This is a genomic window from Rudaea cellulosilytica DSM 22992, assembly GCF_000378125.1.
In the GTDB taxonomy this organism is placed as follows: Bacteria; Pseudomonadota; Gammaproteobacteria; order Xanthomonadales; family Rhodanobacteraceae; genus Rudaea; species Rudaea cellulosilytica.
The window spans coordinates 2,122,738-2,238,080 of sequence record NZ_KB899241.1; the positions used below are offsets into that span (position 1 = coordinate 2,122,738).

The 115,343-nt window shown below is 63.4% G+C and carries 101 protein-coding genes and 1 pseudogene (2 of these 102 only partly in view); 62 read left to right on the forward strand and 40 right to left on the reverse strand.

What is annotated here, in order from left to right; all coding sequences use genetic code 11:
- From F455_RS20365 to F455_RS0109295, 8 genes are all read left to right on the forward strand, one after another.
- On the forward strand, positions 1 to 674 hold the end of the coding sequence (locus tag F455_RS20365; protein WP_018973009.1) for a sugar porter family MFS transporter. Its footprint begins 829 nt before the window's first position; only the last 674 of its 1,503 coding nucleotides appear in the window; its start codon lies beyond the left edge, outside the window; it ends in the stop codon at positions 672 to 674.
- A gap of 1 nt (position 675) precedes the next feature.
- Positions 676 to 1,461: an SDR family NAD(P)-dependent oxidoreductase gene (locus F455_RS0109265; RefSeq protein WP_018973010.1), complete on the forward strand. Its 786-nt coding sequence runs from the start codon at positions 676 to 678 to the stop codon at positions 1,459 to 1,461.
- A 53-nt stretch (positions 1,462 to 1,514) separates the two neighbouring features.
- Positions 1,515 to 2,639, forward strand: a complete 1,125-nt coding sequence (locus tag F455_RS0109270) for a mandelate racemase/muconate lactonizing enzyme family protein (RefSeq protein ID WP_018973011.1) — start codon at positions 1,515 to 1,517, stop codon at positions 2,637 to 2,639.
- Between the two features lie 214 nt (positions 2,640 to 2,853).
- Positions 2,854 to 4,422: an alpha-L-fucosidase gene (locus F455_RS0109275; RefSeq protein ID WP_083918856.1), complete on the forward strand. Its 1,569-nt coding sequence runs from the start codon at positions 2,854 to 2,856 to the stop codon at positions 4,420 to 4,422.
- A 148-nt stretch (positions 4,423 to 4,570) separates the two neighbouring features.
- A complete protein-coding gene (locus tag F455_RS22445; RefSeq protein WP_083918857.1) occupies positions 4,571 to 4,888 on the forward strand; it encodes a UxaA family hydrolase in 318 nt (105 codons plus the stop codon).
- A complete protein-coding gene (locus tag F455_RS0109285; RefSeq protein WP_018973014.1) occupies positions 4,885 to 6,087 on the forward strand; it encodes a UxaA family hydrolase in 1,203 nt (400 codons plus the stop codon). The genes F455_RS22445 and F455_RS0109285 overlap by 4 nt, the downstream gene beginning before the upstream one ends.
- 14 nt (positions 6,088 to 6,101) lie before the next feature.
- Positions 6,102 to 6,842, forward strand: coding sequence for an SDR family oxidoreductase (locus F455_RS0109290; RefSeq protein ID WP_026293229.1), 741 nt, complete (start codon positions 6,102 to 6,104; stop codon positions 6,840 to 6,842).
- 73 nt (positions 6,843 to 6,915) lie between these two features.
- Complete coding sequence (locus F455_RS0109295) at positions 6,916 to 7,761, forward strand: amidohydrolase family protein (protein ID WP_018973016.1); 846 nt, start codon at positions 6,916 to 6,918, stop codon at positions 7,759 to 7,761.
- A 101-nt stretch (positions 7,762 to 7,862) separates the two neighbouring features.
- Here the strand turns inward: F455_RS0109295 and F455_RS0109300 are convergent, their stop codons facing one another.
- Positions 7,863 to 8,558, reverse strand: coding sequence for an RraA family protein (locus tag F455_RS0109300; protein WP_051084175.1), 696 nt, complete (start codon positions 8,556 to 8,558; stop codon positions 7,863 to 7,865).
- A gap of 217 nt (positions 8,559 to 8,775) precedes the next feature.
- On the opposite strand from F455_RS0109300, the gene F455_RS0109305 reads away from it, so the two are divergent.
- Genes F455_RS0109305 through F455_RS20370 form a run of 4 tightly spaced genes read left to right on the forward strand, consistent with a single transcriptional unit; the run spans position 8,776 to position 10,753 of the window.
- Positions 8,776 to 9,108: an ArsR/SmtB family transcription factor gene (locus tag F455_RS0109305; protein ID WP_018973018.1), complete on the forward strand. Its 333-nt coding sequence runs from the start codon at positions 8,776 to 8,778 to the stop codon at positions 9,106 to 9,108.
- Positions 9,101 to 9,568, forward strand: coding sequence for an SRPBCC family protein (locus tag F455_RS0109310; protein WP_018973019.1), 468 nt, complete (start codon positions 9,101 to 9,103; stop codon positions 9,566 to 9,568). The genes F455_RS0109305 and F455_RS0109310 overlap by 8 nt, the downstream gene beginning before the upstream one ends.
- Before the next feature lie 40 nt (positions 9,569 to 9,608).
- Positions 9,609 to 10,379 (forward strand): alpha/beta fold hydrolase, encoded by a 771-nt coding sequence (locus F455_RS0109315; RefSeq protein WP_018973020.1) that lies wholly within the window; start codon positions 9,609 to 9,611, stop codon positions 10,377 to 10,379.
- Positions 10,380 to 10,381: 2 nt separating this feature from the next.
- Positions 10,382 to 10,753, forward strand: coding sequence for a putative quinol monooxygenase (locus tag F455_RS20370; protein ID WP_018973021.1), 372 nt, complete (start codon positions 10,382 to 10,384; stop codon positions 10,751 to 10,753).
- A 1,047-nt stretch (positions 10,754 to 11,800) separates the two neighbouring features.
- On the opposite strand, the gene F455_RS0109330 is transcribed toward F455_RS20370, so the two are convergent.
- The 4 genes from F455_RS0109330 to F455_RS0109345 form a co-directional block, all read right to left on the reverse strand.
- Positions 11,801 to 12,124: a hypothetical protein gene (locus F455_RS0109330; protein WP_018973022.1), complete on the reverse strand. Its 324-nt coding sequence runs from the start codon at positions 12,122 to 12,124 to the stop codon at positions 11,801 to 11,803.
- Positions 12,121 to 12,693 (reverse strand): RNA polymerase sigma factor, encoded by a 573-nt coding sequence (locus F455_RS0109335; protein ID WP_018973023.1) that lies wholly within the window; start codon positions 12,691 to 12,693, stop codon positions 12,121 to 12,123. The genes F455_RS0109330 and F455_RS0109335 overlap by 4 nt, the downstream gene beginning before the upstream one ends.
- Complete coding sequence (locus tag F455_RS0109340) at positions 12,686 to 13,057, reverse strand: DUF6249 domain-containing protein (protein WP_018973024.1); 372 nt, start codon at positions 13,055 to 13,057, stop codon at positions 12,686 to 12,688. The genes F455_RS0109335 and F455_RS0109340 overlap by 8 nt, the downstream gene beginning before the upstream one ends.
- Before the next feature lie 68 nt (positions 13,058 to 13,125).
- Positions 13,126 to 14,640 (reverse strand): serine hydrolase domain-containing protein, encoded by a 1,515-nt coding sequence (locus F455_RS0109345; protein WP_211212292.1) that lies wholly within the window; start codon positions 14,638 to 14,640, stop codon positions 13,126 to 13,128.
- Positions 14,641 to 15,261: 621 nt separating this feature from the next.
- Here F455_RS0109345 and F455_RS0109350 point away from each other — a divergent pair.
- The 11 genes and pseudogenes from F455_RS0109350 to F455_RS0109395 all read left to right on the forward strand — a co-directional run bounded on the left by F455_RS0109350 (position 15,262) and on the right by F455_RS0109395 (position 28,526).
- Positions 15,262 to 15,735 (forward strand): RNA polymerase sigma factor, encoded by a 474-nt coding sequence (locus tag F455_RS0109350; RefSeq protein WP_169337310.1) that lies wholly within the window; start codon positions 15,262 to 15,264, stop codon positions 15,733 to 15,735.
- Positions 15,732 to 16,718 (forward strand): FecR family protein, encoded by a 987-nt coding sequence (locus F455_RS20375; protein ID WP_083918858.1) that lies wholly within the window; start codon positions 15,732 to 15,734, stop codon positions 16,716 to 16,718. The genes F455_RS0109350 and F455_RS20375 overlap by 4 nt, the downstream gene beginning before the upstream one ends.
- Positions 16,719 to 16,838: 120 nt before the next feature.
- A pseudogene (locus F455_RS23635) lies at positions 16,839 to 17,168 on the forward strand (STN domain-containing protein); the annotation flags it as partial.
- Positions 17,169 to 17,402: 234 nt separating this feature from the next.
- The gene (locus F455_RS0109360; RefSeq protein ID WP_245539959.1) at positions 17,403 to 19,571 is read left to right on the forward strand and encodes a TonB-dependent siderophore receptor; all 2,169 of its coding nucleotides are present in this window, start codon (positions 17,403 to 17,405) and stop codon (positions 19,569 to 19,571) included.
- 59 nt (positions 19,572 to 19,630) lie between these two features.
- Entirely contained in the window at positions 19,631 to 21,190 is a 1,560-nt protein-coding gene (locus F455_RS0109365; RefSeq protein ID WP_211212293.1) for a serine hydrolase, read from the forward strand.
- A 2-nt stretch (positions 21,191 to 21,192) separates the two neighbouring features.
- A complete protein-coding gene (locus F455_RS0109370) occupies positions 21,193 to 22,998 on the forward strand; it encodes a GMC oxidoreductase (RefSeq protein WP_018973030.1) in 1,806 nt (601 codons plus the stop codon).
- On the forward strand, positions 22,999 to 23,631 hold the full coding sequence (locus F455_RS0109375; protein WP_026293232.1) for a gluconate 2-dehydrogenase subunit 3 family protein: 633 nt from the start codon (positions 22,999 to 23,001) through the stop codon (positions 23,629 to 23,631). It abuts the gene before it with no gap.
- Entirely contained in the window at positions 23,628 to 24,626 is a 999-nt protein-coding gene (locus F455_RS0109380) for a sugar phosphate isomerase/epimerase family protein (RefSeq protein WP_157578579.1), read from the forward strand. The genes F455_RS0109375 and F455_RS0109380 overlap by 4 nt, the downstream gene beginning before the upstream one ends.
- Positions 24,623 to 25,810, forward strand: a complete 1,188-nt coding sequence (locus F455_RS0109385; protein ID WP_157578581.1) for a lipase family protein — start codon at positions 24,623 to 24,625, stop codon at positions 25,808 to 25,810. The genes F455_RS0109380 and F455_RS0109385 overlap by 4 nt, the downstream gene beginning before the upstream one ends.
- A gap of 55 nt (positions 25,811 to 25,865) precedes the next feature.
- A complete protein-coding gene (locus F455_RS0109390) occupies positions 25,866 to 26,666 on the forward strand; it encodes a 3-keto-disaccharide hydrolase (protein ID WP_018973034.1) in 801 nt (266 codons plus the stop codon).
- Between the two features lie 210 nt (positions 26,667 to 26,876).
- Positions 26,877 to 28,526 (forward strand): long-chain-fatty-acid--CoA ligase, encoded by a 1,650-nt coding sequence (locus F455_RS0109395; RefSeq protein WP_018973035.1) that lies wholly within the window; start codon positions 26,877 to 26,879, stop codon positions 28,524 to 28,526.
- A gap of 109 nt (positions 28,527 to 28,635) precedes the next feature.
- Here F455_RS0109395 and F455_RS0109400 read toward each other — a convergent pair whose 3' ends face one another.
- Entirely contained in the window at positions 28,636 to 29,817 is a 1,182-nt protein-coding gene (locus tag F455_RS0109400; RefSeq protein WP_018973036.1) for an Ig-like domain repeat protein, read from the reverse strand.
- Positions 29,818 to 30,285: 468 nt separating this feature from the next.
- Positions 30,286 to 33,174, reverse strand: a complete 2,889-nt coding sequence (locus F455_RS21980; RefSeq protein WP_157578583.1) for a hypothetical protein — start codon at positions 33,172 to 33,174, stop codon at positions 30,286 to 30,288.
- Between the two features lie 883 nt (positions 33,175 to 34,057).
- Here F455_RS21980 and F455_RS0109415 point away from each other — a divergent pair.
- The 3 genes from F455_RS0109415 to F455_RS0109425 all read left to right on the forward strand — a co-directional run bounded on the left by F455_RS0109415 (position 34,058) and on the right by F455_RS0109425 (position 37,099).
- Positions 34,058 to 35,467: a S41 family peptidase gene (locus F455_RS0109415; protein ID WP_157578585.1), complete on the forward strand. Its 1,410-nt coding sequence runs from the start codon at positions 34,058 to 34,060 to the stop codon at positions 35,465 to 35,467.
- Positions 35,468 to 35,637: 170 nt separating this feature from the next.
- Complete coding sequence (locus F455_RS0109420) at positions 35,638 to 36,075, forward strand: universal stress protein (RefSeq protein WP_026293234.1); 438 nt, start codon at positions 35,638 to 35,640, stop codon at positions 36,073 to 36,075.
- 22 nt (positions 36,076 to 36,097) lie between these two features.
- Positions 36,098 to 37,099 (forward strand): glycyl radical enzyme family protein, encoded by a 1,002-nt coding sequence (locus F455_RS0109425; RefSeq protein ID WP_018973040.1) that lies wholly within the window; start codon positions 36,098 to 36,100, stop codon positions 37,097 to 37,099.
- 171 nt (positions 37,100 to 37,270) lie between these two features.
- On the opposite strand, the gene F455_RS0109430 is transcribed toward F455_RS0109425, so the two are convergent.
- Positions 37,271 to 37,834, reverse strand: a complete 564-nt coding sequence (locus F455_RS0109430) for a GNAT family N-acetyltransferase (protein WP_026293235.1) — start codon at positions 37,832 to 37,834, stop codon at positions 37,271 to 37,273.
- Between the two features lie 303 nt (positions 37,835 to 38,137).
- Here F455_RS0109430 and F455_RS0109435 point away from each other — a divergent pair, with 303 nt between their 5' ends.
- From F455_RS0109435 to F455_RS0109445, 3 genes are all read left to right on the forward strand, one after another.
- On the forward strand, positions 38,138 to 38,587 hold the full coding sequence (locus F455_RS0109435; RefSeq protein WP_018973042.1) for an Hsp20/alpha crystallin family protein: 450 nt from the start codon (positions 38,138 to 38,140) through the stop codon (positions 38,585 to 38,587).
- A gap of 62 nt (positions 38,588 to 38,649) precedes the next feature.
- The gene (locus tag F455_RS0109440) at positions 38,650 to 39,003 is read left to right on the forward strand and encodes a phasin family protein (protein ID WP_018973043.1); all 354 of its coding nucleotides are present in this window, start codon (positions 38,650 to 38,652) and stop codon (positions 39,001 to 39,003) included.
- Between the two features lie 74 nt (positions 39,004 to 39,077).
- Complete coding sequence (locus F455_RS0109445; protein ID WP_018973044.1) at positions 39,078 to 39,269, forward strand: hypothetical protein; 192 nt, start codon at positions 39,078 to 39,080, stop codon at positions 39,267 to 39,269.
- 75 nt (positions 39,270 to 39,344) lie between these two features.
- Here the strand turns inward: F455_RS0109445 and F455_RS0109450 are convergent, their stop codons facing one another.
- Both F455_RS0109450 and F455_RS0109455 read right to left on the reverse strand, forming a co-directional pair.
- The gene (locus F455_RS0109450; protein WP_018973045.1) at positions 39,345 to 40,169 is read right to left on the reverse strand and encodes a universal stress protein; all 825 of its coding nucleotides are present in this window, start codon (positions 40,167 to 40,169) and stop codon (positions 39,345 to 39,347) included.
- 83 nt (positions 40,170 to 40,252) lie between these two features.
- Positions 40,253 to 42,700: a phosphoketolase family protein gene (locus tag F455_RS0109455; RefSeq protein ID WP_018973046.1), complete on the reverse strand. Its 2,448-nt coding sequence runs from the start codon at positions 42,698 to 42,700 to the stop codon at positions 40,253 to 40,255.
- A gap of 233 nt (positions 42,701 to 42,933) precedes the next feature.
- Here F455_RS0109455 and F455_RS20380 point away from each other — a divergent pair, with 233 nt between their 5' ends.
- Together F455_RS20380 and F455_RS0109465 are read left to right on the forward strand one after the other, a co-directional pair.
- The gene (locus F455_RS20380) at positions 42,934 to 43,899 is read left to right on the forward strand and encodes a bifunctional enoyl-CoA hydratase/phosphate acetyltransferase (protein ID WP_018973047.1); all 966 of its coding nucleotides are present in this window, start codon (positions 42,934 to 42,936) and stop codon (positions 43,897 to 43,899) included.
- The gene (locus F455_RS0109465) at positions 43,896 to 45,092 is read left to right on the forward strand and encodes an acetate/propionate family kinase (protein ID WP_018973048.1); all 1,197 of its coding nucleotides are present in this window, start codon (positions 43,896 to 43,898) and stop codon (positions 45,090 to 45,092) included. Before F455_RS20380 ends, F455_RS0109465 begins: the two co-directional genes overlap by 4 nt.
- 18 nt (positions 45,093 to 45,110) lie before the next feature.
- On the opposite strand, the gene F455_RS0109470 is transcribed toward F455_RS0109465, so the two are convergent.
- Together F455_RS0109470 and F455_RS0109475 are read right to left on the reverse strand one after the other, a co-directional pair.
- On the reverse strand, positions 45,111 to 45,959 hold the full coding sequence (locus F455_RS0109470) for a CHAD domain-containing protein (RefSeq protein WP_018973049.1): 849 nt from the start codon (positions 45,957 to 45,959) through the stop codon (positions 45,111 to 45,113).
- 88 nt (positions 45,960 to 46,047) lie between these two features.
- Complete coding sequence (locus tag F455_RS0109475; RefSeq protein ID WP_018973050.1) at positions 46,048 to 46,470, reverse strand: universal stress protein; 423 nt, start codon at positions 46,468 to 46,470, stop codon at positions 46,048 to 46,050.
- 200 nt (positions 46,471 to 46,670) lie between these two features.
- Here F455_RS0109475 and F455_RS0109480 point away from each other — a divergent pair, with 200 nt between their 5' ends.
- The 19 genes from F455_RS0109480 to F455_RS21985 all read left to right on the forward strand — a co-directional run bounded on the left by F455_RS0109480 (position 46,671) and on the right by F455_RS21985 (position 63,417).
- Entirely contained in the window at positions 46,671 to 47,096 is a 426-nt protein-coding gene (locus F455_RS0109480; RefSeq protein WP_026293236.1) for a YeeE/YedE family protein, read from the forward strand.
- 2 nt (positions 47,097 to 47,098) lie between these two features.
- Complete coding sequence (locus tag F455_RS0109485) at positions 47,099 to 47,515, forward strand: DUF6691 family protein (RefSeq protein WP_018973052.1); 417 nt, start codon at positions 47,099 to 47,101, stop codon at positions 47,513 to 47,515.
- Positions 47,516 to 47,546: 31 nt separating this feature from the next.
- A complete protein-coding gene (locus F455_RS0109490; RefSeq protein WP_026293238.1) occupies positions 47,547 to 48,413 on the forward strand; it encodes an MBL fold metallo-hydrolase in 867 nt (288 codons plus the stop codon).
- A 23-nt stretch (positions 48,414 to 48,436) separates the two neighbouring features.
- Positions 48,437 to 48,778 (forward strand): ArsR/SmtB family transcription factor, encoded by a 342-nt coding sequence (locus tag F455_RS0109495; RefSeq protein WP_018973054.1) that lies wholly within the window; start codon positions 48,437 to 48,439, stop codon positions 48,776 to 48,778.
- Positions 48,779 to 48,905: 127 nt separating this feature from the next.
- Positions 48,906 to 50,330, forward strand: coding sequence for a cytochrome-c oxidase, cbb3-type subunit I (gene ccoN / locus F455_RS0109500; RefSeq protein WP_018973055.1), 1,425 nt, complete (start codon positions 48,906 to 48,908; stop codon positions 50,328 to 50,330).
- Positions 50,331 to 50,342: 12 nt separating this feature from the next.
- Positions 50,343 to 50,957 carry a cytochrome-c oxidase, cbb3-type subunit II gene (gene ccoO / locus F455_RS0109505; protein WP_018973056.1) on the forward strand — a complete coding sequence of 205 codons (615 nt, stop codon included), beginning with the start codon at positions 50,343 to 50,345 and terminating at the stop codon, positions 50,955 to 50,957.
- Complete coding sequence (locus F455_RS22455) at positions 50,954 to 51,109, forward strand: cbb3-type cytochrome oxidase subunit 3 (RefSeq protein ID WP_018973057.1); 156 nt, start codon at positions 50,954 to 50,956, stop codon at positions 51,107 to 51,109. The genes ccoO and F455_RS22455 overlap by 4 nt, the downstream gene beginning before the upstream one ends.
- Positions 51,106 to 52,062 (forward strand): cytochrome-c oxidase, cbb3-type subunit III, encoded by a 957-nt coding sequence (ccoP, locus tag F455_RS0109515; protein ID WP_018973058.1) that lies wholly within the window; start codon positions 51,106 to 51,108, stop codon positions 52,060 to 52,062. The genes F455_RS22455 and ccoP overlap by 4 nt, the downstream gene beginning before the upstream one ends.
- Entirely contained in the window at positions 52,059 to 52,340 is a 282-nt protein-coding gene (locus F455_RS0109520; RefSeq protein ID WP_018973059.1) for a hypothetical protein, read from the forward strand. The genes ccoP and F455_RS0109520 overlap by 4 nt, the downstream gene beginning before the upstream one ends.
- On the forward strand, positions 52,337 to 53,722 hold the full coding sequence (gene ccoG / locus F455_RS0109525) for a cytochrome c oxidase accessory protein CcoG (protein ID WP_018973060.1): 1,386 nt from the start codon (positions 52,337 to 52,339) through the stop codon (positions 53,720 to 53,722). The genes F455_RS0109520 and ccoG overlap by 4 nt, the downstream gene beginning before the upstream one ends.
- On the forward strand, positions 53,719 to 53,970 hold the full coding sequence (locus tag F455_RS0109530; RefSeq protein WP_018973061.1) for a hypothetical protein: 252 nt from the start codon (positions 53,719 to 53,721) through the stop codon (positions 53,968 to 53,970). The genes ccoG and F455_RS0109530 overlap by 4 nt, the downstream gene beginning before the upstream one ends.
- A 12-nt stretch (positions 53,971 to 53,982) precedes the next feature.
- Positions 53,983 to 56,427 carry a heavy metal translocating P-type ATPase gene (locus tag F455_RS20385; protein WP_018973062.1) on the forward strand — a complete coding sequence of 815 codons (2,445 nt, stop codon included), beginning with the start codon at positions 53,983 to 53,985 and terminating at the stop codon, positions 56,425 to 56,427.
- Positions 56,424 to 56,603: a cbb3-type cytochrome oxidase assembly protein CcoS gene (ccoS, locus tag F455_RS0109540; protein ID WP_018973063.1), complete on the forward strand. Its 180-nt coding sequence runs from the start codon at positions 56,424 to 56,426 to the stop codon at positions 56,601 to 56,603. Before F455_RS20385 ends, ccoS begins: the two co-directional genes overlap by 4 nt.
- On the forward strand, positions 56,600 to 57,328 hold the full coding sequence (locus F455_RS20390) for a sulfite exporter TauE/SafE family protein (protein WP_018973064.1): 729 nt from the start codon (positions 56,600 to 56,602) through the stop codon (positions 57,326 to 57,328). The genes ccoS and F455_RS20390 overlap by 4 nt, the downstream gene beginning before the upstream one ends.
- Positions 57,329 to 57,407: 79 nt before the next feature.
- On the forward strand, positions 57,408 to 58,805 hold the full coding sequence (gene hemN, locus F455_RS0109550; RefSeq protein ID WP_018973065.1) for an oxygen-independent coproporphyrinogen III oxidase: 1,398 nt from the start codon (positions 57,408 to 57,410) through the stop codon (positions 58,803 to 58,805).
- Positions 58,806 to 58,917: 112 nt separating this feature from the next.
- Positions 58,918 to 59,529, forward strand: a complete 612-nt coding sequence (locus tag F455_RS0109555) for an OmpW/AlkL family protein (RefSeq protein ID WP_018973066.1) — start codon at positions 58,918 to 58,920, stop codon at positions 59,527 to 59,529.
- 14 nt (positions 59,530 to 59,543) lie between these two features.
- Positions 59,544 to 60,611 carry an NAD(P)/FAD-dependent oxidoreductase gene (locus F455_RS0109560; protein ID WP_018973067.1) on the forward strand — a complete coding sequence of 356 codons (1,068 nt, stop codon included), beginning with the start codon at positions 59,544 to 59,546 and terminating at the stop codon, positions 60,609 to 60,611.
- 142 nt (positions 60,612 to 60,753) lie between these two features.
- Positions 60,754 to 61,440 carry a response regulator gene (locus tag F455_RS0109565; RefSeq protein ID WP_245539961.1) on the forward strand — a complete coding sequence of 229 codons (687 nt, stop codon included), beginning with the start codon at positions 60,754 to 60,756 and terminating at the stop codon, positions 61,438 to 61,440.
- Between the two features lie 18 nt (positions 61,441 to 61,458).
- The gene (locus tag F455_RS21985) at positions 61,459 to 63,417 is read left to right on the forward strand and encodes a PAS domain S-box protein (protein ID WP_083918860.1); all 1,959 of its coding nucleotides are present in this window, start codon (positions 61,459 to 61,461) and stop codon (positions 63,415 to 63,417) included.
- 12 nt (positions 63,418 to 63,429) lie between these two features.
- On the opposite strand, the gene F455_RS0109575 is transcribed toward F455_RS21985, so the two are convergent.
- Positions 63,430 to 64,161, reverse strand: a complete 732-nt coding sequence (locus tag F455_RS0109575) for a cyclic nucleotide-binding domain-containing protein (RefSeq protein ID WP_083918861.1) — start codon at positions 64,159 to 64,161, stop codon at positions 63,430 to 63,432.
- A gap of 246 nt (positions 64,162 to 64,407) precedes the next feature.
- Here F455_RS0109575 and F455_RS0109580 point away from each other — a divergent pair, with 246 nt between their 5' ends.
- Positions 64,408 to 65,511, forward strand: a complete 1,104-nt coding sequence (locus F455_RS0109580; protein ID WP_018973071.1) for an alpha-hydroxy acid oxidase — start codon at positions 64,408 to 64,410, stop codon at positions 65,509 to 65,511.
- 91 nt (positions 65,512 to 65,602) lie between these two features.
- On the opposite strand, the gene F455_RS0109585 is transcribed toward F455_RS0109580, so the two are convergent.
- The 9 genes from F455_RS0109585 to F455_RS0109630 form a co-directional block, all read right to left on the reverse strand.
- Complete coding sequence (locus tag F455_RS0109585; protein ID WP_018973072.1) at positions 65,603 to 66,703, reverse strand: WD40/YVTN/BNR-like repeat-containing protein; 1,101 nt, start codon at positions 66,701 to 66,703, stop codon at positions 65,603 to 65,605.
- A 1-nt stretch (position 66,704) separates the two neighbouring features.
- Positions 66,705 to 66,995, reverse strand: a complete 291-nt coding sequence (locus F455_RS0109590) for a MoaD/ThiS family protein (RefSeq protein ID WP_026293243.1) — start codon at positions 66,993 to 66,995, stop codon at positions 66,705 to 66,707.
- Positions 66,996 to 67,339: 344 nt separating this feature from the next.
- Complete coding sequence (locus tag F455_RS0109595) at positions 67,340 to 67,693, reverse strand: hypothetical protein (RefSeq protein ID WP_018973074.1); 354 nt, start codon at positions 67,691 to 67,693, stop codon at positions 67,340 to 67,342.
- Positions 67,694 to 67,906: 213 nt separating this feature from the next.
- Positions 67,907 to 68,956 (reverse strand): efflux RND transporter periplasmic adaptor subunit, encoded by a 1,050-nt coding sequence (locus tag F455_RS0109600; RefSeq protein ID WP_018973075.1) that lies wholly within the window; start codon positions 68,954 to 68,956, stop codon positions 67,907 to 67,909.
- Between the two features lie 145 nt (positions 68,957 to 69,101).
- Entirely contained in the window at positions 69,102 to 72,209 is a 3,108-nt protein-coding gene (locus tag F455_RS0109605; RefSeq protein ID WP_018973076.1) for an efflux RND transporter permease subunit, read from the reverse strand.
- A gap of 851 nt (positions 72,210 to 73,060) precedes the next feature.
- Complete coding sequence (locus F455_RS0109615) at positions 73,061 to 73,861, reverse strand: LytR/AlgR family response regulator transcription factor (protein WP_018973078.1); 801 nt, start codon at positions 73,859 to 73,861, stop codon at positions 73,061 to 73,063.
- A 1-nt stretch (position 73,862) separates the two neighbouring features.
- Positions 73,863 to 74,954 (reverse strand): sensor histidine kinase, encoded by a 1,092-nt coding sequence (locus tag F455_RS20400; RefSeq protein WP_033409685.1) that lies wholly within the window; start codon positions 74,952 to 74,954, stop codon positions 73,863 to 73,865.
- Positions 74,955 to 75,068: 114 nt separating this feature from the next.
- The gene (locus F455_RS0109625) at positions 75,069 to 75,767 is read right to left on the reverse strand and encodes a class I SAM-dependent methyltransferase (protein ID WP_211212294.1); all 699 of its coding nucleotides are present in this window, start codon (positions 75,765 to 75,767) and stop codon (positions 75,069 to 75,071) included.
- 34 nt (positions 75,768 to 75,801) lie between these two features.
- Entirely contained in the window at positions 75,802 to 76,995 is a 1,194-nt protein-coding gene (locus tag F455_RS0109630; protein WP_026293244.1) for a BtaA family protein, read from the reverse strand.
- Between the two features lie 115 nt (positions 76,996 to 77,110).
- Here F455_RS0109630 and F455_RS21990 point away from each other — a divergent pair, with 115 nt between their 5' ends.
- Entirely contained in the window at positions 77,111 to 78,214 is a 1,104-nt protein-coding gene (locus F455_RS21990; protein ID WP_018973082.1) for an alkaline phosphatase family protein, read from the forward strand.
- 24 nt (positions 78,215 to 78,238) lie between these two features.
- Here the strand turns inward: F455_RS21990 and F455_RS21995 are convergent, their stop codons facing one another.
- Entirely contained in the window at positions 78,239 to 79,324 is a 1,086-nt protein-coding gene (locus F455_RS21995; RefSeq protein ID WP_018973083.1) for a hypothetical protein, read from the reverse strand.
- A 43-nt stretch (positions 79,325 to 79,367) separates the two neighbouring features.
- Positions 79,368 to 80,135: a class I SAM-dependent methyltransferase gene (locus tag F455_RS0109650; protein WP_018973084.1), complete on the reverse strand. Its 768-nt coding sequence runs from the start codon at positions 80,133 to 80,135 to the stop codon at positions 79,368 to 79,370.
- A 105-nt stretch (positions 80,136 to 80,240) separates the two neighbouring features.
- Between F455_RS0109650 and pdxR the strand changes: the two genes are divergently transcribed.
- Positions 80,241 to 81,731: a MocR-like pyridoxine biosynthesis transcription factor PdxR gene (gene pdxR / locus F455_RS0109655; RefSeq protein ID WP_018973085.1), complete on the forward strand. Its 1,491-nt coding sequence runs from the start codon at positions 80,241 to 80,243 to the stop codon at positions 81,729 to 81,731.
- A 15-nt stretch (positions 81,732 to 81,746) separates the two neighbouring features.
- Here the strand turns inward: pdxR and cysN are convergent, their stop codons facing one another.
- From cysN to dps, 3 genes are all read right to left on the reverse strand, one after another.
- Positions 81,747 to 83,678 (reverse strand): sulfate adenylyltransferase subunit CysN, encoded by a 1,932-nt coding sequence (cysN, locus tag F455_RS0109660; RefSeq protein ID WP_018973086.1) that lies wholly within the window; start codon positions 83,676 to 83,678, stop codon positions 81,747 to 81,749.
- Positions 83,678 to 84,580 carry a sulfate adenylyltransferase subunit CysD gene (gene cysD / locus F455_RS0109665; protein WP_018973087.1) on the reverse strand — a complete coding sequence of 301 codons (903 nt, stop codon included), beginning with the start codon at positions 84,578 to 84,580 and terminating at the stop codon, positions 83,678 to 83,680. The genes cysN and cysD overlap by 1 nt, the downstream gene beginning before the upstream one ends.
- A gap of 135 nt (positions 84,581 to 84,715) precedes the next feature.
- Entirely contained in the window at positions 84,716 to 85,204 is a 489-nt protein-coding gene (gene dps, locus F455_RS0109670) for a DNA starvation/stationary phase protection protein Dps (RefSeq protein ID WP_018973088.1), read from the reverse strand.
- A gap of 119 nt (positions 85,205 to 85,323) precedes the next feature.
- Here dps and hrpA point away from each other — a divergent pair, with 119 nt between their 5' ends.
- A complete protein-coding gene (gene hrpA / locus F455_RS0109675) occupies positions 85,324 to 89,316 on the forward strand; it encodes an ATP-dependent RNA helicase HrpA (protein WP_051084137.1) in 3,993 nt (1,330 codons plus the stop codon).
- A gap of 27 nt (positions 89,317 to 89,343) precedes the next feature.
- Here hrpA and F455_RS0109680 read toward each other — a convergent pair whose 3' ends face one another.
- Positions 89,344 to 89,823: a hypothetical protein gene (locus F455_RS0109680; protein ID WP_018973090.1), complete on the reverse strand. Its 480-nt coding sequence runs from the start codon at positions 89,821 to 89,823 to the stop codon at positions 89,344 to 89,346.
- Entirely contained in the window at positions 89,820 to 90,287 is a 468-nt protein-coding gene (locus F455_RS0109685) for a hypothetical protein (RefSeq protein WP_018973091.1), read from the reverse strand. Before F455_RS0109685 ends, F455_RS0109680 begins: the two co-directional genes overlap by 4 nt.
- 107 nt (positions 90,288 to 90,394) lie before the next feature.
- Here F455_RS0109685 and F455_RS0109690 point away from each other — a divergent pair, with 107 nt between their 5' ends.
- The gene (locus F455_RS0109690; protein ID WP_018973092.1) at positions 90,395 to 92,548 is read left to right on the forward strand and encodes a RelA/SpoT family protein; all 2,154 of its coding nucleotides are present in this window, start codon (positions 90,395 to 90,397) and stop codon (positions 92,546 to 92,548) included.
- Here the strand turns inward: F455_RS0109690 and F455_RS22925 are convergent.
- Positions 92,486 to 92,890, reverse strand: coding sequence for a hypothetical protein (locus tag F455_RS22925; protein WP_157578591.1), 405 nt, complete (start codon positions 92,888 to 92,890; stop codon positions 92,486 to 92,488). The two genes, F455_RS0109690 and F455_RS22925, sit on opposite strands and share 63 nt — an antisense overlap.
- Here F455_RS22925 and F455_RS0109695 point away from each other — a divergent pair.
- Positions 92,867 to 93,523 carry a hypothetical protein gene (locus F455_RS0109695; protein WP_157578593.1) on the forward strand — a complete coding sequence of 219 codons (657 nt, stop codon included), beginning with the start codon at positions 92,867 to 92,869 and terminating at the stop codon, positions 93,521 to 93,523. The genes F455_RS22925 and F455_RS0109695 overlap by 24 nt on opposite strands.
- Positions 93,524 to 93,924: 401 nt before the next feature.
- Here F455_RS0109695 and F455_RS0109705 read toward each other — a convergent pair whose 3' ends face one another.
- The 6 genes from F455_RS0109705 to gshB form a co-directional block, all read right to left on the reverse strand.
- Complete coding sequence (locus F455_RS0109705) at positions 93,925 to 95,619, reverse strand: hypothetical protein (RefSeq protein WP_018973095.1); 1,695 nt, start codon at positions 95,617 to 95,619, stop codon at positions 93,925 to 93,927.
- Between the two features lie 290 nt (positions 95,620 to 95,909).
- The gene (locus F455_RS0109710) at positions 95,910 to 96,866 is read right to left on the reverse strand and encodes an aspartate carbamoyltransferase catalytic subunit (protein ID WP_026293246.1); all 957 of its coding nucleotides are present in this window, start codon (positions 96,864 to 96,866) and stop codon (positions 95,910 to 95,912) included.
- A gap of 7 nt (positions 96,867 to 96,873) precedes the next feature.
- A complete protein-coding gene (gene ruvX, locus F455_RS0109715; RefSeq protein ID WP_018973097.1) occupies positions 96,874 to 97,329 on the reverse strand; it encodes a Holliday junction resolvase RuvX in 456 nt (151 codons plus the stop codon).
- Positions 97,322 to 97,885, reverse strand: coding sequence for a YqgE/AlgH family protein (locus F455_RS0109720; RefSeq protein WP_026293247.1), 564 nt, complete (start codon positions 97,883 to 97,885; stop codon positions 97,322 to 97,324). The genes ruvX and F455_RS0109720 overlap by 8 nt, the downstream gene beginning before the upstream one ends.
- 29 nt (positions 97,886 to 97,914) lie before the next feature.
- Positions 97,915 to 98,742: a cell envelope integrity TolA family protein gene (locus F455_RS0109725; RefSeq protein ID WP_018973099.1), complete on the reverse strand. Its 828-nt coding sequence runs from the start codon at positions 98,740 to 98,742 to the stop codon at positions 97,915 to 97,917.
- A gap of 41 nt (positions 98,743 to 98,783) precedes the next feature.
- Positions 98,784 to 99,740 (reverse strand): glutathione synthase, encoded by a 957-nt coding sequence (gene gshB, locus F455_RS0109730; protein WP_018973100.1) that lies wholly within the window; start codon positions 99,738 to 99,740, stop codon positions 98,784 to 98,786.
- A 355-nt stretch (positions 99,741 to 100,095) separates the two neighbouring features.
- Between gshB and pilG the strand changes: the two genes are divergently transcribed.
- From pilG to F455_RS0109760, 6 genes are all read left to right on the forward strand, one after another.
- On the forward strand, positions 100,096 to 100,494 hold the full coding sequence (gene pilG / locus F455_RS0109735; RefSeq protein ID WP_083918862.1) for a twitching motility response regulator PilG: 399 nt from the start codon (positions 100,096 to 100,098) through the stop codon (positions 100,492 to 100,494).
- 54 nt (positions 100,495 to 100,548) lie between these two features.
- Complete coding sequence (locus tag F455_RS0109740; protein WP_026293249.1) at positions 100,549 to 101,082, forward strand: chemotaxis protein CheW; 534 nt, start codon at positions 100,549 to 100,551, stop codon at positions 101,080 to 101,082.
- A 73-nt stretch (positions 101,083 to 101,155) separates the two neighbouring features.
- Positions 101,156 to 103,189 (forward strand): methyl-accepting chemotaxis protein, encoded by a 2,034-nt coding sequence (locus F455_RS0109745; RefSeq protein WP_018973103.1) that lies wholly within the window; start codon positions 101,156 to 101,158, stop codon positions 103,187 to 103,189.
- 10 nt (positions 103,190 to 103,199) lie between these two features.
- Complete coding sequence (locus F455_RS0109750) at positions 103,200 to 109,199, forward strand: Hpt domain-containing protein (protein ID WP_018973104.1); 6,000 nt, start codon at positions 103,200 to 103,202, stop codon at positions 109,197 to 109,199.
- Positions 109,200 to 109,212: 13 nt separating this feature from the next.
- On the forward strand, positions 109,213 to 109,680 hold the full coding sequence (locus tag F455_RS0109755; RefSeq protein WP_018973105.1) for a chemotaxis protein CheW: 468 nt from the start codon (positions 109,213 to 109,215) through the stop codon (positions 109,678 to 109,680).
- 103 nt (positions 109,681 to 109,783) lie between these two features.
- Positions 109,784 to 110,344 (forward strand): hypothetical protein, encoded by a 561-nt coding sequence (locus F455_RS0109760; RefSeq protein ID WP_018973106.1) that lies wholly within the window; start codon positions 109,784 to 109,786, stop codon positions 110,342 to 110,344.
- Positions 110,345 to 110,405: 61 nt separating this feature from the next.
- Here F455_RS0109760 and F455_RS0109765 read toward each other — a convergent pair whose 3' ends face one another.
- The 4 genes from F455_RS0109765 to F455_RS0109780 all read right to left on the reverse strand — a co-directional run.
- Positions 110,406 to 110,813, reverse strand: a complete 408-nt coding sequence (locus F455_RS0109765; protein WP_026293250.1) for a GFA family protein — start codon at positions 110,811 to 110,813, stop codon at positions 110,406 to 110,408.
- 4 nt (positions 110,814 to 110,817) lie between these two features.
- A complete protein-coding gene (locus F455_RS0109770) occupies positions 110,818 to 111,255 on the reverse strand; it encodes a DUF3455 domain-containing protein (RefSeq protein WP_425413740.1) in 438 nt (145 codons plus the stop codon).
- 148 nt (positions 111,256 to 111,403) lie between these two features.
- Positions 111,404 to 115,279, reverse strand: coding sequence for a translocation/assembly module TamB domain-containing protein (locus tag F455_RS0109775; protein ID WP_018973109.1), 3,876 nt, complete (start codon positions 115,277 to 115,279; stop codon positions 111,404 to 111,406).
- Positions 115,276 to 115,343: the final stretch of an autotransporter assembly complex protein TamA gene (locus F455_RS0109780; RefSeq protein WP_026293252.1), read on the reverse strand. Its footprint extends 1,720 nt past the window's final position; 68 of the gene's 1,788 nt are visible here — the last part of the coding sequence; the start codon falls outside the window, past its right edge; its stop codon occupies positions 115,276 to 115,278. Before F455_RS0109780 ends, F455_RS0109775 begins: the two co-directional genes overlap by 4 nt.

Genomic DNA, 115,343 nt, shown 5'->3' on the forward strand with positions numbered 1-115,343 from the left:
AACTGCGCAAGCCGCTATTCTTGGGAATTTTCCTCACCGTATTCTCCGAGCTGAGCGGCATCACCGTCGTGATGTACTACGGACCGATCATCCTTGAACGAGCAGGCGTTTCCGCGGGTTCTTCACTCAACGGACACGCCATCATCGGCATCGTGCTCGCGGCGTTCACGCTGCTCGCGGTATTCCTCGTCGATCGAGTCGGTCGGCGTCGGGTGCTTCTCACTGGCGTTGCCGGTGCATGCGTAGCGCTCGCCGTCACAGGTTTCTGCTTCGCCAGAGGTGTGAGCGACGGCGCCGTCATTATCGGGCTGCTGTGCACGTTCGTCGCTTTCTTTGCGTTCTCGATTGGACCGATCAAATGGATCGTAATCTCCGAGATTTTCCCGACGAATGTTCGCGCGCGTGCGATGGGTATCGCCACCATCGCATTGTGGCTGACCGATATCGTTATCAATCAATTATTCCCGATCGTTCGCGATCAGCTCGGGATTTGGGCGATGTTCCTCGGCTGCGCAGTGTTCCTGGCGATTCAATTCGTTGTTGTACTGGCGCGGCTTCCAGAGACGAAAGGCTTGTCCTTGGAGGAAGTGATGTCGATATGGAAAGAGGATCGCATATCGCGAGGAAGTGTTCGATTGGGCATGCCCGACGCGGCACGCCCGGGGACGCGCTGAAATGAGCATCGACTTTTCCGGGAAGATCGTCATCGTCACCGGCGGTGCAGGAGGGTTGGGAAAGGAGTTCTCTTTGGAATTTGCGCGCTGCGGTTCGGATGTCGTTTGCGGCGATATTGACCCAAACGCAGGTCAAGCCCTAGTCGCGGAATCGACCGGCCTGCCTGGCCGTATCCATTTCGTCGTGGGAAGCATGAGCGAACCGAGCACGTGTGACCGTCTGGCTGCGGCAGCGAAAGCGCTTGGCGGTGTTGATGTGCTCTGCAACAACGTCGGCATCCAGCCCGCGAAAAGCTATGTACCCGCGCACGAGCTTGATGACGAGTTGTGGGACGCGATTCTCACGGTGAATCTCAAGTCGTATTTCTGGATGGTGAAACGCTGCGTGCCGCTTATGAAGGCGCGCGGCGGCGGCGTAGTCATCAACACCGCCAGCGTGCAAGGGCTGCAATCGCAGAAGAGCGCACCCGCGTACGCTGCGTCGAAGGGTGGTGTGCTTTCTCTGACCCGACAGCTCGCGCTCGAGTACGCTGAGGACAATATTCGCGTCCTTGCGATCGCGCCGGGAACGTTTGATACGCCGCTGCTTCGAGATGTCGCTGACGGCGTTGGTGACCAGAATTACATGCAGCGCCTGAAGGATGCCTATCCGATGAAGCGTTTCGGGAGGCCGGAGGAGCTCGCCAAAGTCGTCGCGTTCCTCGCGAGCGATGGTGCATCCTTCATGACCGGAGAGTGCATCACGGTCGACGGCGGAATCATGGCTCAAGGTGGTTGGGCGCAATAGCTGCTCGGCCCCGCGTTGCAACGACTGGGAACTGCTGCGGTAAAGAGATTTCGATGCGAATTGCGAAGATTGAACCGTATATCGTGCATGTCCCGTTGGCGGAAGGAATCGCAGACAGCACGAATGCTATTGACTGCTGGGGATTCGCCGGAGTCATCGTTCATGCTGACAACGGTTTAAAGGGGTATGGGTTTACCGGCACTCACGCTTTCCTGCCCGGTGATCGACTGATTGCCTCGTACATTGGCTCGATTTATGGCCCTTTGCTACAAGATGAGGTGTTGGAAACTCGGTCTTGCATCGCGCGCGTCTGGACGAAACTACACGCCACGCCACCTCTGCAGTGGATTGGGCGAGCCGGAGCGAGTCACTTGGCACTTGCGGCGGTTGACATCGCCCTTTGGGACTTGCTTGCCAAGTCGCAAGGGGTACCGCTTTGGAAGATGTTGTTTGACCAGGCAGAGCCTCCTGGACTTGAGGCGTACAACACCAACGCTGGGTGGTTGAATAATCCCGTCGAGAAGGTAGTAGCAGGTTGCTTGCGATCTCTGGATGAGGGGTTCAAGGGAGTAAAGATAAAGGTAGGTAGCAAGAATCCCGAAGACGATTTGGAACGAATCGAAGCCGTGAGGAAGGCCATTGGACCGCATTGCAGGCTCATGATCGATGGCAACGGGAGATGGGATTTAGCGACCGCTAAAAAATTCGCTCCCAAAGTCGATGACTACGATCTGTTTTGGTTTGAAGAGCCACTGTATTTCGATGATCTAAATTCGCATATCGATCTCGCGAAATACATGAGAACGCCGATTGCATTGGGCGAGCAGCTCTATTCCAAACATCACTTCGATGCGTTCATGCGAGCTGATGCAGTTAAGTACGTACAGCCAGATGCATTACGACTTGCTGGTATCAGCGAATGGTTGACTGTTGCGGATGAGGCGCACAAGGCAGGGTTGCCGGTCGTGCCGCATGTTGGTGACATGATGCAAGTACATCGCCATCTGTCCTTCGCGCACCCGTCTAGCGCTTTGCTCGAATACATTCCGTGGACGCAACACTGTTTTGAAGAACCGGCGATCGTGCGCGACGGAAGATTTCTCCTCCCCGAAGCACCGGGTGCGGGCACCACTCTGAAAGCAGAGGCGTTGGCCGATTTCGGAAAGGCTCTGGCATGAGTTCTGAGCTCTGTCGTTTGAACCCACTGCTCGTCGCAAGAACGTCGATGCAGACTTATACGTACGCGACGGGCTCGAGCACGCCTTCATCTCGCCTCATCCTTGCCCGAATCTCGCGAGGGTCTACGAGGTCACCATCAAATTCTTCGATAAGCATCTCGCACGATAAGAGACCGTGCCGGATCGACAGTCACGACCATGGACATCAATTCTCATGCTCAAATTGACGCGTCAAGAATTCATCCGATCTGGGCTATCAATGCTCGCTGTTGCGGCGCTTCCCGCGTCAATTGCCGCAGGTGCGGCACGCGCAACGAAGACCCCAATAGACGATGGCAAGAGCGCGGTAATTCCGGAGCTCAATCCGGTCATCCGGCTCTACCCCTATGAGGCTGTTGTGCGATCCGGCGATGTTCGGTTCGGGCCTGCCGAGATCGGCGTAATGTTGCCTTTTCTTGGCTCCGGCGAAGTAGTTTGGAATGTGACGGTGCCGAACGACGGCCGCTATCAGCTTTCGCTGTGCTACTCGTCCACCGTCGCGGAAACACAAATCAAGATCTCCGCGGGCGAAAGCGATGCTCTGCATGCGACACGGGTTACCGAAGGCTATTTCTACCCAGATCCCAAAGGCCCGTCCGCCAATCCGGGTAGTCCGGATGACGATTCGTTCTGGTCGATGCGCGAGTTCTATTCGTTCGAACGAGTACCGGTGTCGGATGAGCTTCAACTAACGCGTGGCGTGAATGTTATCCGACTGAAAGTAACTGCGGCGAAAGGGAGGGAGGTCTTCCGCTTGCGGTCGTTGGAACTGACACCAGTGGTCCGGCACAAGTCGACTGAAGCCTCCAAGGAGCTTGCAATAAAGCACAGAGCGAATACGGACTGGTTCGCCCAAGCTGGTTATGGAATGTGGTTCCATTTCCTCGACTTGACGACGCCGCGACACGGGCCGCGCAAGCCGTATAAGGATGCCGTTGACGAACTCGATGTCGAAAAGCTCGCCGGTCTGGTCGATAGCTGTGGCGCCAAGTATCTGATCTTCACTGTGAATCACGGCAACCCGACATGTCCTGCCCCGATTGCATCTTGGGAAGCGTTGCATCCGGGTTGGACGACCAAGCGTGATTTGATTGGTGATCTCGCCGACGCACTGGGTCGGCGTGGAATCAAGCTGATGCTGTACATGAACTGTCCGGGTCTGGGAAACCTCATACAACAGCCAGGTCCGGCGATTGATCGTCCGTCTATGAGCGAAGCGGAATACGCGAAGCAGTTGATCCGCGTGTTCCGCGAATTCGGCTTGCGCTACAGAGAGAAGGTTGCTGGGTATTGGCTCGATTCTTGGTTTCAGACGAACGAGACCTATCCCAATCTGCCATTCGATCGGCTCGGTGAAGCAATAAAGGCTGAGCATCCCAACCGCCTGGTCGCCTACAACCACTGGGCGTTCCCGGTCGAAACCGATTGGCAGGACTACTGGTCCGGTGAGCTCACCGACTTGCCTCTCAAGCCATTCAAGTCGCGGTATATCCGTCGCGGAGCGGGTCAGGGCCTCCAAGCTCATGCAGCGATCCGCCTGGACGCCCCTTGGTTCCACATTACCCCTGACAAGGAAATGGAGTCGCCGCGCTATCAAGCAGGCGAGCTCGCCAATTACATCAAGTCGTGCATGGCCGATCGGGCGCCGGTCACGTTGGGTGTTGGGATTTTTCAGGATGGGTCGATCGGCGAACCGTCCCGTCGAGTTTTAGAGGAGCTGCGGCACCTCGTGCGCAACTCCTAGCTCGCGACCGGCCCGCCGCCGGTCGGGCTGACCATTCGCTTTTTTTACACGCGCCTCACGGCGAGCGTCGTTTGATCGGTCGATGTTGTTCATGAGATGGCATCTCTCTATTGAAATATGCGAAATCAAACACTAGGAAGTCCGTACGATGAACACAGGGAACCCAATACCCGTCGCCGCTATCGTGCTGCATCCCGCCGATAGCGTCGCCGTCTGTCGGCGCAATGTTGCCGCGGGTGAAGCATTGCCGCTCGAAGGCGAGCTTGTCGTGGCACGTGCCGACGTAGCTCTCGGACACAAGATCGCTCGTTGTTTCATTCCGCTCGGCGCCGTAGTCGTTAAGTATGGGATCGCCATTGGCTCGGCCACCAAGGACATCCATCCAGGTGATTGGGTGCATCTCCACAATTTGAAAAGCAATTACATCTCCAGTCACGTCCGCGATTCAGAGGAGCAGACGACATGATCGCCAACGGCTATCTACGCGCTGATGGGCGCAAAGGGATTCGCAACGTTACTGCGGTGATTTACCTCGTCGAGTGCGCACACCACGTGGCGCGACGTGTGGTGGAACTCGCGCAGGATGATGACGTACACCTGCTCGGCTTCCCCGGTTGCTATCCCAACGAGTATTCATTGCGCATGATGAAGGCACTCGCGACGCATCCGAACGTCGGGGGGGTGGTTCTCGTGTCTCTCGGCTGCGAAGGCTTCAATCGCGAAGCACTGGCGTCCAATATCGAGGCAAGTGGCCGACCGGTGCGAACTGTCGTAATTCAACAGGCCGGCGGCACGCGCTCCGGTATCGAAACGGCGCTGGCTGCTGTCAAGCAAGTAAGAGAAGAAATGATTCGCGCCGAACGCCGGGTGCCGATGCACTTCTCGGATCTCGTGGTCGGGACGATCTGTGGCGGGTCCGATGGAACGAGCGGCATAGCGGCGAATCCGGCAGTCGGGAGAGCGTTCGATCGGCTCGTCGACGCGGGCGCGTCGTGCCTCTTCGAGGAGACAGGCGAGATGATTGGCTGCGAGGGTGCGATGAGTACGCGCGCCGCATCGCCGGAAGTGGCCGAGGCAATCGTCGCCTCAATTCACAACGCCGAGAAGTACTACCGCGCGATGGGGTACGGGAGCTTCGCTCCGGGCAATGCAGAAGGCGGACTATCGACGCTGGAAGAGAAATCTGCGGGGGCATACGTGAAGTCGGGTAGCCGCGCGATAAACGGTGTCATCCGCCCGGCACAGCAGCCGGATGCACCCGGTCTCTACTTGCTTGACGTGGTCCCGGATACCGCGCCGAAGTTTGGATTTCCGAACATCTCTGATAATTCGGAAATTGTAGAGCTGATGGCGTGCGGTGCTCACCTGACCTTGTTTACGACCGGTCGAGGCTCCGTTGTTGGTTCGGCGATCGCCCCAGTTATCAAGATCACCGGTAACCCAGAAACATACGCGCTTATGAGCGAGGACATGGATATCGATGCGGGGCGAGTCCTAGAGGGCAAATCGACACTCGATGAAGTGGGGGATGACATTTTCAACCTCGTGGTGTCGGTTGCATCGGGCGCGCTGTCCAAATCGGAGTCGTTGGGGCATCGCGAATTCGTCCTGACCTACAAATCGATCGATGCGGTGGGTCCTGCGTGCCACCCAACTCGGGCCTAAAGGAGACTGTTCATATGTCAGCGAACTCGGGCCGTTTGGCCGGCAAGACCGTATTGATAACCGCTGCCGGGCAAGGCATTGGACGCAAAACAGCCGAGCTGTTTGCCGCACAAGGAGCGATTGTCTGGGCCAGTGATCTCAACGTAGCGGCCTTGGCCGGACTCGATGCTTGCCGCTGCGTCGCGCTAGACGTGGGCGACGCAGAAGCAGTTCGTTCGCTGGAAGCACAGACAGGACCGATTGACGTCCTATTCAACTGCGCGGGCATCGTTGTGAACGGCACTATCCTGGATTGCCGTGAGGAAGACTGGTCGCGCTCGATTGAACTTAACGTGACGTCGATGTTCCGCCTCATTCGAACGTTTGTGCCAGGCATGCTCGGGCGTGGGGGCGGATCGATCATCAACATGTCGTCTGTGGTCGGCGCGCCAAAAGGGGCGCCAAATCGTTTTGCATATGGGACTTCTAAGGCGGCAGTTGTTGGATTGACCAAGTCCGTGGCAGCTGATTTCATTACGCGCGGCATTCGTTGCAATGCGATCTGTCCTGGTACGATCGAAACCCCGTCACTGCACGAACGGTTGCGCGCAACAGGTGATTTTCAGGCGGCGCTCGCGCAGTTCGTCGGGCGCCAGCCGATGGGAAGACTCGGCAAGCCTGAGGAAGTTGCCGCGCTAGCTCTATATCTCGCTTCGGACGAATCAGCTTTCACGACAGGCCAATGCATCATGATCGACGGCGGCTGGTCCGGTTGATGTGACTCGGACGGCCTAGCGGAGAGGCACGATTGCGAAGAATCACGATGGTCTCCACGAAGGAATTTGCTCGATGAACGTGGTCGATACCCACGCGCATTTCTGGGACGTCGATTCCCTAAACTACCCCTGGATAGAGAAGGGATCTGCCTTCGATCGCAGTTTCTTTCTGGAAGATTATCAGCGCGCGACGACAAATGTTCCAATCGAGCGCATGGTTTTCGTCGAGTGCGATGCGCATGCGAGCGATTCGCTCGCGGAAGCAGAATGGGTTAGCCACTTAGCCCAGATCGATCAGCGAATCCAAGCTATCGTCGCGCGCACTTCACTAATGGACGCGAATGCGCTGGCTACGTTGGATGCGTTGGCAGCGATGCCACTCGTGCGCGGAATCCGCGACAACATTCAGAACAACCCGCCCGGGTTTGCGCTGGAAGCCGGATTTATTGCCGGTGTCAGGGAAGTCCATCGACGTGGGCTGCATTTTGAACTCTGCTTAAAGCACCATCAGCTCGCCGAAACGATCGAGCTAGTCAGACGCTGTCCCGAAGGGAATTTTGTTCTCGATCATTGTGCCAAGCCAGACATCAAGTCCGGCCGCAAGGAGCCATGGGCGAAGCAGATAGAAGAGCTGGCTGCGTTGCCGAATGTGGTTTGCAAGATCTCCGGTCTTGTCACCGAAGCGGACTGGAATCACTGGCAGCCCGAAGAGGTGCTCTGGTACGCCCGCGTTGCGGCGAGTGAGTTCGGGTCGGAGCGGATCATGTTTGGCAGCGACTGGCCAGTGAACGAAGTCGCTGGGGGATATGCACGCTGGTTTCAGCTAGCCGAGTCGCTGGCGAGCTCGTGGAGTAGCGCCGATCGGGCAAAGTTCTTCCAGAAAAATGCGGAACGAGTATATCGCTTGACCTCGCCCTAGGATGGGTAGCCAAGATAGAGGGTGGATGTGCGCCTCTGCCGAATTGCGCGTCGTGAGAACTAGTCTTTCGATACAGAAGAAAGTTTAGATCGACTCACCTTTCAAAGTACTTTGTACTTCCTGAGAGCAGCAGTAGAACTCATGCCGGCCTCGACGGCCCGGCGCACGACATTCTCCCTGCGTGCCTTTTCGAGGGACTTCTCGACGACCTCGTCCTGCAGCCTTCTCGGAATGATGACGATACCGTCGAGGTCGCCGAAGACAAGGTCATCTGGTTCGATCCACACGTTGCCGATCTCAATGGAGCAACGGAAGTCGATCACTTGCGCGCGCACGGAGGAGTCCTGCGCAAAACGACCGCGGCTGAAGACAGGCCAGTTCTGTTCGATCATCCTAGGCGTGTCGCGGTGGAAGCCGTTGACAACGGCGCCGGTGCTACCGCGCGTACGCGCCGTAGCCGTGAGCAACTCACCCCAGTAGGCGCAGCGCATATCGCCGCCAGAGCACAAGTAGATCTCGCCCGGCTCGATCTGGTCGAGCGCTTCGGTGAGAAGACCGAAAGGCTTCTTCTGCGGCCCGTGGACATCGATCATCACAACCGGCATAGCGCGGCCGATGACCTTCATCTCTCCTAGGGCGGGCTGGATTGGCTGCGGCAAGAATTGGTGGTAACAGCCCAGCGTGTCGAGTACATCCCCGACGACCGGTGTGTATAGCTCTTTCTTGAAGAGTTCGAAGAGCGCTCTTTCCTTCGCAGAGGGCTGTGGAATCTCGTAAGGCCGGGTGGTTTTGCTCATGAGGGCCAGAGTCGTACTGCCAAGATATATCCTGGCATATTGTCTCATATGTAATAAATTATCGTAAATACGATAAATGCAAAAAATGCAACGTATTGGCGGGGCTGCGAACTCAAAGGAATCTTTAAGTATCCGAACCGCTTCGTGATACGCCAGTACTTGACATGCAAGACGTTACTTGCATATTATTTAGGCAAGCAATTACTTGCGTGTAGTCATGACAGAACGCCACGATCCCGACGTGCTATTCAAGGCCCTGGCCGATCCCAGCCGACGCAAACTGCTGGATCTGCTGCATGCACACGACGGTCGCACGCTCAACGATCTGTGCGAGCACCTGGATATGACGCGGCAGGGCGTGACGCAACACCTGGACCTACTGGAGGCCGCGAACCTGGTCGCCACCGTGCGGCGCGGGCGCGAAAAGCTGCACTTCCTCAATCCGGTGCCACTGCAGGAAATCTACGAGCGCTGGATTGCCAAGTTCGAAAAACCGCGCCTCAAAGCGCTGGGCGACCTGAAACGACGACTGGAGAAGACCAATGTCTAGATCGACTTTTGTTTACGTGACCTACATTCACACCACCCAGCAGAAATTGTGGTCGGCACTGACTGAGGACACCGAGTTCATGAAGCAATACTGGTTTGGCTTTCATTGCGAAAGCGCGTGGACCGCGGGATCACCTTGGAAGATGGTGTCAGGCGATGGCGTTGTTACCGATGAAGGCGAGATTCTTGAGGCCGACCCGCCGCGGCGCTTGGTGATCCGCTGGCGGCATCAGAACAAACCCGAGCTTCAGGTCGAAGGCGAGTCGCGCTGCACGATGGAATTGGAGCCCAGTGGATCGGCGGTCAAGCTCTCGATCACGCACACGATGGAGCGCGAGCCCTCAAAACTCATCGCGGCGGTGTCGGGCGGCTGGCCGATGATCCTTTCCAACCTGAAGTCCTTGATAGAAACCGGGTCCACGATCCTGGACGACCCACATCTGAAGGGCGATCGACACTAACGCCAGTCTGGCCATTGAACTTCGATACCGGAGAATTCTCATGAAAACGATTCAAAAGGCCCTCGGGATATTCGCGGCATTCCTTTGTATCGCAACAGCAAGCGCACAATCGGCTTCGCCTGGAGCAGTGCGGCCGAGCATCGTTCTCGTCCACGGGGCTCTACTCGATGGTTCGAGTTGGCGTGGCGTGTACGACGTGCTGACGCGCGATGGGTATCGCGTCAGTATCGTACAGGAGCCGTTAACCAGTTTCGACGAAGACCTGACTGCGACAAAGCGCGTGCTCGACCGGCAAGATGGGCCGGTTGTCCTGGTCGGAAACAGCTATGGCGGCCAGATCATCACCGTGGCCGGGAGCGACCCTAAGGTGAAGGCACTTGTCTATGTTGCGGCGCTGCAGCCCGATGTCGGGGAAGCGAGTGGAGCCGTGTACCCGCCGAGTCCCAAGGCGCGCGACGGTCTGGTGGCGACCAAAGATGGGTTTGTTATTGTGGACCCGACAAAGTTTGCTGCTGAAGTGGCGGCCGACCTGCCCAAGGCACAGGCCGAGTTCATGGCAAATTCGCAGATGCCGATAAACGGTGATGTTTTCAACATCAAGCTGACCACAGCTGCCTGGCATGACAAGCCGAGCTACGCGATCATCGGCACGCAAGACCAAGTGATGGATCCTGAGCTGGCACAACGGATGGCTAAGCGTGCGGGTTCGCAGGTGACGATGGTTAAGTCAGGTCATTTCGTTCACGTCTCCCAGCCGCGTGCCGTCGCGTCAGTGATCGAGACAGCTGTGCGCGCCGTCAAGGGAATGTGACCATGAACGCCGCTACCATCCAGGCGGACGACGACACCGCAGCCATCCTCGGTGTTTTTCGGTCCGAGCTGCGCAACCCGTCCGGACCCCTGTCGTTGCTAGTACGCTTCACCGTCCACGAAGGTCAGGAGGATCGGGTCGAGACTGCTTTTGGTCGCGCCCGACCGCAGACGCTCGGTGAACCCGGATGCTGCGCCTACGAACTCCACCAAGACCCTCGCACCCCGCACAGCTTTGTCGTTTACGAGCGGTGGCGGTCTCTGGCCGATCTTGAGGCGCACTTTCGCAAGGACTACTTCGCCACCGTGCGCAACGAGATTGGCGCATTGATCGTTGCCGCGCCAGAATTCCAAGTGTTGCTGCCCACTGCGTGATCGGCGGCAGCACTCCCTGTTCTGGTCAGAAATTTCCCTGATATCCGCAATTATTTTCCCTGCCACCAGCGAGCCGCGGAAGAATCTTTTGGCCTGAAAATGGCGTCACACCTGGCCTGCAGGGCAACCCGGTGACGGCATAGACGTCGTTTTCTCGAGAAATTCCCTGTTAATTTCCCTGTTAACGGGAATTTCGACCGGAGACAAGTTCTATGCGGACTACAACCACCACCATTCAGTCACACGTGCGGAGCATTTAGCCGCTGCAATGCCAGAAAAGCCCGCCGTGTCGCGGGCTTTTCCATTTCGTTGGTCGCTGGAGATGGGAAGAGGGGCCGTTTCCGCCCCGTAAAATGACCACGTCTCCGTTTTTGCATCGGGACGACTAACGGCAGGAGAGCCAGAAGCCAGGCCTAGGGCAACTTTCGAATTACCTGCACCTAACGCCAAATCGAATGCCTACGTGCCAGCCTAACGTCGCACGTGAACGGCAGCAGGGGGCCTGCGAATCAGGCTGGGAGGCGTCGGCTCAAAGGGAAAGCTAAGCGTCACTTTGTCAGTGCTCCTCATAGATGCCGTACTTCGGGAATAGTAAGCCAGTACAGTAGCCTTCAATAGCTCCCCGCTCTCGATGTCTGGCTTGTTCGATCCACTTGGCTTGATAGCGTGGTCCCGCGATTCTCGAAAAATTGCGATGTGTCAGGAGATTCGAGCTCAACCCTATCCGTCGGGCAGGGCGTCGGTCGACAACGGCGTGCGATATGTGGATGTCGGTGCGCAGGCGGAAGCCCGCGATGCGGCAGGCCGCAGGGCCGCTTGCGCGGTCCAGCCCTGTATCACATACGCGTCTGCTCCGTGATCTCGAACTGCACGGGGCGCTGGGTCTTCTGCTATAGGACCGTGTACGCGTATTTTGACGAGATCGCAGGCGCGCAACTTACTGTCGATCGCCAAATTAAATAATGCCAGATCGCGGATGGCGATGAAGGAGCTCAGCATGTGCCCATTCGCAGCAGGCGGTGTTCGACCCAATGCGGACGAGCCAGCTCAATGATCGTCGGCTTCTGCAAGGGTCCAAGCGAGTGCGAGCAGCGACATGACGGCCATTATCGACAGCATGATGATGCTCGAGTTGGACCATTCGCCGACGAGCCATCCATGCCACGCCGCTCGCCATAGCGGCGAGGTGAACAGGCTCAACGAGCACATGGCGGCTCCGACGAGAACGCCCGCCGCGAGCGGCCATGCCGATGGACGGCGGCGGCGTGACAGTTGCTGCATCACGCGATCGCAAAAACCGTCGTCGGCTATGGGGCCGTCGAACGACTGCCGAAGCAGTGCATCGATGTCGTCGTCGTGTATGGAGTTCATGGAATTCGCTCCTCGCCGGCGGCGTGCCACGCCGCCAGCCATGTCTTGAGTTTTGCCTTGCCACGCGTCGCATGGGTCTTTACCGTGCCCAGCGGCATCGCCAGGACATACGCCGCTTCTTCGTGACTCAGGCCAAGTTGCGCACAGTGCAGCAACACGGTCTGTTCCGCAGTCGACAGATGTCGCATGGCGCGCGCCAGATCCAGTCGCAAATCCATCGCCTGTACGGGCGTGGGCAGGTGCTCCATCTCATCGTCCTGCGCATGACGTGCCGCCCATGACTTTGTGCGGCACGCCTGCAGAAAGCAGCCGTAAGCGATGCGATGCAGCCATGTTGAAAAACGCGCTTCACTGCGGAACTGGCCAAGCTTGCGCCACGCAAGCAGGAATGTCTCTTGCGCCAGGTCGTCGGCCGCGGCCTCGTCGCCCTGCAGAAGGCGGCGCAATTGTGCCCGCACCATACCTTGATTGCGACGTACCAGTTGTTCGAACGCACGGCGGTCGTCGCCCAGCAGGGCACGAGCCACCAGTATCTGATCGATGCGCGCCTCGGCGGCGCTGTCAGCCATTTACATCACCGCGCCGGTTCAACCACCAGCTGGCGAGGTAACCCAGTCCTGTCATCAGCGGCAACAAGCCCAGGCCCCAAAGCTCACCGATGCTGTGTCCGTTGTCGAGCTGGCCCGGCAATGCGAGCAGCGTCAGCATCAGTCCGATGCCGCCGCTGATGAGCACCAAGGCGCGACGGCGTTCGGAATAAGCGATCTGCGGCTCGATCAGCAGTTGCGTTGGGAGCTCCACGCCTTTGTCGGCCAATTGCAACAGAGTTTGGTAACGCGCTTGTGTTTGCTGGTAGCGGTAGCGCATGACCATGAGGACGATCAGTACTGGGGCCGCCATCACGACCAGAGGAATGAGCAGAAAAAAATCCATTGTCGTACTCCAGAAGATAGTTGGGGAAAGTCCGACCAGTAGTGACTGATCGGACGGCTTTCGAACTCTCAGGGTTTCGCGCTTCCGGCAGCGAGCAGGTCGGCAATGTGCTCGGCGAGCATCCACGTTTGCAAGGGTCCTTCATTGCTCGTCAGCGCGACGGCAGCGTTCGCGTTCCAGACCATCTGCAGGTTCGCCGTCGTGCCTTCGATACCTCCGGCGTGCCCGCGAACGGGACTGCCGTGCGAGAGACGATCGCCGAATCCGGCGGCTTCGCCCCCGGGGCCGGCCGGTACTTCGTCGGCGAACATCTTTGCAAGAGTCGCCGCTTTGACTAGCCTGCCATTGCGCAGGGCGTCGGCAAAAAGCAGCAGGTCGGTATTGTTGGAGTAGCCCCCGCCCGCAGGGCCGCCCTTGAGTTGAATTTTTGACCAGTCCATCTTCCAGGTGCTCGAAAACATGCCGTCGTGGTAGTAGCCGACGGACAGCTTGGGCGTGATCTCATCCAAGCGGTCGAAGCCGCTGGCGTGCATTCCGGCAGGCGCGAACACATGCCGCTGGATGTAGCTGTAGTAGTCCTCATGAGAGACGTTTTCGACGATGCGGCCGAGCAGCATGAAGCCCGCATCGCTGTAGTTCCATTCTTTGCCGGGCTCGCTCACCTTCGGCTGCCGGGCGATGAGGTCCAGATAGTCGACCGGATCGATGAAGTGTTCGCGGTTCCCGAAGTACTCCGGAACGAAGATGTCGCTGAGACCCGACGTGTTGTGCAGGAGTTGCCAGACGGTGATCTTCTTCGCGGCGTTGTGGTCCGGGTACTCCGGCGCCGCTTGGGCCAGGGTGGTGTCCCAGGACAGCTTGCCCGCTTCGACGAGCTGGGCGATCGCCACCGCGGTGAACGTTTTGCCGATCGACCCGATATGGAACGTGGTCTGCCGATCGACCGGCACGGCAAAACGACGGTCGGCCTGGCCGCGGCATTCGTCGAAGATGGTTTTGGCGTGGTCGGTGACTGTTACACAACCGGAGAAATCCTCGGTGCGCACGAGGCGATCGAGCTTGTCGTGGATCAGCCGCGCCAGCTCCGCGTGCGATACCGCCTTCTGCGGCCAGTCGGCATACAGTGCCGGATCATCCATTGGTACGAGATGCGCCTGTGCCAGCTGGCTTGGCTTGGCTGGGTCGGCGGTAATGAAAAACAGGCCAAATTGACCGGTGCGCCGCGCCTTGATCACCATTTGAAGAAGGCCGGGCTGACGTGGGTCGGTGCGTGCATCGAACAGATCGATGCCACCGCTATCGCGCGCCGCCGAGCCGAGGTTCGCGACAAAATTCGCTTTATCGTCTTGAGGGACCGATGCGGACAGAGCACCGGGAGCCCACCGCTGGATCTGCATGGGACTGTCGGTGTTGATGTGGTGGATCAATTGCGCGCCCAGCTGACCCACGGGTGTGTCAGGCAGGGTAACGGCCGCGGTCGCCGTGATGCCCGGAACAGGGCAAAGGAACGCGCCCAAAGCCAACAGGGCGGAGACCACCGGCCCTCTAGGTGTAAACGCGCTAAACGGATTCAGAAGATTCATCGGTGGCATCCTTGTGTCTATCCCATGCATCCACCCGTCGGCGGATGGTCTGTTGATCCGAAAGGACTGCTGAATCGCAGTACTCACGGCATTCGGGCATTGGATGCGTCGATGACTTGAAATGGATTCAGCGTGGAGCGTTCACCGGATCGCTAGGTGTCCGCTTTTGGCCGGCCGTTTATGACCGTAAGGGGGCAGGGTGATTAGCGAACCTTATCGCGTGTAGAGTCAGGAGCTACTCATTGAGGCCGCGCGAAGAGCGCAAAAATGCATTGGAGCGATCGATAGGTCGCATGGACACAGGCCCCAGCGGGGATCTGCACGCACGGTCTGCATTGCGCTCGGAATGCTTTTCAGTTCTTGAGAGACAAGTCGAAGTATGCTTTTGTCCGAACTATCCTGCCAGAAAGCGCTGCGAAGTTGCGCATCGCAGACAAACGCTCTTCGACATGTGTAGAGTGGTAATTGCCCTTTGGGCTCCTGCCTTCGGCACGAAATGGTCATGGACGCTGTAGACGCGCGAGCGCGAGCAAACCGCAGGTAATTTAAAAAAAATTATCATCCGCTTCTCGGACGCTGGTGCATGCTTCCAACCCGTGTCATCTTTGGATGATGGAAGCCGTGAACGTTCTCCTCTTGAAACTGCGCAAGTTGCTGCACAGTCGCGGCAGGACTCGGGACGAGGCCGACGAGGCGATCCAGGAAGCCTTCCTCCGATTGCAGCGGTACCGGCAAGATCGACACGTGCAGGAGCCCGAGGCCTTTCTCGTGCGTACCGTCATCAACGTGATCGCGGACGACGGTCGCCGGCGGTCGCGGTGGCGCCCGGCCTCGCTCGCGGAAGTGGAGACGCTTCCGTTTTCGGAAGCGGGCTCGGCGCCGGACGACGTGGTTCTCGGACAGCAGAGGTTGCGTGGCCTGCGTGCGGGCCTCGATCAGTTGAGTCCGCGTACGCGTGAGATATTTTTGCTGCATCGTGTTGAGGGCTACAGTCACGCTCAGATCGCGGCACGCATGGGAGTTACCGTTAGTGCGGTGGAGAAGCAGGTGGCGAAGGCGGTCTTGTTCTTGACCGAGTGGATGGATCGTATATGAGCGAACGAAAGACTCCATTTCGCCCATCGCGTGCCGCCTATGCCGAAGCTGCAGCATGGTTGGTCCAATTGCATGGGGCCGGTCGAGATGCCGAGCTTGAAGCAGACTTTCGTGCGTGGCTCAAAGCGGGTTCCGGCGATCACGCTGCTGCCTTTGAGCGGGTGACTGAGGTCTGGGATAAGGCCGGGGAGGTCGATATTCGCGGCCTGGCGCGTGTTACTTCTCGGGCTGCTTTCGAAAGGAAGCAGCCGCGTTGGCGTGTGGCGGCGGCAGCGATGGTCCTGAGTGTTCTCGGGTTGGGCGTGTTCCTGCTTTCGTCACATGACATGGAATACACGACGGGCATAGGCGAACAGCGCACCGTTCGCCTGAGCGATGGCACACGTCTTTCCTTGAACCAAGACAGCGCGGTCGACGTGGACTACGACGGCCGCCGGCGCATCGTGCGTTTGTCGCGCGGGGAGGTTTTGTTCGAAGTGGCGCATGACGTACAGCACCCATTTGTCGTAATGGCCGGGGATCGCACCGTGACAGCGCTGGGCACGTCATTCGTTGTTCGCAAGGAATCCGACGAAATGGATGTCACGCTGCTGGAAGGCAAAGTCAGCGTGGCTTCGTTGATGGCCGTGCGAGCCTCAGGAGCCTTCGAGAAAGAGCAGGGCGAGATCACGCTCAAGCCCGGTCAGTACTTGCGCGTGCGTGCGGGCGAGCGACCGCAACTGGACGTTCGGCGCGCGGACGCCGCGACTGCTTGGCGTCGCGGCGAAGTGATTCTCGATGGCACTCCGCTCGGTGAAGCCGTTGCAGAGATGAATCGTTATGACCCGCATCGTTTGGAAATCGACGACGCTGATCTCGGACAAGTTCGGGTCAGCGGTATCTACCGCACCGGAGATAACCTCGATTTCGCCCGATCCGTTGCGTCGATATACGGGCTCAAGGTGAAAGAGGAAGCCAGCCATATACGCTTGACGAAGGACTGAACGATACGGCTCTGCCGAGTAGCCTATCGATTCCATGAAAATATTTTTCCGTTCCACTGAGGGTTGGGTGGGGTCAATCGTCTACGTCACATCGGATCACCACGGAGGATCGGGGAAACCATGTGGCGTCATCTTGATCGAAGGTTTGCGCTCGCCTTAGCAAGCGCGCTGCTGTCGGCCGTCTCGCAAGAGCTCCCTGCGCAGAACCCGCTCGCGCACGAGCAGTCCGCAACCGCGTCATTGATTTACGATTTCGACTTGCCGGAACAGCCTTTGGCCACCACCCTGCGCGACATCGGGCAGCGGACCGACACGAACGTTTTGTTCGAATCCGGCATCGTCAAAGGATTGCGTGCTCCGGCGCTGCATGGACGGTTCGGCCCCCAGCAAGCGCTGGAGCAGGTGCTCCAAGGCACGAACCTTCAGGCCCGACGTACTTCAGCTCGTTCCATTGTGGTGCAGTTGATCCGCCCGCCAACTGCCAAATCGAAAAATGAGGCCGGCACGGAAGGCAACATCACGGCGCCGTCACGGCAAGGCAATTCAGCGGATGGGAGTGGCGAGAAAGGCGAAGTGCACGCAGCCGCCTCCGCATCAGAGGCGCGGGCCTCACCAGCGACGGATGGTCCTCAGTCCGGCAACAAGGCAGGCGCACCCGCAGAGGGCAACAACAAACCGTCTCTGATGGGAGCCGTCCAGGTGATCGGCTATCGCACCAGTGCGGCGACCAGCGCGACCGGCGTCGTGACCGAGATCATCAACACGCCGATCTCGATTTCCGCGCTCAACTCACAGTTTCTCGAGGACACCGGTTCCTCTCAGCTCATGGATGCGATCGGTGCGCTCACCGGCGTGACCGGGCAGAACAACAGCGGCGAGGTCGGCACGAATTTCGGCGTGCGCGGATATGCGGTGACGCCGCAGGTCGACGGCTTCGATTCTCTTTCGATCGCCGGCGGACTGGGTTCCGCCGTCGGCGTTGATCGCGTCGAGGTACTCAAAGGCCCATCGGCCGTGTTCAATGGCAACGTCCCGCCGGGCGGCTCGATCAACATCATCTACAAGAAGCCTTCGTTCACGCCGCAGACTTATTTCGAAGGCGAGTACGGCAGCTGGGCCTATCGCAGCGGTGAATTCTTTTCGACCGGGCCGGTAGACGACCACTTCGCCTATCTCGTCGATGTGTACGCGAAGAACGTCAATGGCTGGGTCGATTGGACCGGCCAGAACGAGCGCACCTACATCCTCGGCCTCACCTGGAGGCCGATCAACGACCTCAGTGTCAACCTCAACTACCGCAACACCAAGAAAAAGGATCAGGTCTCGACGCTACCGGTCAGCCATCCGGGCTTCATCGGCTCGGGTGTTCCCCAGGATACATATCTCGACAACTGGGTCGCGCAGAACTACGGCGCCAACGAGCCGCCGCAGACGATCACGGCCGAGCAATATCTCCCTCGCGGTGCGCGCGACAATGTGCTCGGGCCGCAGAACTACAACAACGAGCTGGCGCGCTTCTGGAGTACAGAAATCAACTACACGGTCAACGATCACATCCAGATCCGCGACAGCTTCGGCCACGCCGATTTCAGTTGGGGATTTCTTTCCCTGTTGCAGAGCGGCGCCAAGGTGCTCGGACCCGACGGCAATGTCAGCACGTTCGGTCTTGCCTCCGGCTTCTTCAACGGCAAGCAGGCGGGGTCCGGGTGGGAGAACAAGCTCGAAGCGGCTTTTTCGTTCGACACTGGCCCAATCAACCATTCGTTGCTCGTCGGCTTTCAGGCGTCCTATTCGTCGCTGGACTACGCCCGCTTCTGGGTCTATCCCTTGCCGCCAGTAAATGCGCAGGGCCTGCCATGGAATTTCTTCCGCGACGGGCCGTTGATGCTCGGAGACCAGAACGCGATCCTGCACGCGCTTTCTCCCACGCCCAATCTCATAAACTACAAGGACACGGGGCACGCGAACACGCATGCCTACTATGCGGCCGAGCAGATGTCGATGTTCGACGACCGCCTGCATGTTCTGCTCGGCGTGCGCTACACCAAGACCAAGGGCGAAGTCATCAAGGACATGGAATTGGCGTCGAGCGAGACGACCCCGCAGATCGGCATCCTGGGCAAACCGTTTGCTCCGGATTCGTTCTTTGCCGATACCGCATTCTTCGCCAACTACTCCAAGTCGTTCACGCCGTCGGGCATTGTCCAGCCGGGAACCGCCGAGTTGGTCCCGCCGCAGAAAGGCACCGGCAAGGAATTCGGAGTGAAGACGGCTTGGCTCAACGGCGCGGTGACGAGCACGATTTCCGTCTTCCGCGACGACCTCAGCAATATCGCCACGCCGGACTATTCGCACATGGGTGAGAACGGTGGCCTGATCGAATACAACCTCGGCGGCGTCGGCCGCGCGCAGGGTTTCGAGGCCGAGGTCACCTGGCTGCCGAACGAGAATTGGCAATTGTCGGCGAACTTCACCGATTTGCCGGTGGCGAAGTACCTGGACTATCCCGGCGTGCCGGCGGAGATCGGCGCGCGCTTCGGTTCAACGCCGCGCCAGGCGGCCAATCTCACGGCCAAATACATTTTCAAGGAAGGTCCGCTGCAGGGCCTCAGCCTCGGCGGATGGGTGCATGCGCAAACGTCCACGACCGGCGTGCTCGGGGGAGACTGGCATTACGACGTGCGCATCCCGGGCCTCGCCCAGGTGTCGGCATTTGCCGGTTACGAATGGAACCGTCTGGATTTCCGCTTCAACATCGACAACCTGACTGATCGCGGCGGCTATGTGATGAACAATGCGTTCCGCCCACAGTCGCCGCGCTCGTATTTCCTGACGGTGAAATACAAGCTGTGAGACGTTCAGACTTTTTCGCACAGACTGCGCGAATGGTGAACGGAAACCGTCGATTGTTCTTGCGGCAGATCGGGTGGACCGCATTCGCCGCGGGCTGCGACGGTGTGTTTCCCGGCATCGCCTTCGCCGCGGCCGCGCCCGAAGCGCGCGGTGTTCCTTCGGCCGCGGTGAACGCGTTCCTCGACGCCGCGGCGGTGGGCGCGTTCGAACTGCACAGCCTCGTTGTCATGCGCGCGGGCATGCCGGCGGTGCGCGCGTGGTGGGCGCCGTACCGCGCGCAAGCACCGCACAGTCTGTATTCGCTGAGCAAAAGCTTCACCTCGACGGCGGTCGGGTTTGCCGTCGCGGCGGGCAAGTTGAAACTGACGGACAAGGTCGTCGACTTTTTCCCGGAGCAGAAACCTGCGCAGGTCAGCGAAAATCTCGCCGCGCTGAACGTCGAACATCTGCTGACGATGTCGGTCGGGCAGGCAGGCGACGCCGCGCCCGTCATCACCCATGAGCAGGATTGGGTCAAGACGTTCCTTGCCCTGCCGATCCAGTCTCCACCCGGCAGCGTATTTCTCTACAACAGCGCCGCTACCTACATGCTGTCGGCGATTGTGCAGAAGCTGACCGGCGAGCGCGTCGTCGACTATCTGCGGACGCGCCTGTTCGATCCGCTAGGACTTCCACCGATGCGTTGGTCGGAATGTCCGCGCGGCATCAACACCGGCGGCTGGGGGCTTAGCGCGACGACCGACGCGATCTCGAAATTCGGCCAGTTCTATCTGCAGAAAGGCCGCTGGAATGGCAAGCAACTGCTGCCGCGTGAATGGATCGAGCAGGCGACGAGCTTCAAGATCCAGCCGCCGCCCGGACCCGGGCAGGATCTCGCTCAGCTCAAAAAGGACAGTGACTGGCACCAGGGCTACGCCTACCAGTTCTGGCGCTGCCGCCACGATGCGTTTCGCGGCGACGGCGCATTCGGCCAGTTCTGCATCGTCATCCCGGCACTCGACGCGGTCGTCGCGATCACGAGCCGCACGCTCGACATGCAGGGAGTGATCAATCTCGTCTGGGAACATCTGCTGCCCGGCCTGCGCGAGGCAGCGCAGCCCGTCGATCGCGCCGCATCCGATCACTTGCGTACGCGGCTCGCGGGATTGGCTCTGGCACTGCCCGAAGGCTCGGCCGCCTCGCCGCAGGCGGTCGCGCATCGCGACTTTGCGATCGAATCGAACGCGCTCGGCGTGCGCGGGCTGACGATCGCGTTCGATAGCGGCCGTTGCCGTCTCGGCTTCGATACCGGCGGCAAACTCCACACGATCGACTGCGGCATTGGCCGTTGGCGCGACGGTGAGACCGAACTGCCCGGCACGCCGCCCGAGTGGACCGAAGTGGTTGGCACGTACGTGAATCCGCGCCATCCCGCGAAGATCGCCGCGGCGGGAGCGTGGAAGGATGCGAATACATTCCAGATGCGCTGGCGCTATTACGAGACTCCGCACCTCGACGAGGTCACGCTACATTTTTCCGACGACGGCGTCGAAGTGAGTTTCCTCAACAGTCTCACGCAAATGGCCGCTGCCGTGCATCCGGAAACACGGCCGGTGTTGAAAGGCAAGGCAAGGTCCTGACGATGCCATCTGTTACTGCGGAAGCGGCGGCGCGCGGCGAGTACGACGTCATCGTCGTCGGCTCCGGTGCCGGTGGCGGGCAGGCGGCCTACACGCTGACGATGAACGGCGCGCACGTGCTTATGCTCGAGGCAGGGCGCAACTACGATCCGCAGCGCGAGGCCGCGATGTTCCAGACGCCGGAGATGGCGCCGTTGCGCGGCACCGGCACGCCAGAGAAGCCATTTGGTTTCTACGACGCCACCGTCGACGGTGGCTGGCAAGTTCCGGGCGAACCGTACACGCAGGCGAGCGCGGAAAAATCGCAGCGCTTCGAGTGGTGGCGCGCACGCATGCTCGGCGGCCGCACGAATCACTGGGGCCGCATCGCGCTGCGCAACGGCCCTTACGATTTCAAACCGTACTCGCGCGACGGGCTCGGCTTCGACTGGCCCATTTCCTACGAGGACATGGCGCCGTACTACGACAAGGTCGAGATGCTCGTCGGCATCTACGGCTCGAACCAGGGTCTGGAGAACACACCGGATTCGCCCGATGGCTGCCTGCTGCCGCCGCCGAAGCCGATCGTCAGCGACCTGCTCGTGCAGAAGCATTCGGCGAAATTCGGTTTTCCGACGATTGCCTGTCACCGCGCCGTGCTTACTGCGCCGCTCGATTGGAAGAACTCGCCGGCGAAGCTGCATCCGGGCAACGCCGTTGCGCAAGACATTATCGCGCGCGACATGCGCAAACGTTCGCCCTGTTTCTGGACAACACCGTGCGGGCAGGGCTGCTCGATTCGCGCCAACTACCAGTCGACGACGGTGCATCTGCCGCCGGCGCTGGAAACAGGCAAGCTCGACATCCTCTGCGATGCGATGGTGGCGGAAGTCCTGCTTGCGAAGGACGGTCGCGCCGCAGGCGTGCGCTTCGTAGACAAGCGCTCCGGCGCGTCACGCGAGGTGCGTGCGCGAGTTGTTGTGCTCGCCGCGAGCGCATGCGAGACCGTGCGCATCCTGCTCAACTCGAAGTCCGTGCGATTTCCGCAGGGACTGGCCAATTCGAGCGGCAAGGTCGGCAAGTACCTCATGGATACCGTCGGCAGCGATCTTGCCGGGCAGATTCCGCTGCTCGAGAACCTGCCGCCGCACAACGAGGAAGGCACCTCCGGCCTGCATATGTACGTGCCGTGGTGGGGATACAAGATGCAGAAGGCCGGCAAATTGCCGTTCGCCCGCGGCTACCACATCGAATTCATCGGCGGCCGGCGCATGCCGGACCCCGGCACGGCGGCAGGCCTCGAATGGCTGACCGGCGGCAGCTATGGCACGAAATTCAAGGAGGACGCACGCCGCTACTATGGCTCGATGATCTATTTTGCCGGCCGCGGCGAGATGATCCCGAACGAGCAGTCGTATTGCGAAATCGATCCGCAGGTAAAGGACAAATGGGGAATCCCCGTGCTGCGCTTCCACTGGCAGTGGTCCGAGCACGAAATCCGCCAAGCGCGACACATGCAGAAAACCTTCGCCGACCTGATCGAGTCGATGGGCGGGCGCGTGAAGGGGCAGTCTCAGACCGACGGCGACGGCGCCATCCATCCGGGCGGCGGCATCATTCACGAGGTCGGCGGCGCGCTGATGGGCGAGGATCCCGGCAAGTCCGTGCTCAACAAATGGTGCCAGGCCTGGGACGTGAAGAACCTGTTCGTGGCGGATGGCGCGCCGTTTCCCTCCAACGCGGACAAGAATCCAACCTTGACCATCATGGCCAATGCTTGGCGCGTCGCCGACCACATCCTCGACCGCATGCAGCGGAAGGAGCTTTGAGTGGACAGGCGCACGAGCATCCGATGGATGTTGACCGCGGTGACGTCGCTGCCGCTCGGTGGCATGTCGGGATTGTTTTCTACCGCCTACGGTGCCCCCGGCAAGGTTGCAGCCGTTTCGTACGGCCCGGACCCGGATCTGCTCAAGATCTACCATCCGGGCGATCTATGGCCGCTGACGTTCACGCCCGCTCAGCGCCAACTGGCAACGGTGCTTTGCGACGTGATCATCCCCGCCGATGCTTCGTCGCCGAGCGCGTCGTCGGTGGGTGTGGTCGATTTCGTTGACGAGTGGATTAGCGCGCCATACGAGCGTCAGCAGGAAGATCGCAAGCTTGTGCTCGAAGGCTTCGCCTGGTTCGACGCGGAATCCTCGCGCCGCTTTTCGAAGTCGACGACAGCATTGAGTGCCGCGCAATTGCACGCCATCTGCGACGACATTTGTCATGTCCTTCGCGCGAAGGCGGATCTGCTCGAGGCGGCGCACTTCTTCGCGCGCTATCGCGATCTCACCGCCGCTGGTTTCTACACCACGCCGCAGGGTCGCAAGGATCTGCAGTACGTCGGCAACATGCCGTTGCCGCGGTTCGACGGTCCGCCGCCGGAAGTTCTCAAGAAGGTAGGTCTCGCGTGAACGAACGATTTCGCCTGTCCCGTCGTCACTGGCTGACGACGATGGCCGGAGCAGCAGCCGCGGCGGCGGCGCACGCGCAGCCCACGTGGGCTGCCGCGACCAAAGGTGCAGCGCCCACGCATGCGCCGTTGAAATGGGTGCCCGGATTGCAATTGTATACATTGGGACTCAAGGACAGCGATGATCTCGGCGCCGTCTTCAACGCACTCGCGGCGATCGGTTATCGCGAGGTCGAGTTCCCCGGCAACTACGGCAAGTCAGCGGCCGACCTGCGCAAGATGCTCGATGACGCCCGCCTCGTGGCTCCCGCCGCGCACATTGCACCGCGCGCGACTAACGGCATGTGGAATTTCGACGACCTGCCGAAATTCGCCGCGGACCTGAAAATGCTCGGCGCGAAATATGCGGTCGTGCCGATCCCATACATGCCCGACAGCATCTACGACGTGTTGCAGCACCCGCCAGCCGGCTTCAACGAAGAGGCGGTGTCGAAATTGTTTTCGACGCTCGACGCCGACGACTGGAAACGCACCGCGGACTTCCTCAACGAGAAAGGCACCGCGCTCGGCAAGTTTGGCGTGAAACTGGCTTACCACAATCACGGCATGGACTTCGCGCCGCTGCCGCGCGACACGAACGGCTACCGCATCCTCGTCGAACGCACTGATCCGAAGATACTCGATTTCGAGCTTGACATCGGCTGGGCTGTTTCGGCGAAGCAGGACGTCGGCGCCTTGTTCGGGCTGCTCGGCGACCGGCTGAAGCTGTTGCACCTCAAGGACACGAAGCGCCCGAGCAACGCGCTGATGGATCTGGCGTCGACCGACATCGGCACCGGCATCGTCAAATGGGGTGACATGGTCGAACTGATGCGGCAAAGCAAAGTCGAACACGCCTTCGTCGAGCAGGAAACGCCGTTCCCGACCACGCCGATGGATGCGGTGAAAAACGACTATCGCTTCCTCACTCATTTGTTCGCCGGAGAAAAATCGTGATCCATTCCATTTTGAGGACGACGTGCACACTCACCCTCGCCATGCTCGCCGGCTGCGGTTCGCAAAACGATGCGGTGTCTCCGCCGGCGGCGCAAACCGCTGCGCCCACCGCTGCCGCGCCTGTCGCAGAGACGCCGGGCAGCATCGTCGAAGTGAAACCGTACGCCGATATCGATCAATCGATCCGCGATCTCGGCGCCGAAGCATTGCGCGTGCGCTATCGCTCCACCTCGAGTGACGGCCAGCACACCGTTGTCACGGGCGCGCTGTTCATCCCAGCCGGCACGCCGCCGGCGGACGGCTGGCCCGTGCTCTCGCATGCGCACGGCACGACCGGCGTGACCAACGATTGTGGTCCGTCGAGCTCGCCGAATCTGTATGGCATGGTGGTGATGGTGGCCGGCTATCTGAAGGCTGGTTATGCCGTCGCGTTCACCGATTACCAGGGGCTCGGCGGCGGCGGCAAGCATGTTTATCTCGACAACAAGAGCGAAGGCTACAATGTCATCGACGCGGTGCGGGCGCTGCGCAACGCGAAGCCCGGCGTGATCTCCGATCGTTGGGTCGCCGTTGGCGGATCGCAGGGCGGCGGAGCATCGTGGTCAGCGGCCGAACAGGCGCCGGTATATGCACCCGAATTGCACCTTCTCGGCGCGGTCAATGCCGTGCCGGCTGCCAACATTTCCGGCTATGCGCAGATGGCGGAAGACAAGGCCATGACGCCGGTGCAGAGCGCCGCGTACGTGGCGATGCTGATCACCCAGGCGTGGGCGCATCCGGACTTCGACGTCGAGCAGTACCGCCGCGGTTCGGTGAAGACGAATTGGGACGTGCTCGGAAGCTGCAAGGACCTCGCCGCGCGCAGCGCTGCCGCGCTGCAGATGAAGCCGGATGAGCTGAAGCCGGCGACGCACGAGGCGACGCTGAAACTGCAGGCCAACCTGCAGGCCCTGGCCGTGCCACAGCGCAAGGCCGATGCGCCGATGCTCGTCATCTACGTTGGCAAGGACGAATACATCAACTCGGCCTGGACGAAGAAAGCAATCGAGGATGCCTGCAAGCTCGGCACGAAGATCGATGCCGATTTCCAGGAAGACAAAAGCCACGGCACTTTCGACGGATCGCACATCCTCGACTGGTTGCACGACCGGCTCGAAGGCAAGCCGCTGGCGAAGTCCTGCTGAGCCCGTGGCTCGAGAACGAGAGATCCGCGAGAGAACGATGAATCCAAGAACACGCATGGTACGAAGCGCCGTCATCGGTGCACTGTTGGCCGCGATGGCAGCGGTCCACGCCGAAGAGGAGAATCCGCCGACCGGTTTCACCGACACGCCGCGCTTGCCGAACAGTCAATGGCGCGTGCACGACGACAATCGCCCGCGTCCGCGCATCGTCGCGCCGGGCACGTCTGCGATGAACGAGCATTCCGGGAATCCGCCGTCGGACGCGATAGTTCTGTTCGACGGCAGGAATCTCGATGCATGGCAATCCGACAAAGGCGGACCGGCAGGCTGGAAGGTCGAGCACGGCTACATGGAGGTCGTCGGCGGGAGCGGGGAGATCGCCACCAAGCAGAAATTTGGCGACTACCAACTGCACGTCGAGTTCGCCGAACCGTCGCCTGCCACCGGCAAGAGCCAGGAGCGCGGCAACAGCGGCGTGTTCCTCGCCGGGTTGTACGAAGTGCAGATCCTCGACAGCTACGACAACTACACCTATGCCGACGGCCAAGCTTCGGCGATCTACGGGCAATCGCCGCCGCTTGTAAACGCGTCGCGGCCACCCGGCGAGTGGCAGACTTACGACATCGTCTTCAACACGCCGCGGTTCGCCGATGGCAAGGTGAAGAGTAGCGGTTTCGTCACCGTGTTCCACAACGGCGTCGTCACGCAGAACCACACGCCGCTGCTCGGGCCGTCTGCGCACCATGCCTTGCCTGTGTGGAAGCCGCACGACCTGCTGATGCCGCTGAAACTGCAGGACCATCATATGCCGGTGCGCTTCCGCAACATCTGGATCCGCCCGATCGCTGATCAGTGATGGGCGCAGCGTGACAACTTCCTTGGGGTGGTGCATGCGAAGATGCACTAGAGGCATCATTCGCGTCACCGAATATGCTCCAACTATTTCTCGGGGCTACGTACCAGGTTCGGCAGACAAGTGTATGCAATCTCGCGGGGACGCGGGCACGAAGTCGCTTGGTCGCTCACAGGAACCGCTGTCCGGTACCGGCGCCGGCAAGGAGACTACATGGCACTGCGTTATGCGCTTGCGGGAAACGAAACGTATTGGTACTCGCTGCACATCGGCCAGTTGCTGCATACCGCACTGGACGGCCGGAGCCGCAACGAGATCGTTGGCAGCGATGGACGGCGGCATTCGTATGCTGAATTCGGGCGGCGCGTGCACAAGCTTGCGCATGTTCTGAAGTCACTCGGCGTCGACAGCGGCGACGTCGTTGCCGTCATGGACTGGGACAGCCATCGTTATCAGGAATGCTATTTCGCGATCCCGATGCTCGGCGCGATCCTGCAGACCGTCAACGTGCGTCTGTCACCCGAGCAGATCGTCTACACGCTCGAGGACACGCAGGCGAAGACGCTGCTCTTCCACGCCGACTTCGCTCCGCTCGTGGAGCAGCTCGCGCAGCGCATTCCGGGATTGCAGCGATTCGTGCTGCTGCACGACGGTGTCGCGGCGGAGACGCGCCGGATTGTCGCCGGCGAATACGAGTCCCTGCTGGCCGCGGCGGACGACGAATTTCCGTTCGAGGACATCGACGAGAACGCGCTCGCGACGACGTTCCACACGACGGGCACGACCGGGCAGCCCAAGGCGGTCGCGTTCACGCATCGCCAACTTGTGCTGCACGCGTTATCGTTCGCGGCGGCGCTGGGTACGCAACCCGCGGGGCTCGGGCTCAGTCGCAGCGACGTCTACATGCCGATGACGCCGATGTTCCATGTGCATGCCTGGGGCGTTCCCTACGTGGCGACCATGCTCGGGCTCAAACAAGTCTATCCAGGCAAGTACGAGCCCGCGCGCCTGCTCGCGCTGCGCCGCGCCGAACGCGTGACGTTTTCGCATTGCGTGCCGACGATCCTGCAAATGCTGCTCGATGCATTTCGCCCAGAAGACGAAGCAGCGGCGGATTGGCGCCTTATCGTCGGTGGTTCGATTGTGCCGCGTGCGCTGCTGCGCGCCGCTCGCGCGAAGGGCATCCGCGTCTTCACGGGCTACGGTATGTCGGAAACCTGTCCCGTACTGACGCTCGCGCGCTCGCTGTTGCCGGAGGGCGAATCACGCGACACCGAACTGTGCAGCGCGGGGCACGCGATACCGCTGGTGCAATTGCGCGTCGTCGACGAGGCGATGCAGCCTGTACCTGCCGACGGTGCCGCGCAGGGCGAATTGGTCGTGCGTGCGCCGTGGCTGACTGCATCGTATGCGAACGATGCGAATGCCACGCGTACATTGTGGCGTGGAGGCTGGCTGCACACACAAGACGTCGCGACTGTGTCGAGCGACGGTCGCCTGACGATTCGCGACCGTCTCAAGGACGTGATCAAAACTGGCGGCGAATGGATTTCCTCGTGCGAGATGGAGGATCTCGCGATGCGTCATCCCGATGTCGCGATGGCGTCGTTTATTGGCGTGGCCGACGCGCGCTGGGGCGAGCGCCCCGTTGCATTCATCGTGGCGAAGAAGGCTACAGTTGTTGATCTAGCTATGCTGCACGAGTACCTGCAGGTTTACGTCGACAACGGCGAAATCAGCCGTTATGCGCTGCCCGACGAGGTTATCTTGATCGACGAGTTGCCACGTACGAGCGTCGGCAAGATAGATAAGAAGCGTTTGCGAGAGATCATTGCCCAGCGTAAGAGTGCGGCTGGAAGCTGACGAACTTTACGGAGCTGCCCGATATTCATCAAGGATCCCGATTGGGGAGGCTTATCGCCAGTAGGGAAGGGCAGTTATCGACCCGGAGCTGCCGTAGGAAAGCGGCAGCCTATAGCCTGCGGAGTCGCACGAACGCTGTTGCGCCGAGTAGTCCGACCAGCATAAGCAGCGCCCAGCGATCGGGCGTTGGCGCAGGAGTGGCGTCTGCGCCAACAACTAGGGCTACGACCGATGAAGTTGCTCCCGCGAAGCTGCCGTCGCCGCTGTAGATTGCTGCGATGGAGTGCGTTCCCGTTCCGGAGGGTACGGTCGTGCAAACTGCCGTCGAACTGGTTGCGCCCGGGACCAGCGTGACCGGCGAACACGGCAGCACGTTTCCGTTGTCCGTGAAAGTCACCGTTCCGCTAGGTGGATCGCCCGCTACCGTTGCCGTGATCGTCACGGGTTGGCCGAGGGCAATGTGATCCGGCGCGACCACAAGAGAAACTGTCGTGGTCTTGACGTTCACGGTCTGTGTAAACGCAGGCGACTGAGACGCCGCGTTGTTGGCATCGCCCGAATAGGCCGCCGTAACCGAATCCGATCCGACCGGCAACGCGGTCGTAGCGCAGGTTGCCACGTTGGCGGTCAATGCTACCGCTGTACACAGCGTCAGCGCACCCGACGTGAAGGTGACGATGCCGGTTGGGTTCTGTCCGGAAATCGTCGCCGTGAAAGTAACGCTCTGTCCGAACATCGAGGGATTGAGAGAGCTTTGCAGCATGGTGCTCGCTACCGTCAACGTCGCCGCCGTCGTGGTCGCACTACCAACGGTGTTGGTGAACACGGCGCGGTACTGATTACCGTTCTGCGATGCCAACGCCATGAACGACAACGTCGTCGATGTCGCTCCAGCAATGTTGGTGAACGTCGCGCCGCCATCGGTGGTCTGTTGCCACTGCACGGTCGGCGTCGGATTGCCGTTGGCCGCGGCGGTGAACGTCGCGGTACTGCCGGCCGACGCCGACTGGCTGCTCGGGTTGGTCGTGACCGTCGGTGCGTCGTTCACCGTCATCGTTGCCGCGGTCGTCGTCGCGCTGCCCGAGGTGTTGGTGAATACGGCACGGAACTTCGTGCCGTTTTGACCCGCTGCCACATTCGGTACCGTCAACGTCGTCGCACCGGCAACGTTCTGGAATGTCGCGCCGCCGTCGGTGCTGAACTGCCACTGCACCGTCGGCGTCGGCGTGCCCGATGCCGCCGCCGTGAATGTCGCCGTCTGTCCGGCGTTGACCGCCTGGTTAGTCCCCATACGCCATGTGCCGGAACCGATGTCAGGCCCATTGGTCGTCGCAATGCGAGAACAGAGACGACACCGCAAAATCGGGCGAAAAATGCTCGTAGAGCCCGTCTCTGTGACCAATGAAAAAGAAAAACCCGCGACACGGCGGGCTTTTCTGGCTTGAAGCGGCTAAATGCTCCGCATGTGCGACGTATGGTGGTGGGTGCAGTCCGCCGAGAACCAGTCTTTGGTCGAAATTCCCGTTAACAGGGAAATTAACAGGGAATTTTTCGCGAAAACGACGTCCCTTTCGCCAGTGCGTTGCCCTGTAGCTCACCTCTGACGCCATTTTCGGGCCGAAGAATTTTTCACGGCTCGCTGATAGCAGGGAAAATAATGGCAGATATCAGGGAATTTTCTTGCCGTAACAGCGAAAGCACACGATCGTCTGATTCAACATCTCCACCCGTTTATTGGCTTCTCGCAGAAGATCGACTACTACTCCGCAAACCAACCCATCACGTCGACCACGACATGGGTCGTGCCGGAGCTGCCGTTGTAGAAATCCACCCGTCCATTCGCGCCCACCTTCGCGATCACGAGATTCGGGATCGTTTGGTTGGCCACGAAGTTCAGATTCGATGCCTGTGGCACAGAGGAGCCCGAGGGCCACGCCGTGAGATAGCCCCAAGACGTCGGCTGAGTCACCGTCACGTTGAGCACGACCGCACCCACACCGCTCGCCGGCACGCCTCCTCGATTGAGCACCGTCAGGCTTGCCGTGCCTCCACCTTGCAGTGCCCCCGCACCTTGAGCTTGGCCGTCGATCGTGTTCATGCCCGCACGCGTGTCCATGAGGCGCGCCGGCACGAGCGAGGTCAGCTGCGAATTCGACGGGAACCACCCAGCGACGTCCGCAATGACATTCGTATCGCCCCCCGCGTTGTAGATTGACACCTCACCGGACGCACTGACCTTGCTGATCACCAGGTTCGGGATGATGTCGCCCGGCATGAAGTTGAGGTTCGAGGCCAAGGGTTGCGCAGCATCGCTCGGCCACAGCGTCAGATAGCCCAGTCCCGTCGGCTGGACGGCGGTGACGTTGAGAATCGCTGCGCCGACGCCACTCGACGGAATGCCATCGCGTCCGCCGATCATGAGCTTCAGAGTGCCGCCTTCCGGCACCGCGCCTGTGCCTTGAAACTGACCATCGATCGTGGGGAAGCCTGCGCGCGTGTCGAGCAAGCGCGCCGGCGGCAAGGCATTGAGATCGGTGCCCGAACCAAAGTAACCCGCCACGTCTGCGATCAGATGAGTCGTGCCGGCAGAGTTGTACAGCGACACCTGTCCGTTTGCGCCGAGCTTGGCGATTACGAGGTTCGCGATCGTCTTGCCGGGAGTGAAGTTGAGGTTGGACGCGTTGGGTCGCGTCGTACCGGATGGCCACGCGGTGATATATCCCAATGCGGTCGGATTGGTCACGGTCACGTTCAGCACCACCGCAACGGCACCCGTTATTGGCACGCCGCCGCGACCGGCCACGGTCAGATCGACGACACCGCCCTGTGTCGCTGCGCCGATGCCGGCAAACTGCCCGTCGATCGTGCTGTAATTCGGCCGCGTATCGAGCAGGCGCGCCGGGTTGAGCGCCGCATACTTGCGCGGGATCAGGTAGTAGATGACCGGCGCGGTCTGGTTGCTGGCATAGCCGTTGGCCGCATCCGCATAAACCTGGGCACGGAATTCGACGTCAGCGGATAGCGCACTCGGCGGTGTCCATTTCGCCGTGTACGTCGTCGACCCGGCAACCCATGGGATTTCCTGGATCCACCCGTAGTTCTGCGCCCAGAACCGAATCGTGTGCGGGCCGGAAAAAAGACTCGATTGTGGGGTCACCTTCGTCGCGTCGATCTGGTTCAGCGTCAGCGTGAACTCGCCGCTGGCCGCATTGCGCGACACCGAGAGCTGGCCCCAGTCATGCGGCTGCAGGCTCACCGGCGCCGGCACCGCCACGATGGTATACGCACCCGTGTCGGTACCCGGTTCGACGACGATGCCCAGGGTTCCGGTCGACGGCACAGTCTCCGTGTGCGTATTGCAGGTCCCCGGCGTAATGGTCGGGCCATCCCAATACGTGGCGTTGCCGTTGATGTGCTCAATCAGCGTCGTTCCGCTGTGCCCGCCGGTGGGCGCACAGATATAGAAGAGGATCTTTTGACCGGCGCTCCATTGGAACGTGAATCCCAGTTCGCTCGAGCTTCCGTTCGAGTTGACCGTACCGGGGAATCCCACGCTGTGCGGACTCCAGAACCCGCCACCCGGACCGGTGTAATTGTTCGGCGTCGCCGGCGGACCGAGTTCCGCCGCCATGTCGAGAATGGACGACTTGCCGCCCGGACCGTTGCTGCAGCCGGGATTCTGCGCGGTCGTGCCGATATTCGTATTCACCCAATTGCGCACGTTCTGCGAGATCGGCCAATTCAACTCGTCGAACACACAGTTGACGTTGCGATTCGCCGCCGCCGAATACGCTTCGAAAAAGTGGTCGAGCTTGTCTTGGTCGGTCGATGACGTCTGGTTGTTCTTGATGAAGGCAATCCAGCGCGTGATGGATTGTTGCCCGTACAAGTGGGCAAGACGGAAGTACAAACCCACCGGAGCGTACCAGCCGGTGGAGCCGCTGCCGCACGCTGAATTGCTTTGGACGACGCAGTTCTGCCACGTGCCGCCCCCGTCGAGATACGACTGCAGCCAACCTTCGTACTGGTGGTCGTAGTAACTGTTCTGGTTGCCCGAATAGGTGTAGATAGCGCGCAACATCGTCGTCCAGTAATGCGACGAATCGGGCAAAGGGCCGTTGGCATTGTTGGTCAGCGTGCTGTTGCCGAACTTGTACGAGCCTCCGTACGAGTCGAAGTTGTGCGTGATCTCGTGGATCTCGCCATACCCCTCCAAGCCATTTGCAGCACTATCGGCGCTCCAGCCCCAGTCGTACTCGGCTCCGAGCCCACCCACAGATCCGCAACCATCGCCACAGCCCGCCGGGTTGACATAGGCAAGCGTGTCGAGAGCGGTCCCGGGCCTTCTGCCGACGATCTCGAAGAGATACTGATAGACCAGATCGAAACCATTGATGAGGGTGTGGCGCGCGCTTTCCGTAAACGTCGCATCATCGAACCAGGATTGCGGCACCAGCACGCGCACATACAGGCCATCGAACTCCTGCATGGTGGTGGTGTTGCCTTTCCAGCTCGTATAGCTGACCGTCGTGCCGCAGTAGACGGTGCAGTTCAGCGTGCTCGCGGCCTGTGCTGCCTGTGCGGCAGTCAGCGGCGTAACCCGACTGGTGCCTTCGGAGAATTCCAACGTGTCCTGTTGGTGCTCCAAGGCCGGCATCTTTGCCAGCCGATGCGCAAACGCTGGCGCGGGATGCTTGGCACCCTGTGCTTGCAGGCCAGCGACAAGTAAAAGCGCGGCTATGCCGCGGACTATCGTATTTCTGAGAGGACCACCGTACTTGATCGTTAGCATTAGCTTTTCCGCTGTTGGGTGTATCGAGAAGTAAAAACCGCCGCCCCCAACGGCGCCGTAGTTTCGCTAAATGCCACGACAATAAAATCTTCAATTTGCAATGTAAAATATTAATTTCACTGCGTAATGTCAATTGCGCAATGTCGTAAAGACCAACAAGCGCAGAGCGGTCCTCCAGTGCCGTAGCCATCCAATTGGATCCAACTGGATTGACTTTTTTAAAGCGAACGCACGCGCGCTCTCGGGTCTAGCCCGCGTGGTCGTGCGGCCCAACCTTCGACACTAAACAGATTGCGATAGCGTTTGTGTTCGTCGCCTTCCATCCGCGCTGATCGCTTTTGCGAATGCGATTGAAGGTCTGGCTCGGGTCGCTTCCGGACGGCTGACTTCGGCCAATTCGGGGCATGCAAACATTGCAGGTTGAAGCGCGGAAACCGACGCGCCAACGCTGCATGTTTTTTCGCTGTCATCCAATCTGCAGATGCGCCAGTCGAAAACGCAGTGACTTTTCGCACATGAATGAGAGCCGTCGATAGCCCAGTCTCAATCAGTGCAAGCGCAGCGTCATTCGATCGTCGAACCGGAGTCGGCAAATTCAAGCCCGCGCGATAGCTTGGGACGCGGAATATGAATTCGAAGAATCGGCGGCGGTGAGAGCGGCAGAATTATCGTGCTTGGCCGCGGAAGTGACCCACATATCCAGTGTCAATCGAGTCCCCAGAATTGGAATCGCGCAGCGATGACGAAAGGCAGAATTCTCAAAACTGTATTGTGGGCCTTGGCGGTCGTTGTCTTGTTCGCCGGGATGGCCGGATGCTTCGCATTCTGCCTCCGTCATAAATTCAGTCCCGATCCGCCGCCGAGCAATTTTCCTGAGCCTGCCAATGCGCTCGAGGCGCAACAGCAGGACATTGAACAATTTTCGCGTCTTTTGGCTATGGACCGGTCGTTTTCGCCTGCAGCGCGTGCGGAGGCAGATCGCCGGATCGCAGAGCTGAAGTCCGAACACATGCTGCTCGACAAGGAAAGATTTCGTGTCGCGCTGATGCGCATCACAGCGCTTGCCGACAACGGTCACACCGGGCTCTACTTCGGCAAAGGCGGCCAGAACCTCATGCCCTTGCGCGTCGCGCAGTTTGCCGATGGGCTTTATGTCCTGCGGGCGAAATCGGCGTATGCGGATCTTCTGGGTGCGCGCGTCGAAGGTATCGAGGGCAAGCCGGTGCGCGACGTGATCGCCGTGCTCGAACAATTGCATGGCGGGGCCGAGGGTTGGCGCCGCAACAACGCCGCAACCTACGTCCAGTCGCCCGAGATTCTTTACGGCTCCGCCATCGGTTCGCGCCCCGATCAGACCAATTGGACGTTCCGTTTGCCGGACGGCAGCGAGGTGACGCGCACGCTACCAGGTGAAAAGGCAGACGAGAGCGAACCGCGTGCGCAGATGACACGTTGGCTGTCGCCGCAAAAGATGAAAGGCGAATCTTCGGACTGGCGCGCATTGATTTCCGATGACGCCGGCTTGCCATTATCGCTGCGCGACTTCAATAGCAGGCTGCGCCGGGCGTGGGTCGATCACGGTTGCACGCTTTTCATACAGCTCAAGGCGATCGAGGATGCGGACGATCAGCCTATCGGCGACTTCCTCAGCGCCACAGTGAATGAGATGCGCACGCATCCACCCTGTAACATCATCCTCGATATGCGATTCAATGGCGGCGGCGACTATACGAAGATCGCTCACTTCGCATCACACTTGCCCGATTTCGTGCCGTCCGGTGGACGAATCTATCTGCTGACGGGCGCGCAAACCTTTTCCGCCGCGATTACGGCCACGGCCTTCGTGAAGCAGGCGGCGGGATCTCGCGCAATCATTCTCGGCGAACCCGTCGGCGATCGGCTTACCTTTTACGGCGAAGGCAATTCGGGGTGTCTTCCGCATGACGATCTTTGCCTGCATTACGCAACCGGAATGCACGACTATGCGCATCGCTGCGACGACTGGGACAGATGCTTCTGGCTGAATTGGCTCTTTCCGGTGCAAGTCGAGTCGCTGGCTCCCGACGAGACGATCCAGATGACCTTCGCCGACTACACGATGCAGCGCGATCCGGTGCTGGATCGGGCTATCGCGCTGGCAGCCGATTAGTCCCTCGTGCGCCGATTCTGGAGCCGCCTTCAACCCGCCGGGAACCAACTCGGCGAGTCGCGGCAGCGCACACGCAAACAGAATTGACCTGGGTCAAAGCCCCTTGATCGCCGGCGGCTACGCTTGGGCCCGTGCTATTTCATCCGCACGAACGATTCAAGGCCTCAGCCATGTTCAGACACATACTCGTACCCACCGACGGCTCGAAACTGTCGGAAAAAGCCGTCAAACAGGCCGTTCGCCTAGCTAAACAGCTTGGTGCGCGGATGACCGCGCTTCACGTTATGCCCAAGTTTCATCCTTCGACTTATCAGATGGAGCTGCTGCAGATGACCGTCGGCGACTACGAAGAGAGCCGTCAGGACCACGCATCGCAATTTCTGCGCTATGCGGAACGCGCTGCCAGGGTGGCAGGCATCGATTGCGAGGGAAGGAATGTGGTCAGCGACCACCCCTACAAAGAGATCGTGAAAGCCGCACAGAAGTACGGCTGCGACCTGATTCTCATGGCCTCGCACGGTCGGCGCGGCATCGAGGGTATTTTGCTCGGCAGCGAAACGCAGAAGGTGCTGACCCACAGCCACGTGCCTGTCCTGGTCTATCGCTGAACAGCAGGTCGTCATCAGCATCATGAACCTGATTGCGGAGAACCAAGGCAGTTCGCCGTTCATCTCGCCCGTCGCTGTCGAAGCCTGGGATACCTGGTTTCGCTGGCGCGAGAACGGAACGCTGCACGACGATACGGTCGACGCCACGTGGCGGCGCGTGGCGTCGGCGCTCGCCTCAGTCGAACCGGAAGCCGAACGTGCCGCGTTCGAAATCCGCCTGCTCGATGCTTTTGCCAGCTGGCGCCTCCTGCTCGATGAGCGCCTTCTCGCCACCGCCGGCACGAGCAAGGAATCCTGGCCCGACAACGACCTCGCCGCCGTGTTGAATATCGTCGGTTTCGTGCGCGGATACGGCACGCCCGCGGCGAAGGTCGATCTTGCCGCAGTGAAGGACTGCGCCGAACTCACGACGCAGGCGCTCGACAATGCGACCCTGCTCGGAACGCGCACGAAACGGCAACCTAAGAAACTGAGAATCGGCATCATCGGGTTTGCCGAAGCGCTGGCGTTGCTCGGCCTGGACTACAACAGCGTGGAAGCATGTCGCCAAGCGCAGTCGCTCGCGCAGTCGCTCGCCGAGGGCTGCTTGCGTGCAAGCATCGCACTCGCCGAAATACGTGGGGCGACCATGTGCTGCGACGAAGCCTGGATCGAAAGGGCGCGTTTGCGCGGCCTGCCCGACGACTTGATCGAGCGCGCCGGACGACACGGCCTGCGCCATGCAAGTCTGACGTCGATAAACCCCCAGCCCAAGCTGGCCAGATTCGCCAACGACACGAGCGATGCAGTTCTGCCATTGACCGCCAGCGATGCACTGCTCGCCTATCGCGGATCGTGGCCTAGTGTGCCGGCGGTCGCCGCGGTTTCCGCGCAGTTGGCAATTCGCGGCGCGATGCAGCCATGGATCGACGAACCGATCTCCGGTCCCGTTCGCACGCTCTCGAAGCCGACGCCGGCCAGCCATTTGGAGTGGTACGCGCGTTCAATGACGTTGGGACTCGGCGCTCTTTCCTGGACTTTCTGATTTCCCGCGATCCAATGCCGCAGGTCATAGCCGGCGCGCAGGCAGCGCAGACGCCAACGCTCGACGCGCCGAGGCCGTTCTGCGAACGGCCCGAGCTACGACGGCATCACTGTGCAGTTGTGGGTGCGGACGGCGTGAATGCCACGCCGCGCTTTGAAGCGATTGCGGAAACTACAGGGCCAGCGAATGGATCACTTGGGTTGTGTCATCCGGATCGGCGCGACGTTCGAAGCCGAGGAACTCCGCCAACTCGCGCATGCTTTCGTTGGCGCGTGCATCGATTGAGTACATGCGCCGATAACCGCGCTGGCGCGCGATTTCGATCAGATGGCGCATCAACAGGGTAGCAAGTCCCTTGCCCTGCCACTCGTCGGCGACGGCGACGGCGCACTCGCAGCTTCGATCGTCCTGGTCCGCGCTGAAGCGGGCAACGCCGATCTCGCGCTTGTGTGCGCCATCGGCTACGAGGGCGACGAATGCTGCTTCATGTGCCGGATCCGGGTGGGTCAGACGATCAAGCAGTGCCGACCCCGGTGCCGCGATCTCGCCGAGGAACCGGTAGCGACGCGACTGCGGTGACAGCCGCTCGATGAACTCGCGCTCGAGGCCGACATCTGCAGCCGAGATGGGACGGATCAGTACGGTCGTGCCGTCGCGCAGCCTTTCCTTCCACTCCGGCACGGACGAATCGTTGCTAGCGGTTGGAATCGACGAATGTGATTGAGAAAAAACCATGGCATGTCTCCGGTCGGTATATCGGCTTCGTCACAGGCAGTTGCGGCGTTGGCAGTAAACCTTTGCGTCTCAATCCTGCTCGATCATCAATTTGCTCCGGATGCATGCGGCACATGTTGACGCGGATCAAATCCCCGGCGAGGCAGCGCAAGCGATCTGCCCATCGAGTTCTTGACCGAGGTCAAGGTCGGCCGTAGTTCCGGCGACTAACCTCGATTCCGATGGATGTAGCTTGTCGCATGTGTGTGAAGCGAGTGCCGCATCGATCGTGCAAACGCAACCGTTAATTGCGAGAAATCCGCCATGACATATCTGTCCCATTGGAACCCGATCAGAACCCTGCTGCATGCCCGGCCGAACTTGGACGTCGAAGCCTATTTGCGTGGTTTCGAACCGCGCGTCGTCTGGGCCGGCCACGATGGCGGGGCATTGGACATCCGCTTGGACTTGAGCGAAGACGAGGTCGCCTATCACGTCAAGGCCGACATCCCCGGAGTCGACAGGAATGACATCGACCTGCGCGTCGACGGCAACACGATCCATATCGCCGCCGAGGTCAAGCGAGGTCCTGCTGCCAAGCCCGGCGAAAAGGAGATCTACAGCGAACGTTTCTGCGGATTGGCCAGTCGCACGTTTTCGTTGCCAGGGCGCGTGGACGAGACGAAAGTGACGGCTCACTACGAGAACGGCGTCCTGACGCTCACTCTGCCGAAGAAGTCGGAAGGGCAGACTCGCAAGATCGCGATCGACTGACACGGCGACGAATCCTCGTCGCTATCGCACGTGGCCCACCCAACATCCTGAGGAGAATCCCGATGAACAAACCGAAATTCGACAACCGTTCCATCAACAACGGCTTTCCTTCGATGCCCGCTTGGAACGCACTCGCTGCTGTTTCCGGCCCGCTCGCAGGATGGGCGGATTACGTCGGCCGCCTGCAAAACGAAGCGCTGACCTTCGCTCAGACACGATTCCGCCGCGAGGTCGACGCAATGGAACGCTTCGCCCGCTGCCGCAAGCCCGAGGAATACGTGGACGCCCAGGCCACATTCCTTGCCCAGACTTTCTCCGACTATGCGAAGGAAAACCTCAAGGTCGCGGGAATGCTCGGCGACGCCGCGCAATGGGCGCGGGAAAAAATCGCCGAAGCGGGTACCCGCTCGTCTTGATCACATCGTGAGGCAAATGTCTTTGAGCCGTGCCGTTCCGGCCCACGCCGGAACCGCGGCATCGGAAATGACCCATGAATTTTTCTGATCAAACCTACCTGGCCCTCGGCATCATGCTCGGCCTGCCGATGGTGATGCTGGGCCTGCTCAATTGGGTGTTGCGCAATCATGGCGGTTTCGCCCGCGGCTGGGCCGGGGCAATTTTCGTCGGCATTTGCTGGGCTGCGGGGCTGGCGATCATTGTCGTCAAGACATTCGGAGGCTGACAAGCAGTGCCCGCATCGTGAGCGCCCATCGATTTTAGGGCGCCCGAGAGCGTATACAAATCAAAGTATCTGCGCTCAGTGGCGCATGAACAGCGGTATCGTCGCCTGCTCGAGCACATAGCGGGTCGCGCCGCCGAAGAACCATTCGCTGAAGCGAGTCCTGCCGTAAGCGCCCATGACCAGCACGTCCGCATGAACTTCGCCGGCGATAGCGAGCAACGCTTCGCCTGCCTTGTCGTCGCTGACATCGATCAGGCGTTTCTCGATCTTGACCCCGTGCTGCGCCAGATAAGCCTCGACATCGAACGGCGGAATCCGCGTGAAGGTGATAAACGGATCGACGGTTTCGCCGTGGATCAACACGACGCGCTCGGCGCGCCGCAAAAACGGCAGTGCCGCGTGCACAGCGCGCGCCGATTCCTGTCTGCCGTTCCACGCAATCGCAATCGTCCGGAACTTGGCCACGGAGGAACGATCCTCGGGAACGACGATGCAGGGTGCACCGCAGGTCAGCAGGATCTCGCCAACTTGCGCCACTCCGCCCCATTCAGTTTCGCCGCGCAGGCCGAGCACGAGCAGGTCGTGCCAGTTGCAGGTTTCTGCCACGGCCTGGCGCGTGCTGGCCTCGATAATCGTCCACTCGTTCGACTCGATCCCCAGACCGCTAGCCCATGCGCGGAATTTGTCGCGCTGCAAACTTGCAGCGGCGATCTGCTCATCGGTGAACTTGCGGATTTCGGCGAGGAGCTCCATCGCGGCATACGATGGGACGATCGTCACCGGCTCCTGCACATAAAGCGCATTCAGCGCAGCATCGAACTGCTTCGCCACCTCGGCCGCGTAGCGCATGCTCGGCGTGAAGGTGGAGTAGTTGCTCGCATAGACCAGAATGTCGCGCATGACTTTCTCCGTTTCAGGTTTGCTAGCGTTATCTTGTGTTGACTGCTGGCAGTCGATATTGACGCTCGTCAAGAGTGGGCGATTCAGATCGACGCAAATGTTTGCCCGACAATCTCCGCCGGATCGCCGATACCGTCCACGGCGTCGATTTCGGTGTCGCTGAGCAGATCGGCGAGATCGACATGCAACAGGCGGGACACTTCGCGCACCGCGTGTGCCCAACTGCATCCGTTCGCGAACAGCATGCCCTGCATGTCGAGCGTGCCGCCGCGCCCGCGGTAGCCGAGTGCGGCCACGGCGCCGCCCGCGAGCATCGGCTGCAGCAGTCCCACCATGGTTTCGGGACGCGTATGGCAGAGCAGTACATGCGTGCTGGTCGCGGCATACAGACCGCGTCCGCAATGGTCCAAACTCGAATGCATATCCTCGGCCGCCGTGCGTCCGCGGCGGAAGCGCGCCGGTTCCATCAAATAGACCAAGCGATGCGGCACGTCGTGCTGGCGCAGGCGTTTGCAGGCCTTGAGGGCCTCCTGCAACTGACAAGCACCTATTGCCGTGATCGTCAGCTCCGCGTCGTCGGGGCGGTGGCCGGCGTGCGGCACGCGAATCCCCCCGTCGGCGACGAGTTCGCACGCGTCGTGCGCGTCGAACACGGACGGCATCTCGGACTTCGCTGCAACCACCGTGAAAATCTGTCCGTGCGTGCGGTAGACCTCGCGCATCACCGCTGCCGCGCTGTTGTAGTCGGGCGGGAACATCACCCTGGCGACGTCGGACGGCTCGCCGAGCATCGCCTCGGCCATGCTCGTATCCTGGTGCGACAGCTCGTTCTTGCCGTTCTCCCAAGTATGCGAGGTCAGCACGACGGGCACGGACAACCAGCGCGCGGGATGCCCCGCCGCCTTGGCATGTGCGGCAAAAATGATTTCCTGGCGCAGCGCGGATTGCATTTTCACTGCGAACGCTTCGTAGGTCACGGCGATATTGATGCCGCCCTTGTTGCCGAGCGCGGCGCAGACGACGGCCTCCTCGTTGAGCGCAGTGATGACGCCGCCATCGACTGCTTCTTGGTCAGCCAACTCGACGTCGGTTACGCGGTGTTTGAGCAATTCAAGCGTGCGCACCATGTGGTTCGAGCGGCTTTCGTCCGGATTGCCGAAACGCGCGCGCAGATGCGGTGCTGCCTTGACCGCCGCGACGAAGCCGTCGTCGACGGCCTGCATCGCGGATACGGCGGGCGTTGCAGGCCCCGCCTCGCGCCATGCGGGGACGACCTCGATCGGCGCCACGTCGCGATGCGCGATGGGGTTGTCGCGCTCGCGAACGCGAGCACGATGCGCCCCAAAACAGGCGATTGACGCCTGCAACTCGGTCGGAGCCACCCAGAGCCGTCGCGTCGACTCGTTGAAATGCGCCGCGGCCGTCGACGACGAATGTGGATTCTCCCCAAGCGGCGTGCCGTGCGCGGCGTTCGTGCCTTCGCCGTAGAACCCCGCGCCCTTCGGCGCGACGGCGATGCCGTACGGCAGCGGCGCGGGATAGCGCAGCCGGTCCGCGTGCGCACGATCGATACAGTGTTGCAATCGCTCTTCCATCGCCCAGATCGCCCAGACGAAAGCCGCCGGATCGCGGCCGTCGAACACGACCGGGTCGTAGCCGTTGATCTTCAGATGCTGCGACAGCCAGGTCGGTCCGCCTTCCTGCGAGGCCATCGTGCGCTGGTCGATGCGGCGACCGTTGGAGATCAGGATCGGAGTCACCATGCCGCAGTCCTGCGCGCGCCACCAGCGCGGCGCCCAGTCGCCGCCACGCTGCTCCTCGAACGCACCGTCGGACAGGAAGGCGGTCAGCCGCTCCCCAGGGAGTGGCATATGCGCATAGAGCAGTTCGGCGAAGCCGAGGAAACCGCCTTCGAGAATCGCACCCGCGGTGTGCGCATTGACGTGGCTGCCGAGCGGCGACTCCGGCGAGCCGTCCGCTGCCAGCCGGTAGCTGTAGAAATCCTGGGCCATGCGCGAGAGCTGCGCGTCTGACACGCCGTAGCGCTCGGCATGCGCCGGCGTCATGTTGCCGACCAGGACGTTGAGAGCGTCGACCGCCGACACACAATGTCCCTGTCCCATAAGCCAGCCGCGCGTGCAGCCGGTCAGAGCGTTTAGGGCGAGATAGCCCGCGTAGGCCGGCACCATGTTGAGCGAGCCGCCCATATGGCCTTGCGGATTGGATTTGAAATCCTCGGCTTGCAACGGCCGGCCGTCGAGATGGACGTGCTTTGCATAGGTCATATGCGCGACGAGCCACATCGCCGCGCTGGTCACGCGATCGAGCGCCTTGAGCATTTTGAAAAACGGCACGCCATCGCCGGCGATATGGCGGGCGGTCAGCGCCTGATACATGTCATACACGCGCAGTTGCGTCTCCGCGCGATGGCGGATCGCGCCATAGCCCTCGGCCCAGGCGGCGAAATCGGGATTCTTGCCGCGCAGTACCTGCGCGTCGTCTTCGACGGAAAATAATTCTACGCTGCGCATGTCCGGTCTCCAGCGATCGCTTGTGAACGCCGAACTAGAGCCTACGGGGGTCGGCTGGGGGTATCTTTGATGCACATCAAAAAACGTGGTCCTCGTGCGCACGGCGCTCGCGCGCCGATCGGCGTGATTTGATCTCGGTCAAGGCTCGGGCAACTCGGCACGCTATGCTCGCGTCTTGCGCGTACCTGCAAACAACGGCCCCAGCGCGGATGATGACTTTGGATATCGCAGCCATGAAGGACGCCATACCTTCGTCGTCGGAAGACGGCGCACAAATTCTGCGCATCGGGAACGATACGCTGATCGACTGCGCGCGCGCGCTCGGCCCGATCCGCGTCGGCGTCGTGCATCCGTGCGATAAGCCGAGCTTGGAGGCGATGCTCGATGCAAGGCGGGCAGGGCTCATCGAGCCCATCATCGTCGCGCCGCGGGCGAAGATTGCAGCCGTCGCGCAGCGCGCCGGGCTCGTCGTGGACGACGTGCCGATCGAAGACGTGCCGCACAGTCATGCGGCTGCCGCAGCGGCAGCTCGGCTCGCCGCGTCGGGCCGCGTCGAGGCGCTGATGAAAGGCAGCCTGCACACTGACGAGCTGATGAGCGCGGTGCTCGATCACGATGCCGGGTTGCGCACGGCCCGCCGCGTCTCGCACTGTTATCTGATGCAGACGCAGGCCTATCCGCGGCCGTTCATCATCACCGACGCGGCGATCAATATCGCGCCGACGCTCGAAGAGAAAGCAGACATCGTGCGCAATGCGATCGAGCTTGCGCAAACGATCGATGTGACGACTCCGCGCGTGGCGATCTTGGCCGCGGTCGAAACGATCAATCCACGCATGCAGGCCACGCTCGACGCGGCCGCGTTATGCAAGATGGCCGAGCGCGGCCAGATCACTGGCGCGATCCTGGACGGCCCGCTCGGATTCGACAATGCGATCTCGATCGATGCTGCGCGCATCAAGGGCATCGACTCGCCGGTCGCAGGGCGCGCCGACGTGCTCGTCGTGCCCGACCTGGAAAGCGGCAATATGCTTGCCAAGCAACTGGAGTATTTCGGCCAAGCCGCAAGCGCGGGAATCGTCATGGGTGCGCGCGTGCCGGTGATCCTGACGAGCCGAGCCGATTCACCGCTCACGCGCATCGCCTCCTGCGCGCTGGCGGTGCTCGTCGCGCATCGCCGTCGCACGGCCAAGCCATGAGCGGTTCGATCCTCGTCCTCAATTGCGGATCGTCGAGCATCAAGTTCGCCCTGTTCGACGCGATCGAGCCGCCACCGCGGCAGGCGTCGTGGAAGGGCAAGGTCGAAGGTATCGACAGCGATGCGCCGACCTTCACTGCAAGCGACTGCGCCGCGCAGGCAATCAGGCTCGATCCAACGCAGCCCTATCATGCCGCGCTCGCACGAATCCGCGAACGCGCTCAGCTACGGCTTGGCAACACCCGACTCGCTGCCGTGGCGCATCGCGTCGTCCATGGCGGCAGCAAATATTTTGCGCCGGTGCGTGTCGACGCGAACGTGCTGGCCGATCTCAAAGGCTATATCCCGCTTGCGCCGTTGCATCAGCCGTTTGCGCTCGAGGCGATCGACGAGTTGCTGCGCTCGCATCCTGGTCTGCCGCAGATCGCCTGCTTCGACACAGCGTTTCATGCCACGCTGCCCGACGTCGAAAAGCTGCTGCCGCTGCCGTATGACGCGTGGCAACGCGGTTTGCGCCGCTACGGCTTTCACGGTCTGTCCTACGAATATCTCTCCATTGCGCTCGCCGAGCGTTACGGCGAACGCGCCCGCGGCCGCACGATCTGCGCCCACCTCGGCAGCGGCGCCAGCCTGTGCGGCATGCGCAATCTGCAGAGCGCCGCGACGACGATGGGTTTCTCCGCGCTCGACGGCCTGATGATGGGCACCCGCTGCGGTGCGCTCGACCCGGGTGCGTTGCTCTACCTGATGGAGATCGAAAAGCTCGGCGTCAGTGAGGTGGCGGACCTGCTATATCACCGTTCGGGATTGCTCGGCGTCTCCGGCATCTCCTCGGATCCGAGGGCGCTTCTGCCGGAGGAGAATGCCAACGAACGCGCACGTCTCGCACTTGCCCTCTACGTGCGCCGCATCGTCCGCGAAATCGGCGCCCTGATCGCCGTGCTCGGCGGTCTCGACATGCTCGTCTTCACCGCCGGCATCGGCGAACACAACGCGGTGCTGCGCGAACGCATCTGCGACGGACTCGAATGGTTCGGTGTCGAGCTGGACCGCGATCGCAACGCCATCAATGCAGCGACGGTCTCTGGTGCCGGCAGTCGTGTCCTCGTCGCGGTCGAGCCTACGAACGAGGAGTGGATCGCCGCGAAGCATTGCGTCGGAATGCTTGACCGTGACGAAGTGGCGATCAGCTGATCGATTCTGCCGCGACGTTCATTTCTCGCAGCGTTTGTGCAGTTTGCGCAGCCGATGGTCCAGCGCGGAGAGGAGTTGCGCGCGTACGCTGTCGTCGAGTAGCGGAGTCTTGCGCACCATCTGGCGCATCAGGCGCGTATCGTGCTCGAGTCCCAGTGCGAGTGCCGTCGTGGCCAACCGCTTGTCTGTGGCAGTGTCCTGCAGACCCTTTCGAGACAAATGCTGAACGAGCTCGACGGCATCGCTACGATCGTTGCCTGACTCCAGTGCGAGTATCTCCGCGATCAACACGCGCTGGTCGTTGTAGCGGCGCAAGCGGCGACGCCAGCGATGACGCAGGTGCCGCTCGTTCGAATGGCGCGCACGCTCGTCGATTTTCGCGATTCGACGGCGGGAATGTGCCAAGCCGCGGGTGATCGTACGCGGGCTCGCGCGCGACCAAGCCAAGGCTTTCGCCGCCGCACCCGCTCTTTGAAGATGGTTACGTAATTTGGCGAAGTCAGGATCGCGCTGCCGAAAATCGGCGAGCACGGCATCGCAGCGGCGGGCCAGATCGTTGCGCAGAGGCGCCGCCGTTTTGATGCTGCCATGCAGCGCTTTGCGTTTCATGAGCCGATCGAAGGTCTCGACGGCGACCGCGGCATCGCGAAGTGGAGACAGGGAGTGGGTCGCCCGCCTGAGCTTCGCGTCGACCGTCGCAAACGTCGGATCGCTGCGTGCGATCAATGCGAGCAAAGCGCGTACTCGACGCAATGCCTTGCGTGCCTGATGGACGCGACGATGTGGATTGCGCGTGGAAGCCGCCAACGCTGCATCGGCCGCGGCAATCTCCTGTGCGCAAGCATCCTGCAACGTCTGGTCGAGCATATTCGAAGGGCGATGCTCCGCTCGAATCCGGGAAGACCAGAAGTATGCCACCCCCGGGTGCGGCAGAAGCCTACCTCCGGCCGAACCCTCAGCGTACGATGATCACCGGCACCGTGCACTCGACCAGTACGCGTGTCGTCACCGATCCGAGAAACAGATTGCCGGCGGCAGAGCGCCCGTGCGAGCCCATGACGATGAGGTCGAAACCGCCTTTTTCCGCGTGCTCGGCGATTTTCCTTGCGACCGGGCCGGTGGCCAATGTCTCGGTAAACGGCAGGTTTGCGCGTTTCAGCCGGGAGCGCAGGGCTTTGAGGACGAGGTCGGCATTTTCCTGATGCAGGCGTGCCACCGTCTCCTCACCGAGCGCCGCGACCACACGATCGAGCATCGGCATGTCGACATAAATCACGTCCAGATCCAGGGAGCGCGCTTGCTTGCGCAGCGTGGTCGTGACGAATTTCGCCGCACGCGCCGAGCACTCGCTGCCGTCGTAACTAAGCAATACCTTCATCGCCTTTCTCCTGATTCCACAGATTCGTCACTTTGATTCAGACAATCTGGCGGTGCTTGATCTGGATCAAAGGTTGGGCGGCACGCATGCCTATCCTGGCCAACAAGGGCGGTATTCATGACAAAGACAACGGCGATGGATTGTGTTCGGCAGGCTTTGTCTATATATTCGTTGTCGCGCATATACGCAATTGAGCATATATGAATCATTTTTATATCCCGGCACTCGGCGGAACATTGATTGGGCTAGCGGCCATTCTGCTGATGGCAACGCTGGGGCGCATTGCTGGCATCAGCGGCATCGCTGGTCGCCTGGTCGAAGGCTGCGCGCGCGGCGATCGCGCCTGGCGCGTCGCGTTTATCCTCGGGCTGATTCTAGCCCCGTTGCTCGTTCAGGCGATCGGCGGCAACAGCGGCATCGGCACGCCCGACTCAAGCTCGCTGCAGCTCGCACTGGCTGGCCTCTGCGTGGGCATCGGCACGCGCATCAGCGGCGGTTGCACGAGCGGGCATGGCGTGTGCGGAGTGGCCCGGTTGTCCGTCCGTTCGATCGTGGCGACGCTCGTCTTCATGGCCTGCGGTATCGCCACGGTATTCGCTATTCGACATCTCGGCTGGGGAGGCTGACCATGCGCAGCGCATTCGCTCTCATCGCCGGCCTGTTGTTTGGTCTCGGCTTGGTCTTCGGCGGCATGACTCAGCCCGCTGTCGTGCTCGGATTTCTCGACGTCGCCGGCGCATGGAATCCACAACTCCTGTTCGTAATGGCAGGCGCGGTGGCGACGACGGCAATCGGCTATCGCCTGTTGCTGCGGCGCAAACGGCCGTTGCTGGAGAAGACCTTCCATATACCGCCGACGCGGCAGGTCGATATGCGTCTGATCGGTGGCGCGGCCGTGTTCGGCATCGGTTGGGGACTCGTCGGCTACTGCCCCGGTCCCGCGCTCGCGTCGCTCGCCGGCTTGTCGCCGTCGACCTTGCTGTTCGTTGCCGCGATGGCGCTCGGCTGGTGGCTCGGTGCGCGCCTGCCGGCATCGCGATCGTGACGAACAGCGTCATCCCAGCGAGGAGAAGATCTTGAAACGTCCCGAAGTGAAGTCCTTCTTCGATCCCGCCACCTACACGTTCAGCCACGTTGCCTGGGATCCGGCGACGCGCGCCGCCGCCGTGATCGACAGCGTGCTCGACTACGATGCGGCATCCGGGCGCACGCGTCACGATTCGGCGAACGCGATCATCGCGTTCGTGCGCGAGGCGGGTCTGCAGGTGGACTGGGTGATCGACACGCACGTGCACGCTGACCATCTTTCCGCAGCGCCCTATCTAAAAAAGGAACTCGGCGGCCGGATCGGCATCGGCGAACACGTCCGCGTCGTCCAGGAGACCTTCGGCAAGTTGTTCAACGCTGCCGGCGAATTTGCGCGCGACGGCAGCCAGTTCGACCACCTGTTCCGCGACGGCGAGCGCTATCGCATCGGCGATATCGAAGCGACGGCGCTACATACCCCGGGGCACACGCCCGCGTGCATGACACACGTGATCGGCGATGCTACATTCGTCGGCGACACGTTGTTCATGCCGGACTACGGCACCGCCCGCTGCGACTTTCCGGGCGGCGATGCGCGCACGCTGTATCGCTCGATCCGGCGCATCTTCGAGTTGCCCGGCACCACGCGCCTGTTTCTCTGCCATGACTACAAGGCGCCGGGGCGCGATATTTACACTTGCGAAACCACGGTCGACGCGGAGCGCCGCGACAATGTTCACGTGCACGACGGCGTAGATGAAGAGTCTTTTGTGCGCATGCGCACGGCTCGAGACGCGAAGCTGGCGATGCCCGCCTTGATCCTGCCGTCCGTGCAGGTCAATATGCGCGCCGGCCATTTGCCGCCTGCGGAAGACAACGGCATCAGTTATTTGAAGATCCCGCTCGACGCGTTGTGAACATATCCTTCCGTGCCTGACCGATGAAACGCGCGAACCCGAAAACGAGAAAGCCGCCCGCCGCCGCGGACGCACTCCTCGCCATGCAGCAGAATGCGGACGAAGCGGTCGCCGTACTCAAGGGTTTGGCAAGCCGCAATCGCCTGCTGCTGCTCTGCCAGCTCGTCGATGGCGAGCGGTCGGTCGGCGACCTTGCCAAAGCGCTCGGCCTTGCCCAAAGCGCGGTTTCTCAACATCTTTCCTTGTTGCGCCGCGAGGGCGTCGTCGCTGGGCGCCGCGACGCGCAATCGATTCTCTACCGCATCTGCGATCCACGCGTGAACACGCTCATGGCGACGATGTTCGCTTTGTTCTGTCGGGACTGACGAGCCCCTCGCTCTTGGTTCCGTCCGTAGTGGCGGTTGCAGGGCGGTCCGACATTTTGATCTCGATCAAGAGCAGCCATCCAAGCTCGCCGCACACTGCCGTCCGCAGAAACTTGGCGGAGCGGGCATGGAAACTTTGCAGACGTACAACGACAAGGTCGTGCGGCAGTTCACTGTCGCGACGATTCTTTGGGGCATCGTCGGTATGGCAGTCGGGGCGTTCATCGCCGCGCAACTCGCCTGGCCGGCATTGAACTTCGACATTCCGTATCTCACCTACAGCCGGCTGCGGCCGCTGCACACGAACGCGGTGATCTTCGCCTTCGGCGGTTGTGCGCTGATGGCAACCGCGTTCTACGTCGTGCAGCGTACCTGCCAGGTACGGCTGTTCTCGGACAAGCTCGCAGCGTTCGTGTTCTGGGGCTGGCAGCTCGTCATCGTCTCGGCGGCGATCACACTGCCGCTCGGCATCACTCAGGGCAAGGAATACGCCGAGCTCGAGTGGCCGATCGACCTGCTCATCGCGGTCGTCTGGGTGGCGTTCGGCATCGTCTTCTTCGGCACGATCGTCAAACGACGGGTGAAACACATCTACGTCGCCAACTGGTTCTACGGCGCCTTCATCATCACCGTGGCGGTGCTGCACATCGTCAACAACCTCGCGATCCCGGTGTCGCTGTGGAAGTCGTACCCGATCTACTCGGGCGCGGTCGATGCGATGGTGCAGTGGTGGTACGGGCACAACGCGGTCGGCTTTTTCCTCACCGCCGGCTTCCTCGGCATGATGTACTACTACGTGCCGAAGCAGGCGCAGCGGCCGGTCTATTCGTATCGCCTGTCGGTCGTGCATTTCTGGGCGTTGATCTCGGTCTACATGTGGGCTGGGCCGCACCACCTGCAGTACACCGCACTGCCCGACTGGGCGCAATCGCTCGGCATGGTGTTCTCGCTGATCCTGCTCGCGCCGTCGTGGGGCGGCATGATCAACGGCATGATGACGCTGTCCGGCGCGTGGCACAAACTACGCACCGACCCGATCCTGAAATTCATGATCGTGGCCTTGTCGTTCTACGGCATGTCGACCTTCGAGGGGCCGATGATGTCGATCAAGACGGTCAACTCGCTCTCGCACTACACCGACTGGACGATCGGACATGTGCACGCCGGCGCGCTCGGCTGGGTCGCCTTCATCAGCATCGGCTCGCTCTACTGCATGATCCCGCGCCTGCTGAATCTGCCGGCCATGTATTCGACGCGCGCGATCGATCTGCATTTCTGGATCGCCACGATCGGCGTGGTCGTCTACATCGCCTCGATGTGGATCGCCGGCGTTATGCAGGGCCTGATGTGGCGCGCGACGAACACCGACGGCACGCTGACCTACACCTTCGTCGAATCGCTCGCACAGACCTATCCGTACTACGTCACTCGCCTGGTCGGCGGCCTGCTCGTGCTCAGCGGCATGTTCATCATGGCCTGGAACGTCGCCAAGACCTGGGCGATGGCGCGGCAGCCCGCAGCCGTGCCGATTCCCATCGCCGTCGCCGCCTGAGGACCTATTCCGATGAATCACGCAATCCTTGAAAAGAATATCGGCCTGATGGCGGTGCTGGTCGCGGTCGTCATCGCGGTCGGCGGCCTGGTCGAGATCGTGCCACTGATGTTCCAGGCACAGGTGATCGAGCCAGCACCGGGCCTCAAGCCCTATCCACCGCTGGAGCTTGCCGGCCGCGACGTCTACGTACGCGAAGGCTGCTACAACTGCCATTCGCAGATGATCCGCACGCTCGCCTCCGAAGTGCAGCGCTACGGCCATTATTCCGTCGCCGGCGAATCGGTGTACGACCGCCCGTTCCAGTGGGGCAGCAAGCGCACCGGGCCCGACCTCGCCCGCGTCGGCGGACGCTACAGCGACGACTGGCATCGCGTGCATCTGGTCAATCCGCGCAACGTCGTCCCCGAATCGAACATGCCGGGCTTTCCATGGCTCGCGCAGAACAAGCTCTCGGCGGATGACATCAGCGCCCACATGCGCGGACTAGCCCGCCTCGGTGATCCGTACACGCAGGCCGACTTCGACGGCGCCGCCGCCGCAGTCAGCGGCAAGACGGAAATGGACGCCCTGGTCGCCTATCTGCAGGGGCTCGGCAAGTTCGGACCGAAGGAGACACAGCCATGATGATCGGCATCCTCACCGCCATCCTCCTCGCGATGTATCTCGGCATCGTCATCTGGGCCTACAGCGGCCGGCGCCGCTCCGACTTCGCCGCCGCGGCGCAGCTGCCGCTCACCGAAGGCGCCATCGACAACTCATCGGAGCCGCAGGCATGAGCGCCTTCTGGAACTGGTACATCGTCCTCTTCGTCGCCGCCAACGTCGTCGGTATCGTCTGGCTGCTGCTCGCGACCGCGCGGCGCAAGCGCGGCGACATCGAGCAGGCCACGACCGGCCACGTCTGGGACGAGGATCTGCAGGAACTCAACAACCCGCTGCCGCTATGGTGGCTCGGCCTGTTCCTTATCTCCGTCGTGTTCAGCGGCTGCTATCTGGCGTTCTATCCCGGCCTGGGGGCGAACGCGGGCGTGCTCGGCTGGACGTCGGACAAAGAAGTGGCCGCCGATCTCGCCGACAACAACCGCAAGCTGGAGGCCGTGTTCGCGCGCTTCCGCGACCAGCCGATCGAACATCTGGAGCATGATCAGCAAGCGCTGACTCTGGGTCACAACGTCTTCGTCAACAACTGCGCCGCCTGCCATGGCTCGGACGCGCGCGGTGCGAAGGGCTATCCGAACCTCACCGACAACGACTGGCTGTATGGCGGCGCGCCGGACACGGTCGTCGCGACGATCGCCAAGGGCCGCAACGGCGTGATGCCGCCGTGGGGACCGGTGCTCGGCGACCAGGGTGTCGAGGAAGTGGCGAACTACGTGCTGATGCTGTCGGGACAAAAAGCCGACGCGACGCTCGCGGCCGCCGGCAAGGCGCGTTTCGCGACGACCTGCGTCGCCTGTCACGGTCCCGAAGGCAAGGGCAATCCCGCGCTCGGCGCACCGAACCTCACCGACAACATCTGGCTCTACGGCAACACGCTCGAGGAAATCAAGGCGACGATCAAGAACGGGCGCAACGGCCGCATGCCGGCCTGGGAAAACGTGCTGGGCGCGGATCGCGTGCGTCTCGCTGCGGTATGGGTGCTCGCGCAGGCGCCGCACGTCGAGACAAGTTCCGCTCCGGTGGCTGCTGCCGCGCCCGCCGCGCCCGCTGGCGAAGCGAAACAGCCGTGAACCGGATCGTGCCGGCCCCTGTCGACCGCGAGACGAACGATCGCCTCGCGCTCGCCGGCGCGATCGCGTGGCCATCGTTCTTCGCTGCCGGCGTCGCGACGATGGTGTTCTTCGCCCTCATCGATCCCGATGAACTGTTCAACGCTGCGTGGCCGCATATTTTGTTGCCGCGCGAATTCGCCTACACGCTGGGCTTCTTCGTGTTCTGGACGGCGACGCTCGGCGCGAGCAGTTTCACCGCGCTGCTGCTGCGCCGGCCGAAGGATGCGCAGCCGTGAAACCGCTGCCCAAGCTCGTGCTCGTCGACGATTCGCTCTATGCCGCGCAGGCAAAAATATACCCGCGCGAAATCGAAGGCCGTTTCGCGCGCCTGCGCACGATCGCCGTGTTCGCCCTGCTCGGCGTGTTCTACCTGTTCCCGTGGCTGCGCTGGGACGGTCGCCAGGCCGTACTGTTCGATCTGCCGGCGCGCAAGTTCTATATCTTCGGCCTGACCTTCTGGCCGCAGGACTTCTTCTGGCTCGCCTGGCTCCTGATCATCGCCGGCGTCAGCCTGTTCTTCGTCACGGCGTTGGCCGGACGCCTGTGGTGCGGCTATGCCTGCCCGCAAACCGTGTGGACTGAGGTGTTCCTGTGGATCGAGCGGGCCTGCGAAGGCCGGCGCAACCAGCGCATCAAGCTCGATGCCGCGCCCTGGAACACGGAGAAGCTGCTGCGCAAAGGGGCCAAGCAACTGCTCTGGATCGGCTTCGCCGCATGGACCGGCTTCACTTTCGTCGGTTTTTTCACGCCGATTACTGATCTCGCGCGCGAGACTGTCCACTTTACGTTGAGCGGGTGGGAAACGTTCTGGATCGTCTTCTACGGCTTCGCCACCTATGGCAACGCCGGTTTCCTGCGCGAACAGGTGTGCAAGTACATGTGCCCCTACGCGCGCTTCCAGAGCGCGATGTTCGACAAAGATACGTTGATCGTTTCCTACGACGTGGCGCGTGGTGAACTGCGCGGCGCGCGCAAGCGCAACGCCGATCCGAAAGCGCTCGGTCTCGGCGACTGCGTGGACTGCGACGCCTGCGTGCAGGTGTGCCCGACCGGCATCGACATCCGCGACGGATTGCAGATCGAATGCATCGCCTGCGCCTCGTGCATCGACGCCTGCGATGCGGTGATGGACAAGATGGGCTACGCCCGCGGCCTCGTCGGCTATACGACCGAGAACCTCCGCGCCGGCAAGCCGCTGCGCCTGCTGCGCTTGCGTACTTTGCTCTACGGTGGCCTGCTCGCCTTTCTGCTCGGCACCTTCGTCTGGGGTGTCGCGCATCGCGCGCCGCTGATCGTCGAGGTGCTGCGCGACCGCAACGCGCTCTATCGGCGCAGCGCCGACGGCGCGATCGAGAACAGCTACACCGTCAAACTGGTCAACAAGACACAGGCAGCGCAGCGCGTGCGCCTCACCGTAGTCGACGATCCACGCGTCACGATCGCCGATCGCAGCGATGTCGCGCTGCCGCCCGGCGAAGTGACGAGCGTGCCGCTGACCCTGCGCGCCGTAAGCCCTGATTTCAGCGGCATGGTCCGCATCAAGCTTGCCGCGCGCGACGACGCCAGTGGGGTCGCGGCCACACAGACTGCGCAGTTCTTCGTTCCGGAGAAGCCATGAACACCGAAGCATACGAAAGCAAAGGCAACCGCAGTCTCCATTTGCGCGGCGCCGATCCGAATCGGTGGTACCGCGTGCCCGAAGTCTGGCTGATCCTTACGCTCATCGGCAGCGCGATGGCCGGCTCGCTCGCCCTCGTCGCGACCGCGCTGCATCATCGCGACGAGCTCGTCGTCGCGCACCGTCCGATCGCCAGTCCGCTGCCGCCCTCGCATGCGCAGCGGCCGGCAGACGACGCGACGCCCTGATCCGGCGGCGACGTGTCGCGCACTTGCTTCCATTGCGGTGAGGCCATTCCGCGCGGCGTTGAGCTCGGCGCGCGCGTGAACGGCACCACTCAGCCGGTCTGCTGCATCGGCTGCCAGGCTGCGGCCGAATGGATCGCTACGCTCGGCCTCGGCGACTACTACCGGCTGCGCAACATGCCCGCCGAACGCGCGGTCGAAGCCGCCGATTATTCCGCGTGGGATCGGCCGCAGCTGCAACGCCTGTACGTCCACAATAGCGCCGATGGCAGCGCGGAGGTATGTGTGCTCGTCGAAGGCCTGCGCTGCGCCGCATGCTCGTGGCTCATCGACCGGGCGTTGCGTGACTTGAGCGGCGTTCGCGCGGTCGAGGTGAATCCGGGCGCGCGCCGCGTGCGCATCGTCTGGACGCGCGACGACATCACCTTGAGCGCGATCCTGCATCGCCTCGCGCAACTGGGTTACGTCCCGCATCCGTGCAACGCGCAAGCACTCGATGCGTTGGATCAGCGCGAAGCGCGCACCGCGCTGAAGCGCCTCGTCGTCGCCGGGCTCGGCATGATGCAGGCGATGATGTACGCGGTGACGCTGTACGCCGGCGCCTTCGAAGGTATCGATCCGTCGACGCGCGATTTCTTCCGTTGGATCGGCCTGCTCGTCACTACGCCGGTCGTGGTCTACGCAGCGCAGCCGTTCTTCGCCGGCGCCTGGCGCGAGCTGCGCGCCCGCTCGCTCGGCATGGACACGACGATTGCACTCGCCATCGCGCTGATCTATCTCGCCAGCCTCTACGAAACCGTGACCGGTGGCGCCGAGGTCTACTTCGATTCGGCGAGCATGTTCGTCTTTCTCCTGCTCGGTGGCCGCTATCTGGAAATGCGCGCACGCCGGCGTGCGGCCGACGTGGTCGACGCCCTCGCGCGCCTGCAGCCTGCGCTGGCACTGCGTCGCCGCACGGACGGCGCGCTGGAAACCGTCGGTGTGCACGAACTCGAAGCGGGCGATGTCGTCGTCGTCGCCGAGGGTGCGGCGATGCCGGCCGACGGCACGCTGCTCGGCAAGGCCTGCGAGGTCGACGAATCCCTGCTCACCGGCGAGTCCACACCACGCACGCGTCGGCGCGGCGAAGCGCTGATCGCCGGCAGCGTGGTCCGCTCCGGGCCGGTCGAAATGCGCGTCGCCCATGTCGGCGCGGACACGGTGCTGTCTTCGATCGTGCGGCTGATCGAACGTGCGCAGAGCGAACGCCCGCATGCCGCAGTGCTCGGCGATCGCATCGCCGCGCGCTTCGTCGGCGGCGTGCTTGCGTTGACCGCGCTCACCGCGGCAGCATGGTTTTACGTCGATCCGTCGCGCACCTTTGCCGCTTCGCTTGCGGTGCTCGTCGTCGCCTGCCCATGCGCGTTTGCGCTGTCCGTGCCGGTCACCTACCTGCGCGCGGCTTCGGCACTGGCCCGCATCGGCGTGCTGATGCCTAAGTCCGACGCGCTCGAAAAGCTCGCCCGCGTCGATCGCGTCGTCTTCGACAAGACCGGCACGCTCACGCGCGATCGCCTCGAACTCGTCGGCGTCGAAGTCGCCGCGGGGCGTTCGATCAACGAATGCCTGCGCATCGCCGCCGCGCTCGAGTTTGGCAGCACCCATCCGTTCGCGGCGGCGATTCGCGAAGCCGTGTCGACGGAGCGATCGATCCCGGAAGCCGAATCGCTGCGAACGGTCGCCGGTGCCGGCATCGAAGGCCGCATCGCCGGGCAGCGCTATCGCATCGGCCGCGCCGACTTCGCCCTGGCGCTGTCGGCAGGGACGACCGACGACGATAACGTCGTCGTGCTCGCCGACGAGCGCGGCTCGCTCGCGCACCTGCGCGTGCGCGAAACCTTGCGCGAGGAGGCCGCGGCCGCGATCGCCGCGCTGCGTGAGCAAGGGCTCGAAGTAGCCATGCTGAGCGGCGACAGCGACGCGCGCGCCCGCGGCATCGCGGTGCGCCTCGACATCACCGACTTCCGCGCACGCGCAACGCCCGAGGCCAAGCTGCACGCACTGGAACGCTGGCGCCAAGGCGGCAGTGTCGTGGCGATGGTTGGTGACGGCATCAACGATGCGCCCGTGTTGGCCGGCGCGGATATCGCGATCGCGCTCGGCGGCGGCACGCAGCTCGCGCAGTCGAGCGCCGATCTCGTGCTCGCCTCCGATCGTCTCGATGCCATACCCGCAGCCCGTTTGCTCGCGCTGACGACGCTGCGCGTGCTCAGGCAGAACCTCTACTGGGCGGTCGCCTACAACTTCGCCGGCATTCCGCTCGCCGCGTTCGGGCTCGTGCCGCCGTGGCTCGCCGCGATCGGCATGTCGGCCAGTTCGCTGTTCGTCGTGCTCAATTCGCTGCGCATCGCGCCGCCAAGTTGTTCCGCGGAACGCGTCCAAGCGAGTGCGCCGCCTCTCGCCGGAGCGGTCCCCGCATGAACATCATCCTCGTGCTGATTCCGCTGAGTCTGATCCTGCTAGCCGCGGGCATCTGGGCATTCTTCTGGGGCGTCAACCACGCCCAGTTCGATGATCTCGACACGCCGGCGCTCATCCCGCTTGCGGATGATCCGCCCGCAGTCGCCGCACGACGCGAAGGCGACGTCCCGCCGTGACTTCGCCGTTCACCATCGTCGGTGCGTTCGCCTTCGGCCTGATCGCGAGCGGCCATTGCCTGCTCATGTGCGGCGGCATCGCTGGCGCGCTCGGCGCGGTGACGACACGGCGCACCGACGCAGGCACACCGTGGCTCCTCCTCTCGGGTTATCAACTCGGCCGCATCACGAGCTATGCCGTCGCCGGCGTCCTCATCGGCAGCATCGGCGCCGGCATCGTCCAATTCGTCGATCAGGAATCGGTGCGCATCGCGCTGCGCTGGCTCACCGCACTCGTCTTCGCCGCATTGGCGCTCAACCTGTTGCGCAGCGGCCGCGGCTTCGACTTCGCGCTGGGCCACTCGATCTGGGCGCGGCTCGCGCCGTTCGCGCGGCGCTTCGTACCGGTGCGCACGCTACCGCGCGCATTCGCCCTCGGCGCGCTGTGGGGCTGGATGCCGTGCGGCCTCGTCTATTCGGTGCTGATCGTCGCCGCGCTCGGTGCCAATCCGCTGCAGAGCGGGGCAATCATGCTCGCGTTCGGCCTCGGCACGGTGCCCGCCGTGCTCGCGGGCGCATTCGGCGCGCAGCGCGCGATGCGCTGGCTCGGGCAGCCGCGGCTGCGCACCGGTGTCGCCGGGCTGTTCTTCGCCTTCGCCGTCCTCACCGCGAGCGGGCCGTGGATTGCCGCGCACGGCATGGCGGCAGCGGCGCGTTGGCTGCCGTTCGACTGCACGATGCGCTGAGCACGCAGCGCGCGGAAATTTGATCTGGATCAGTGCCTGGTGGACGGACTTTGCGCACGATCCACGCATGACCACGCCCATGTCATCCGCCATTCCGCAGTTCGACGCCGAACTGATCGCCCGTCACGATGTCGCCGGACCGCGCTACACCTCGTATCCGACCGCGCCGCAATTCCATGTCGGCTTCGACGAATTGGCGTTCCGTGCCGTTGCATGCGCATCGAACGAAGATCCGATTCCGCGCCGCCTCTCGCTCTACGTGCACGTACCGTTCTGCGCGAGTCCGTGCTTCTACTGCGGCTGCACGCGCGTGATCACGCGTGATCACGGCAAGGCCGAGATCTACCTCGACCATCTGTATCGCGAGATCGAACTCGTCGCGCCACTGTTCGACCGCGATCGCCCGCTGGTGCAGCTGCACTTCGGCGGCGGCACGCCGAATTTCCTAGATGACATGCAGATGAGCGAGCTGCTCGAATCGCTGGCGCGGCAGTTCTCCTTCAGCCGCGACGCCGATCGCGAATTCGGCATAGAACTCGACCCGCGCTGGTGCGGACCGGACTACGTGCGCATGCTCGCCACCCATGGCTTCAACCGCATTTCCGTCGGCATCCAGGATTTCGACCGTACGGTGCAGGCCGCGATCAATCGCATCCAGTCCGTGGAAGAAACCCGTGCAGTGCTCGACGCGGCGCGCGCGAGCGGCTTTCGTTCGACCAGCGTCGATCTGATCTACGGCCTGCCAAAGCAGACCGTCGCAAATTTCCGCCGCACGCTCGAACAAGTGATCGAGCTGGCGCCCGACCGGGTCGCGACCTATGCCTACGCACACCTGCCCGATCGCTTCAAGGCGCAGCGCCGAATTAATGCCGCCGACCTGCCGAGCGCCGCGCAGCGCCTCGAACTGCTCGGACTCACGGTCGAAATGCTGACCGCCGCAGGCTATCGCTACATCGGCATGGACCACTTCGCCCGCCCCAATGACGACCTCGCGCGCGCGCAGGAAGCCGGCACGCTGCAGCGCAATTTCCAGGGCTATTCCACGCACGGCGACTGCGACCTGATCGGCCTCGGCGTCAGCGCGATCTCGCACGTCGGCGCCACGTTCAGTCAGAACGAGCGCGAACTGCGCGACTACTACGCCGCGCTCGAAGAGGGGCGCCTGCCAATCGTGCGCGGCATAGAACTCGATGATGACGACGCGCTGCGCGCCGACGTGATCCAACAGCTGATGTGTCAAGGTCGTCTCGACATTGCTTCGGTCGAAGCGCGCCATCGCATCGACTTCACCAACTATTTCGGTGTCGAACTCGAACGTCTGCGCATCGCGGCCAACGACGGTTTGGTCGAAATCACGCCGGAGAACCTTGCCGTCACGCCGCGCGGTCGTTTCCTGCTGCGCAATATCGCCATGTGCTTCGACGCTTACCTGCATGCGCCCGCTGCCGTGGCGGCGAGGTATTCACGCGCGCTGTAGCGCTGCGGCCGCTGCGGCGGGATGTCGCAGGTCGATGCGTTTTTGATCTGCCGCAAAAAGCGTCCGGCGTGCGCGAATCACACTGGGCCATCCCAACCAGAAAGGAAACGCCATGAAGCTTCTCGTCTCTGCGATCGCCCTCGCTCTCGTCGTGTCTGCTCCGCTCGTCCATGCGCAGGATCCGGATTGGATCGTCAAGGTCGGCGTGCATACGGTCGATCCGAAATCGGACAACGGCACGCTGGCCGGTGGCACGCTGAAGAGCGACGTCGGTTCCGACGTCAAGCCGACGATCACGGCCGAATACCTGCTGGCGCCCGAATGGGGCGTCGAAATACTCGCCTCGCTGCCGTGGAAACACGACGTCAAGCTCAACGGCGTCCTCGCGGCGACGACCAAGCAATTGCCGCCGACGGTTAGCGTGCAATACCACTTCAATCCGACCGGCAAGGTTTCGCCGTTCGTCGGCCTCGGTCTCAACTACACGATATTCTTCAGCGAACACACGACGGGGCCCTTGGCGGGCACCAAGCTGAGCCTCGACAACTCTCTCGGTATCGCCGCGCACGGCGGCATCGATTTCCGCATCGACGAGCGCTGGCTCGTCACGCTCGACGCGCGCTGGATCAAGATCGGCACCGACGCCAAGGTCAACGGTACCAAGGTCGGCACGGTAAACATCGATCCGTTCGCCTACGGCATCGCCGTCGGCTACCGGTTCTAAGCGGAGAGACGACGATGGACGCATACGAGCAGGCGAACGAGCATCCGATCATCAGCACGGATGTGGTCATCGTCGGCGCAGGCCCGGTGGGGCTGTTTCAGGTGTTCGAACTCGGCCTGCTCGGCCTGCAGGCGCACGTCGTCGACAGCATGGCGCAGCTCGGCGGCCAATGCATCGAGTTGTATCCCGACAAGCCCATCTACGACATTCCGGCGATTCCGGTATGCACCTCGAAGGAACTGGTCGACCGGCTGGTCGAACAGATCAAGCCGTTCGCGCCGCAATTCCATCTCGGCGAAGAAGTTACCGAGATGGAGCGCACGCCGTCGGGTCGCTTCCACGTGCGTACGAGCGCCGGTACGCGATTCGATGCCGGCGCCGTGATCATCGCCGCCGGCGTCGGCGCATTCCGCCCGCGCCGGCTGCGCGTGCCCGGTGCGGAGCGGCTCGAAGGCGAAACCCTGCACTACAAGGTGACCGATCCGAGCCTGTTTGCCGACAAGGACATCGTCATTGCCGGCGCCGGTGATTCGGCACTGGACTGGGCGCTCGAACTGCACGACAAGGTGCGCAGCCTCGTGCTCGTGCACCGCTCGCAGTCGTTCCGTGCCGCGCCGAGCAAAGTGCGGCAGATGGAGCGCCTGTGCGAGGAAATGAAGATGCAGTTCCTCGAAGGCGACATCACCGGGCTCGAAGCCGACGGCAAAGCCCTGTCCTCGATCCTCGTGCGCTCGGCCAGCGGCCTGACCAACCGCGTCGATGCGCAGCACCTGCTCGTGTTCTGGGGGCTGCATCCCAACCTCGGCCCGATCGCCACGTGGGGGCTGAACCTGGACAAGAACCAGATCGAGACGGATACCGCGACGTTCGCCACGAACGTGCCCGGCGTGTTCGCGGTCGGCGACATCAACACCTATCCGGGCAAGAAAAAGCTCATCCTGAGCGGCTTCCACGAGGCCGCGCTCGCCGCGTTCGGCGTGCGCGAATACCTGTCGCCCGGCGAGAAGGTCCACCTGCAATACACGACGACGAGCCCGATCATGCACAAGCGGCTCGGCGTCGCCGCCACATTGGCCGCATAGTTCACGGCATCGCGGCAGGCCGGCGCCGCACCGCGTCGGTACACACGAGCTTTGCTAGAATCGCGCCGTTACCACACGGCGCGCATATTTCATGGTTTCGACGGTGCCCGCTTCGCCTGAGTCTTTGCCGCATCTGCTTGTCGTGGACGACGAAGGCGAGATCGCCGATTCGATCGTGCGCTATTTCGGCAGATACGGCTTCCGCGTCAGCACTGCCGGCGATGGCGCGGCGATGCGCGAGGTCGTGCAAAGCGACACGGTCGACGTGATCCTGCTCGACCTCGGCTTGCCGCGCGAAGACGGCTTCGCGCTGACCCGCTGGCTGCGCGAACGCTGGCGCGGCGCGATCATCATCGTCACCGGGCGCGGCGAGTCGGTGGACCGGGTCGTCGGCCTCGAGCTCGGCGCCGACGACTATGTGACCAAGCCTTTCGATCTGCGCGAACTGCTGGCTCGCGTGCGCAGCGTATTGCGGCGAACCACGGCCGCCCCTGCGCCATCGACCATGTCCTCCGGCTACGCGTTCCCCGGTTTTCGGCTCGATCTCGACCGGCGTAGGCTCACCGGAGCCAACGGAACCGAGGTGCCGCTGACTTCGGGCGAATTCGACCTGCTTTGCGTGCTTGTCCGCCATCCGAACCGTGTGCTTTCGCGCGACGCGATCATGGACGAGATGCACGGCCGCACGAGCGGACCGTTCGATCGTGCGATCGACGTGCAAATCGGCCGCCTGCGGCGCAAAATCGAGGCCGACTCGTCCAACCCGCAGCTGATCAAATCGGTGCGCAACGCGGGTTACTTGTTCGCGGCACGAGTGGACCGCGCTTAGTCACTCCAGGGGACCGTCATGTATCGGGAATTGTTCGAGATATCTCCCGACGCGATGATCGCGGTGGACGCGAACAGCTGCATCGTGCGCGCGAACGCGCAGGCCGAGCGCCTGTTCGGCTACAGCGAAACGCAGCTGCTCGGCAGTGGCATCGAAATGCTGATTCCCGCACGGGCGCGCAACAAACACCAGGCGCATGTTGCGGGCTACACAGCGAACCCTCGCGTGCGCTCAATGGGCACCGGGCAAGAACTCGTTGGACTGCGCCGCGACGGCAGCGAATTTCCGGTCGAGATCGCGCTCAGCCCGATGACCACGCCGGAGGGACGCATCGTCGTCGCCGCGATTCGCGATATCTCCGAAACGCAGCGCGCGCGGCAGGCGTTGGCACGCGCGCGCTACGACAAGGTCATGGCCCAGGTCGGCCAGCTCTTTCTCACCTCGCCCAATCTCGACGATGCCATCGCGCGTATTCCTGCGCTGGTGGTCGAGGCGCTCGGCGTCGAGGCTGCCGCGATCGTGTTCAAACTGCCGCTACGCGAACGCCTGCAGGTGCGCGCCTCGTTTGGCCTCGACACGCATACGCTGTCTTCGGTGATCGATCTGTTGAATCCCGGACTGCTCGACAGCCTCGCCGCCACCGATCAAACGATTTCACCCGCCCACGGCGAAGTGCTGCGCGAGGCGGGATTTGTCTCGAGCGTTGTGATTCCGTTGCCGGACCCGCGCGCGCCGGCCTCGGCGCTACTGGCGATGGCGCGCGAGCCGCGTCATTTCGATCACGATGCGCTGCATTTCCTGCACACGATCGCGACCACCCTTGCGGCTACCTTGCAGCGTATCCGCACCGAGGAACAGCTCTCGCACGCGCAACGGCTCGAAGCGGTCGGCCAGCTCACCGGCGGCATCGCGCACGATTTCAACAATCTGCTCACCGTGGTCTCGGCGAACCTGCAGATTCTCGAAGACGATCTCGCCGGCCGGCCCGAGCAGCTCGAGACGATCGCCATCGCTCTGCGTGCGGTCGGTCGCGGCGCCGAGCTGACGCGTAAGCTGCTCGCGTTCGCCCGACGCCAGCAACTCTCTCCGCGCGCCTGCGACTCGAAGGAACTGCTCGAAGACGTCGGCGGTCTGCTCCGGCGCGCGTTGGGCGAAGCGATCGATTTACATATCGTCTGTCCGGCGGACATGCCGCACGTGTTCGTCGATCCAGGCCAACTCGACGCGGCGCTAGTCAACCTTGCGATCAACGCGCGCGACGCCATGCCGCGCGGCGGCCGTCTGCACATCAGCGCGCGCGTCGGTGCGATCGAGTCTGGCGATGCGACCGGCGACGCCAAGCCGGGCCAATATATCGTCGTTGCCGTGCGCGATACCGGCTTCGGCATGACTCCCGACGTGCTCGCGCGCGCGCTCGAGCCGTTCTTCACTACCAAAGGGCAAGGCAAGGGTTCAGGTCTGGGCCTGTCGATGGTGTACGGCTTCGTCACCCAGTCGGGCGGCCATTTGAATATCGAAAGCCGGCTCGGCTACGGCACCAATGTGGAGCTCTACCTTCCGGTGATCGCCGCGGAAGCCGAAGCGCTGGACAAGCGCGCCGTGGCGCCCGCGAACGCGCACGGCCACGAAACCATTCTCGTCGTCGAAGACGATGCCGACGTGCGCCGTGCCGCGCTCGCCATCCTGCGTTCGCTCGGCTATACGACGCTGCCGTGTGTCGACGCCGATGAGGCATTGCGGACGATTCCGCTGCATTCGGAGATCGCGCTGGTGTTTTCCGACATCATGCTCGGCAGCGGCATGAGCGGTGTCGAACTGGCCGAAGAGATCCGTGTGCGCTGGCCGAGGTTGCCGATTCTGCTTACCTCGGGCGACGAGCGCTCCTTGCAGAGCAGCGAAGCCTTCGACCTGTTGCGCAAGCCCTATCGTCGCGAAGAGTTGTCGGTCGCAATCCGCCGCCAACTCGATCCGAACTGACGGCGTCGAACTTTACGCTGCTTTGTCCTCGCAATGGATGACGCCGTCCAGCGCCGCCATATCGAGGATACGGATCTCGCGCCATTGCACGTCGATGCAGCCTTGGCCAGCCAGTCGCGTCAACGCACGTGTGACCGTCTCGTGCTTGAGCGCGAGGAAGCTGCCGATATCGGCGCGGCCCATGCGCAGCACGAAATGGCGCGGACTGAAGCCGAGCGCTTCGTGGCGCGAGGCCAAGTCGAGAAGAAACGCGGCAACGCGTTGTTCCGCGCTGAGCGAGTTCAGCGCGAGCTTCCACGACCGGTCGCTGCGGATCTCCGCGGCCAGGGCCCAGGTGAGGCGCTCCTGCAGTTCGGGCATCTGCGCGCAGGCGCGAAGTATCGCCGGGTAGGGCAGCTCCCACACGCCGCTCGTTTCGAGCGCGACGACGTCGCATTCGTGGGTCGCCGCGCCGATCGATTCGATGCCGACAAGGTCGCCGCGCATGCGAAATCCGGTGACCTGCTCGCGGCCGTCTTCGGCGACCAGGCAGGTCTTGAGAAAACCGACATTGACCAGATAGAGCGCGTTGAACGGCTGCCCGGCGCGATACAGATACTGCCCCGCCGTGAGCTTGCGCTGGACAACGTTCACGTACTTGCTTAGCACCTCGATATCGATCGGCGCCGCAACCGCTTGCGCCGCCGTCAATGTCGCACGCCGCGCTTTCGTGGGGAGTATCGAGATTTCTGCGACAGGGCTCATGACTGACTCCGGTATGGGGCAACGCAAAAAGGCTGTTGCAGGGAAAAGTATTGCCAACCGGAAACTGGCCAATGTCTTAAGTACGACAACATGTAACAGTGTGTAACAGCCGAGCCCACCAATCGGGCTTTGCAGTCCCTGCGCACGCCTTGCCCTTTGCCGCTTAAACTCACGTTTCGGACCAACCTAGTCAAGCCGGCCACTATGCAGCCCAGCGATTGCCACAACTTCCACGACTTTCGCCGCATGGCGCGCCGCAAACTGCCCGGCCCGATCTTCAACTACATCGACGGTGCGGCTGACGACGAGGTGACTTACCGGCGCAATACGGCCAGTTTCGAGCGCTGCGATCTGGTGCCGAATGTTCTGCGTGGCGTGGAGAACGTCGATCTGTCGGTCACGGTGATGGGGCAGAAACTCGCGTTGCCCGTGTACTGTTCGCCGACCGCATTGCAACGTCTGTTCCACCATCAAGGCGAGCGCGCCGTCGCTGCCGCATCGGACAAATACGCCACGATGTTCGGCGTCTCCTCGCTCGGCACGGTGAGCCTGGAAGAGGTGCGCAAGCTGAGCAGCGCGCCGCAGATCTACCAATTCTATTTCCACAAGGATCGCAGCCTCAATCGCGCGATGATGGAGCGCGCCAAGACCGCGGGCGTTGAGGTGATGATGCTGACCGTCGACAGCATCACCGGCGGCAACCGCGAACGCGACAAGCGCACCGGTTTCTCGATTCCATTCAAGCTGACTCTCGCCGGCATGCTGCAGTTTGCGATGAAGCCGGCGTGGGGACTCAACTATCTCACTCACGAGCCCTTCAGGCTGCCGCAACTCGATGAGCATGTCGACATGGGCGGCGGCACCATGTCGATCAGCAAGTATTTCAGCGAGATGCTCGATCCCTCGATGAACTGGGATGACGTGGCACAAATGGTCGAACAATGGTCCGGCCAGTTCTGCCTCAAGGGCATCATGTCGGTGGCCGATGCCAAGCGCGCGGCCGATATCGGTTGTACCGGCATCGTGCTGTCGAATCACGGCGGCCGTCAGCTCGACGGCTCGCGCACGGCGTTCGATCAGCTGGCCGAAATCGTCGATGCGGTCGGTGATCGCATCGACGTGCTCATGGATGGCGGCGTGCAGCGTGGCACGCATGTGCTCAAAGCGCTCTCGCTCGGAGCCAAGGCCGTGGGCCTCGGACGTTATTACCTATTTCCCCTCGCCGCTGCGGGCCAAGCCGGAGTCGAACGCGCGCTCGAGCTGATGCGCATCGAAATCGAACGCGACATGCGATTGATGGGATGCTCGTCGGTGCAGCAACTGTCGCGCGCGAACCTGCGTTTTCGATGAGCCCGTTGGATTTCCTTCGGCGCAGGACGCTTCGTCGCTTCAATTCCCGGAAAGTGACACTTCGCCACGCCGGTCGAAGGCGTGGCATCGTTCACGCGAACGTCAACGCATGGATCGGCGGCAGATGCGCCGGCAGGGCCTGCCAGTTGTCGCCCTGGTCCGCGCTGGTCCACAGATTGCCCGTGGTCGAACCGAAGGCGAGATGTTCGCCGTTCGCGTCGATGGCGAGGCCGTGGCGATAGACGAGATCGTAGGCGTCCTGCTGCGGCAGACCGTTGCGGCAGACTTCGAAGCTCGCGCCGCCGTCGCGCGTGCGCGCAACGACGAGGCGGCCGTCGACCGGCACGCGGCGCTCGTCCTTGATTGCGGGCACGAACCACGCGGTCGCCGGATCTTTCGGATGCACGGCGACGGCGAAACCGAACACTGACGGCTGCACATTGGCGACCTCGCTCCAGCTGCGTGCGCCGTCGACGCTGCGGAATACGCCGTTATGGTGTTGCACCCAAAGATGATCCGGGGCGGCCGCGCATTGCACCATCTGATGCACGTCCTGGATCAGCGGATCCTCGCGCCGCTCGGGCGGCATGTAGGTGGCGAACATGCCTGTCGCCGTCACGTTCCAGCTCGCGCCGGAATCGCGGCTCTCCCAGACGCCGCCGCTCGAGATGGCGATGCGCAGCGTGCGCGCGTCGCGCGGGTCGACGCAGATCGAGTGGATGCCGGGCGCGTCGTAGCCGCCGCCGAACCACTGCATGCGCTCGGGGCGATCCCAGAGCCCGCGCTGCAGTTCCCAGTGTTCGCCGCGATCGTTCGAGCGGAACAGGCCGCCCGGAATCGTGCCGGCCCAGATCCTGCCGGGTTCGTTCGCGCCGCCGCTGGCGAATGACCACAATTGCATCAGCGTCGCCGGTTTCGGCGGCTTGCCGTCAGCGGACGCGATCACGTCGTCGGACGCATAGGCCGGGACGGCGACTTCGGTCCAGGTCTTGCCCGCATCGTCCGAGCGCTGCAGCTTCGCGCCGAAATGGCCGAGATTTAGCGCGGCATACCAGCTGCCGTCGCGCGCATCGACATGGGCGAGGGTAACGTTGTCGCCGAGGAACGCATGGCGTTCGATGCGCCAATCATGTCCGTTGCGCGTGAGCGTGAACAGGCCCTTGCGCGTGGATGCGAGCAGTTGTTGGCTCATGTCAGCCTCCCGAAAGTGCCTGCAAGATGTATATTTCTGTACTTTTTGCAACGGGGATGTCGAGCCGATGCTTGTCGGCGATCGCCGTGCCGTCGATGAAGATCGCGACATGGTGGCGCACGCCGCCGTGTTCGTCGAGCACGTAGCCGCGCAGTTTCGGATGGTGAGAAAACACCGCATCGAGCGCCGCGGCGAGCGTGTCGCCGGCTGCGTCGAGAGCGATCTCGCCGGGTCCCGCGGCCGCGGGATCGAGCCAGCGCGTCAGTGCCGAGGCGAGCACCACCCTGGGCATGGCATCTCCGGTCTGCGGCCGTCGTGAGCCGCGTGCGGGCGCAAGCCTAACGCAGCGCGCGGCTGAGCGCGAATCTCGAAGTTGCTGGAATTGCGCGTCGGTCGGATCAGGTTCCAGAGTGGATCCGCGTCTTCACGAGCCCAAGAGCGTGTGACTTCAGGGTTGCCTGTTCTTTGCACAAGAACCAGACCGGCTCTACCGACTGGCGTTGGATGTGCCACAAACCTTTCTGGAGGCGGCGTTCCCGCGCACAGCGTGGTACGTACGCGAAAACCCCCTCAGTGAAGATTCGCCCCGCGCGCATGCGGGGCGAGCTCAGGGCGGACGGGGAGCGGGTGAGCCCGTCATTTCGACGCGAATGCGGTCAGGTGCTGCTCGTCGTAGGTGCGTGCGAAGTCGTCGTAGCGGCGCGTGACGTTATCGTACGAAATGCTGTTGTACAGAAGGGAGGTCGTCGCGGCGCCGAAGAGCATGCGGATTTCGCCCATCGTGAAATTTCGGCGGATTTCCCTGTGGAAGGCCGCGCACTCGATGGCGGAATTCGGCGGGGTGCAGTCGAGCGTGTAGCCATTGCGCGGAGCCCCGGCGGACGAACGTTCCGAATGCACTGCGACCGACGGAAGGGATGATTGCGGATCGGCTTGGGCGAAGCCGGCTGCAGTGGAAAGGGCGATTGCGATGAGTAGATGGGTTTTCATGACATGGCCTCGAAGGGATGGGTGGGCAGAAACCTGCTCAAGCGCGGATGCGACTTCCTCACGCCCGCATCGGCTCGCTTGAGCCGTGGCGTTTGCACTGAAACTGCCGAAGTCTTCCGTTTTCGACCTGTCAGTGCGGGATTCGGCGCGTGATTACAGCCTTGTTGCCGAATGGAAAAATGCGCGCGCAGCCATACGAGACGCCGCGGGTGCTCAGCTTCCCGAGCGCACGGCCACGCTCTGGCCGGCGCTCAGGCGCTCGGCGCCGCGCACGACGAGACGATCGCCGACGTTGAGCGCGCCGCGCACCTCGACCAGCTCGCCGCTGCTCGTGCCCAGGGTGACGACGACCTGCTCGGCCTTGTTGTCGCCCGATACGCGCATGACGTAGGTGCGGTCCGTGCGCCGCACGAGCGCGTCGCGCGGCACGGTCAGCGCTGCGTTCGCGGCTTCGGCGGTCTCCGGCAGGGCGACTTCGACCGCACTGCCGACAAGGGCGAACGCGGGATCGACACCGACGCGCAGTTCGAACTGGCGCGCGCGCTCGTCGCCGACCGGCACGACCGCACGCACGATCGCGTCCTGCTCGGCGGGACCTTTGCGCATGCCGACCTGCATGCCGGGGCGGATCTTGTCGGCGAGCGCGAGCGGCGCCTGCACGCGCGCCTCGATGTGTTCGGTGTCGACGAAGTGGACGATGTTCGCGCCGATCTGCAGGTATTCGCCGCGCTGGGCGAAACGCTCGGTGACGATGCCCGAGAACGGCGCGCGCACGTCGGCCTGGGCGATGTCGTACTCGACTTGGCGCAGTTGGGCGCGTGCACGTGCGGCGGTCTGGCCGTCGGTTTCCAAGTTCGCGCGCGCCTCGTCGAGCTGCGAGCGCGCGATCGCGCTGCTCGCCTCGAGCTTGCTCAGGCGATCGAGCTGGGTCTTCGACAGCGCCTGCTTGGCCTCGGTGCGGCGCAGCTCGGCGAGTAGTTCCTCGCGGCGCAGGCGCAGCGCCTGGTCGTCGAGCTTGGCCAGGCGCTCGCCGGCCTTGACCCGCGTGCCGACTTCGGCGACGAAATCAAGTCGCCCGGCCTCGGCGCTCGCGATCTTGGCGTCGTCGCGGCTGACCACGCTGCCGGGCACCCAGCGCAGCGGCGCGAGCTTCGACGCAGTGGCCTGGCCGACTTCGACGATCGCGGGCGGCGTGCTTGCGGTTTGCGCTTGCGCGATGCCGCAAAGTATAGAAAGTGCAAAAGTTTCGAATTTCCGGTTCATGGGTTCACCTGAGACGAAAGTCTCTTTTTAACGCGGATAAGAGCGGATAAAGGCGGATTGACGCAGATAAGATGAAAGCATTTTTTTCGTCTTCATCCGCTTTTGTCGGATTTGATCCGCTCTTATCCGCGTTAAGAAACATTTTTCAAGCAGCCTCCGCATCGACTAACCGTGGCCGTTTGCCGCGCGGCGGCGCGAGCGCGACGCGCTTGCGTTCGCCGGCGAAGAACAGCTGCATCAGGCTCGGCAGCAGTAGCAGCGAGAAGATCAAACTGACCACGACGCCGCCGACGTTGACCGCGGCGAGGCCGCGGTAGATCACGCTGCCGGGGCCAGGATTGACCGCCATCGGCAGCGCGCCGAGCGCGCCGGTCAGGGTCGAGGCGAGGATCGCGCGCAGGCGCTGGTTAAGCGACATGCGGATCGCGTCGGACAGGTTCGCGCCGTTGGCCTGCGCGTGGCGAGTCAGGTCGACGAGCAGGATGGCATGGTTGACGACGACGCCGACCATCATGATGAAGCCGATCATCGACAGCAGGTCGAGCGGCTGGAACGCGAACAGGCCGAGCACGCGCAGGCCGAGCATGCCGCCGATCAGCGCGAGCGGTACGGTGAGCACGACGATGACCGCATGACGCAGCGACTTGAACATCGCCGCCATGAGCAGGCCGAGCACAAACAGCGCAAGCAGGAAGTTCTTGCCGATCGTGCCGACGATGCGCTCGAGGCGGTCGGCGCTGCCGGCGAGGCGGATCGTGCCGTCCGGCAGTTGCTTGCGCAGCGTCGGCAGCACCTCTTTGTCGATCGTCGCGAGCGCATCTTCGAGCGCGAGCGTCGCCGGCGGGTCCATCGTCAGCGTCACCGTGCGCCGATGGTCGAGGCGGCGGATCTGCGAGGGGCCGAGCGCGGTGTCGAGATGCACCATCTCGCCGACTGTCATCACTTTGCCGTTCGGCGCGACGACGGGCGTCTGCGCGAGCTCTTCGGGCGTCTGCCCGGCGCTCGCCCGCAGGATCACCGGCACGCGCTGCTCGCCGTCGAAGTATTCGCCGAGCCAGGCGCCGTCGCCGAGCGTGCGCACGATGTCGCCGAGCGTGGCGCGGTCCCAGCCGGCCTCGGCGATGCGGCGGTCGTCGGGCGCCGCGCGCAGTTCGAGTTGCGCTGCATCGGTCGGCGGGAACGCCTGCACGTTGGCACCCTTGAATTTCGCTTCGAGCAGCTGGCGGCCGGTCTCGGCGACCTTGTACAGCTTGGCCGGATCGTCGCCCTGCAGATGGATCGACACTGCGCGTGCCGACCCGCCGAAGCCGCCGAACAGATCGCCTTCCTGGGTGAACGCGCGTGTGTCGGGGAAGCCGACCGTGATCTCGTCGCGCACGATGCGCTCGAGGTCGCCGATCCGGTTCTCGTCGACCACGCGCGCGCCGATCGTGCCGCCGCCGGGGAAGAGCAGCACGTACCAGTTTTTCAGTTGCGGCTGTTTCGTGCCGTCCATGTACGGCTTCATGCGCGCGAGGATGGTCGGCACGATCTCGCGGTCGATCACCTCGGGCGGCATGCCGGGCGGGAAATTGAAGAACGTGTCGATCGCCGCGCGCTTGACCGGCGGCAGATAGTCGAGGCGCGGCATGAACGCGAACGTCGCCGCGAGCGGCAGCACGAGCAGAGCGAACACCCAGCCGATCTGCTTGGGCCGCGTGTCGGTCCAGGCCATGATCTTGTCGGTCAGCCACGGCCAGCCGTCGCCGTAGCCGGATTTGAGCTTCTTCGCCTTGAGCCAACCCGCCGCCGCGGGCAGCGCGGTGATCGCCACGATGACCGAGATCGCAACGGCAATGGAGATCGTCAGCGCGAGGTCGGAGAAGATCTGACCCTCGACGTCGCGCAGGAACACGACCGGCAGGAACACCGCGACCGTCGTGATCGTCGAGGCGATGAGTGCGCCGACCACCTGGCGTGTGCCGGTGAGCGCGGCTTCGTGCGGCGTGATGCCGGCCTCCTTCAGACGCAGGATGTTGCCGGAGACGACGATTGCGCCTTCGACCACCATGCCGACCGCGAACGCGAGCCCGGCGAGCGAGATCACGTTGAGGCTGTGCCCGCTCAGATGCAGTGCGGTGAACGTCGCGAGCAGGCAGATCGGGATCGTCGCCGCGATCAAGACGGTTGCGCGGATGTCGCGCATGAACCACCACACGCAGAACAGCGAAAGCAGCGCGCCGACGATGAGGTTCTCGCTGAGCAGGTGCACCGCGCGGTTGATGAACAGTGAGGAGTCGAACGACTGCTCGATGCCGAGGCCCTTGTCCTTGAGCGCGCCTTCGCGCAGCTCGGCGACGACCTTCTTCACTTCGGTCAGCGTCTGCAGCACGTTGGCGCCGCTGACCTTGTCGACCTGCAGTCCGATCGCCGGATTGCCGTTCTGGTAGGCGTAGAACTGGCGCCGCGGCGGGCGCACCTCGATCGTGGCGACGTCGCTCAGATGCACGGTCTTGTCCGCGCGCGTCGACAGCACGAGCGCGCCGAGCTGCTCCGGCTTGTAGCGCCCGGTATAGCGCAACTGGTACTGCTGGCGGCCGACGTCGACCTGGCCGCCGGAGACGTCCGCCGCGGCGGCTGCGCGCGCGGCGATGTCGGGTATCGACACGCCGAGGCTCGCCGCCTTGGCCATGTCCACGGTGATGCGCACCTCGTCCGGCGGTCCCGCGTTGACGATCACCTGGGCGACGCCGGGCACCGCCTCGATACGCGGCTTGACCGTGTTCTCGATGAAGTGGCGGTACTGTTCCATCGGTCCCAGCGTGCCCGGCAGCAACTGCACGAAGAACCAGCTCAATGTATTGTTCGCGCCGCCGTTGTTGCCGCCCATCTGCACGACCGGGCGGTCGGCATCTTTCGGAATCGAGCGCACGCGGTTGATCCGCCCGATCACCTCGACCAGCGCGTTCTTCATGTCCGTGCCGATAGCGAAGGTCAGGTTGATGTTGCTGCCGCCCGCGGCGGCGTTGCCGTCGAGTTCCTCGAGGCCAGGCAGGCCCTGCAGCACCTGTTCCTGCGGCTCGAGCAGTTCGGCCTCGACTTCCTCGGGCGACGCCGCGCGCCAGTTCGTCTGGATCGAAATCTGCGGCCGGTCGATGTCGGGGAATAGCTGTAGCGGCAGTTCGCGCAGGCTCAGCAGGCCAAGCAGGGCAATCAACAGCACCGCCATGCCGACCGCAATCGGATTCTTCAGCGAGGCTTCGATGATCTTCATGGGCCGCTCCCTTTCGTGCCTGGCGAGCATGGCGCGCGCCTCGGGGAATGAGATGTGGCAATCGTCATGAAGGTTGCATCGTCTGCGACGAAGCGTTGCTCGCTTGCGGTGAGGCGTTGTCTGCTTGTGCTCGCCGACTCGTCGCACTGGCTCTGCTCTTAGTCGTTATTCCTGAGCAGGCGGGAATCCAGTTCTTGTTTGTTTGGTTTCAGGGGCAAAGGCTTCCACTCGCCCTGCGGGCGAGCGTCTTACTTTCTCTGCTCGTGCAGAGAAAGTAAGCAAAGAGACACGCCCCAGAGCATTGCGCCCGACGCGCATCCTGCGCGCCGGGTTCGCGTCAGCGGCCGGGTTCCGTTGACTGCACATCCCTGTCCAGACAACGGAAGCGGCGCGATCCATCGCGCCGCCCCTGCGGGCGTTTCCACCCGCTGCCGCCGCAATGCAATGGGGCCCGGAGAAGCCAGAGCAGCGCGCTCCTGCGCGCAGAAGCGATAGCGGAGAAGCTCGCACTCTGTTGCTCGATCTTGGGTCCCCGTTTGCCGCGGCGAGGGCAGATCGGAAATGCCTGTAAAGGTCGCGCGCACGATGCGCGCGAGTTCGTTGCACGCACAGGGAGGTGCGTTCAACGAACCCCGGCCTGACCCTCGCGCACCGCCGCAGGCGGCGCGGCATCCGGGGTGTGTTCTCTTTGGTTACTTTCTCTTGCACAAGCAAGAGAAAGTGACCCGCTCGTGGGAAGCGAGCGGAAAGCCGAATGGATGCGCCATCAGATGTTGAAAGAGCGGGCCGCATGGCATCCATGCAGTCTGGCTTCGGCAATCCCTGCCGGAAAGACGAGCAACAAGCCCACCTCAGGTAAGCAATTTCACTTTGTCGCGATAACTGCGCGACAGCTTCAACTCATGCCCCGAATCGAGCACGAGGAAATACTCGCCATTGAGGTGCGGGCGCATCTCCCTGACCCGGGCGAGGTTGACGATGCTCGAGCGGTGCACACGCGCGAAGCGGCGCGGGTCAAGGCGACGCTCGAGTTGCTGCATCGTGCCGCGCAGCACGTGAGTGTCGTCGCCGGCGTGGATGCACATGTAGTCGCCGGCAGCGTCGATCCAGCGGATCGTTTCGATGTCGATGCGCAGCAGGCGGTGGCCGTCCTTGACCGTGAGTTTGCTGGTTGCGGGCAGCTCCGCATCGTCGGCGAGATGCGCGTCGAGCTTCGACTTCGCGCCTTCCGGCAGGGTTGCGATCAGCTTGAGCAGGCGCTCGTAGTGGTCTTCGGTCTTGCGCGCGCCGAGGCGCGCGCGTGCGCGCTCGATCGACTCGTCGAGGCGCGCGTCGTCGACCGGCTTGAGCAGGTAGTCGAGCGCGCTCGCGGCGAACGCGGCGAGCGCGTATTGGTCATAGGCGGTGACGAACACAGTCAGTGGGATCTGCGTCGCCGGCAGCGCACGCAGCAGTTCGAAGCCGTCGATGCCGGGCATCTGCACGTCGAGGAACATGAGCTGCGGGCGCAGCGTGGAAATGGCGTGGAAGGCCTGGCGGCCGTTGCCGGCCTCGGCGACGATCTCGATGTCGGCGTGGCGACGCAGGCGCAATTCCAGCCCTCTGCGCGCCAGCGGTTCGTCGTCAACGATCAGAGTGCGGATCGGTGTCATCTCAGACGGTTCCCTGCGCGATTTCGAACGGCAGGCGGATATGCGCGTCGACGCCGTGCGGCTCGCGGTTGCCGATTTCGAAATGCTGGCGTTCACCGTAAAGCACACGCAGGCGCTCGCGCGAGTTGGCGAGGCCGACACGCGCATGTCCGTTCGGCACGAGCTCGACCTCGGCGAAGCCCGGGCCGTCATCGCGCAGATGCAGGTCGAGCATGTCGTTGTCGCGGCGTGCCACGAGTTCGATGCGGCCGCCTTCTTCGCGTTTGGACACGGCATACTTGATCGCATTTTCGATCAGCGGTTGCAGGATCAGGCTCGGCACCAGTGCCGTGCGCGTTGCCGGCTCGATGTCCATCGCGACGGCGAGGCGCTCGCCGAAGCGCAGTTGCTCGATGCCGAGGTAGAGGTTGAGCGCGTCGATTTCCTGCGCGAGCGGCACGCGCTGCTCGGGGTCGGAATCGAGCGAATGACGCAGGAACGACGACAGGCTGCCGACCATGCGATAGGCGGTGTCGCGCTTGTCGTCGAGCACGAGCGTCGAAATCGCGTTAAGCGTGTTGAACAGGAAATGTGGATTGAGCTGGTAGCGCAGCATCTTCAGTTGCGCCGTGTGCGCGGCATTCTGTGCGCGTAGCGCGGCTTCCTTCTGCTCGGTCAGCTGACGCGCGAACTTGATGCCGAAGTACAGCCCGCTCCAGGACAGGAACACGTAGAACATCGACAGGAAATACCACATGTAGCTGAGCGGATTGTGCGACATGCAGTCGTCGCAGAAATGCAGGGCGAATTTGACGCAGACGTAGATGAGTGCCTGCACCAGCGTCGCGGCAACCAGCAGCGCTGCGGCGAGGCCGGCCATGCGCGGCGGCGGCAGCGACCACACGCGGCGGTAGCCGAGCCGCAGCAGGCTGGTGACCACAAAACCGGCGATCGCGACGCTCAGCGAGACCCAGACGTAGCGCGGTTCGGTGCCTTCGCCGATCACCGCGGTGGCATTGAGGATGAAATAGGCCGTCCAGCCCGCGATTTGCAGTGGCCAGAAGGACGGCTTGCCCGGTGTCGGAAAGGGTTTGGCGATGATCGTTGCGTTCACTCGGCGCACGCTCGCGTCTGCAGGGCGCACACTATGAACCGATCTGCATCCGGTTTGAAGTGACGCGCGAAGAAACGGCGGGGCGGGCCGAGGTAATTTTGCGCCGAAGCGAGGTTATTCCGCGCCGAATCGTTGGCCGACGAAAACGTAGTAGGGCACGCGCACCAACGGCAGATACGGCACCGCGGCGCGATGCTCCGAGAGTTGGTGTTGCGCCAGGAGTTCACACAGCAAGGTGAGATGTGCGGGATCGAGGCGCACGCCATCGTGGCCGAACCAGCGCGGCCAGAATCGGCGCGTGAACGCGTTGTGGCGCACGAGGCCCGCGGCCGGACGCGCCGCGGAAGTATAAAAATCCACCACGCCGAGCAGGCCGCCGGGCTTGAGCATCGCGAGCGCGTTGGCGAGCGCGGCGCGCCAGTCGGGGATCATCGTCAGCGAATAGGAGAAGTAGACACAGTCCACCGGAGTGTCGGGTTGCCAGGTCGTTGCGTCGGCTTCGATCATGCGCACCTGCGGATGGCGCGCGATGCGCGCGCGTGCGCGATCGAGCAGGGCGGGGCAGAGGTCGACGAGGTCGAAGCTCGCGACGTCGTGCAGCCGCTCGCCGAAGAAGTCGAGATTGCGTCCGGTGCCGCCGCCGAGCTCGACGATGCGCGCCTGCGGCGGCAGTTGCGCGACGAGGCGCGCGATCAGCTGCTCGCGACCGCGCAACAGGCGTTCGCGGAAGCGGTCGTAGTCATCCGCCTGCGCGCTATAGAAACCCTGCAGATTTTCCGCATGCGAACCGCCCTGCGGTATGCCGCGCAGCATCGCGCGCAGTACGCCAAAATCGGAACGCAGCGCCTCAAGCCTTGGCATCGGCGATCACGAAGCCCGCGTAGGTGTGCACTCGATCGCCGCTTTGCAGCGAATCGGCGAGGTCGTCGGCGAAATGGAAAATTTCCCGCAGGCGATTCTGCCCGGGCCCTACGCGAATGCTTTCGAGGAAGGCGGGCTTCGATTGCGCGCTGCGCAGCAGGATGCGCGCGCCGGGCGTGGCGCGATTGAGGATCGCGTTCCATTCCTCGACCAGAGCGTCGGGATAGTACGAACTCATCCAGTCCATGTGGTCGAGCAGGACGAAGCGCGAGATCGGCGTTTCGTTCTGCGAGAGCAGCTCCGTCACCGTCGTCGTGTGCAGCTCGATGCGGTCGACGAGGCCGGCCTTGAGCGCGTTGAAGCCGGCTTCCTTCAGATACTCGGGGCAGCAGTCGCGGCGGTAGCGGCCGGTGAGGTAGACGCGGTAGAAATAGTTGTCCGACAGCGGCAGTTGGCGGAACACGTACTCGACCGCGCCGCGGATGAAGCCGTGGATGCCGAATTCGTGCTGCGCCTCGACCAGTTTGCGCTGCGGATACGGCACGCCGAGCAGGCTCATCACGAACTGACGCGAGATGATCCAGTTGACCGTCTTGTTCCACAGCAGCGGCGACACGCGCTCGTCGTAGATCTTCTGCTGCTCGGGCAGCGACTTTGCGTCGAGCAATGCGTTGATCGCCGAGGCGAGCCCGGGACGCAACTTGAAATACGCACGCACGCCGCGCGCGACCATGCCGGACAAGCCGTGGAAGTAGAAGCTGCCGTGCTTGCCCGCGAACCAGTCCCAGTGCTTGTCCCACCACTGCTGCGCGAACGGTGAAAGCTGCGCGCGCAGCTTCTGCTCGTAGAGGTTCTTGAAATCGCGGTGGCAGCCTTCGCCGAAGATCGCGAAGTAGTCGGCGTAATCGAGCGAGCGGATCGCGGCGATCTTCAATTCGAGCAGCGCGATCTGGCGCGGATTCGCGTCGACCGCATGGATGCGCTTCGGTCCGAGCAGGGCGTAGTCGAGCACGTTGCAGCCCGCGCTGGAGATGACCAGCATCGTGTCGTCGGGCCCGAGCGCGAGCGCCTGACGGTCGATCGCCGGATCTTCCCAGCAGGTGTTGTAGACCAGGTTGCGCGAATAGATCGCGTTGAACAACGCGTGGTCCAGTTTGTCGATGAGGCTGGGCTTGGACATCGGCGTGCGGCTCGGCGTGGAGACCAAGCCGTCACGCTAATGGGCGAAGATGACGTCGCGGTTACGGGTGTCGAAATCGGCTAAGCTGCGGCGGCCGCCATCGGGGAGGAAATGCATGTCGCTGCGTCTGCTGCTGCTGTCTTGTCTGCTGTCGTGCTGCGCGTGGAGTCACGCGGCCGGGTCCGCGGCGAAGCCGCGCAACGTGGTCCTCGTCACGCTTGACGGCGTGCGCGTGCAGGAGATGTTCGGCGGTGCCGACATCGCCGTGATGAAGCACCTGGCGCGCGGCGCGCCGCTCGATGGCAATGCGTCCTACCAGCGCTATTGGGCGCCGTCGGCGGAGGAGCGGCGCGCGCGGATCATGCCGTTCCTCTGGGGCACGTTGCTGCGACAGCACGCCTGGATCGCCGGCGATCCGGCGAAACGCAGCCATGTCGAGGTGACCAATCGCTTCCATACCTCGTATCCGGGGTATGCGGAGATACTTACCGGCCGCGCGCACGACGAGGTGATCGTCGACAACAAGGAGCAACGCATTCCGGTGCCGACCGTGCTCGAATTCGCGCGCCGCGAACTGCAACTGCCGCGATCCGCGGTCGCCGCGTTTTCGAGTTGGGACCTGACCAATTCTTTCGCCGAGCAGGAACCCGGCACGATCACGCTCAACGCCGGTTTCGCGGCGTATGCGAGCGGCGATCCGGCGCTGCGCGCGCTCAGCGCGGCACAGGATGAAATGGTCGCCTGGGACGGTTCGCGCTTCGACTACATCACCGAGCGTTTCGCCCTCGACTATCTCAAGCGCGAACGGCCACGCCTGCTCTACGTGCTGCTGGGCGACACCGACGAAGTTGCGCATGACGGCCGCTACGAACTGCTGCTGCAGTCGCTGCGACACGCCGATCATTTCCTCGAAGAGCTGTGGACCCAGTTGCAGGCCATGCCGCAGTATCGCGACAACACGGTGCTGATCGTCACTGCCGACCACGGCCGCGGCAAGACGCCCGACTTCTGGGGTTCGCACGACGAGGAAATCGAAGCGGCAAAGAACATCTGGCTCGTCGTGGCCGCGCCGGACGATGCGCGACGCGGCGAGCTCGAAGGCGGTCCTACGCTTTACCAGAACCAGATCGCCGCAACGATCGCCAAGGCGCTCGGCCTGGATTTCGATCGTGCGTATCCCGAAGCGGGCAAGCCGATCGACCTGCATAGTACGCCTTGAGCAAACGCGGCGAGGGCGACGGCCTTACTTCGCCGCCACGCCGTCGGCGCGCGTATAGCGATCGGTTGCGTTCACTTCCCAGGTCTTGCCGCCGTCGGCGGAGAACGCCTGCTCGGACTGGACCGCATCGGCGCCGGTGCTCCAGATCGACAGTCGCGCCAGCGTGGCCTTGCCGTTGACGCGCCGCTGATCATAGAAATCGATGCGCCCGTCGTGGGCTTCGCCGATGCCGGGCACGTCGCCGAGCATGCCGCCCTTGAACGTGGCGAAGTTGATGCTCCACTGCTTCGTCGTCGGATTGTAGACGCGCAACGCGAGCGCCTCGTCGGGACCCTCCGGGCTTACGATCTTGAACTCGACGAGGCTGGCCTTGCCGCTCCAGACCGGGGTTACCCGGGTGAGTCCGTCCGCTTCGAGCCAGTCCTTGGTACCGCTCAGCGGGTGCTGGAGGCGCGAGGAATGGGTCTTCCAGCTGCCGAAATCGAAGTCGAAATCGTGGCTGCCGTCGTGATCGGCTTTGACCACCGGCGCGGGCGCGGCATCGGCCAGGCGGGTCTTGTCCGCGGTGAACTGCACTTCCCAGGTCTTGCCGCCATCGGCCGAATACGATTCTTCGTAACGATGCGATTTCGGCGTGATGTCGGACCAGGCGCCGCGCACGAGGATCGCGCGGCCGTCGAACGTGTCCGGCGCAAACAGCTCGCCGCGGCCGTTCCTGAAGGAACCGATTGTGCCGCCGGCGAACGCGCCGCCCTTGCTGCCGATGAAGGTCTGGCTCCACTGGTGCGCGCTCGGGTTGTACAGGAACAGCGACATGCCCTGCCAATGGCCCAGCGGGCCGTCCGTTTCGATTTCCTCGAGTTGGGCGCGACCGCCCCAGACCTTGCGTATGGTGACCGTGCCATTCAGCTCGATCCACTCGGTCGAACCGCTGAGCGGATGCAGCCTGCGCACGATATGCGTTTTCCACACACCGACATCGAAATCGAAGTCGTGGCTGCCGTCGCGCTCGACGGAAGGTCTCGTGGACGGATTGCTGTGTACAGTTGGCGCAACGAGCGCGCCGGCTGCGGCGAGTGCGCCAGCGCACAGTAGAGAGAAGAGTTTCATGTTTGCTCCGCGGGAAAAGATCGGGAAACGCTGCTGCCGGCGCTTAGCCCGGCTTGCGGAATTTCAGGATGAACTGATCGGTGTGGCCCTGGATCGACGCATCGAACGGACCCTTCGTGTGCGGGTCGCCCGGATTGGCAAGCAGCTTGCTCTCGCTGTCGAACTTGAATCCGGCCGCTTCGACCTCGCGCCGCACGGTGGCGGGTTCGATGCGATGCAACGTGTCGGTGACGTTGGCCGGCGAGCCTTTCGCGGCGACATGGTCGAGCACGATGTAGACGCCGCCCGGTTTCAGCGCGGCGTAAACGGCGCGGTTGAACGCGGCCATGTCGACCGGACCCATGAAGTCGTCGGGCAGGTCGTGGTAGTTCTGCGAGATCCAGAACAGATCGAGCGGCTCCGCATAGCGCGCAGCGTCGATCGGCGCGGCGTAGGTCACGCTCACGTTCGCATGCGTGAACGCGAACTGCTGCACCTCGGCGATGCCTTTGACGATGTTCGGATACTGCAGCAGTCCGCTCGGCACGCTTGCATAGACATGGCCGTTCGCACCGACGATGGCGGAGAACAGCCGGGTGAAATAGCCGGCGCCGGTGCCGTAGTCGGCAACTTTGTCGCCGGGTTTGACGCCGGCGAACGCGAGCACGGGTGCCGGCTTGCGATTGGCGTCGCGCACCGTGTCGGTCGCGGGACGTGAAGCATCGGCGACCGCTTTGGCGATTGCGCCATTGCTGTCCTCGGCCGCATGAGCCAAAGTGACGCCCGTGCCGAGGACGGCGCAGAGCGCCACGACAAGAATGGATTGGTACATGACAACTCCTCAAATTTCGATGACGCAATGATTCGGCCGCAGAGCACTTGCCTGAAGGGCCACATGACGAAAAAATTGCCGGGTCACTTGTCGGACAGCTGAGCGTTGAAGCCCTTCTTCGAAATCGAACTCGTCCCGACCGAGCCGGGATCGCGCAATGTCGCGCGCAACCTGCAGGGCCAACTCAAGGCGGCGATCGTCGACGGCCGGCTGCCGCTCGGCGCGCAACTGCCGGCGACGCGGCAGGCGCGGGCTTTCTTCGGCGTCTCGCGCAACACGCTGGCCGAGGTCTACGACGCGCTGCTCAACGAAGGCTATGTCGTCGCACGGCGCGGTGCCGGCACGTTCGTCGCCGAAACGCTGCCGAAGGCGCCGTTGCGGGCGAAGCGCTCGGGCGCGCGCGCGAGCACGCATCGTCTCAACACGTTCTGGCTGCGGCCCGAGGTGACGGCGGCGATGGGATTCTGGCGTGATCCGCCGATGCAGCCGACCTCGCGCAAGGCGCCGGCGATCGACCTGCGGCCTGCGTTGGTCGATTCGCGCCTGTTTCCGCACGAGATATTCCGCCGCGCCACAGCGAAGCAGCTGCGCACGCTGGAGCGAAAGCCGGCGAGCTATCGCAGCCCGCAGGGCAACCAGGGCAACTATCAGCTGCGCAATGCGATCACGCGGCATATCGCGCTGACGCGTGCGGTCGCTTGCCATACGGATGACGTGCTCGTCACTTCGGGCGCACAGCAGGCGTTCGATCTGCTCGCGCGCGTGCTCGTCATCCCCGGCGAAACCGTCGTCGCGATCGAGGATCCGGGCTATCCGCCGATGCGCGTGGCGTTCGCCGCGGCCGGGGCGAAGCTCGTGCCGGTCGGTGTCGACGACGAGGGGCTCATGGTCGACCGCTTGCCGGCCGACGTCGGCGTGATCTGCCTGTGTCCTTCGCATCAATTCCCGCTCGGGGTGACGATGTCGGCGCGGCGGCGGCGTGCGCTGGTCGAGTTCGCGCGCAGACATCATGCGGTGATCGTCGAGGACGACTACGACGGCGAATTTCGCCACGACAGCAGCCCGCTTTCGGCGTTGCGCACGCCCGAAGCCGCCGACGTCGTGTTCTACGTCGGCACGTTCTCCAAATGCATGTTGCCGACGCTGCGCCTCGGTTTCCTCGTCGCACCGGAATGGGCGATGCCGACGCTGATTGCGGCGAAGAACTGCCTAGATTGGCATTGCCCGACGCCGTTGCAGCGCGGCGTCGCCGCGTTCATCGACGAGGGCTATCTGACCCGGCACGTGCGCAAGATGCGCCAGCTGTACCAGCGTCGTCGCGAACATCTGACGCAGCGGTTGACCACCGACTTCGGCGAATGGCTGGCGCCGATTCCGTCGCTGTATGGCATGCATCTCAGCGCGCAGGCGCATTCTTCCGACGATTGGGAGCAGGTGACCAAGGCGCTGCTGCAGGCCAACGTGAAGCTGCACAGCTTCAGCCGCTATTTTCTCGGGCGCGAAACACGCACCGGCCTGATCTTCGGTTTCGGCTGCGTCGATTTCGCGATGATCGACCGCGGCCTGTCCACGCTGCGCAAGTTGCTGTCGAAATAGCGGTTGCGCGGATTTCTACGCGTGCAGACCGAGTACGCCGCGTGCGCGCAGCTCGGCCACGATGCTGTCGGCAGCGGCTTCGGCGTTGAGCTTCTCCGTTTCGAGATGCAGCTCGGGCGCATCGGGTGCTTCGTATGGCGAATCGATGCCGGTGAAGTTTTTCAATTCGCCGCGCCGCGCCTTTTTGTACAAGCCCTTCGGGTCCCGCGCTTCGACGACGGCGAGCGAGGTGTCGACGAAGATCTCGACGAATTCGCCGGCGCCGACCATGTCGCGCGCGAGCTTGCGCTCGGAGCGGAACGGCGAGATGAACGCGGTGAGCACGATCAGGCCGGCGTCGACCATGAGCTTGGCCACCTCGCCGATGCGGCGGATGTTCTCGATGCGGTCGGGGGCGGTAAAGCCGAGGTCCTTGTTCAGGCCGTGGCGCACGTTGTCGCCGTCGAGCAGGTAGGTGCGCACGCCGAGCGCGTGCAGCTTGCGTTCGACGAGGTTCGCGATCGTCGACTTGCCGCTGCCCGAGAGGCCGGTGAACCAGAGCACGCAGGGTTTGTGCCCATTGAGCCGCGCGCGCGCTGCCTTGTCGACTTCGAGCGCCTGCCAGTGGATGTTCTGCGAACGACGCAGGGCGAAATGAATCGTGCCCGCGGCGATGGTGTGGTTGCTCAGGCGATCGATGACGATGAAGCTGCCCATGTCGCGGTTGTCCGCGTAGGGATCGAACGCGATCGCGCGGTCGAGCGTCAGCGTGCACACGCCGACCTCGTTGACGTTGAGCGTCTTGGCGACGAGACGGTCGAGCGTGTTCACTTCGACCACGTATTTCGGTTTCGAGATCGAGCCGCCGACCGTGCTCGCGCCGGTCTTCACCAGATAGGCGCGGCCCGGCAGCATCGGCGTCTCGTCGAGCCAGGCGATCGTCGCTTCGAACTGATCGGCGAGTCCGGCCGGATCGTGTGCCGAAGAGATCACGTCGCCGCGGCTGATGTCGATTTCGTCGGCGAGCGTCAGTGTGACCGATTCGCCGCTCACGCCTTGAGCCTTGTCGCCGTCGAGGCTGACGATGCGCGCGACGGTCGAGGTCTTGCCCGAGGGCAGTACGCGGATTGCGTCGCCGGGTTTGACCGAGCCGCCGAGGATGCGGCCCGAGAAGCCGCGGAAGTCGAGGTTCGGGCGGTTGACCCATTGCACCGGCATGCGCAGCGGTGCATTTGTGGAAGATGCGGCAATTTCCACATTTTCCAGGAATTCAAGCAGGTTTGGCCCGGTGTACCACGGCGTATTCGTGCTCGCCTCGGCGATGTTGTCGCCGCGCAGCGCCGCCATCGGGATGCTGGTGACACGCTCGATGCTGCCGTCGAGGCGTTCGATGAAGGCGCGGTACTCGCGGTCGATCTCGTTGAAAACCTGTTCAGAATAGCCGACGAGGTCGAGCTTGTTGACCGCGAGCACGACGTGCTTGATGCCGACCAGCGAAACCAGATAGCTGTGCCGCCGCGTCTGCGTGAGCACGCCCTTGCGTGCGTCGATCAGGATCACGGCGAGGTCGGCGGTCGAGGCGCCGGTGACCATGTTGCGCGTGTACTGTTCGTGCCCCGGCGTGTCGGCGACGATGAATTTGCGCTTGTCGGTCGAGAAGAAGCGGTAGGCGACGTCGATCGTGATGCCCTGTTCGCGCTCGGCGGAAAGACCGTCGACGAGCAGGGCGAAGTCGAGTTCGTCGCCCTGCGTGCCGTGCTTCTTCGAATCGGCGTCGAGCGTGGACATCTGGTCGTCGAGCAGCGCCTTGGCCTCGTACAGCATGCGCCCGATCAGGGTGCTCTTGCCGTCGTCGACGCTGCCGCAGGTGATGAAGCGCAGCAGCGACTTGTTCTCGTGCGTGCGCAGGTACTGCTCGATGTCGGTTTCGATCAGGGCACGATCGGTAGATTGGAAAGCGGTATTCATCAGAAATATCCCTCCGCCTTCTTCTTCTCCATCGACGCACTCGAGTCGTGATCGATCAGGCGACCCTGGCGTTCGGTGGTCGTCGCGAGCAGCATCTCCTGGATGATTGCGGGCAGCGTCGCCGCCGTCGACTCGATCGCACCCGACAGCGGGTAACAGCCGAGCGTGCGGAAACGAACGGATTTGTTTTTCGGCGTCTCGCCGCTGCGCAGCGGAAAGCGTTCGTCGTCGACCATGATCAGCATGCCGTCGCGCTCGACCACGGGCCGCTCGGCGGCGAGGTAGAGCGGCACGATCGGGATGTCTTCGAGGTGGATGTACTGCCAGATGTCGAGCTCGGTCCAGTTCGACAGCGGGAACACGCGGATCGACTCGCCGGGATTCTTGCGCGTGTTGTACAGGCGCCAGAGTTCGGGGCGTTGGTTCTTCGGGTCCCACTGATGCTGGGCCGAACGGAACGAAAACACGCGTTCCTTCGCGCGCGACTTCTCCTCGTCGCGACGCGCGCCGCCGAAGGCGAGGTCGAAACGATGCAGGTCGAGCGCCTGCTTGAGCCCCTGCGTTTTCCACATGTCCGTATGCTTGGCCGAGCCGTGCGTGAACGGATTGATGCCGAGCGCTTCGGCTTCCGGATTCTTGTGCACGATCAGCTCCATGCCCGACTCGCGCGCGGCGCGTTCGCGCATCGCGTACATGTCGCGGAACTTCCAGGTCGTATCGACGTGGAGCAGCGGAAACGGCGGGCGGCTCGGGTAAAACGCCTTGCGCGCGAGGTGCAGCATCACCGACGAATCCTTGCCGATCGAATACAGCATCACCGGCCGCTGGGACTCGGCGACGGCTTCGCGCAGGATGTCGATGCTTTCGGCTTCGAGGCGTTGCAGGTGGGTCAGGCTGGGCATCTACCTATTATGCGGCAAACGCATATCGCCGGAAGCAATAAAGCGGGCAGGAAAGGGCGCGCGGGTCCCGAAGAAAAAGCATAAGCAAAGAACGATTTCTCCGCTTTCTTCGGGCCCCGTCTTCCGCGATACGGGCTACTGCAGATGCGCCTCGAGGAACCACAACGACTTGTCGAGGCCGCGCGAGATGCCGGTGAACAGGTCGGCCGTGTCGGCGTCGCCAGCGTTGTTGCTGGCATCGATCGCGGCACGGGTCGACTTGGCCAGCTGGGCGTAGCGGTCGGCGAGCAGGGCCACCATCTGCATGCCGTCGTAGCTGTCGTGCGGCAGTTCGGCGATGCGCGAAGCCTTGGCCGCAATGCGCGCCGTGCCCATCGCCACGCCGCCGAGCGCGGTCACGCGTTCGGCCACGTCATCCACCGGTCCCTCGAGTTGCTCGGCGAGCTCGTCGAACAGTTCGTGCAGGGCGATGAAATAGGGACCCTTCACGTTCCAGTGCGCCTGCTTGACCTGGGTGTACAGATCGAGCGTGTCGGCGAGTTGCGCGTTGAGCAGCGCGATCATCTTCTCGCGCAGCTTCGGCGCGATGTCGATGCGGGTTGGATTCTGCTTGTGCTTGGCCATGGATCGCTCCTTTTGCGGGGACAGCGTCACTATAATGTCGCCCGATTCCACATTGAAGTCGATTGTTGCGATCCCCGCGATAGACCACATCTATCACGGACCTCGCCACCTGCCGCTGCGTGAAACCTCGTATTTCTCCCGACTCCCCGCTTTCCGCCCTGCGCGCCGAGATTGCCGAAACGATGCTGCGCGATCGCCGCGCGCTGTCGCGCGAGATCGACCGGCTTGCGTCGCGCGCAGCCGACGAGACTGCACTCGCGCGCCTGCGCCTGCGCATCGCCGCCGCGCGGGCGCGCTACGCGACGCGTTCGGCGAGCGTTCCCGAGATCCGCGTCGACGAGTCGTTGCCGATCGCGGCGCGCACGGACGAGATCGTCGAACTGATTCGCAAGCACCAGGTCATCGTCCTCGCCGGCGAAACCGGTTCGGGCAAGAGCACGCAGTTGCCGAAGCTCTGCCTCGCCGCCGGTCGCGGCCGCGCCGGCTTGATCGGCTGCACGCAGCCGCGCCGCGTCGCCGCGCGCAGCGTGGCGCGGCGTGTGGCGGACGAGTTGGGGACCGAACTCGGCAGCCTAGTCGGCTATCAGGTGCGCTTTGCCGACCAGGCCAGCGAACGCACCCTGGTCAAGTTCATGACCGACGGCATCCTGCTCGCGGAAACGCAGGGCGATCCGTGGCTCAACGCCTACGACACGATCATCATCGACGAGGCGCACGAGCGCAGCCTCAACATCGATTTCCTGCTCGGTTATCTCAAGCGCCTGCTCGCGCGCCGCAAGGATCTCAAGCTCATCGTCACTTCGGCGACGATCGACACGGCGCGTTTCGCCGCGCATTTCGGCAACGCGCCCGTGGTCGAGGTCGAGGGCCGCAGTTATCCGGTCGAAGTGCGCTGGCGGCCTGCACCGGAAAAGGAAAACCTGACCCAGGTCGAGCAGATCGTCGCCGCAGTCGACGAAATCACGCGCGAGGACCCGCGCGGCGATGCGCTGATCTTCCTTTCGGGCGAACGCGAGATCCGCGAAACGCATTTGTCGCTCGCGCGGCGCAACTACCGCGCGACCGAAGTGCTTGCGCTGTACGCGCGCCTGTCCGCGGCCGAGCAGGATCGCGTGTTCAAGCCCGGTGCCGCGCGGCGCATCGTGCTCGCGACCAACGTCGCGGAAACCTCGCTGACCGTGCCGCGCATCCGCTACGTGATCGACACGGGCACGGCGCGGGTCAAGCGCTACCTGCCGCGCAGCCAGCTTGAGCGCCTGCACGTCGAGCCGATCTCGCAGGCCGCGGCCGAGCAGCGCAAAGGCCGCTGCGGTCGAATCGGACCGGGCGTGTGCCTGCGCCTGTACGCCGAGGACGATTTCAACGCGCGGCCGAAATACTCCGATCCGGAAATCCTGCGTTCCTCGCTGGCCGGCGTGATCCTGCGCATGCTCAGCCTGAAGCTGGGCGAGGTGGAAAATTTCCCGTTCGTCGAAGCGCCGAATCCGCGTGCGATCGGCGATGGCTGGCGGCGGTTGCAGGAGCTCGGCGCCGTATCTATGCGTTCATCCTTGAACGCGGAAGATCAAAAAGCGGGCATCCATGACCGCACTTCTCAATATGTGCTGACCGATATCGGTCGTGGCATGGCAGCGATGCCGATCGACGTCGCGCTGGCGCGCATGCTGGTCGAGGCGCAGCGGCTGGGCGTATCGCGCGAACTGCTGATCCTCGTCGCCTTTCTTTCGATCCAGGATCCGCGCGAGCGCCCGCCCGATGCGCGCCAGGCAGCCGACACCGCGCACGCGCAATTCGTCGATGCGAAATCCGATTTCATCGGCGTACTCAATCTCTGGCAGGCACACGCGCTCGCGCACGAGGATCTCACCCAGTCGAAGCTGCGCGACTGGTGCGGCGCGCGCTTCCTTTCCTACCTGCGCATGCGCGAATGGCGCGAGCTGCATCGGCAGTTATTGCTGCTCGAGGCGCCGGAGCAGGAGACGCGCGAAAAGCCGCCCGAAAAGTCGAAAGCGAAGAGTGCGCGACAGGCGGCTCCCGGTGCTGCCGAAACCGAATTGCAGAAAGCGGCGGCGGCGAACTACGAAGCGGTGCATCGCAGCCTGCTCAGCGGCTGGCCGACCCAGGTCGCGCTCAAGGACGAGAAGAACCAGTACCGCGGCACACGCGAGCGCCGCTATCAGATCTTTCCCGGCTCCGCGCTTGCGAAGAAGCCACCGCGCTGGCTGTTGTCCGGGCAGATTCTCGATCTGCAGAAGGTCTACGCGATGCTCAACGCCGAGGTCGCGCCCGAATGGATCGAGCAGCAGGCCGCGCATCTGGTCAAGAAGGCGTGGCGCGAGCCGCACTGGTCGCGCAAGCGCGGCGCCGTGCTCGCGTTCGAGCAGGTGACGCTGTTCGGATTGATTCTGGTCGAGAAACGCACCGTGCAGTTCGGCGCGCAGGACGGTATCGATCAAAACCGCACCGAAGCGCACGAGGTATTCTTGCGCGAGGCGCTGGCCCGTTGCGATATCGACAGTCGTGCCGATTGCGTGCGCGCGAATGCGCGCGTGCTCGAGCAGGCGCACGAGATCGAAGCCAAACAGCGCCGCAGCGGACTCGTGCGCGACGAGGACGAACTCGTCGCCTTCTTGCGCGGCAAGCTGCCGGCTGACATCAGCACGGCAGCCGCGTTCGATGCATGGTATCGCCGCGCTTCCGCGGCCGAGCAGGCGGCGCTGCGCTGGTCGCTAGACGACGTATTGGAGAGCACGCCCGGCTTGCGCGCGAGCGACTTCCCGACGCATCTCGACTGCGCCGGACACAAGCTCAAGCTCGACTACCGTTTCGTTCCTGGTGACGCCGGCGACGGCGTCACGCTGCAGGTACCGCTCGCCTTCGTCAACGCGGTTCCGGCGCGGCGCTGCGAATGGCTCGTGCCGGGTCTGCTGCCGGAAAAGATCGCCGAACTGATCCGCGGACTGCCGAAGGCGCTGCGGCGCAATTTCGTGCCCGCACCGGATTTTGCGCGCGCGTTCGCCGAGGCAGAACGGCCGCGCGACGAACCGCTGTTCGAAGTGCTTGCGGCGTATCTCAAGCGCGTGAGCGGGATCGAGATTGGCGCGGGCGACTTCGCCACCATCGAACTACCGGCACATTTCTCGATGCGCTTCCGCGTCTACGACGAGCACGGCAAAACGCTGGCCGAGGGCCGCGACATCGAGTCGATCCGCGATGCCTGGGGCGGCGCCGCGAACGCCGCGTTCTCGCGTCGTGCCGATGTGGAACTCGCGCGCGAGGAAGTCGCCGAGTTCGATTTCGAGGACATTCCCGAGCGCATCGTCAGCGCCGGCAACCTTGTTGCCTATCCGGCGCTGGTCGACCTTGGCGAAAGCGTCGCCTTGCGCGTGTTCGAGCGCGCCGACGAGGCGCGCGACGCGCACCTGCGTGGCGTGCGCCGCATGCTGCGCCGCTCGTTGCACGAGAAGATCAAGCAGGCAAGAAGACAACTGCCGATCGAGCGGCGGCTTGCGCTGAAGTACGCCGGCATCGCCAGCGTCGACGAACTGCGCGAGGACATCGTCGAGGCGGCGCTGACCGAACTGCTCGATGCGAGCGATCTCGATCTACGTCAACGCAGCGCGTTCCATCACGCCGAGGCTGAGATCGGTGGCAAGCTGTTCGCGACCGCGGTCGAACGGCTCAAGCTGGTCGAGGACGTGCTCGGCGCCTATGCGGAATTCACGCCTTGGCTGGAGCCACCGCTGATCGGCTATGCCAAGGCGAACTACGACGACCTGCGCGAACAGCTCGCCGAGCTCGTCCATCCGGGATTCGTGCAAAAAGTGGACAAATCCCGTCTGCAGCATTTTCCACGCTATCTCAAGGCGATGCGCCTGCGCGCCGAACGCCTGCGCCAGGACGCCACGCGCGATCAGGCGCGCATGCTGACCGTGCGCGGCTACTGGCGCGAATACCTCAAGCACCGCGCCAGCGGCGATGCCGATCCTGCACTGCTCGAAGAGCTGCGTTGGCTGATCGAGGAACTGCGCGTCTCGCTGTTCGCCCAGGAATTGAAAACCGCCGAGCCGGTGTCGCCGAAGCGGCTCAACAAGCTGATCGAAGAATTGTAGGCGCGCGATTCCGCATGCGCGCTGCGGCTATTTCGTGCGTTCCACACGCAGGCTGTCGCAGTCGCAGCCGCTCACGAACAGCAGCCAGTTACCGGACATCGTCGGCTCGAGCTTGACCTTGGGGTTGTGCAGCTTGCCGCCGTCGTAACGACCGGCCTGCGATTGGGTCCATTCCTGCCCATTCTGCAGCTTGAACACGGTCTTGCCGGTCCAGCCAGTGAACAGGCCGTCGATGCGCGTCTCGATGCGCTCGCGCGGCGCGTCGTCGGCATAGAAGATGGGCTTGTTCGAGGGCGTGACGAGCTTCGTGACCGTCACGGGATGCGCGGCAAGCCAGTCGTTGAGCCGCTTGAGCGCTTCGGGACTGAGCTTGTCGAGCTCGGCGGCATGGAACTCCTCCTTCGACATGCGCTCCTGCAAGGCCGGCTGCTCGGCGGCAGACGCGCCGCCGCAAGCCGAGGCGATGCCGAGCGCAACGCACGGCAACGCGACTTTGCGCAAACTCACTTCGTGCGTTCCACGCGCACGCTGCAGCCGCAGGGTTCGACGTAAAGAAGCCAACTGCCGAGCAGCATCGGCTTGATCTTCACTTTTGGATTGTCGTACTTGCCGTTGGACATCTGGCCCGACTCGGCTTGGGTCCATTCCTGGCCGTTGTCGAGACGGAAGATGGTCTTGCCGTACCAGCCAGTGAAACGGCCGGTGATGCGCGTCTCGATGACTTGACGTTGACCCTGGTCGGTCTCGAACACCGGCTTGCCGGTCGGCGTTTCGATCTTGGTGATGGTCTTGACGATCGCATGGCCGCTGAGCCAGTCGTTCAGCGACTTCAGCTCGGCCGGGCTGAGCTTGTCGAGGCCGGCGGCGTGGAATTCGCCCTTGGACATGCGCTCTTCGAGCGTGGGGGTGGTTTCCGCGGCGATTGCGCTGAGGGCGAGTAGGGAGAGGGCAAGACCGACAATGCGACGCATGGGAGAGACTCTCGGTTCGAGCGAAGGCGGCATTGTAGCGGCTTGCGCGGCGGCTGCACACGCTCGGGCCGTTCGGCATTCGCGGCGCGTGGCGGTAGAATCCGCGCATGAAACCCGCTGTGCAGAAACCCGCATCGTTGACTGCATGGCTGGCACGCGTGGCGAGTGGCGACGAGGCCATGAGCTTCGCCGCAGCGGCGCTGGCGCAGCCGGAGAACGAGGCGAAGCTCGCCGCCATCGAGGCGGAAATGCTCGCCACGTTGCAACTGCTTGAATCGCTCGATCTCGATCGCGAAACGTTGGCTGCCTATGTGCTGCACGCGTTGCGGCAGGGTGGTGTGCCACTCGATGCCTTGCGCCTGGCGAAGCTGCCATCGAGTCTGAGGGATCTGCTCGACGGCCAGCAGGCCGCGGACAAGGTCGGTGCGCTCTACGCGGCACGCAGCGGCGGCGGCAATGCCGAGGGCCTGCGCCGGCTATTGCTCGCGATCATCAAGGACCTGCGCGTCGTCTTCATCCTGCTAGCGCACCAACTCGCGCGCCTGCGCGCGGCCGAGCGGCTCGAACCCGAGCAACGTCGCGAGCTGGCCCAACTCACCGCCGACATCCATGCGCCGCTCGCCAACCGGCTCGGCATCTGGCAGCTCAAATGGGAGCTCGAAGATCTGGCGTTCCGCTACCTGCAGCCCGACACCTATCGTCGCATCGTGCGCCTGCTCGACGAGCGCCGCAGCGAGCGCGACGGTTTCATCGAAACGACGATCCGCATGCTGCGCGGCGCGCTCGACAAGGCCGGGGTCAAGGCCGACATCGCCGGCCGCTCCAAGCACATCTACTCGATCTGGAAGAAGATGCAGCGCAAGGGCGGCGATTTCTCCGCGCTGTACGACATCCGCGCGGTGCGCCTGCTCGTCGACGATGTGGCCGCCTGCTACGCCGCGCTCGGCGTCGCGCACACGCTGTGGCCGCCGATTCCGAGCGAGTTCGACGACTACATCGCGCGGCCGAAGGGCAACAATTACCAGTCACTGCACACGGCCGTCGTCGGCCCGCAGGGCAAGACGCTCGAAGTGCAGATCCGCACGCACGAGATGCACGCATTCGCCGAGCGCGGAGTCGCCGCGCATTGGCGCTACAAGGAAGGCGGCGGTGCGGATCAGAGCTTTGAAAGAAAAGTGGCCTGGATGCGCCAGCTGCTCGAAGCGAAGGACGAGTCCGGCGACGAGGCCGCGTTGCTTGCCGGCTTCAAGACCGACCTGCTCGAAGACCGCGTCTACCTGCTCACACCCGCGGGCGAGGTGATCGATCTGCCGCGCGGCGCCACCGTGCTCGACTTCGCCTACACCGTGCATACCGACGTCGGCCATCGCACGCGCGGCGCCAAGGTCAACGGCCGCATCGTGCCGCTGGCGTTCCAGCCGGTGTCGGGCGATCGCGTCGAGATCCTCACCGGCAAGAGCGCTGAGCCGCGCCGCGACTGGATGAATGCGCAATCGGGATTCCTCACCACGCAGCGCGCACGCGCCAAGGTGCGCGCCTGGTTCAAGAAGATCGACCAGGACATCAACCTCGCCGCGGGCCGCGAGATCCTCGAGCGCGAGTTCAAGCGGCTCGCGCTGCACAACGTCGAGCTTGATTCGCTGCCGCCGAAGTTTCACTACAAGACACTCGACGAATTCCTCATTGCGCTCGCGCTCGGCGATATCACCGCGGGCCACGTCGCGCGCACGCTGCACGAGGCGCAGGCACCTGCGACGCCCGCCATCGCGCCGGCGCCCGTGCGCGCGCCAGGTCGAGTCCAAACCGGCGACAAGGACGCGATCGTCATCGAAGGCGTCGGCAACCTGCTGACCACGATCGCGCGCTGTTGTCAGCCGCTGCCCGGCGATGCGATCGCGGGCTACATCACGCAGGGCCGCGGCGTGTCGATCCACCGCGCCGACTGCACAAGCCTCGCGCGCCTCGTCGCACGCGACCCCGGCCGCGCGATCGAGGTCGAGTGGGGCGGCGCGCGCAAGGCCGACTACGACGTCGATCTCGTCGTGCGTGGCTACGATCGCAAGGGCCTGCACAAGGATGTTACCAACGTCATTGCGACCGCGAACATCAACCTGATCGCCGTCAATGCGCGCGTCGATGCGACGACGGGCTTGGTGACGATGAATTTTTCCGTGCGCGTCGCCGACTTCGAGCAGTTGTCAGCGCTGCTCGCGCGCCTCGCCGGCGTGCCGAACGTGATCGAGGCGCGGCGCGTGGCCTAGCGCCTGCGGTGCGTGCCGTTCCGGATTGCTACATTTAGGCCTCTTTAACCGTCGTCGCTTATGCTGCATGGCACCGGAGGAACGGCTATGCATCGGTGGCATTTCGTCTTCGCCTTGGCGCTTGCACTGTGCGCATCGATCGGATCGGTACAGGCTCAGGAACGGCATCTCGCCGATTTCGCCCGCTATCTCGACAAGGCGACACCAGTCGATGCGCGACGGGCGATCTTCGCCACCTGGCGCGATGATGCGCTCAAGGGCGATATCGATGCGCAATACATCGTCGGATCGATTTACCGCCGTGGCGACGAAGCAATCGTGCGCGATGCCGATCAGGCCCACCGTTTTCTCTCGACTGCCGCCGCGCACGGATGCCTGTTTGCGATGGCGAAGATGGCCGAACTCGATCTGACTGCGAACCGTCCGCTGGACGCAGCGATCTGGGCGCAGATTTACGGTTACTACCGCGGCTGGGCCGGGACAAAGGACCCGCAGGACTATGGTCCCCACGACAAGCGTCAACCGACGGTCTATTACGAAGATTTACTCCGGCGCACGGCTGAAGCCCTGAAGCGCGGCGGCGGTGCACAAGATATGGTGATCGCGCAGCAGGTTAATGCGTTCATTGCCGCGCACGACAAAGACGTGCAGGCGCAGAAATGGATTTACGGAATTTCCCCGCGTTGGGCGGGCGACCCGCTCAAATTGACGAATGCCGCTTCGTTCCGCCAGGTGAGCGTGCCGCTGGGCAAGCGTGACATCACGTCGGAATGGCTGCTGGATTTCGCGCCCGACGGCTCGGTCCGTCGCGCAATCCTCTTCGATGCTCTGCCGGACGCGATCGATGGCAGCACGCATCATGGGCTTGTCGTCCAATACGAAGTCGAGAAGGATGCCGTCGCCGATCGCTATGCCTTGCGCACCGTCGATATGAAAAAAGGCGATTGGCAGTTCGGTCCGACCCGGACTCGATGACGCCATCGTCGAAAGCCGATAAAGGTGGCCGATAAAGATCATGAAGGAATTTATCGGTAGACGTCAGCAACTATTGTTCGGTATCACCAGACATGAACGAAAGCGGCTCCAAAGCGTGTCGGTTCGATAATGGCGTCGGTTGAACGCCATACGTATTGCTGATTGAGCAGTCTCATCGCTGAGGCCAGATCGCCAGCGCGGATGGGAGTCACGAGCAGATGGACGTGATTGCTCATCAATGCATACGGCAGCGACGGGACTGCAGCATGGTTCCGTGTCGGCCGACAATCGTCGCGACGATATGTAGGAAAATGCTGAGATTCAGGCGGATAATTATTCCGTCACCTTTCTCCTTCTCCCTGGGAAGTCCCGGAAAACCGGGGCTTGTGGTGGGCGACGGTTTACTCGCCGAGGTCGACGGTCTCGCGCATGCCGATGCCGTTCGCGTTCGCCTCGAAAGTGAATTCGCCGGAGCGAATCATCTTCTCGTACAGCGCGAACAGCTTGGTCTGCGCGCCGAACTGGTCCTTCTGCGCGGCCGGCATCGCCGTCTGCATTACGTCGGCGTACTTGCCGAGCAACCCGTACAGCGCGCCGGAGAAATGCACGCGCAGGAACACCGGTGTCGCGCTTGGCGGCGCGGCGAAATAGGCGCCGAGCATGGCCTCGCTGCCCTGGCCGGCAGAGAGTGCGATCGCCTTGTCGGTCATTGCGAGCCAGACCGGCGGTAGCTGCGCCGATGCCGGCAGTAGGCCGGCTGGCAGCGCGACCGGTCTGCCGTCGGTCGTGATCTTGAGGTCCTTGAGCTGCGGTACCGCCATCTGCGCCATGCCGACCGCGGCGAGCGGGTTGTTGGTTCCGATCAGCATGCGCGAGGCGGCATCGGGCACCTTGGAGTCCTTGCGCGGCTCGAGCTTGTCGAGGGTCACGCGCACGCCGGTCAAGTCGCTGAACGGCGGCGGGATGGTCACGCCGAGTTGTTGCTTCGACTTGGCGAACATCTCGTTGATGCTGGCGAACTCGGGGCAGGCGAACGGTTTCGCCGCGACCGCGTCGGCCTGCTTGAGCCAGAACTCTTTGAGCTTGAGCAGCGGCGTCGCCAGGCTGACGTCGAACAGCCCTTCGGCCGGCGCGCCGGTGCCGGGTGCGGCGGCGAGCGCGGCCATCAGCGCCTGCGCGAGCGCGGGCTCGGTTTCGAATTGCATGGCGACGCGCAATTGCGGCGGCGCATAGGTTTCGGCGCCGGCGACGATGCGCGGGAACTTCTGCACGATCGCCTTGGCCTCGTCGACGCAGACCGGGCTGTCCTTGGCGACGTCGGTCGGCAGCTTCAGCGCCTTGGCGATTTCCAGATCGGCACCGGTCGGCGCGTTCGACAGGCGCTGCGCGAGCGCGGCGAAATCGAGATAGCCTTCGCCGTAGGGTGAATAATTATACTTTTTCGCAATTGCCTGCAGCGTGCCGGCATCGAGCAGGTTCTTGCCCGGGCGGGTGACGCCGAGCAGCAGTTGCTTGACCGTGTCGTTGGCATCGGCCGGCCACAGCGTGGCGACGAGGTACGAGCCCTGCACCGCGATCACGAACTGCACGTCCTCGTTGCCAAACTGCCAGTACTCCTGCGCGCCGGTCTTACCGGTCGGAATCTTTTCGCCAACTTTGGTTTCGACGCGGGCGATCATCGCCTTGAACGCGGCCGTATCGCCGAGCTCCATGCGCAGCACCGGTACGAGGCCGACGCCGTAGATTGCCGTGCGAGCGTCGGGCTTGTAGCCAAGCTCGCGCAGTTTGTCGAGCGTATCGTGGCCGCGCAATTCGTCGAGCACCGCGGCGAGGATCTTCGTTTCGCGCTCGCCGAGCGCCTTCTGCTGCTTGAGCAAGCCGTCGTACATGTCGATCACGACGGGCATCACCGCGTGCATCTGGCGCGAGGACCAGTCGATCATCGCCTGCGGCTGCGGTTCGAGATTGGCCCAAGCGTACGGCGTGTCCGCGGGGGCGTAGGCAAGCGGCTGGTCCGCGCTCGGCTGCGGCTTGCCGCAGGCGGCGAGGACGGCGGCGGAGAGCGCGAGGATGGCGTGGCGAGCGGCCTTGTTCATTCTGGGTTTCCCTTCGGCTTGCGGAATGCGGAGCGTCTGTCGTGGAAAGACGGAAAAAGTCGCCGCCAAGTGTCGTCAGCGAACCACTGACTAACCGTAGCGAGCGAAGAGAATTTGCGCGACGCCGGAGCGCAGGAACCGGAGCATACAAGTAGTATGTGAGGATTACATGCCGCTCCTGCGGCATGCCCTGCGGGCCAGCTTCGCTGTTCGCTCCGGCATCCTGCCTTCGCGGTCCGAGCACCGCCGGCGCGCAAATTATCGAGCGCAGTAGGTTAATCAGAGGTTCCTCAGCGGCGTTCGAGCAGCTCGGCAAGCACGGCCATGCGTGCGAACACGCCGTTGCTGACTTGTTCCAAGATCAGCGACTGCGCGCCGTCCGCGACCTCGTCGGCGATCTCGACGTTGCGGTTGATCGGTCCGGGATGCATGACGACGCAGCCCGGCTTCGCGCGTGCGAGGCGTGCCGCGTCGAGGCCGTAGCGGGCGAAGTAGTCGGCTTCGGACGGAATCGCCGCGGCTTCCATGCGTTCCTTCTGCAGGCGCAGCATGATTGCCGCGTCGCAGTCGACGATGGCTTGGTCGAGGGTGTGCACAAACGAGCATTGCGCAAATTCCGCCGCGTCGGATTGCGGCAGCAGCTCGGGCGGCGCGCACAGGCGCAGGTCGCGCACGCCGAGCGTGCGCAGCACGTCGACGTCGGAGCGGGCGACACGCGAATGGCGGATGTCACCGCAGATGACGATGCTCAATTTGGAAAAATCCTCGACGCGGCGGCGCAGCGTCAGTGCATCGAGCAAGCCCTGAGTCGGATGCGCATGATTGCCGTCGCCCGCGTTGAGCACGGCGGCATTTGAGCGCAGGTTGCGCGCGATCGTCTCGGGCGTGCCCGATTCCTTGTGGCGCACGACGAAGGCATCGCAATGCATCGCCTCGAGCGTGTGGATCGTGTCGAGCAGGCTCTCGCCCTTGACCGTGGACGAGCGCTCGATGTCGAAGTTGATCACGAGCGCGCCGAGCCGCTGCGCGGCAAGGTCGAACGAAGTGCGCGTGCGCGTCGACGGTTCGAAGAACAGGTTGATCAGCGTGCGGCCGTCGAGCAGATCGAGCGGTCGCGCGCCGCCCTGGCTGTCGCGACGCATCGCCTCGGCGCGTTCGAGCAGGCGCTCGATCGTCGCGCGCGGCATGCCGGCGAGCGTGATCAGGTGGCGCAGACGGCCGCCCGCCGCGAGTTGCAAGTCGTGCATGTGCATCCTATCCGTTCGTTGGCGAAGTCGCGTATTCCCGCAGCCACTGTTCCACGATGATTTCCGCAGCGATCGCATCGAGCGCGGCGGCGTGCTTGCGCCGGACCGAGCCGCTGGCGCGACGTTCGGCGAAACGCTCGGCCGCGGCGCGCGAGCTCAGGCGCTCGTCAACAAGTTCCACCGGCAGCGCGTGGCGTTCGCGCAGTACTTCGGCGAACGCCCGCGCGTTCTGGCTGTTCGTCTGTTCGCCGGAGTCGAGAGTCAGCGGCAGGCCGACGAGCAGCGCATCGGGGCGCCATTCGCGCAGCAGCGCCGCTATGCGCGCAAAGTCCGGTCCGTTGGCGCCATTGCCGACGATCTCGAGCGCGCGCGCGCTGCCGGTCACGCGATTGCCGACCGCAACGCCAATCCGCCTCGCGCCATAGTCGAAACCGAGCACGGTGGTGATGCCGCGCTCAAGCATTCCCGGCCTGACTGGAGAGGTTTGCCACATTGACGCCGATCAGCTTCGCCGCCGATTCCCAGCGCTGCTCGAGCGCGACGTCGAACAGGATGCGCTGGTCGGGCTCAGCGGTGAGCCATGCGTTCTGCCTGATTTCTTCTTCGATCTGGCCTGCGCTCCAGCCGGCGTAGCCGAGTGCGACGATCGACCGTTTCGGGCCGCGGCCTTCGGCGATCGCGACGAGTACGTCGCGCGAGGTGGTCACGCTGAGCGATTCGGAAATGCGGTAGGACGACTCCCAGACGCCGTCGGCCGAATGCAGTACGAAGCCGCGCTCGGGCTGAACCGGGCCGCCGATCAGCACGGGCGCGTCCTCGACTTCGGCGAGCTGCGACTTCAGCCCCATCTGTGCGAGCACGTCGCCGAGGCGGTATTCGGACAAGCGGTTGATCACCACGCCCATCGCGCCGTCGTTCGAATGCTGGCAGATCAGCGCGACGCTGCGCACGAAGCTCGGGTCGCGCATGTTCGGCATCGCGATCAGGAACTGATTGGCTAATGCGGTAAGGGCCTGCATGGCGCCATTGTACAGCGCCAGGTGTGTCGTCAATGCGTCTTCAGCACTTGACCCGGCTGGAATTCCCAGGTGCGCGTGATGTACAGCTCGTCGTAGTCGATGCCTGCCGGCAGCGGCGGGAACGGTGCGGCGAGGCGCACGATGCGGATCGCCGCCTCGTCGAGCAGCTTGAAGCCGCTCGACTGGATGATATCGACGCTGGCCAGGCTGCCGTCGCGCTTGATGCCCGTGGTCAGCATCAGGCTCAGGGTCCGGCCGTTCTGCAGTTGCTGGCGGCGCGCCTCGTCGGGATAGTTGAGGTTGCCGATGCGCTCGACGCGCGCTACCCAGCCGGCCTGGTAGGCCGCGTCGGCCGCTTCCTTGGTGTTCGCCGAGATGTACTTCTTTTTCGGCCGCTTGGCATAGACCTGGGTTTCGCTGTGCAGCTCGTTGGCGAGGCGCGCCATTTCGAGCTTGCGCTCGCTCAGCGCGTCCGGATTGGGCTTGGCCGTATCCGGCTGTTCGTTCGCCTGTGTTTGCGTGCGCACGGCGAAGTCGGATTTCCTCGTCGTCGTCAGCAACTCGTGTTCGCTGGGAGGCTGCGGCGTGCGCGTGCCGGTTTCGACCGGTATCGGCGCGATGCCGGGCTGCGTTTTCGGCACCGGCGCGGTGACCAGATCGGTCGGACGCACAGCCTTGGCGCTGGTGCCGCCGCCTTCGTTGTTCGCATTGGCGAGGAAGTCGGCCTTGTCCGGTTTCTTTCCGGTCGCGGACTGGACCAGGATCACGTCGAGCGAAGGCAGGCGCGGCGCCGGCTTGACGTAGTCGAAAGTGAGGCCGAGCACGACCACCGCGTGCGCGATGATCGAAAACAGCATGGTGACGGAGAGGCGTTCTCCGCTCGCGGAGGCCGGCCTGCTCACGCGTGCCGCGCGTTGCGCTCGAGCGCGTCGAACAGTTGTCCCGCGATGTTCAGCCCGAACTGTGCATCGAGCTCGCGGATGCAGGTCGGCGAGGTGACGTTGACCTCGGTGAGGAAATCGCCGATCACGTCGAGGCCGACGAAGCGCAGGCCGCGCTTGACCAGTTCCGGTCCGACCTGGGCGGCTATCCAGCGGTCACGTTCCGACAGCGGCACGCCGACGCCCTTGCCGCCGCGCGCGAGGTTGCCGCGGAAGTCGGTGCCCTGCGGCATGCGTGCCAATGCGTACGGCACCGGCTCGCCGTCGATCAGGAGGATGCGCTTGTCGCCCGCGCTGATCTCGGGAATGAATTTCTGCATGACCACGAAGGCGCGGCCATCATCGCCCAGCAGCGTTTCGATGATTACGTTGAGATTGGGATCGTCCGCGTAGCTCAGAAAGATGCTGCGCCCGCCCATGCCATCGAGCGGCTTGAGCACGACCTTGCCGTGTTCGCCGGCGAAGCGCTTCAGTTCCGCGACATCGCGCGCGACCAGCGTCGGCGGAATGCACTGCGGAAACTGCAGAGTGAACAGTTTTTCGTTCGCGTCGCGCAACGCGCGCGGATGGTTGATCACCTGGGCGCCGCCGGCCTCGGCGAGGTCGAACACCATTGTGTCGTAAAGGAACTGCGAGTCGACCGGCGGGTCCTTGCGCGCGAGGATGATGTCGACCTTGCGCAAGTCTTGCCACTCGGCCGCGCCGAGGGTGAACCAGTCGCGCGGATCGTCGCGCACCTCGAGCGGTGCCGCGTGCGCCCACGGCTCGGCGCCGCGCAAGGCGAGGCTGCCCTCGGTGAGATAGAGAAGTCGATAGCCGCGCCGCTGCGCTTCGAGCAGCATGGCGAACGTGGAGTCCTTCTTGATGTAGATGGCCTCGATCGGGTCCATCAACACGGCCAGGGTCGGGGTCATCGGGACTGTCATGGGTACAATGTGGGGTTGCGCACAAACACCGACAAAAATGTGATGCGCATCACGAGTGCATTCGCTGCGGGCTGTCTATACTAGCATTCGCTTCAGGGGGCTGGCAGACGAACAGACGCGCTTGGCATTGATGATGCCGAGTTGCGCAGTCTTGCGTATGTAGGCGCCCTGATTGAGGATTCGCTTGACAGGTCGCGAGCATGAGATTAAACGACATACCTGTTCGATCGTTCGCAACTACGGTGCGCAGCTTGGCCGTGCGTGGCGGTCGGCAAAGGGGGCTGTCGCCCGGCCGTCCGGGGGGAGTGGCGAGACGTTGTCAGTGCAGGTCGGAGGATAGCGCGTGGAACCAGCGGTAAACGGAGAACTGGCGGGTTTGCGGGTCTTGGTCATCGACGATTCGAAGACGATACGCAGCACCGCGGAAATGCTACTGAAGAAAGAAGGCTGCGAGGTGATCACGGCGGTCGACGGTTTCGAGGCGCTGGCGAAGATATCCGACCATCGTCCGCAGATCATTTTCGTCGACATCATGATGCCGCGGCTCGATGGCTATCAGACCTGCGCGTTGATCAAGAACAACGCGACCTATCGGGCGACACCGGTGATCATGCTGTCCTCGAAAGACGGGCTGTTCGACAAGGCGCGCGGCCGGGTCGTCGGCTCGGAGGAATACCTGACCAAGCCGTTCACGCGCGACGAGCTGCTCGGCGCGATACGCCGTCACGTGGTGGCGCGTTGATGAGCGGGCCGGCAAACCCAATCCGCGAAGTGGTGCACGCGCATGCATGAGACGGTGAAATCCCCGTTCGAAATTCTCGCCGACTACGAGCGAAGCAGTCTGGCCCATGCCGCTGCGAGCACGTCCAACCAAACGGCTGCGGCCAGTCTGTGGCGCGGCGTCGGCTTTCGCGTTGGTTCCCATCATCTGGTCTCGAGCCTGACCGAGGTCAGCGAAATCCTTTCCTTTCCGGTGGTCACGCGCGTGCCCGGTGCATGCGACTGGCTGCTCGGTGTCGCCAGCCTGCGCGGCAATTTGATCCCGCTGGTCGACCTCAACGGCTTTCTCTCGGGCGAAGCGACGAGCTTGGCCGATTCCAGCCGCGTGCTGCTGGTGCGCCAGAGTGGCGGCAACGTCGGCCTGCTTGTCGACGAAGTCGTCGGCCAGCGCAACTTCTCGGCCGACCAGCGCACGCAGGCACCGGCGCCGACCGGCGAGGCGATCGAGCGGTACGTCGTGGAGCATTTCACCCACGGCGACACACATTGGGGGCGTTTCAGCATTGCCGCGCTCGTGCGTGCGAACGAGTTCGCGCAGGCGGCGGCGTAGCGGATAGGCGCGTGGCAGATCGCCATGGCGCAGGGTGTTGGTAACCACAAACCAGAAGACGAGGTAGCGGTAGATGAGTACAGGGGCAGGTAGCGGCGCAGAACGCGCGAGCGGTTTCAACGGCCTGCTCGTGGCGTTGCTCGTTTTCAGCTTGGTTCTGGCGGTGGTCGACTTCATTTATCTGTCGATCAAGACCAACCAGGACGCACAGGCGAGCGCGCTGGTCACACGAATCCAGGTGTTGTCGCAGCAACTCTCGCGTCAGAGCGCCGATGCCGCAGGCGGCAACCTCGACGCGTTCGCGAGCCTGAAGCACACACGCGACACGATCGCCGATCTGTTGGCGCGATTGAAGACCGGCGATGTGCGCACCGGCATGGGCGGTTACGCCGACCAGGCGACGCTCAAATCCGATTTCGCCGAACTCGACCAGGCCTGGAACCAGCTTTCGGCCGATGCGGCCAAGGTGCTCGACAGCCAGGAGCAGGTGCTCAGCACGGCGGCGAGCACGGACGACTTCAACCGCAAGACCGCGGTGCTCAATTCGCGCATGGACGAGGTCGTGAAGATCCTCACCGAGCGCGGCGGTTCGGGCACGCAGGTGATGACCGCCTCGCGCCAGATGCTGTACGCCGACCGCATGCAGCGTCGCGCGCAGGCGATCGTCGCCGGCGGCGAGGATTCGCCTTCTGCCGCGGCAGGCCTGAAGCGTGATTCGGAATTCTACGGCCTCGTCCTCGCCGGCCTGATCAATGGCAACGCCGATCTCAACATCCGTTCGCTGGACAACGCCAACGCGAAAGAGATTCTCAACGACATCAACAAGCAGTGGATCGATCTGGCGCCGCAGGTGACGAAGCTGTTCGAAGCCGCGCCGACGCTGCAGGCGGTCAAGCAGGCTGCGGACAAGGCCTCGATCGACTCGCAGACGCTGTTGTTCAAGGCCGATCCGCTGTCTGAGCACATCAACTCGCTGGGCACGACGCGAGGTTTTCCGAACCTGTGGATCGGTCTGGCCGCCGCGGGCCTGGCTATCCTGCTTGTGCTCTTCCTCGCCCTCAAGCTGTTCCGCGACCAGCGCGCGCGCCTCGGTTCGAGCGCCGAATTGAACCGGCGCAACGAGGCGGCGATTCAGCGTCTGCTCGACGAAATGGGCTCGCTCGCCGACGGTGACCTGACCGTAAAGGCCACCGTGACGGAGGATTTCACCGGCACGATCGCCGACGCGGTCAACTATGCGATCGACGCGCTGCGCACGCTCGTCACCACGATCAACGAGACCTCGGTGCAGGTCTCCGCTGCGGCCGACGAAACCCAGGCCACGGCGCTGCACCTTGCCGACGCCGCCGAACACCAGGCGCGCCAGATCAACTCGGCTTCGGACGCGGTCAACGGCATCGCAGTCTCGGCGCGCGACGTATCGAAGAACTCGGCCGACATCGCCGACGTGGCGCAGAACTCGGTGCGCATCGCCGGCCGCGGCGCCTCGATCGTGCGCCAGACGATCGCCGGCATGGATTCGATCCGCGAGCAGATCCAGGACACGTCCAAGCGCATCAAGCGTCTCGGCGAATCCTCGCAGGAAATCGGCACGATCGTCGAACTCATCAACGACCTCGCCGAACAGACCAACATCCTCGCCCTCAACGCGGCGATCCAGGCGGCTTCGGCCGGCGAGGCCGGTCGTGGTTTCGCCGTCGTCGCCGACGAAGTGCAGCGACTTGCCGAACGCGCGTCCGCCGCCACACGACGCATCGAAACACTGGTCAGCGCGATTCAGGTCGACACCAACGAAGCGGTCGCCTCGATGGAGCAGACCACGAGCGAAGTGGTCGGCGGCGCCAAGCTCGCCGAACAGGCGGGCACGCAGCTCGGTGAAATCGAAACGGTGTCGGGCAACCTCGCCGGCCTGATCAAGAACATCGCGATCGCGGCGCAGCATCAATCGGCCGAGGTCGCCAGCGTGTCGTCGACGATGAACGTGATCTCCGACATCACTTCCCAGACCGCCTCAGGCGCAAGCCACACGGCCGAGTCGATCGGCAACCTCGCCCAACTTTCGGCTGACCTGCGTCGCTCGGTCGCCGACTTCAAGCTGCCGGAATGATGGCACGTCGATGAATCTCGCCCAGGAAACCGACTTCACCACGCTCGGCTGGCTCAAGCCCGAGCTAGACGTGACGCTGAAAGAAGCGCGTCAGGCGCTCGAGCGTTACGCCGCCAATCCGGCCGATATGCAGGCCATGCGCAACTGCGCCGCCGGTTTGCACACGACGTTCGGCACGCTGAACATGGTCGAGCTGTACGGCGCTGCGCTCGTGGTCGAGGAGATGGAGCGCGTCGCGCGCGGCCTCGCCGACGGCAGCATCATGCCGCGCGAGGACATCTACTCGGTGCTGATGCGCGGCTTCCTGCAGTTGCCGGACTACATCGAGCGGCTGCAGAGCGGTCACAAAGACATCCCGATCGTATTGCTGCCGCTGCTCAACGACCTGCGCGCCGCACGCGGCGAGAAACTGCTCAGCGAAGCGGTGCTGTTCGCCCCCAACATCGATGCCGCACTGCCGGATCCGCCCGCTTCCGGTCTCGATCCGCAGGCATTGCGCACGGCCGCGGCGGGTCTGCGCAACGAATACCAGTTCATGCTGCTGCGCTGGATCCGCGAGCCCGGCGCGAGCGCGCCGCTCGCCCGCATCGGCCAGATCTTCGACACGCTCTACGCGGGCAGCGGCCACGATGCCACGCGCCGGCTGTGGTGGGTCTCCGGCGCCGTCGTCGAGGGCCTGCAAAGCGGCGCGATCGAGGCGAGCGTGGCGATGAAGCTGCTGTTCGGCAAGCTCGACCGCGAGATCAAGCATCTGATCGATTCCGGCGAATCCGCGCTGGACACGACCGCGGCCAAGGAGTTGGTCAAGAATCTTCTCTACTATCTCGCCCACGCCACCGCTCGTGGCGAGCGCGCCAAAGCGGTAGTCGAGTTCTACAACCTCGACCACCTGCTGCCGACCCGGGAAGAACTCGAACATGCGCATGGCTCGATCTCGGGCCACAACCGCGCCCTGCTCGACAGCGTCGCCGGCGGCATCCGCGAGGATCTGATCCGGGTCAAGGAAACGCTCAACGTCTTCCTGCACTCGCCGCAACGCAATCCCGCCGACCTCGTCGCGCAGGCCAACACGCTCGGCAGCCTCGCCGACACCTTCGGCATGCTCGGCATGGGCGTGCCGCGCCTGCGCGTGCTCGAACAGCGCGCCGCGATCGATCAAATCGTGCACGGCGAAGTCGAAGCCGACGAAGGCAACCTGCTCGACATTGCCGGCGGCCTGCTCGTCGTCGAGGCTTCGCTCGAAGATCACATCTCGCGCCTCGGGGCCAACCCGGAGGCCGCCGAGGACGGCGAAGGCCAGGTGCCGCGCGCCGAAGTGGTGCGTTTGATGTACGTGCTGATGAAAGAGGCGCTGGTCAACGTCGCCAAGGTCAAGGACACCATCCTCGCATTCGCCGTGACGCCGCTGGACCATGCACAGCTCGAGCCTACGCCTGGATTGCTCGTCGAGGTGGCCGGCGCGCTCGACATGCTCGCGCTAAGCGACGCGGTCAAGCCGGTCAACGCGATGGTGCACTACATCCGCAACGAGCTGCTCGAACGGCGGCGCGTGCCCGATCCCAGCCATATCGACGCGCTCGCCGATGCGGTCGCTTCGATCGAGTATTACATCGAAGCGGTGCGCGAGCAGCGCGGCGACCGCGAGCGCGTGCTCGGAATCATGTGTGACAGCCTGGCCAAGCTCAACTACTGGCCCGAGATCAGGCCGTCCAGCGAGGACACGACCGCGGATTCCACGACCGATGCCTCTGCGCCGACAACGCCGGCGCCGCCCCCTGCGGTACCTGCGGAACACGCACCCGCCGCGCAGCCGTTGATCGACGAGGAGTTGCGCCAGGTCTTCCTCGACGAAATGGATGAGGAGATTGCGAGCCTGCGCCGGCATTTCCCGCTCTGGCGCGCGCAGCCGGAGGAGACCGACGATCTCAAGATCGTGCGTCGCTCGTTCCACACGCTCAAGGGTTCCGGTCGCCTGGTCGGTGCGCTGGAACTGGGCGACTTCGCGTGGATGGTGGAAAGCACGCTCAACCGCGTGCTCGACCACAGCATTCCCGCAAGCGCGGCGCTGATGCAGGTCGTCAGCCATGCGATCGGGGCGTTGCCGCGCTTTCGCGATGAATTTGCGCGCTCAGAACGCTCAAGCTTCGCGATGCACGGCTTTGCTGCGGCGATCGACCGCGTGTGCGCGGGTGACACCTCGCCGATCGATGAAAGTCTGCTTGCCGCAACCGCACCACCCGCGGTTGCGCCGGCCGAACCCGTCGCGGATGTCGTCGCGACCGAGGTCCCTGCTGCCGACGACGAGTCGGTCGTGATCGATGCACCGGAGATCGAAGCGTCGCCCGCATTCGACGTGGAGCCGCTCGTCGACGCAGCGTCGGTCGCTGCGATCGAGCCGCCGGCGGAATGGTCGCTGGTCGAGATCGAGCATCACGTCGCGACGGATGCGCCGGCGGTCGAAACGGAAGCGGAACCCCCTGCTGTCGAAGCGGAGCCGATCGCGCTCGCGGACGTGCCGGCCGCAGAGGCAGAGGCGGTGGAATCCTCGGCTGTCGCCGCCGATGCCTCGGCGGCTGCCGGCGAGGCCGAAACCGAACAAGAAACCGAATCTCATTTCGAGCCGCCGCCGTCCGCGCCGCAGGTCGATCAATTGCTGCTCGACGTATTGCGCAGCGAGGCCGACGCGCACCTCGGCGTGATCGACGCTGCCGTCGCCCACGGTCGCGAGCGTACGCTCATGGTGCGCGAGGAACTCGTGCGCGCCGTGCACACGCTCAACGGTGCCTTCGCCATGGTCGAGGCGCCGCAGATCACGCAGCTGCTGATGCCGCTCGAAGGCTGGCTCGCGCGCCTGCGCAATGCGAACCGGCCGCTCGATGCCCATGGCGTCGACATGCTGGCCGCTGTCTCGACCGAGGTGAGGGCCGCGCTGGCCGCGTTCGAAACCGGTGCGGCGATGCCAGATACTGGCGGCCTGTCCGCCCGCATCGCTGCGCTGCGCGAGGGCGTGCATGCCGGCGAAACGATCGTCGCTGCGGAGCCGGAAACGCCGGCCGAGCCGGAGACGCTGCACGCACCCGACGCGATGACCGAGGCGGATCTGCCGGTCAACGATCTCGAGCCGGAGGCAGAGGAAGCGCCAGCGGTCGAGTACGAAATCGATCCGGTCGATGCCGAATTCCTCCGCGCACTCGAGGAAACGCCCGAGCCGACCGTAGCCGATGCAGAAAGTCAGCGCGACCTGAGCGACGCATCGGGCGTGGAGTCCAGTCCGGAATCGATCGAGGCCGCTCAGATTTCAATGGAGTCGGAACCGGCGCCGGCCCACGAAGCCGAGCCACCGGCGCACGCGTCGTTGCCGGCAGAAACAGACACGACACCTGCCGCGGACGAATTCGAATCGGCTGTTGCAGCCTATGAGCGATTGCTCGCGCAAGTGCCCGTACCGTCGTCGCAGCCCCCGCTCGAAACGCCGGCGGATGCGCACGAACACGTTGATGCCGCGGACGAAACCCCGGCAGCGAGCGCAGATGCGGCGCCGTCGGTCGAAGCGGAAACACCCGCGGCCTTCGCCGATGTTCCCGCCGCGCCCCGGCAGCCCGAGCCGGCTTCGGCGGATACGCTGCATCCGGTACCCGACATAGACGAGGATTTGCTCGACATTTTCGTGCTCGAGAGCCAGGAAATTCTCGACCGCTCCGACGCGCTCGTACTGCGTCTGCGCGGCGCGCCCGACGATACCAGCCTGCTCGACGAACTGCGCCGCGACCTGCACACGATCAAGGGCGGCGCGAACATGTCCGCGCTCGCGTCGATCGGCGACCTCGGCCACGCAATGGAATCGCTGCTGGAGGGCGTGGTCGAGCACGGCCGTGCGCTCGACGGCGCAATGCTGCACGCAGTGGAACAGGGCTTCGATACGCTGCACACGCTGGTCCAGGCGGCTGCCGCGCGCCAGCCGACGTCGATGCCGGCTGCGCTGATCGCGCGCATCGAAGCGCTGTCGCGCAGTGAAGCCGACGCCGATGCCGATGCCGAATCGATGCTTGCGCCGCTGGCGGCGGAACCCGAGCCCGATGTCGCGGAGCCCGCGGAGAGCGTGCAGGAACCGCTCGCCGCGATATCTCAACCCGGGCCGGAAACACCCGCCTTCGCCGAAGCACAGACCGAGGCCGCCGAGCCGGTGTTCGCCGGCAGCGAGTACATCCGCGTGCGCGCGGCCCAGCTCGACGCCATGGTCAACGGCGCCAGCGAAGTGGCGATCTATCGTTCGCGCCTGGAACAGCAGCTCGCCAGCTACCGCACCAACGTCGTCGAAATGGAAGCGACGGTGTCGCGTCTACGCGAGCAGATGCGTCGCCTCGAGCTCGAAGCCGAGGCGCAGATGGCCTCGCGCTTCCAGCGCGAAGGCGATGCGTCCTCGTTCGATCCGCTCGAGCTCGATCGCTTCAGCCAGTTGCAGCAGTTGTCGCGCAGCTTGGCCGAGTCGATGTCGGACTTGTTCGCGATTCAGATCGGCTTCGATCAGCTCACGCGTCAATCCGAATCGCTGCTGATGCAGCAGTCGCGCGTCAGCGCCGACTTGCAGGAAAGCCTCATGCGCGCGCGCATGGTGCCATTCGACTCGCTCGTGCCGGCGCTGCGGCGCACGCTGCGCCAGACCGCGAGCTCGCTCGGCAAGGAAGCGCTGCTGCGCGTCGAAGGCGCGCAGGGCGAAATGGATCGCACCCTGCTCGAGCGCATGAAAGCGCCGATCGAGCACATGTTGCGCAATGCGCTCGCACACGGCATCGAGGCGGTGCCCGAGCGTCTCGCCGCGGGCAAGCCGATTGAAGGCAACGTGCGCATTGCGCTGGCCCGCGAAGCGACCGAAACCGTGCTGCGCATCAGTGACGACGGTCGTGGTCTCGACCGCGCCGCGATCCGCCGCCGCGCGATCGAGCGCGGCCTGCTCGCACCGGAAGCGAAGATTGGCGACCGCGAGCTCGACGCCTTCATCCTGACCAGTGGCTTCTCCACCGCGGAGAGCCTGACCCAGCTCTCCGGCCGCGGCGTCGGCATGGATGTGGTCGCCAGCCAGATCAAGCAGCTCGGCGGATCGCTCGCGATCGAGTCGAATCCGGGTCGCGGCGCCGCGTTCACCGTGCGCCTGCCGTTTACCCTCGGTGTGACCCAGGCGATCATCGTGCGCCTGGGCGATGCGAACTACGCGATTCCGATGAACGCGGTGCAAGGCGCCGTGCACATCGCGCGCAGCGAACTCGATAAGCGCCTCGCCGAGGAGGAGCCCGAATACAGCTATGCGGGCGAGAGCTACCCGATTCTCGACCTCGCGCCGCAGCTCGGCGAAATTTCGCCGGCGGTGCACGACGACGTGCACGTACCGCTGTTGATCGTACGTAGCGGCGACCAGCGCGCCGCGGTGCGCGTCGATCACGTGCTCGGCTCGCGCGAGATCGTGGTCAAGCCGGTCGGCCCGCAGATCACCTCGGTGCCGGGCATCCTCGGCGCGACGATCATGGGCGACGGTTCGGTCATCATGATTCTCGACCTCGCCCCGCTGTTGCGCCGCGTCGCCAGCCAGCGTGCGCAGGGCATCGCCGTGGCTGCGCCGCCGGTCGCGGCGCGTGTGCAGCGCCGCCGCCTCATCATGGTCGTCGACGACTCGATTACGATGCGCAAGGCGACCTCGCGCGTGCTCGAGCGCGAGGAAATGGATGTAGTTACGGCGAAGGACGGTATCGATGCGATCGAGAAACTCGCCGACCGCATCCCCGATCTCGTCGTACTCGACATCGAGATGCCGCGCATGGACGGCTACCAATTTGCCGAGCACATGAAGGGCGATCCGCGCACGGCGCGTGTGCCGATCATCATGGTCACCTCGCGTACCGGCGACAAGCATCGCCAGCGCGCGCAGGAAATCGGCGTCGAAGGCTATCTCGGCAAGCCGTACCAGGAATTGGAACTGCTCAAGAACATCCACGACCTGCTTGCCAGCGCGGAATAGGAAAGGGACTAGCATGAACGAAGCTCTGCCCCGCGAGATCCATGCCGTGCTGATCCCTGTCGGCAGCGCGCGCCTGCTGCTGCCGAACGCGATCGTCGCGGAAATCGCTCCGCTGTCGGGCGTGGAAAAGATCGAGCGTGCGCCGGCATGGCTGCTCGGGCGCATGCCGTGGCGCGATGACACGATCCCGCTGGTTTCGTTCTCCCTGTTGACCGATGCAAATGCGCAGGAGGATGTGCGCACGGCGCGCGTCGCCGTGTTGAAGACGCTGGCTGACGACGACGAGATGCCGCATATCGGTCTGCTCGCGCACGGCCTGCCGCGGCTGATCACGATCACGCCCGACCTGCTCGTGCGTACTGACGGCGGCGAACGCCTCGCGCGCGGCACGAGCGCGCACGTGCTCGTGCGCAGCGACCAGGCGATCATTCCGGATTTGCACTGGATCGAGGCGAGAATCGCGCAGGCGTTGCCAGCATAGTCCTTGCCGAGCGGTCGTACGCGCCGCTCGATGCCGCACGACCAGCGGCCGGCTCGTTTCGTTTCCGAAGTCTCGCCACAACCGACCGCAAAAGGGGAGTGCCATGTCGCTGATGTCGTTCTGGCTGCCGATCCTGCTCTCGGCAGTATTCGTCTTTGTCGCCAGCTCCGTGATCAACATGGCGCTGAAATTCTGGCACGGGCCGGATTACCGCGGGTTCGCGAACGAGGACGAAATCGTCGCCGCGATCCGCAAGGGCAATCCGGGGCCGGGCGTGTACGGAATTCCGTTCTGCGATCCGTCGACGTTCAAGGACCCGGCTGTGCAGGAAAAATTCCGCCTCGGGCCGGTCGCGAAGATCAACCTGAGCCCGAACGGCATGCCCAACCTGGGCAAGTTCCTCGGCGCCTGGTTCGTGTTCTGCCTGCTCGTCTCGATCGCTTGCGCCGGGCTCGCAGCGCACGCGTTGCCACCGCATCCGGGCACGCATGTGATCTTGCATACGGTTGGTCTCGCCGCGCTGCTCGGCTACTCGTTCGGCGAATTCACCAACTCGATCTGGCGCGCGCAGCCGTGGATCGTTTCGATCAAATACATGATCGATGGCCTCGTCTACGCGCTCATCACCGCGGCCACGTTCGTGTGGTTGTGGCCGGCGGTGTAAACGGCTGAGATACCGCACAACGCTGCGCGCCGCTCGCGCAGCGACGCAACGGGTACCGCGATCAGGGCGGGTCCTTGGCGGACACCGCGATTCCCGCCGGCAGTTGCACCCAGGAGTGCCGGCGGCAGTCGTAGACCGAATCCTGCGGCGACGGGAATCCGGGATCGGCAAATGCGCCGACCGCGACGCTGACCGACGACTCGTCGCGGCCTTCTTCGGTGTGAAACACCGTGCTACCGCAGAGCGGACAGAAGCGAAAGCGGAACCGGCTGCCGTGGTCGCCGGTGCGCACGAATTCGGTGGCCGCGCCGCTGACTTCGTATGGACCAGCGAAAGCGGCGAGCGCGGCGAACACACTGCCGGTTCGTTGTTGGCAGGCAAGGCAGTGACAAATGCCGACGCCGAGCGGTTCGCCGTGGACTGTGATGTGGAGCTGGCCGCAGCAGCAGGATGCGGTTCGGGAATTCATTTGGTCATCGATAGAAATAGTAGGTGGCCGTGTACGGCACCCGCGTCACCTGATGAAGGTTGGCGGCTCCACACGATTCTTTGGGCGCAACGCCGCCGGTCGTGGCGACGCGCTGGATGATCTTGGCCGCGCTGAACACGCCCGAGCCGCTGTTCGTCTTGGCGGTCAGCAGCAGCCATGGAATGGCTGAAGGCGAAGGACCGGGATCCTTCGCGTTGATTTCCGCGACGACTTTGCTCCCGTCGGTCGATTCCCAAGTTGGTCCGGCATAGTGCTTGCCAATCGGCTGACCCGAGCGCGTGCTGAGCGATGCTTCCGGTGCCTTGAATGCCCATTCATAAGTCGAATCGCTCTTCTGCGAGCATTCGTAAATCTGGACGCCGGAGGCAAGGGCCTCCAGATAGACGACTTGACCCGCGGGCACGCGCAATGCAGCGGGCACTTCAGGAACGACGATGGAAGATGCCGTGGCGCCTGGAGCGAGTGCAGGCAGAACCGCAGCGACGAAGAAAAACGATGCAGGCTTCATCTCGCATTACTCCCGTAAGATGGTTGTCAGTTCATTGGTGAGGTAAGCGACGGCGGCTATCTTATTTTTCGATTCGGTAGTTGATCCCCGCCCGACTCGACAATGTCCCGTTCTGCATTTCGAAATTGAACAGGCGCGTGAGCTTGTAGCGCAGGGTGACGACCTGGCCCGGCGAGAACAGGCCGACGCCGTAGCTCATGTACAGGCGTGGAGAAAGATACTTGCCGACGGTCAACGCGGCGCCACCGACCGAGGAGTTGTCGGCGACGCCGACGTCGTCGAGGCCCATCTTCGCGCCGACGCTTTTCGCGAGCAGGTCGCCGCCGGCGGTGCCGAGCGCGGAGGCGGCGCTGCCGACCGCGTTGCCTTCGCCGCCTTTGAGCTGCGACAGCGGCTTGCCGGCAACGAGATAACTCAATGCGTCGGACTGTTCCATAGCCGGGGTCGAGAACACGGTCAGGCGCGGCGCGAGCGCGGTGCCGCGCACCTGCAGGCCGACAGTGATGCTCTGGTCGGGGAAGGCGCGCGTGGCGCGGAGGTCGAGGCCGGGATTTTCCACGGGCGTGCCGGCGAACAGCAGGCGGCCCTGACCTTGCTGGATGGTCAGGTCTTGGCCATAGGCCTTGAACGTGCCGTTGACGTCGATCTGGCCGCGGCCGACTGGAGTGCGGCCGGGTTGCTGCACGACCGTGAGCTGGCCGCCAAGATTGGCGTCGAGACCGAAGCCGACCAGATGCACTTCGGTGCCCTGGCGCAAATCCATCGCCAGCTTCTCGCCTGCGCCGAGGATGACCGTGATCTCGACTTCGACCGGCGCATTCGCCGCTGCGCTCGACGCCGGTGCCTTGTCGTCGTCGACGACGATGTCGGGCGAGGGCGTTACCGCGGCGCCGCCGCCGGGCAGCTTGGCGAGGTCGACGTACATTTTCGGAATGCGCACGCTGCCGCCGACGCGCAGGCGCTTGGCGTCGCGGTCGATTTTAAGATCCGGCGAAATGTGGACGCGCGCGCCGGGGATGTTCGCGGCGAGGAAATTGTCGCCCTGGATCGTCAGCGCGATCGGTGCATCCGGGGCGATACCGGCGCTGCCCTTAAGCGCGAGCTTGCCTTCGTCGGAGGCGATCGAGCCGTCGATGTCGAAGTTTTCGCCGTCGCGCGATTTCACCGCGATGTTGCCATCGTGCAGCTTGAGTCCGGCCGCAGGCACCTCGGTGGCGAAACCGACGAGGGCGAGCTGGCCGTCGACACCGGGTTTCTTGGTCGAACCCGATAGCGCAAATTTCGCCTCGACCTTGCCCTTGGTACCCGACAGCTGCGTGGTGAGGAAATCGATGAACGAAAGGTTGTTGATGTTGAGCGCGAGCGTGCCCGACAGCGGCATTGCACCCGACGCGTCGGCCGCGCCGGTGACGATATGGCCGTCGATGCGGCCGCCGTCGTTCAAATCGCCCGCGATCGTAACCGTGTTCTGCGTGGGCGCGAGCGCGGCGTCGACGTGGAAACCTTTGTAGGTCAGCAGCGCTTTCGAGGCCGAATCGGGATAAATGATCGTGCCTTGATCCGAAGTGATCGTGGCGTTGCCGCTCAGCGCGCCGTTCGCTGCGAGGAGGATGGCGCCGTTGCCGTCGAGTTCGCCGTCGAGCTTGACGGTCGAATCTGGACTGCCGAGCTTGGCGAGCATCGCCAACGGCAGATGTTCGAGACTGAACTTCGCATTCGTGCCCGACTTCGCATCCTGCGTCGCCTGCGCGCAGATGCCGGACGTGTTGGCGCGCAGGCACAGCTGTTCGAGGCTGAACACGCCACCGACATAGGACAGAGAGGTCGGCTGCGCGAGCTTCCATTCGGGCAGGCCGTGCTGGTCCAGCGTCAGCGTCTTCAATGTGCCGCGCCAGTCGCTCGCGTTCTTGTTCTGCGTCAGCGCGCCATCGAGGGCGAGGGCGAGCGACAGCGGCTTGCCGTGGACGTCGAGCTTCAACTGATGCGCGGCCTGGCTGCCGTTCGCATCGAGCCTGACCGTGTCGAAGGTATAGCCGGCCGCGGACAGTGTGTTCGCATCGAGCGCGAGTTTGCCGCTCGGCGCGGAGAGATCCTTCGCGTCGAAATCGAGCGAGAAGCCTTGCAGGTGTGTGTCGCCGCTGACGATGGCAGTGCCGGTGATCTTGCCGCTCGCATTGAGTTTCGGATACGGACCATTGACCGCGATCGTGCCGCGCACGCTGCCGCCGGTTTTCGGCACCCAGTCGCCGAGGCTGGCGATGCCGAGGTCGATCTTGAGGTCGGTGGCCGCGTCCTTGCTTGCGCCGCCCTTGCCGACGAGCGCGACCGTGCTCTGTCCGGAAGAGAGGTTGAGCTTGCCATCGACGCTGAGCGGCGGCGCGAACGCGAGATCGCCACTGCCGGCGAGGGGGCGCTGGCGCAGCGTGCCGCCGAGGTTATCGAGCTTGAGCTTGCCGACCGGACCGTCTTTTTCCACATTTCCACTTGTGGACAACTGGAAATTGACCGCGCCGGGCCAGTCCTTGGCGAACGCGCCCGGATCGAGCTGCTTCGCCTTGGCGACGAGGTCCCAGCCGACCTTGGGCTTGAGCACGACGTCGCCGGTCGCGTTGAGGCCGCCTTTCGGCTGCTTCAACTCCAATTGGGCGAGCGAGATTTTCTCCGGCGTGCCGTCGAGCTTGAACGCGAGGTGGGCGCTACGTACGGCTTGTTTGGGCGTTTGCGCGGAGATCGAAAGCTCACCCTGAGCGTTGAATTTCTCGGCGTTGCCGCCCGCGCTGATGCTGCCGTGCGTGCCGATCTCCTGGCCGGCGAGGTCGGCCGGCAGCACGACATCGGCCCAGTCGAGCTTGACCTCGCCGCCGACCGGTTTCGCATCGAGATGCACCTTGGCCTGGGCGGTCAATGCGCCCGCCGCCTCGGGCGAGCGCAGGCGCAGCGGGTCGAGCGTCAACGTCTTGCCATCGCTGGCGAACTTGAGCGGATCGAGCAGGATGCGGTGCTCGTTGAGGTCGACGTTGCCGCTCAGCGTGCCGGCGTTCTTGTCGCCGCTGCCGGTGAGCTTCAGCGCGAGCGTCTTCAGCGTGTCGCTCTGCGTGAACTTCTTCGGATCGAAGCTCGGCACGTCGAGAGCTATCGTCCACGGCAGGTTTTTGTCGTTCGGGGTCAACGAACCGTTGGCGTTTGCGATCAGCGGCTGGCTTGCGGCGAGCGTGAAACGCGCCTGCTTGCCGTCGTTGTCGAGGTTGACCGTGGCCACCGCGCGCATTGGCGCCGACTTGTCATCTCCTGCGATCTTCCAGTCGATGCCGAGCTTGCCGTTGCCAACGACGTCTTTGTATTGCGTGATTGTCGCGGTCAGATCGACCTTGCCGTCGGGTGCGCGCAGGGCAAGTTGCTTGAGCGTCAACGCAGAACTCGTCCACGTCGCCGCGGCATCGAGCGTGTCGCTGGCGAATACGGGTTTGCCGTCCTGCGTAATTTTTGTCGTACCGACGCGCAGCCGGTCGAGCAGGATGTCGAGCGGCGGCGTGAGCAGCGATTGAATCGACGGCGTCGCGGCTTGTGGCGGCGGCGGCGAGGGGGGCACGGTCGTCAACGCCACATCGACGCCGTCGATATCCAGACTGCGCACGTGCACGGTCTTGCGCAAGAGGCCCCAGAACTCGTAGTCGAGCTTCAAGGTTTTGACTTTGACGTCGAGACCGGAAGCGGGGTCCTTGTAGACGACGTCGTGCAGTTCGAGCGGGCTGGTCAGCGCACCTTTCATCTGCGCGAGTGCGAACTTGCCGGCGAGCGAGGATTTCGCACGCTCGACTGCGAAGCGCGCGCCCGATTCGGTGGCGAGCAGCCAGAAACCGAGCGCGACAAAGAGAACGAGGATCGCGGCGAGCGCGATGCCGGTCCATTTCAGTATTTTTTTCAGGCGCGGGTTCACAGGTCGGGCCCGATGATGAGGTGCAGCTGCACGCCGTGGCGGCCTTCGGGGTCGTTGATCGGAA

Excerpts from the sequence above, each read along its gene's own strand:
- F455_RS0109270 (WP_018973011.1), top strand. The coding sequence starts at position 1,515 with ATGCGAATTGCGAAGATTGAACCGTATATCGTGCATGTCCCGTTGGCG.
- F455_RS0109595 (WP_018973074.1), bottom strand. The coding sequence starts at position 67,693 with ATGAAAACCCATCTACTCATCGCAATCGCCCTTTCCACTGCAGCCGGC.
- F455_RS0109690 (WP_018973092.1), top strand. The coding sequence starts at position 90,395 with ATGAAACCCGCTGTGCAGAAACCCGCATCGTTGACTGCATGGCTGGCA.
- F455_RS0109295 (WP_018973016.1), top strand. The coding sequence starts at position 6,916 with ATGAACGTGGTCGATACCCACGCGCATTTCTGGGACGTCGATTCCCTA.
- F455_RS0109580 (WP_018973071.1), top strand. The coding sequence starts at position 64,408 with ATGGCGCGCCGCAAACTGCCCGGCCCGATCTTCAACTACATCGACGGT.
- F455_RS0109285 (WP_018973014.1), top strand. The coding sequence starts at position 4,885 with ATGATCGCCAACGGCTATCTACGCGCTGATGGGCGCAAAGGGATTCGC.
- F455_RS0109725 (WP_018973099.1), bottom strand. The coding sequence starts at position 98,742 with ATGCTGTTTTCGATCATCGCGCACGCGGTGGTCGTGCTCGGCCTCACT.
- F455_RS0109265 (WP_018973010.1), top strand. The coding sequence starts at position 676 with ATGAGCATCGACTTTTCCGGGAAGATCGTCATCGTCACCGGCGGTGCA.
- F455_RS0109400 (WP_018973036.1), bottom strand. The coding sequence starts at position 29,817 with ATGGGGACTAACCAGGCGGTCAACGCCGGACAGACGGCGACATTCACG.
- F455_RS21990 (WP_018973082.1), top strand. The coding sequence starts at position 77,111 with ATGTCGCTGCGTCTGCTGCTGCTGTCTTGTCTGCTGTCGTGCTGCGCG.
- cysN (WP_018973086.1), bottom strand. The coding sequence starts at position 83,678 with ATGAATACCGCTTTCCAATCTACCGATCGTGCCCTGATCGAAACCGAC.
- F455_RS0109750 (WP_018973104.1), top strand. The coding sequence starts at position 103,200 with ATGAATCTCGCCCAGGAAACCGACTTCACCACGCTCGGCTGGCTCAAG.
- F455_RS22455 (WP_018973057.1), top strand. The coding sequence starts at position 50,954 with ATGATGATCGGCATCCTCACCGCCATCCTCCTCGCGATGTATCTCGGC.
- F455_RS0109705 (WP_018973095.1), bottom strand. The coding sequence starts at position 95,619 with ATGAACAAGGCCGCTCGCCACGCCATCCTCGCGCTCTCCGCCGCCGTC.
- ccoN (WP_018973055.1), top strand. The coding sequence starts at position 48,906 with ATGGAAACTTTGCAGACGTACAACGACAAGGTCGTGCGGCAGTTCACT.
- F455_RS0109575 (WP_083918861.1), bottom strand. The coding sequence starts at position 64,161 with ATGAGCCCTGTCGCAGAAATCTCGATACTCCCCACGAAAGCGCGGCGT.
- F455_RS0109560 (WP_018973067.1), top strand. The coding sequence starts at position 59,544 with ATGGACGCATACGAGCAGGCGAACGAGCATCCGATCATCAGCACGGAT.
- F455_RS0109330 (WP_018973022.1), bottom strand. The coding sequence starts at position 12,124 with ATGAACTCCATACACGACGACGACATCGATGCACTGCTTCGGCAGTCG.
- F455_RS22445 (WP_083918857.1), top strand. The coding sequence starts at position 4,571 with ATGAACACAGGGAACCCAATACCCGTCGCCGCTATCGTGCTGCATCCC.
- F455_RS0109445 (WP_018973044.1), top strand. The coding sequence starts at position 39,078 with ATGAATTTTTCTGATCAAACCTACCTGGCCCTCGGCATCATGCTCGGC.
- F455_RS0109760 (WP_018973106.1), top strand. The coding sequence starts at position 109,784 with ATGTCGCTGATGTCGTTCTGGCTGCCGATCCTGCTCTCGGCAGTATTC.
- F455_RS0109605 (WP_018973076.1), bottom strand. The coding sequence starts at position 72,209 with ATGAAGATCATCGAAGCCTCGCTGAAGAATCCGATTGCGGTCGGCATG.
- F455_RS0109425 (WP_018973040.1), top strand. The coding sequence starts at position 36,098 with ATGAACCTGATTGCGGAGAACCAAGGCAGTTCGCCGTTCATCTCGCCC.
- F455_RS0109335 (WP_018973023.1), bottom strand. The coding sequence starts at position 12,693 with ATGGCTGACAGCGCCGCCGAGGCGCGCATCGATCAGATACTGGTGGCT.
- ccoP (WP_018973058.1), top strand. The coding sequence starts at position 51,106 with ATGAGCGCCTTCTGGAACTGGTACATCGTCCTCTTCGTCGCCGCCAAC.
- F455_RS0109590 (WP_026293243.1), bottom strand. The coding sequence starts at position 66,995 with ATGCCCAGGGTGGTGCTCGCCTCGGCACTGACGCGCTGGCTCGATCCC.
- ccoS (WP_018973063.1), top strand. The coding sequence starts at position 56,424 with ATGAACATCATCCTCGTGCTGATTCCGCTGAGTCTGATCCTGCTAGCC.
- F455_RS0109300 (WP_051084175.1), bottom strand. The coding sequence starts at position 8,558 with ATGAGCAAAACCACCCGGCCTTACGAGATTCCACAGCCCTCTGCGAAG.
- F455_RS0109310 (WP_018973019.1), top strand. The coding sequence starts at position 9,101 with ATGTCTAGATCGACTTTTGTTTACGTGACCTACATTCACACCACCCAG.
- F455_RS0109415 (WP_157578585.1), top strand. The coding sequence starts at position 34,058 with ATGACGAAAGGCAGAATTCTCAAAACTGTATTGTGGGCCTTGGCGGTC.
- F455_RS0109305 (WP_018973018.1), top strand. The coding sequence starts at position 8,776 with ATGACAGAACGCCACGATCCCGACGTGCTATTCAAGGCCCTGGCCGAT.
- F455_RS0109465 (WP_018973048.1), top strand. The coding sequence starts at position 43,896 with ATGAGCGGTTCGATCCTCGTCCTCAATTGCGGATCGTCGAGCATCAAG.
- F455_RS0109710 (WP_026293246.1), bottom strand. The coding sequence starts at position 96,866 with ATGCACGACTTGCAACTCGCGGCGGGCGGCCGTCTGCGCCACCTGATC.
- F455_RS0109685 (WP_018973091.1), bottom strand. The coding sequence starts at position 90,287 with ATGCGTCGCATTGTCGGTCTTGCCCTCTCCCTACTCGCCCTCAGCGCA.
- F455_RS0109625 (WP_211212294.1), bottom strand. The coding sequence starts at position 75,767 with ATGCTGCGCGGCATACCGCAGGGCGGTTCGCATGCGGAAAATCTGCAG.
- F455_RS0109585 (WP_018973072.1), bottom strand. The coding sequence starts at position 66,703 with ATGAGCCAACAACTGCTCGCATCCACGCGCAAGGGCCTGTTCACGCTC.
- ruvX (WP_018973097.1), bottom strand. The coding sequence starts at position 97,329 with ATGCTTGAGCGCGGCATCACCACCGTGCTCGGTTTCGACTATGGCGCG.
- F455_RS0109720 (WP_026293247.1), bottom strand. The coding sequence starts at position 97,885 with ATGCAGGCCCTTACCGCATTAGCCAATCAGTTCCTGATCGCGATGCCG.
- F455_RS0109440 (WP_018973043.1), top strand. The coding sequence starts at position 38,650 with ATGAACAAACCGAAATTCGACAACCGTTCCATCAACAACGGCTTTCCT.
- F455_RS0109290 (WP_026293229.1), top strand. The coding sequence starts at position 6,102 with ATGTCAGCGAACTCGGGCCGTTTGGCCGGCAAGACCGTATTGATAACC.
- F455_RS0109345 (WP_211212292.1), bottom strand. The coding sequence starts at position 14,640 with ATGAATCTTCTGAATCCGTTTAGCGCGTTTACACCTAGAGGGCCGGTG.
- dps (WP_018973088.1), bottom strand. The coding sequence starts at position 85,204 with ATGGCCAAGCACAAGCAGAATCCAACCCGCATCGACATCGCGCCGAAG.
- F455_RS0109475 (WP_018973050.1), bottom strand. The coding sequence starts at position 46,470 with ATGAAGGTATTGCTTAGTTACGACGGCAGCGAGTGCTCGGCGCGTGCG.
- F455_RS0109390 (WP_018973034.1), top strand. The coding sequence starts at position 25,866 with ATGGTACGAAGCGCCGTCATCGGTGCACTGTTGGCCGCGATGGCAGCG.
- F455_RS0109420 (WP_026293234.1), top strand. The coding sequence starts at position 35,638 with ATGTTCAGACACATACTCGTACCCACCGACGGCTCGAAACTGTCGGAA.
- F455_RS0109530 (WP_018973061.1), top strand. The coding sequence starts at position 53,719 with ATGAACACCGAAGCATACGAAAGCAAAGGCAACCGCAGTCTCCATTTG.
- cysD (WP_018973087.1), bottom strand. The coding sequence starts at position 84,580 with ATGCCCAGCCTGACCCACCTGCAACGCCTCGAAGCCGAAAGCATCGAC.
- F455_RS0109315 (WP_018973020.1), top strand. The coding sequence starts at position 9,609 with ATGAAAACGATTCAAAAGGCCCTCGGGATATTCGCGGCATTCCTTTGT.
- F455_RS0109430 (WP_026293235.1), bottom strand. The coding sequence starts at position 37,834 with ATGGTTTTTTCTCAATCACATTCGTCGATTCCAACCGCTAGCAACGAT.
- F455_RS0109435 (WP_018973042.1), top strand. The coding sequence starts at position 38,138 with ATGACATATCTGTCCCATTGGAACCCGATCAGAACCCTGCTGCATGCC.
- F455_RS0109275 (WP_083918856.1), top strand. The coding sequence starts at position 2,854 with ATGCTCAAATTGACGCGTCAAGAATTCATCCGATCTGGGCTATCAATG.
- F455_RS0109395 (WP_018973035.1), top strand. The coding sequence starts at position 26,877 with ATGGCACTGCGTTATGCGCTTGCGGGAAACGAAACGTATTGGTACTCG.
- F455_RS20375 (WP_083918858.1), top strand. The coding sequence starts at position 15,732 with ATGAGCGAACGAAAGACTCCATTTCGCCCATCGCGTGCCGCCTATGCC.
- F455_RS0109555 (WP_018973066.1), top strand. The coding sequence starts at position 58,918 with ATGAAGCTTCTCGTCTCTGCGATCGCCCTCGCTCTCGTCGTGTCTGCT.
- F455_RS0109630 (WP_026293244.1), bottom strand. The coding sequence starts at position 76,995 with ATGTCCAAGCCCAGCCTCATCGACAAACTGGACCACGCGTTGTTCAAC.
- F455_RS0109485 (WP_018973052.1), top strand. The coding sequence starts at position 47,099 with ATGCGCAGCGCATTCGCTCTCATCGCCGGCCTGTTGTTTGGTCTCGGC.
- F455_RS20380 (WP_018973047.1), top strand. The coding sequence starts at position 42,934 with ATGAAGGACGCCATACCTTCGTCGTCGGAAGACGGCGCACAAATTCTG.
- gshB (WP_018973100.1), bottom strand. The coding sequence starts at position 99,740 with ATGACCCCGACCCTGGCCGTGTTGATGGACCCGATCGAGGCCATCTAC.
- F455_RS0109755 (WP_018973105.1), top strand. The coding sequence starts at position 109,213 with ATGAACGAAGCTCTGCCCCGCGAGATCCATGCCGTGCTGATCCCTGTC.
- F455_RS0109745 (WP_018973103.1), top strand. The coding sequence starts at position 101,156 with ATGAGTACAGGGGCAGGTAGCGGCGCAGAACGCGCGAGCGGTTTCAAC.
- F455_RS0109765 (WP_026293250.1), bottom strand. The coding sequence starts at position 110,813 with ATGAATTCCCGAACCGCATCCTGCTGCTGCGGCCAGCTCCACATCACA.
- F455_RS21995 (WP_018973083.1), bottom strand. The coding sequence starts at position 79,324 with ATGAAACTCTTCTCTCTACTGTGCGCTGGCGCACTCGCCGCAGCCGGC.
- F455_RS0109480 (WP_026293236.1), top strand. The coding sequence starts at position 46,671 with ATGAATCATTTTTATATCCCGGCACTCGGCGGAACATTGATTGGGCTA.
- F455_RS0109450 (WP_018973045.1), bottom strand. The coding sequence starts at position 40,169 with ATGCGCGACATTCTGGTCTATGCGAGCAACTACTCCACCTTCACGCCG.
- hemN (WP_018973065.1), top strand. The coding sequence starts at position 57,408 with ATGTCATCCGCCATTCCGCAGTTCGACGCCGAACTGATCGCCCGTCAC.
- F455_RS0109650 (WP_018973084.1), bottom strand. The coding sequence starts at position 80,135 with ATGTACCAATCCATTCTTGTCGTGGCGCTCTGCGCCGTCCTCGGCACG.
- F455_RS20370 (WP_018973021.1), top strand. The coding sequence starts at position 10,382 with ATGAACGCCGCTACCATCCAGGCGGACGACGACACCGCAGCCATCCTC.
- F455_RS0109470 (WP_018973049.1), bottom strand. The coding sequence starts at position 45,959 with ATGCTCGACCAGACGTTGCAGGATGCTTGCGCACAGGAGATTGCCGCG.
- F455_RS0109495 (WP_018973054.1), top strand. The coding sequence starts at position 48,437 with ATGAAACGCGCGAACCCGAAAACGAGAAAGCCGCCCGCCGCCGCGGAC.
- F455_RS21985 (WP_083918860.1), top strand. The coding sequence starts at position 61,459 with ATGTATCGGGAATTGTTCGAGATATCTCCCGACGCGATGATCGCGGTG.
- F455_RS0109455 (WP_018973046.1), bottom strand. The coding sequence starts at position 42,700 with ATGCGCAGCGTAGAATTATTTTCCGTCGAAGACGACGCGCAGGTACTG.
- F455_RS0109615 (WP_018973078.1), bottom strand. The coding sequence starts at position 73,861 with ATGACACCGATCCGCACTCTGATCGTTGACGACGAACCGCTGGCGCGC.
- F455_RS0109370 (WP_018973030.1), top strand. The coding sequence starts at position 21,193 with ATGCCATCTGTTACTGCGGAAGCGGCGGCGCGCGGCGAGTACGACGTC.
- F455_RS0109340 (WP_018973024.1), bottom strand. The coding sequence starts at position 13,057 with ATGGATTTTTTTCTGCTCATTCCTCTGGTCGTGATGGCGGCCCCAGTA.
- F455_RS0109600 (WP_018973075.1), bottom strand. The coding sequence starts at position 68,956 with ATGAACCGGAAATTCGAAACTTTTGCACTTTCTATACTTTGCGGCATC.
- ccoO (WP_018973056.1), top strand. The coding sequence starts at position 50,343 with ATGAATCACGCAATCCTTGAAAAGAATATCGGCCTGATGGCGGTGCTG.
- F455_RS0109360 (WP_245539959.1), top strand. The coding sequence starts at position 17,403 with ATGGGAGCCGTCCAGGTGATCGGCTATCGCACCAGTGCGGCGACCAGC.